Genomic DNA, 113,118 nt, shown 5'->3' with positions numbered 1-113,118 from the left:
CTGGTCGCGGCCATGCCTGTCACCGCCCCGCCCCCGGCCAGGCCGTTCGACGCAGGCGATCTGGCCCGCCAGCCGCTGATCCTCTACCCCGCCCGGCCGCGTCCGAGTTATGCCGACCACGTCCTGTCACTGTTCCGCGCACAGGGCCTGCAGCCGCGCGTGGTACAGGAAGCCAATGAACTGCAGACGGCGCTGGGCCTGGTGGCGGCGGGCCTGGGCATCACGCTGGTGCCATCGTCGGTGCAACGGCTGCATCGCGACGACGTACGCTACGTGCCCATCGATGCGCCCGGCTTCATGTCGCCCGTGATCATGAGCTACCGTGCCGGCGACACATCGCCGCACCTGGCGCGGGCCATCGCCTGGGTGAAGAGCCAGGCCCGGGCATAGCGACTCCGGGGCCTGTGGCAAAGGCCGACTGAGCCTGTGACACCCCGGCCGAGGTCCACGCGCTCCTTAGGCCGACACCATCTTCGACCGGGCTGCCACCTTGCGGGCTTCCTTGCGGCGGCCATACCAGCCGCCCACCACCAGCAGCACGGCCACGGCGATGATGTCGCCCGTCAGGGCCACGGGCCGCGTCGGGCGGCCGCCCGCAAAGCCATAGGTCAGACCTTCGATGCCCACCGACACCACGGCGCCCAGCACAAAGCAGAACAGGCTGTGGCGGCCGATCTGCACCACCGGGCCCATGAAGCGGGCCAACCGCTCGACCCATCCGGCGCGCACGGCCAGGTACACCAGCCATGCCAGCCCCAGGAAGCTGACCACGCGCAGCGCGGCCAGGCTTTGCTTGGGCAGCGGGAAGGCCATCGCCGGAATCCATGCCGGCAGCCAGGCTTCATACAGGTGCGGACGCATCCACAGGTAGGCGGCGGCCATGCACACCAGCGCCACCACCACGGCCCCGCCCGTAAAGGCACGGCGCACGATGGTCTGCTGCGGCAGCACGAAATCGGGTCGCAGCCGTGCCAGCAAACCCATGGCGAACATCAGCTGCCAGGCGAACGGATTGAAGCTCCAGCCACGCGGCTCGCTGCTGGGCAGCAGCGGCAGCAGCGCGGGCGACATGATCCAGAGCGCCACGCTGCCGCAGATAAAGGCCAGCGGCTGTGCGCGGGCCCAGCGGATTGCCAGCGGGGCCAGGCCGATGAACACGGCGTACATCGGCAAAACATCGGAAACGAACGGCTGGCGCGCCAGCGCTAACACCTGCAGCAGCGTTGCCACCGGCTGCGCCATGAAATCGAGGGCCTCGGTGGCGCGTACCGCCGGTGCAGGAATCTTGCACATCGCCAGCAGGAAGCCGAACAGCAGCATCAGCACGCCGGTCAGCACGAACGCCTTGTAGATCTCCCAGCTGCGTCGGCGCAGACGCTTGCGCGCCGCGCTGGCACCGTCGCGCGCTTCCATCGCCAGATAGGCCGCGCCGGCCGAGCAGCCGGCCAGGAAGACGAACACCTCGGCGGCGTCGAACAGCTGGAAATTTCGGATCGTGTAGTCGGCCAACACACTGCCGTTGACATGATCGACCACGATGAAGAGCAGCGCGATGCCGCGAATGAGGTCGATCTCGGTGCGCCGCTGATTGTTGTTCACTGCGTTCACAGGCGTACATCCCAAGGCTTGCCTGCGGCTCGGGGGCGCCACGCGGCAATCACGGGGCGCATCTTACCGTGATCTCAGGGTTTACTCTGTGTGGCAGTGTTTCAGCAGGTTACGTGATGTCACCGCGCGCCATTCAAGTGGCGTATGCGGCGTGCAGGCGGGCCAGCGTGCGGCGCCCGGCATCCACGACGGCCGCGTCATGCGTGGTCTGCGCGCGCACGATCATGCCCTCGATGCACACGATCGCCTCTTGCGCCACCTCGTCCGGATTCGACAGGGCCAGTTCACGGGCCATTGCCCCCACAAAGGCCTCCAGCGACGCCTTGTGCGACACCGCCTGCTCCAGCAAACGGGGATCGTCTCCAGCGCCGCCACCGGACTCGGCCACCATGTTGATGAACGAGCAGCCGCGGTAGTCATCGGTGCCAAACCACTCGCCCAGCGTATCGGCCACAACGTCCAGGTTCGGGCGCGCCGCCAGGCGGCGTCGCACACCCGTTTCAAACCAGTTCATCCAGAAATCGTGGCGCCGCTGCAAATATTCGAAGATCAGATCGTTCTTCGATGAAAAGTGCCGATACAGCGACATCTTCGCCACCCCCGACTCGGCGATGATCCTGTCGATGCCGGTGGCGCGATAACCGTCGCGATAGAACAGGCGTGCGGCGGTGTCGAGGATGCGGTCGCGGGCGGAGGGGGTGGCCATGGCGGGGATGTGAGAACTTCGGCGAGAAACAGCCGCATTATAGTAGACAGATCTGTCTCCGGACCCATCAAGGCTCACCGGATTCAGCGTCCCCCATGCTGATCCGGCATCCGTGGCGTAAAGCAACGCTGCTGGATATCGCCCCGCCGCGCTACCAGCATGGTGGCCTCCGGGATTTCCTCCCAGACGCCCTGCACGTCGATCAGCGGTTCGGACAACACCAGGAACGCGTCGTCGCCCGCGGCAATGATGCGCGGGTCGTCGGGATAGAGCGCCCGTAACTGGCGAAACGACGTGCTGTGGAATAGCGAGCGCGAATCGCGTTCACTCGAATAGCGCGCCGCCACGATCTGCTGCCCGTCGGTCACACAGACGGTCATGTTGATCGGGTGCTCGATATCGTGGCGATGCCCGACCGACTCGATCAGCCCGACCATCTGTTCCAGCGCCCCTTGCGGATCGCGCTCCAGCCCGAATGTCAGCGCCAGGAAGAACATCACCTCGGAATCGGTCGAGCCCTCGATCCACCGGAACAGATGCGGCGCCACGGACATCATCAGGTCGCGCCGCACCAGCGGATAGTCGCGGATCAGCCCGTTATGGGCAAACAGCCAACGCCCGAACCGGAACGGATGGCAATTGGTTTCCTGGGTCGGCGTGCCCGTGGCGGCGCGGATATGCGCCACGAAGAGCGGCGCCCGCACCGCCCGCGCCGCCTCGCGCAGGTTGGTATCGCTCCAGGCCGGATGCAGGCACCGATAGCGGAACGGCAGTTCGGAATGCCGCCCGTACCAGCCGACGCCAAAGCCGTCGCCATTGGTCGTGGTATGCCCCAGGCGCGCGTTCAGACTCTGGTCGATCAGCGAATGCTCGGGCTGAAACAGCACAGCCTCCATCGGAACGGAACGGCCCGAATAGGCCAGCCAGCGGCACATGATGCCTCCTCCAGTCTGTGGGTGCGGGATCTTCACTTCAGCATAGCAAGTGGCCCGGCAGGATGCTGCCGCAGCGCAATCCGGGCCGGAATCCTGTGGCAATTCCTACATCGACTGCCCGGGATCGGGCTTCGATTCCATCATGGATTGCGCCCGATAGATCACCACAACGGCCGCTGGCGCGCCGTCCAGGCCTGCGCTTTGGACAGAGCTGCGCGGCGTGCGGAGCCCGCGCGTCCAGCGGCAATGAACAATGAAAAAAGGCAGGCAGCGCGCCCGCGCCACCTGCCTTCTCATCATCAATCGGCCATTCCTGATCGTCAGGCCGCCACCTTCAGCTGCGTCAGCTTGGCTTGCGCATCGCGCAGGGCCGTACGCAAGCCCTCTTCCACCACCGGATGGTAGAACGGCATCGCCAGCATCTGCGAGATCGTCAGGTTCTGCTGGTACGCCCACGCCAGCAGGTGTGCGATATTCTCGGCCCGCGGCCCGATCCATTCGGCGCCCAGGAAGCGGCCCGTGGCCCGGTCGGCGTAGACGTGCATCAGCCCCCGGTTCTTGCGCATCACGCGGCTGCGGCCCTGGTCCTCGAAACTGACCTCGCCGGTCACGAAGCGGCCCTGGACCAGGTCGGCATGGCGCTTGCCCACCATGGCGATCTGCGGATCGGAGAACACGACGGCAATCGGCGCGCGGCGCGTCAGCGGACGCAGGTTGGGCCAGTGCGCGGCATTCTCGCCGGCAATCCGGCCTTCGTCGGCCGCCTCGTGCAGCAGCGGCAGCACGTTGTTGGCGTCACCGGCGATAAACACCGCCGCATCGCCGCACTGCAGCGTGACCGGATCGAACACCGGCACGCCGCGGGCATCGAGTTCCAGCGCCGTGTTGTCCAGCGCCAGGTTGTCGACGTTCGGGCGGCGCCCCGTGGCGGCCAGCACATAGGCAAAGCGCTCGGTCACCGGCTTGCCGGCTTCGTCCTTGAACGTGATCACCGCTTCGTCGCCCTCGCGGCGCATATCGGTCACGCTGGCATCGGGCAGGAGCGAAAACTCGGCATTGAACGCTTGGGCCGCGTAGGCGCGGATTTCCGGATCGGACAGCGGGCCGACGCCACCCCCGACGCCAAACACGCGCACACGCACGCCCAGCCGGGACAGCGCCTGGCCCAGTTCCAGCCCGATCACGCCAGGGCCGAACACGGCCACGCTGGCCGGCAGGTCCTGCCACGAGAACACGTCGTCGTTGACGATCAGGCGGTCGCCGAACACCGCGAACGATGGCGGCACGGCCGGGCGCGAGCCGGTGGCAATCACCACGCGGCTGGCCCGCACCACGGTATTGGCGCCCACCTGCAGCACCGTGTTGTCGATGAACTGTGCATGGCCGCGCAAGCGGTCTTCCTCGGGAATGTTGTCGACGCCGCTCACCACAAAGCCCACGAAGCGGTCGCGCTCGCTGCGCACGCGGTCCATGACCTGACGGCCGTCGATGCGAACCGGCCCGTCCACGTGTACGCCGAATGCGGCGGTGTGGCGCGCCTCGTGGGCGGCCTCGGCTGCCGCGATCAGCAGCTTCGACGGCATGCAGCCCACACGGGCGCAGGTGGTGCCGTAGGCGCCGCCTTCGATGACCACGGCGCGCTTGCCGGCGGCAATGGCTGCGCGATACGCTGCCAGCCCGGCGGTTCCTGCGCCAATCACTGCCACGTCGGTCTGAATCGTTTTCATGTGCGTTTCCTGTTCGTCAGTCTGCGTTGCCATCAATCGGCGGATGGGATGGCACCGTCCTGCCATGGCGCGGCCAGGGCGATGCCATCGGGTCCGGCGACTGCCGGCCCGCACCGCCGGTGGCCGGCGGCGTGTTGCGGGGGAGTGCGGGGGAAGAAAAGGTGCCCAGGACACCGGCCGGGGGAGCCGGGCCCGGGCGGGAGGATCAGGCAGCAGCCAGGTACTGTTCCAGCGCGGCAGCACCGCCCACCAGCTTGCCGTTGATGAACACCTGCGGCGCGGTCATTTCACCGGACATGGCGCCCAGCACCTTGCCGCGGATCTTGTTGTCCAGCGGCACGTCGATGTACTCGTAGCCCTTGTCCTGCAGCAGTTGCTTGGCCTTCGCGCAGTGCGAACAGCCCACCTTCGAGAACACCACCACCTGGTCCGGACGCCTGGCGTTGGGGGCGATGTAGTTCAGCATCGTGTCGGCGTCCGACACCTTGAACGGGTCGCCCGGCTCTTCCGGCTCGATGAACATCTTGTCCACCACGCCGTTCTTCACGACCATCGAATAGCGCCAGCTGCGCTTGCCGAAGCCCAGGTCGGCCTTGTCCACCAGCATGCCCATGCCGTCGGTGAACTCGCCGTTGCCGTCCGGAATCATCACGATGTTCTCGGACTCCTGGTCCTTGGCCCACTCGTTCATCACGAAGGTGTCGTTGACCGACACGCACAGGATCGCGTCCACGCCAGCCGCCCGGAATGCCGGTGCCAGTTCGTTGTAGCGCGGCAGGTGGGTCGACGAACACGTCGGGGTGAAGGCGCCCGGCAGCGAGAACACGGCCACGGTCTTGCCATTGAACAGTTCGGCCGTGGTGACGTCCTTCCATTCATTGTTTTCACGTACGCGGAACGTCACATTGGGAACGCGTTGGCCTTCACGGGATTGCAGCATCGGAATCACTCCTTGGGTTGGTTTGGCGCCACGTGTTGTGGCGATGGAGTGGATTCTCCCGGACTGAATGTGATCCGTAAAATTCATTATCTCAACCGAATCGATTGAAATTTTCTATTATCAATAGGAGAAATCCGATTGATTTTGGCTATCCGGCAGGGTTTTGAATGCTTCCGCTTGCACATCGGCATCGCTATCATGCGGGCACACAAAAAACATGAAGGGACTCCCGCTCCATGACTCGCCTGCCCATCCGGCTACCCGCCGCGACCCTGCTGGCCGCCACCCTGTTCGCCCTCGGCGCCACCAGCGCCACGGCAGCCCCGCTGGCAAAGCCCGAACTCGACCAACTGGTGGCCAGCGCAACAGCCACTCCGCCCGCCAGCTTCAGCGCGTTCCTGGACGCCGCCGTCAAGGCTGATCCAAAGCTCGCCGGTTCGGTGCGTGCCTATCGCGCCAAGCGGCCGCTCAAGGGCGACGACCTGGTCAATATCGGGCGCCTGCTGGGCGTCTACAACCGCGTGCATAACCAGCAGGCGGTGCTGGACAGCATCACCGAGATGGTGGCGCTGCGCACCGTGCGCGATGACAAGGTGCCGCAGCACGAGAACCCGGCCATCGTCGAGTTCGGCAAGCTCGTGGAGCGCATGGCAAAGGACTTCGGGCTGCAGTTCCGCAACGTCGACAACCGCGTGTTCGAAGTGACGCTGCCGGGCCAGGGCAAGGAGACGTTCGGCATCCTCACGCACGCCGACGTGGTGCCCGTGGTGGCCGACGAATGGGTGCTCGACGACGGCACGAAACTCGACCCGTTCAAGGTCACGCGCGTGGGCGATTACCTCTACGGCCGGGGCACCATCGACGACAAGGGATCGATTGCGGCGGCGCTCTTCGCCATGAAGACCGTGCGCGAGAGTGGCGTGCCGCTGGCGCGCACGATTCGCCTGATGATCGAGACCACCGAGGAAACCGGCGGCGACGGCATGAAGTACTACCGCGACAAGACCGCCCTGCCCGAGTACAACATCGTGCTCGACAGCAAGTACCCGGCCGTGGTGGCGGAAAAGGGCTCCGGCGCGCTGACCGTGCGCTTTCCGGACCAGCCCGCCGATGGCAGGCAGGCCGCCATCGTGTCCATGGCAGGCGCGGCGTCGGCGAACGCCATTCCGCAGACCGCCACCGCGCGCATTGCCGGCGGCGACCTCAACGCCGTGGCCACGGCGCTGGACCAGGCGCGCGCGGCCTTCATCGCCCAGCACGCCGCGCAGGGCAAGTTCGCCATCGATATCGCGCGCAACGGCGACGCCATCGACGTAAAGGTCACGGGTTCGTCGGCCCATGGCTCGCGCCCCGAGGAAGGTGTGAACCCCGTACCGCGCCTGGCGATGTTCCTACAGGCATCGGGCGTTCCGTTCGCCGACAACCAGTACGCACGGGCCTCGCGCTACCTGACCGGGCTGTACGGCACGGGCTACCTGGGCGAGAAGATGGACGTGGGTTATCGCGACGACTTCATGGGCCCCCTGACGATCTCGCCGACGTTGATCCGCGAGCGCAATGGCAAGCTTGAAGTGACTGCCAACGTGCGCATGCCGCGCGGGTCCACGCCCGACACACTGCGCGCGAAGATTGCCGAGCGCATCCAGGCCTGGGCCGCGCAGACCCATACCACGCTGGAGATCCAGCACGACCAGGGCGACTGGATGGCCCGCGACCCCAAGGGCGCGTGGCTGTCCACGCTGCTGAACATCTACGGCGACACCACCGGGCTCGAAGCCAAGCCCGTGCCAACGGCCGGCAGCACCACGGCCAAGCTGATGCCAAACGCCATCAACTTCGGCCCGGCCATGCCCGGCAAGAAGTACACCGCGCACAACGCCAAGGAGTACAAGGAAGTCTCCGACCTGAACCTGGACATGCAGATGTTCACGGAGATGCTGGTGCGCGTGGGCAACCTGCAGAAAATGCAGTGATGGACCGGTGATGCAGCGCCCCGCTCCCGCCGCGCGGGAGTGGGGCGATAGCCGGCAGCAATACCTCAGAACCCCAGATCGCTCAGGCCCGGATGGTCATCGGGCCGGCGACCCAGCGGCCAGTGGTACTTGCGATCCGCCTCGCGGATTGGCGCGTCGTTGATGCATGCGAAACGGCGTTGCATCAGGCCGTTCTCGTCAAATTCCCAGTTCTCGTTACCGTACGACCGGAACCAGTTGCCCGAGTCGTCGTGCCATTCGTACGCAAAGCGCACCGCGATGCGGTTGCCATCGTGCGCCCACAGTTCCTTGATCAGCCGATAGTCGAGTTCCTTCTGCCATTTGCGGCTCAGGAAGGCCACGATCTCGTCGCGTCCGTTCACAAATTCGGCGCGGTTGCGCCAGGCGCTGTCGACCGTATAGGCCAGCGCCACGCGGTGCGGATCGCGCGTGTTCCAGCCGTCCTCGGCCGCGCGCACCTTGGCGGCGGCGGTCTCGGCGGTGAATGGGGGCAGCGGCGGGCGAACTTCGGGTTGGCTCGACATGGGCAGGCTCCTTGAAAATCGGAAAAAGCTGAAAATCGAATGGGAATTCGGTGGCAAATCGCGCAGATCCATATGTAGACAGACCCGTCTCATAGTGTTGGGTAGACAGATCTGTATGTCAAGCGGAAATTCGCGGAAATACGAGGATTGCTCCCGCTTCCCAGGCGCTAGACGCGCTGCCGGTCAAACCCCGATTCGCGCGCCAGCACGATAGCCTGCGAGCGATTCTCGACCTCGAGTTTCGAGAAAATGCTGGTGATGTGGTTTCGCACGGTCTTCTCGCACAGCCCCAGATGGGCGGCGATCTGCGCGTTGTCGCGACCCTGCGCAATCAGCACCACGATGTCGCGTTCGCGCCGCGTCAGTGCGCCAAAGGCCGGATCGGCGGACGGCGCCGGGGCAGGCAGGAAGGCGCGCACCTCTTCGATCCAGCGTTCCCACGCCGGCTCGGTTTCCAGCAGCAGGTGGTTGCCGCTGTCCAGCGGCACGAAGCGGGCATTGGGAATCATGCTGGCGAGCAGCCGCCCTTCGTCGAATGGCACGCGCGCGTCGCGCTCCGCATGCAGCACCAGGGTCGGGCAGGTGACCAGCGGCAGCAGGTCCACCACGTCGATCTCGTTGAAGATGCGCATGAAGCGCGCCGCATTGACCGGCGACGTGGATACCCGCTCAAGCTCGTTGAACCAGCGGTGCTGCTCGGCGGTGCCGCCCGGGATGAACTGCGTGGTGAAGAACTGGCGAAATGCCGGATTCTCCTGACCCCACCCGATCTCGGCCAGCCGGATCATCAGTTCGGCCTCTTCGCGCATGGCGTCGCCCTGGTTGCGTTTGAGCCGCCCCCGCGCGTAACCGCCATGCAGCACCAGATGGCTGACGCGCCCGGGGTGCGCCACGGCATAGGCCACTGCAATCGATGCCCCCTGCGAGATGCCCAGCAGTGCGAAGGGCTCCACGGCCATCGCGTCGACGATGGTTTCCAGGTCGCGCAGCCACGCATCGAACGACAGGTCTTCGACATGACGGTCGGACAGGCCGCAACCGCGTTCGTCGTAGCGGATTAGCGTGTGCTGTTCGGACAGCGCGAACAGCATGTGGCTCCAGACCGGACTGCCGACATCGAACTCGAGGTGGCTCATCCAGTTGGCGGCCTTCACCAGCGGCGGCCCGCTGCCCGTGACCGCATACGCCAGGCGTACACGGTCAGGGCTGGTGCATAGGCGTATCTGCTGCTTGAGCATCGGCATGGGCGGGTCGCGCACGGGGCAGGATATGGGCGACGCGGTGCGCCGCCTCGCAATGGCCGGCGATGGTTCACCGCGTCCGGTCGTGCCGGGCGACTCACCTATCTTAGACAACGATCCCCAGCGCGCCGACATCAACACCGACTGCCGGCCCCGCAAAGTGCGGAAGGCCAGACGCGGTGCGTAGGTAGTGCGCCGGATGACGTACACCAAGGGCGGTGTCTCGCGACGGAAGCTGGAGGGTCCGGCTTGCGGCAGGTGGTCTGCCGCAAGCCGGGACCGGGTGCGCTACATCACGTCAGGCCGCGCGCATCGCGCAGTCCCCCTGGGCGCCGACGCTGCGCGCGCCGTCCGTGTACGCGTCACGCGGCCCGATGCGGTTGCCGCCATCGCTGGATGCATCGCGCGGGCCCATGCGGGCGCCGTCCGCAAAAGGATCGAAGGTGCCACGCAGGCACACTGACTTGCTTGCGTGCAGCGTCGCTCCGTTCGACGGAACGAATACCTCGCTCCACGCGGCGTGGGCGGTCTGGGCGATGCCAATGGTCATTGCGGAAACGGCTGAAACGGCAAGCAGGGTCTTTGCAACTTTGGTACACATTTCGACGACTCCAACTCTTGAACTCCAATCAGAAGACAAGCACGGATGACCATTGGCCGGGATGCCGTTGGCCGATCCGTGGAGTGATTGTCGGAAATCGCCGGCGACCGTGTATGTGACAGGTGTCCCGGTTTTTGCGGGGATCGCGGGGAAACCCGGTGCCAATGCGTGGGACTTCGGTCCCGTGCAGGCAAACGGACCGGGCCAGTGGCACGACGTGGATGCCCGCAAGCCACGTCCAGCATGGCATTGCAGGTAGACCTATCGTAATTCCCCGAGTAAACCCGCGCCAAGGACACATGTCCCGCATTCCGGTGCCGAATCCGATGAAAACGATTGCAGCCGGGACACCGGCCTCACGCGCGACACCCCCGAAACGTCCGAGTATCCGCCCCACGTCCTCCATGGGACGGATTTCACGTATCAAGGAGTTTCGCAATGCACGCTGTATCCCTTTCCGCCGACACACAACGCTACGCCCGCTGCATCGCCGCATCACGCCGCATCCGCTGGGACATCGACCAGGACGTGATTCGCGACCGCACGTTCGACCTTTCGCACAAGTTCATGCCCGACGGCCTGTCGCTCGTCGACGAACTGCCCTTCCTGAGCGCCTCGGAGCAGCGCTTCCTGAGCCAGGTGCAAGGCCGTACCTACGCCAACATGTTCGGGCTGGTGGAACGCTTTGTCAGCGCCAAGGTGCTGGAGTTGACCGGGCAACATGCGCTGGGCGACCAGGTGGCGCTGGAGGCCCTGATCCGCTTTTCCGACGAGGAACTGAAGCACCAGGAACTGTTTCGCCGCATCGAGCGGCTGGCCGCCCGCGACATGCCCGACGGCTACCGTTTCGAAGCCCAGCCCAACGACGTGGCCGCATTCGTGCTCGGCAAGCGCACCTGGGCCGTGCTGGCCGTGATCTGCCAGCTGGAACTGTTCTCGCAGGCGCATTATCGCGCCAGCATCGGCACGGCGCCGGACCTTTCCGAACTGTTCAAGGACGTGTTCCTGTACCACTGGCGCGAAGAGTCGCAGCACGCAATCCTGGACGAACTGGAGTGGATCCGCGAGAACGCCCGCGTGAGCGACGCCGAGCGCGACGCGGCCATCGACGACATGCTGGCGATCGTGGGCGGCTTCGATGCCATCGTCCAGGCCCAGGCCCACGCCGATGCGGCCTACTTCATGCGCGTGATCCGTGGCGCGCAGGATGCCCCGCATGCACCCGAGGTGGAGGCGGTGGTGCTCAAGGCGTACCGCTGGACGTACATCGTGACGGGCATGTTCGAACCGCGCTTCTGCAAGCTGCTGGAGGAAATGACCACCGAGGCGCAACGGGCGCGCATCCAGGCCGGCGCGGCGCCGCTGATGTACGCGGTGCCCGCCAGCGGCGCGCCGCAGCCGGCAATGGCGGCCTGAGCCAGCCGACGGCCCGCCAGTCTGGAGAATTGGCTATCTGGCGGACCGTCGACATACCCCGGGGTGTTATTCGGGCGTGATCCCGGCCTGCTTGATCTGTGCCGCCCAGCGGACCATTTCCTTGCGCAGCATGGCATCGGCCTGGGCCGGGCTCATCGTCAGCGGCTCGAAGCCTTCCTTGAGCAGTCGCGCCTTCAGTTCGGGCTGGGCCAGTGTCGCGTTGAGCGTCTGGTTCAGCCTTGCCAGCACGTCCTTGGGCGTACCTGCCGGCGCGCTGACGATAAACCACGTCTCGAACGCGTAGTTCGGCAGGCCCGCTTCGGCCATGGTGGGCACGTCAGGCATCAGCGGCGAACGCTTCGGCCCGGTCACGGCCAGCGCGCGCAGCTTGCCGGCCTGCACGTGCGGCAGCGCCGCCGACAGCACCGGAAAGCTCATCTGCACCTGGCCGGCAATCGTATCGACCAGGGCCGGGCCGCCGCCCTTGTACGGCACATGCAGGATGTCGACACCGGATTCGGTCTTGAACAGTTCGGCCGCCATATGGAACGTGCTGCCCGCCCCCGCCGAGCCAAAGCTCAGCTTGCCCGGCTGCGCCTTGGCCAGGGCAACCAGTTCCTTGACGTTCTTCGCAGGCAGCGCGTTGTTGACCACCAGCACGTGTTGCGACGTCCCCATGGTGCCGACCGACGCAAAGTCTTTGGCCGTATCGAATGGCAGTCTGGCGAATAGCGACGGATTGACCGCCAGCGCCACGTTGTTGATGGCCAGCGTGTAGCCGTCGGGTTTCGCCTTGGCCAGCTGGTCCATGCCGATATTGCCCGACGCACCGGCGCGATTGTCCGCCACCATGGACTGGCCCAGTTGCTTGCCCCAGGCGTCGGTAATCAGCCGGCCGGCAATATCGACACTGCCACCGGGCGCGAACGGCACGATCAGGCGGATCGGACGATTGGGAAAGCTGTCTGCGGCAAGCGAAGGCACGGCGGCAAGCGTGGCAGCCATCGCCGCAACGGCAATGCCCGCACGCTTCGCCAGGCTGGCGAAGGGGATACCCATGTTTTGTCTCCTGGTTGGTGCGCCGGGCTTGGGCCCGGTCGAATACCTGAATCGCCCCGTCCAATGCGTCCTAGCGTTTTTACGATTTCCGGACAGGGCGCAGGCAGTGTAACCATGAAACAAAGCGCAGGGATATCCTCTTCAGAACGACATTGATGCCCTCAACTCACGAATCAATCATCGTCGGCGCTCAGACCCGGGCATGTTCGAGCGTGGCCAGATAGTGATGAATCTGCGCCACGACGGCCGCGCCCTCGCCCACCGCAGCCGCCACGCGCTTGGTGGAGCCCGACCGGACATCGCCAATCGCAAACACGCCGGGCACGCTGGTTTCGAGCGTGTAGTCGGCCCGCTCGGTGCAGGAGTGATGCGCGTCGTAGCCGGTCATGATGAAACCCTTGTTGTCGGTCTCGACATGGCAAGAGCGCAGCCATTCGGTGTTGGGCGCGGCCCCGATGAACAGGAACACGTGGCGCATCGGCACGGCCACGCATTCCGCCCCCTGCGCGCGCTCCTTGTACCGGACGGTGGACAGCCAGCCGTCGCCCTCCATGGCCGTGATCTGCGCATGGGTGTGCAGATGGACATTCGACAGGCCCCTGAGCCGGTCGATCAGGTAGCGCGACATGGTGGCCTCGAGCCCTTCGCCGCGCACCAGCATATGCACCTCGGCCGCGTGCGACGCCAGGTACACCGCCGCCTGGCCCGCCGAATTGCCGCCGCCCACCAGCATTGCGTGTTCGTCCTTGCACAGCTTGGCTTCCACGGGCGACGCCCAGTAGTAGACGCCGCGCCCTTCGTACCGGTCGAGCGATGCGATCTCGGCGCGCCGGTATTGCGCGCCACTGGCAATCACCACGGTCCGCGTGGGAATGCGGCGGCCGTCCTGCAATTCGAGTTCGATCGGATTTTCGCCACAATGCAGCGCCTTGGCTTCTAGCGGAATGGCTACGTGGGCACCAAACTTGAGCGCCTGCACGAACGCGCGACCGGCGAGCGCCTGGCCGGAGATGCCAGTCGGAAAACCAAGGTAGTTCTCGATGCGCGCACTGGCGCCGGCCTGCCCGCCCGGCGACCGGCAGTCGAGCACGGCCACCGACAGCCCTTCGGACGCGGCATAGACGGCCGTTGCCAGCCCGGCCGGGCCGGCACCGACCACGATCACGTCATAGACATGGCCCGGATCGAACTCGGGCACCAGCCCCAGGCAACTGGCAAGCTGGCCTTCGTCAGGCGCGCGCAGCACGCTGCCGTCGGGGCAGATCACCATCGGAAAATCGCTCTGCGGGGCCTTGCTGATATCGAGCAGGCACGTGGAATCGGTGTCGGTCTCGATATCGATCACCCGGTGCGGATGGCCGTTGCGGCGCAGGAATGCCTGCAACGCCAGCAGCAAGGGCTCCGTGCCCTTGCCAACCAGCACCGGCCCGCCCCCCTGCTCGATCAGGCCGACCCGACGCAGGATCAGCGCCCGCATGATGCGTTCGCCCAGGTCGGCCTCGGCCACCAGCAGCGCCCGCAGCGCAGGCGGCGGAATTACGAGGATCGTCACGTCTTCCAGTGCCACGGCATCCACCAGCGCGGGCTTGCCGGTCAACTGTCCGACTTCGGCCAGGAATTGCCCCGGCCCTTCCTCGGTGATCGGGGTACGGTGACCAAACCCGTCGCGGCGATCGATCCGGACGCGGCCGGTCAGCACCACGTGCATGCCGCGCCCCGCATCGCCAACCTGGAAAATCAGCTCGCCGGCCTGCCACGTGTGTACCTGCCCGAAGCGCCGGATGCGGTCGATCTCCGCATGCGTCAAGGTGGGGAACATCTGATGCCGACGCGTTTCCAGGTTCGAGAACGGCGCCTCGAGTTCGGTCAGCGTCGGCTCCGTGGCCTGTGCGTCAGCGGTGTCAGGATTGGCGTCGAGTTCCGACGTCGCCTGGGTCATCTCCATGCTTTCCCCCGTTGCTGTGAAGCGGCCGGCGGTGCCGGCGCGCAATGCATCGATCGAAGACTGCGAAGACTGCGAAGACTGCCTGGCCGGTCTTGCCGGCCGCGCTGGGAAAGATAGTAGTCCCGCCAGCGCCGAAACACATCCGGAGTTTGCCGCCGGCCGCAGAAGCACCGGCATGCACCACCCTTGCGCAGGATCAGTAAGCGCCGGAGAGCCTGCATGTATGGTTCTCGCCGCAACATTGTCGCTGCACGCTACGACAGTGGTGTGCCATCTTCGTGACTATGAAAAATCCGACTGACTTCCAGAGCTTTAAATCATGGTGAGAATATTAAGCGGTGGCTACACTGTGCTACGCGCCTCCAAGACGCACCGTCCGTCACGGACCCACGAGGCCCCTGGCGGCAGACCAGACAGCCCCCAGCAAGGAGACTAGATGTACCGCGATCGCATTCGCCTGGCCGCCCTCCAGGACAGGATCATGTCGGCCGACGAAGCCGCAAGCCTGATCCAGGACGGCATGACTGTCGGCATGAGCGGATTCACGCGTGCCGGCGACTGCAAGGCCGTTCCCGTCGCACTGGCGCGCCGCGCCGCCACCGATCCCCTCCAGATCACGCTGATCACCGGCGCCTCGCTGGGACACGACACCGACAAGATCCTGGCCGAAAGCAATGTGTTGGCGCGCCGGCTGCCGTTCCAGTCGGATGCCACGCTGCGCCGCAAGATCAACGGCGGCGAGGTCATGTTCATCGACCAGCATCTGGGCGAGACCGCGGAGATGCTGGGCAGCGGCCAGATCGGCCCGGTCGACGTTGCGGTCATCGAGGCCACTGCCATCACCGAGACGGGCGGCATCGTGCCCACCACCTCGGTCGGCAACTCGGCCAGCTTCGCCAGGATGGCGAAGAAGGTCATCATCGAGCTGAACCTGAACATGCCGAGCGGGCTGGAAGGCCTGCACGACATCGCCTTCCCGGTGCAGCGGCCGTATCGCCAGCCGATTCCGCTGATTGCAGTGGAGCAACGCATCGGCCTGCCCTACATCCCCGTGGACCCGTCGCGCATCGCGGCCATCGTCATCACGCAACGCGACGACAGCCCGTCGAACGCGCTGCCGCCCGATGCCGAGACAAACCAGATTGCCGGCCACCTGAACGCGCTGCTGGAACGCGAAGTGCGCGCCGGCCGCCTGTCGCCCACGCTGCAGCCGCTGCAGGCCGGCATCGGCACCATCGCCAACGCCGTATTGCACGGTCTGGCCGATTCGCCATTCCATGATCTGACGATGTATTCCGAGGTGCTGCAGGACAGCACCATCGCGCTGATCGATGCCGGCAAGATGCGCTTTGCCTCGGCGGCGTCGATGACGCTGTCCGCGCCGGTGTATCGTCGCGTGCTCGACAACATCGAGCACTACAAGAGCAAGCTCGTGCTGCGTCCGCAGGAGATCAGCAACCACCCCGAGGTGCTGCGTCGCCTGGGCCTGATCACCATTAACACGGCACTGGAATGCGACATCTACGGCAACGTCAACTCCACGCACGTGGGTGGCACGCACATGATGAACGGTATTGGCGGCTCCGGCGATTTCGCGCGCAATGCCTACCTGTCGGTCTTCGTCACGAAATCGGTGGCGAAGGAAGGCAAGATCTCCAGCATCGTGCCGATGGTGACGCACGTGGACAACAGCGAGCATGACGTGGATATCCTCGTCACCGAGCATGGCCTGGCCGACCTGCGCGGCCTGGCACCTCGCGAGCGGGCGCTGCAGGTCATCAACAACTGCACCGACCCGGCTTACCGCGACGGCCTGCTCGACTACTACCGCCGGGCCTGCCTGCGCGGCGGCCAGACGCCTCACGTCCTGGAAGAAGCGTTCGCCTGGCATACACACTACCGCGACCACGGCACCATGCTGACGCAAGCCGGCAAGCCGGCGAACGAACCACTGGCGGCCTGACCGGCATCGGCCTCCGCTATTCCTCCATCAGGACCCGCAGCATGCGTTGCGGGTCCACCAGGAAGTCGCGCGTAATCTGGTAGTGCTCGGTTTCCTCATAGGCGATACGCTCCACGCCATTCGCCGAGCACTGATAGATCCACGCCTGCGGATACGCCATCAGGATTGGCGAATGGGTAGCGATCAGGAACTGCGACCCATCGCACACCAGATCATGCAGCCGCGAGATCACCGCGAGTTGCCGGGCCGGCGACAGCGCCGCCTCGGGTTCGTCGAGAATATAAAGCCCCTGTCCCTGGAACCGCTCGGTCAGCAACGTCAGGAATGCCTCGCCGTGCGATTGCTCGTGCAGCGACTTGCCCCCGTAGGATGCGATCACCGGCGCGCCTGGCCCGGGCTCCGCATCAAGCCGCTCGATTTCCGTCGCCACGTTGAAAAAGCTCTCCGCGCGCAGAAAATAGCCACTGCGCGGCCGGCGCACGCCCCTGGCGATGCGCAGGTAATCGTGAAGTTCGGAATGCGAGGCTCGGGTGGAGAAACTGAAGTTCTTGCTGCCCCCTTCGGCATTGAAACCGAGCGCCACCGCAATGGCTTCCAGCAACGTCGATTTGCCCGATCCGTTCTCGCCCACGAAGAAGGTCACCTGGGGGTGCAGTTCGATATGGTCAAGCGTACGCACCGCCGGCAGGCCAAACGGATAGCGGTCGAAATCGGGAACCTTGTCCCGTAGCAGGGTGACGCGGCTGGCGAACTGGGTGGAAAGCATGGGTCGGATTCGTCCGGGCAATGGACGGCATGCTCACATGGACGGCGCCCTTGCGCCAGTGGTGCCGTGCCGCCGTTCTGCCGGCGTTTGCCATTTTGTGTCCACCGTTTGCCGGTTTGACTTCCCTCCCGGTGCACGAACGGTTGCCGACACATGTTCGCGCGACTTTGTGTCTTTTGTGTCCAAACCGCCATTTTTCCGCCGCTGACTGTTAGCGTTTCCCCGTCGTGCTATTCATCAACCGTTCCGTGAATTGTCAGTTGACAACTCGCAGACAGCCGCATAACGTGGGAGGCCTGATGGGTCGGGAAAGACATCCGAGAAAGGAAATCGAAGCCGCAGTCCAGTACGCGGAAGGCGAATTCTGGCGCTGCAAGCTGGGCGGGGCACATGCCTGGGGCAAGCTGTATTGCCCCTATCACTGCGCCACCTGCCGCTGCGGGGAATTCTGCATCGTGTCGATCTGGAGTACGCCGCGCAACTCGGAACTGCATGCCCGGTTCCTGCGGCGGGTGGTAGACCACTGTGCCATCCATCAGAGCCGCAAAGCGCCCCCTGGTGTCTCGCACTGACAGGACAAGATGGAATACAACTTCACCCTCAAATACCAGCTGTCCGATTCGGACAACGACCACGACGACGTGGTGGAGCGCCTTGGCGCCAGCGGCTGTGACGATGCGCTGGTCGGCATCGGCATTCCGGGGCGTATTGCACTAATGTTCGCGCGGGAGGCCGACACGGCCCACGGCGCCATCGTCAGCGCGCTGGCCGATGTCCGCCGCGCCGCTCCGGATGCGCGGCTGATCGAAGCTACGCCCGACTTCGTCGGCCTGACCGATGTGGCAGAGGCCGTCGGGGTATCCCGGCAGAATATGCGCAAGCTGATGACCACCTACCCCGCGTCGTTTCCGCTTCCGGTACATGAAGGGTCCGCTTCGGTCTGGCACCTGGCGGACGTGCTGCGCTGGCTGGCCCAGCGTGGCAGCTATGACCTGGACCCCGCGCTGATCGACGTTGCCGAAGTCACGATGCAGGTGAACCTGGCGCGCAGCGCGACCCGCCTGGTACCGGAAATCCGGCAGCAACTCGAGCCGCTGGTCGCATGACCGGTCATTTCTACCCTGCCGGCCCTTTTTGCCGGACGGGAAGTGGCCTATGCTCTCCACACTACAACCTGTTCAAGTCCCGACGGGCGATGCCGCCCAGACCACAACGACCATGGAAAAGACTGCATTCGTGTTCGCCGGCGGTGGCAGTTTGGGCGCCATCGAAGTCGGCATGCTCCGCGAGCTGGTGAACTGGGGCATCACACCAGACCTCGTGATCGGCGCATCCGCCGGCGCCATCAATAGTGCCTACTTCGCCAGCAATCCACACCCGGAGGGCATTGCGAAGCTGGAAGGCCTGTGGCGCAGCATCACGCGTGCCGAGGTGCTGCCATGGTCGTGGCGCAGCATGTTGGGCATGATCATGGGCAATCGGGGCCATCTGGTGGAGTCGATGGCGCTGAAACGGCTGCTGAAGCGCCATCTGGGCGACGCGCGCGTGGAGACGGCGGCCCTGCCGCTGCACATCGTCGCCACCGACATGCATAGCGGCGCCGAGGTAGTGCTGTCGTCGGGCAGTATCGTCCAGGCCGTACTGGCCAGCGCTGCCATCCCGGGCGTGTTCCCGCCCGTGGAGATCAACGGCCAGAAGCTGATCGACGGCGGCGTTGCCAACAATACGCCCGTATCGACGGCCATCCGGCTTGGCGCCACCCGCATCATCGTGTTGCCGGCGGGCTTTGCCTGCGCGGAACGGCGCCCGCCCAAGGGCGCGATCGAGCACGCGTTCAATGCGCTGTCGCTGCTGGTGGCGCGCCAGCTGGTGCATGACCTGGAGCGCTGGGGCGAACATGCGCACATTGCCGTGGTCCCGCCGCTCTGTCCGCTCGATGTTTCGCCATATGACTACAGCCGTTGCGGCGAGCTGATCGACCGCGCGGCAGCGGCCACGCTGGCCTGGCTGCGCGCGGACGGGCTGTCAAGCCGCCGTGTGCCCGGTGCACTGGAGCCGCACGAGCATGATGCCGAAAACCCGAGCTGCAGTGCCGACATCGGGCTGCCCCCGGCCGGCACTCCGCATGCCCACCCCCACGCACACGACCATTCGACCACGCATGGCGGCGTCCACTGACACGGGCATCGCCCTGCCGGGCACGCGCGACTGGGTGCAACGCGACACGTCGGCGCGCCAGATGGAGCGCATCGAGGCGTTTTTCGGCGGCCATGGCTATGACATGCACCGCCATGACACCTATGCCATTGGCTGTACGCTGTCTGGTGTCCAGAGCTTCTCCTATCGACGGAACATGGTTCATAGCCAGCCGGGCGGCACGATCGTGCTGCATCCGGACGAGCCGCATGACGGCCACGCCGGCACCGATGCCGGCTTCCGCTACCGGATGCTTTACATCGAACCCGCGCTGATCCAGCACGCGCTGGGCGGCAGGCCGCTGCCGTTCGTGGCGGGCGGGCGCTCCGACGATCCCAGGCTGTTCGCGGCGGCCGGCACGCTGCTGCGGGCCATGGACAGCGTCATGGAGCCGCTGGAAGAAGACGACGCGATCTTCGACCTGGCGCACGCACTGGCTGCGGCTGCCGGTGCGCCGCGCGGACGCCAGGCAGTGGACTACCACGCCGCCGAACTCGCCCGGGCTTGCCTGCTGGACAACCTGGAGCGTCCTGTCACGCTCGATGACCTGGAGCACGCCAGCGGCCGCGACCGCTGGAGCCTGTCGCGCGACTTCCGGGTGCTCTATGGCACCAGTCCGCATCGCTATCTGGTGATGCGCAGGCTGGGCATGGTCAGGCGCCTCGCGGCAGCCGGGCAGTCGCTGGCCGATGCCGCCGCATGCGCCGGGTTCACCGATCAGAGCCACATGACCCGACATTTCACGCGGGCGTTCGGGCAATCACCCGGCCGCTGGCTGCGCGCCTTGCGCGGCAGCGCGGCCTGAAGCCTGCACGAACGTACAAGACCGTTCGTCGGCGCAGGCGCAGACTTGGCCTCCTGTCCATTGCACCACAAGGAACCCTGTCATGCAGCCATCGCCAGTCGCCGTACCCACCCCTCGCGCCGCCAGCGCCATCAATTTCGCCCAGAAACTGAGCCTGTTCAGCGACCACTGGCAGCCGCGCGTCATTGCCGAGATGAACGACTACCAGTTCAAGATCGTAAAGATCGAGGGCGAGTTCATCTGGCACCAGCATGCCGATACCGATGAGACGTTTATCGTGCTCGATGGCCGGCTGCGCATCGAGTTTCGCGACGGCCATGTGATCGTCAATGCTGGCGAAATGTACGTGGTGCCCAAGGGTGTCGAACACCGGCCGGTGGCGGAGGCGGAAGTCCGCATGCTGCTGATCGAGCCGCGCGGCGTGGTCAACACGGGAGACCAGGGCGGCGACCGCACCGCGCAGAACGATATCTGGATCTGACCCGCGGTAGTTGGCATTTGCCCAACGGTTCCCGACGCAAGGTGTTGGGAAGATACCGCAGTTTCTCCGGCTTTTACTGCAGGATGTGACGCACGCCGTGCGCCCTGCCCGCGTTTGCCGGTGGCATGTTCCCTGCAATCAGACGCATCGAGCGCGGCGCCGCGACTCGACCCTGATCCGGAGCGTATTGCTCCATCCCGGAGAACTGCCATGTTGATTCCGCCACAGTTGCGGCCGGGCGTCGTCGCGCCGCCTCGGCCAAGCCAAGTCCGCATCATCCGCTACCGGATTCGCGGCTTTATCCTGCTGCTGCGCGTCATCCTGCTTTGCTTCCATACCGCCGCCCATGCCGACAAGGCGCTGCCCGCGCCAACAGCACCGCACCCGGCGCCGAGTTTCCTGGAAGCCGTAGCCACGGATTACGCAAACAGCCATCCGTTCCATGCGGCAGAGGGCATTGCACCGGTTCGCGAGCCGCGTGCGGTGCCGGCCGAGCCGGCACCGGTTCCGCAGACACCGGCCCCGGCTGCCGCCAATGTCGCGCCGCCAGCAGCCGGCAATATCCGCCGCGTGAACGCCCAGTGACTCGCCGCGCACGCGCTGCCGGCGTGCAGTCTTTACATGCAGCCTCGCAAGGCTTGCATGGGAATGGGACGACTCACGGGCCATGCTGGCGCCCGCTGCGCCAGTCTGGACAAGGCCACCGCCTGACGGTACGAAAATTGCCAGATTCCTGAAATATGGCCGGCGGTGCGACGCGACATGCCGCATCGCACGCATGGCGATCCCGCAACCTTCAGGAGCGCAACATGGGCGACTACCACAGCGAGCGCAATCGCCGGAATACCCCCTGGCGAGCCGACGACAACCCACGCGACGATGATCTTGGCGACCCCTGGGACGATGAGCGCGGCTCACGCTGGCAGGACCAGGACTGGCAGCCCGAATCATTTGGCGACAACTGGGACGACGCAAGGCGTCGCCAGCGGCTGACCCCGGGTCAGTTGAGCGAGGGCGGGCCTGCGCCGTCAGGCTATCGCGGCCGGGACGACCAGGGCAGCGATCTGCGGTACGGGCTGAACGGTGGCTATGGCACATCCCCGGACGACGACCAGGACTGGCGCCAACGCGAGCAATACCGCAGCCGCCAATACGCCAGCGAATATGGCGACTACGGCGATCTGGGCGACGAGCACCGCCGCGCCGACTACGGCGTGCAGCGCCGGCAGGGCGAGTTCGGGCAATACGGCCAATCTGGTCAATACGGCTCCGGCGGCGACTATGGCCGATTCAGCGACCGTGACGACCGGGGCGAATCGGGCGACTACGGCCGCCGCGATGACTGGCGCCACAGCCAGCAGGGCCGCGGCAACCGGGGCGCGGGCGAACGCCGGGACGATCACGGCTTCGGCAATGCCGACCAGGCCTGGCTGCGCGCTGCGGAGCGGCGCGCCCCCGCGTATCGAGGCCAGGGCAGTGGGCAACGCGGCGCCCACACGGCCTACTTCAACGATCTGCGCAGCGATACGCGGTACTGGACAGAGCCGCGCGACGAATGGGGCGAAAGCCGCCCGCCCTACCACGCGCAGCGCTACGGGCGCGACTATATGGGCAGCAGCACGGGCACCAGCGGCTATGACGAGGAATTGGGCTATTCGCCATGGCAGCGCGAGTCGGGCGGACGCTGGCGCGACGATTGGCACGAGCATGACGAGAACCGCGAAGAGGACCATGGCGCGCTCTATAACCTCGGCCACCGTATCGGCCAGGCGATGAGCGACTGGTTCGGCCCCGGCGCCGTGGAAAAACGCACGGGCCCGCGCGGCTACACGCGCACGGACGAACGCATCCGCGACGAGATCTGCGAACGGCTGACCTTTGCCACCGGCATCGACGTGCGCGAGGTATCGGTCGAGGTCGACAAGGGCAAGGTCACGCTTGGCGGCACCGTGCACACGCGCGGCCAGAAATACGATATCGAGGATCTGGCCGACAACACGTTCGGCGTGACCGAGGTGGAAAACAATATCCGCGTGCAACGGCAGGATATGGATTCCGCCGTCAGCGGGGCCGGCGGAATCAACGGCTGGTAACCCGCTCGAAGGGGCCGGCATTCAGCCCGGCCCAACCGCACAGGAAAGCGCCCGCAGCGAAGCGGGCGTTTCTCTTCGCCGCCTTTTGCAACCTACGCCGCCAGCCGGAACACGCTGACGGTCTGCTCCATGCGCTCGGCCTGTTCCTGCAGGGCCCGGGCCGCCGCCGCGGCTTCTTCCACCAGCGCGGCATTCTGCTGCGTGACCTGGTCCATCTGGGTGACTGCCTGATTCACCTGCGCAATGCCGCCGCTTTGTTCGTGCGACGCGCGGCTGATCTCGTCCATCATCGTTGTCACGCGCTGCACTGCCGTCACCACCTCGTTCATGGTGGTCGCGGTGTCGACGGCCAGCGCCGTGCCGTCGGCCACACGGCCGGCCGACTGCGAAATCAGCGCACGGATCTCCTTGGCCGAATTGGCGGCGCGCTGGGCCAGCGTACGCACCTCGCCTGCCACCACGGCAAAGCCGCGCCCGGCTTCGCCGGCGCGCGCCGCTTCCACGGCCGCGTTGAGCGCCAGGATATTGGTCTGGAACGCGATGCTGTCGATCACGGCAATAATGTCGACGATCCGGCGCGAGTCGGCCTCGATCTCGCTCATGGTCTGGCGCATGCGGCCCACCGATTCGCCGCCCGCCACGGCAATGCCGGCGGCTTCGGCTGCCAGCGTGCTGGCCTGGCTGGCGTTGCCGGCGTTCTGCTGCACGATCGACGTCAATTCCTCCATGCTGGCGGCGGTCTGCTCCAGCGACGACGCCTGCGCCTCGGTGCGCTGCGACAGGTCGGCATTGCCTTGCGCGATCTGTCCGGCCGCCACCAGCACGTTCTGCGCGCTGTCACGCGTATCGCCGATGATGCCGCGCCATGCCTCCACCAGCGTCATCAGGTGACGCTTGACGTCGCTCAGCTCGTCGCGGCCCCGCGCTTCGATATGTACGCCCAGGTCGCCGTCGTTGATGCGTGCCACCAGGTCGGCCACATCGCGCACGTCGTCGCGCATGCCACGGCTGAAGCCGGCAAACAGGTATAGCGCACCGCCCACGGTCAGCAGCGCAATGGCCACCAGCACCGCAAGCTTGCGCTGCTCGGTGGCCACGCGCTGCGCGAGCATGGCACCCGACAGGGCCGTAAACTCGCGGCTGGCCGCCGACACGGCCTCGATCGCCGCCGTGCCCTCGGCAAAGTAGGCCTTGGCATCGATCGTGATCCCAGCCGACCCCAGCATGCTGACCTTGAGCGTGCGATAGAAGTTGTCCACGGCCGCCAGTTGCTTCATCGCCGCGTCCACGCGGGCCTGATACTGCGGCGCGGCGCGCTCCACACGTGCCATGTCACGCCGTGCGGATTCCAGCCCGTCCAGGATCTGGTCGGCCAGCGCAGCCAGGTCGGCCTGCTGCGCGGCGTCGGAATAGCCGCCCTGGGCGATGATGCCGGCGCCCCGGCCACGCGCCAGCGCGCTGACTTCGGCCAGCTTGGGCATCGGGCCCACGGTCAGGCTGATTAGGTAGTAGGAGCCGGCCTCCGGATCGAGGGCCAGCGACGAATGGTCGGCCACGTCGCCAATAAACAGGCGGGTCTGCTTGACCAGCGCCGTATGGCGCTCGAACAGCGGCGCGGCAGGCGTCTCCAGGCCGAGCTTGCGGATCTGCTGCCACGACTCGTCCAGCTTCTGCACGTCGGGCACGATGGCAAACGATTCGATGGCGCCGGATTCGCCCAGCAGGCTTGCCAGATGCTGCGCGGCCTTGCCATCGGCCGCGTCGAAGGTCGGCCGGAAACCGGCATTGCCGAGCAGCACGCCATTGGCCGCGCCACGGCGTACCTGCGTTTCGCGCATGAAGTCCAGCGCAATGCCCACTAGCTTGAGACCGCGCTGTTCATCCTGCGTGTCGCGGATCGACTGCACAGACTGGTGCAGCACCGCGAACAGCGCCCCACACAGCGGGATCAGGAACAGTACGGACAGCAGCACCAGCTTGCGCGTGATGGTCAGGCGGGACATCAACCGGGTGGCGGGGGTCAAGAGTGCGGTCACGATCGTCCTGGTTTCGAGAGTCTCATTGCCCGCTGTAACGGCTTCAATTCGTAGGAATAAAGCCATTTTTCCCGCTATTTCGCTGACTATTTGATATCGCACAAATGCAGTGCGATCGGCGCACAACGCCAGTGCCGCGCGCACAAAAAACGCGCGGCCAAACTGCACATTTCATGCAGCCGGCCGCGCGCAGGTGCGCCGCTGAACGGACGCGGTCTTCGCGGTCTTACGCCGTGGCACCGCCGTCCAGGCCAATGGTCTGACCCGAGATATAGCGGCCTGCCGGCGATGCCAGCAGCACTGCCAGACCGGCCACGTCGCTGGCCTCGGCAATACGGCGCATCGGGATATTGGCCGACAGCGCCTTTTCGCGTTCCGGGTCGCCCCACAGCGCGTCGCGCGAAAAATCGGTGCGCACCGGGCCCGGATTGATGCTGTTGACGTTGATGTTGTACTGGCCCAGCGTCTGGGCCAGGTTGCGCATGGCCAGGTCGGTGGCGCCCTTCGAGATGCTGTACAGCGCCAGCATGGCCGAGCCGCGCCGCGCGGCAATGCTCGACATGAAGATGATCGAACCGTCCTTGCGCTCGATCATCTGCGGCGCCAGCGCATTCACCAGCACCAGGTTGCCACGCACGTTGCCGGCCATCACCTCGTCGAACATCTCCGGCCCCTGCCCCAGCATCGAGCCCACCGCCGTGCTGCCCGCAGCGTTCAGCACCAGTGCGTCCACGCGGCCGAATCTGGTCAGCACCTGATCGGCAAAGGCGCGCACGCTGTCGATGCTGACGATGTCGCAGGCAATGCCGGTGGCGTCGATGCCTTGCTCGCGCAAGCCGGCCGCGACCTTGTCGGACACCGCGGCATCGCGGCCCGACACCACCACGCGGGCTCCGGCCTGGCCCAGTGCGCGCGCCATTTCCAGGCCCATGCCCTTGGTGGAGCCGGTGACGACCGCGACGCGGCCAGACATATCGAACAGTTTGAACATGACAGGTTCTCCTATGGGATGAGGAACAGGTTGCAACGCTTCGATCACAGGCCGTCCGCTGCCTTTTTGCATGACGACCAACATTTATTTAATAAAGTATGGACATCATCTAAACTCGGGTCAAGCAGCTTTTCCGGAAATTCGACACAGGGGATATCGACATGGCACGCGCATCACGGGCAGTTGCCGATCAGCACCGGACAGCCATCGAGGAAGCGTCGGCACGCCTGTTTCGGTTGCACGGCCTGCATGGGGTGTCCGTTGCGCAGGTCATGGCCGACGCCGGGCTCACGCACGGCGGCTTCTATGGCCATTTTTCGTCCAAAGACGAACTGGCCGCCGTGGGTTGCGCGCGGGCATTCAACGATTCGGCGGTGCGCTGGGAACAGCGAATCGCCCAGGCAGGCGGCGATCGCCAGGCCGCCCGTCGCGACCTGGTGGAGCACTATCTGAGCGAAGTGCATCGCGATACACCCGAACACGGTTGCCCGGCATCGGCGCTGGTTGGCGACGTGGCCCGCGAACCCGCCGGCAAGCCCGTGCGAGGCGCCTATCTGGACGGCATCAAGCAGTTGCTGTGTGCCTGGCAGCAAATCGCCCCGGACGAACGCGACGGAAACCGCACCGCCCTGCTCGAAATGGCGACGCTGGTCGGCGCCATCACGCTGGCACGCGCCACGGCCGGCGATGCCATTTCCGACGACATCCTTGACGCGGCCCGCACGTGGCTGCTGACCACCAAAGACGTCGCGCCCGCCTGAGACGGCCCCGGTATCACCCCTTTTCCTCCCTCATCGCCCCCAACGGAGCCCCATGTTTGCGCAAGCCCTATCGAGCCGGCTGGACCGGCGCGGCATTCACTACGCGTGGATCGTCGCCGCCATCACGTTCTGCGTGATGCTGACCACTTCCGCCGCACTCGGCCTGCCCGGCGCCTTCCTGAAGCCGCTGACCACCGAGATGGGCTGGAGCACCGACCAGGTGTCGTCGATCCTGGCCTTCCGCTTTGCATTGTTCGGACTGATGGCGCCGTTCTCGGCCATCCTGATGGAGCGTTTCGGCGTGCGTAACGTGGTCTGCGCGGCGCTGGCGCTGATTGCGGGCGGCATGGCGCTCGCCACGGTATCCACGCAGATCTGGCAACTGTTCCTGGCCTGGGGCCTGATGCTGGGCGTCGGCTCGGGGCTGACCGCCATGGTGCTGGCCGCTCTGGTCGCCAACCGCTGGTTCACGGCGCGGCGCGGACTGGTGATCGGCGTGCTGACTGCCAGTTCGGCCACCGGGCAACTGGCCTTCCTGCCCGTTGCAGCCTGGCTGATCGAGCATATGGGCTGGCGCGTGGCGGTGCTGCCGGTGCTGGCCGCCTGTGGCGCGCTGGCGGTGGTGGTGCTGGGCTTCATGCGCGGCCGGCCGTCCGACGTGGGCCTGGCACCTTATGGCGAAGTGCCGGGGGCGGTTGCCGTGGCACCGGCACCTGCCGCGCCGTTGTCGTGGGCCGGGCCATTCGTGGTGCTGCGCGACGCCGCGCGCACGCAGACGTTCTGGATCCTGGCCGGCACGTTCTTTATCTGCGGCCTGTCGACCAACGGGCTGATCCAGACGCACTTCATCTCGCTATGCGCGGACTTCGGCATGTCCGCCGTACCAGCCGCCTCGGCGTTGGCAATGATGGGCGCATTCGACTTCGTCGGCACCATCATGTCCGGCTGGCTCTCGGATCGGTACGACAGCCGCAAGCTGCTGTTCTGGTACTACGCGCTGCGTGGGCTGTCGCTGTTCTGGCTGCCGCACTCGGAATTCACGCTCTATGGCCTGTCCGTGTTTGCGATGTTCTATGGCCTGGACTGGATCGCCACGGTACCGCCCACCATCAAGCTGGCCGGCAGCACGTTCGGCCGCGAGCGCGCGCCGATGGTGTTTGGCTGGATCTTCGCGGCGCACCAGATCGGCGCGGCTACGGCGGCCTTTGGCGCCGGGCTGTCGCGCACGCTGTGGCTGACGTATTCGCCGGCGCTTTACGTTGCCGGCAGCGCCTGCCTGGTGGCTGCCCTGCTGGCGCTGATGGTGCGCCGCAAGGCGCCTGAAGCCACGCCCCAGCCTGCGCGGGCCTGAGGCATCCCCCTGCGCCCCTTGTCCTTCAGCGTTCGCGGCTTGCCGCCACGAACGCATCGATCAAGGCGGCCGCCGACGCCCGCTTGAGCGCCGACTGCCGCACCAGCACCCCGATCTCGCGATACAGTGGCTGGCCCGGCATCGGCACTTCCTTGATGTGCGGGGTCTCCCGCAGCGGCACCAGCGCCGACGGAATGATTGCGCAGCCCAGCCCCTCGCTCACCATCTGCAGGATCACGGCGGGCTCGTCCAGCTCCATGCCCTCGCGCACCCATAGCCGGTGCCGCCGCAGGTAGCGGTCCACCAACTGCCCACCCGTGGAATGGCGGTTGTAGCGGATGAACGGCACGGTTTCCAGCAATGCCTTCAGGTTGTCTGGCGCGCCGGCCGGCGCCACGGCAACAAAGCGCTCGTGGATCAGCGGCACCCATTTCAGTTCGGGCGGAATGCCCAGGCGCGGCTTCACCAGCACGGCGATATCAAGCTCCCGGGCATCCACCTGGGTCAGCAGCTGGGTCGACATGCCCGGCACGATGTTCACATGGGTGTCCGGATGCGCCACCCGGAAGCGCTGCATCGCCTGCGGCAGCAGGCTCGATTGCACGGTGGACACGGCGCCCAAGTCCAGCGGCGCCATGTCGCGCTGCGCCCGCGCACCTTTCATCGATTCGTAAATGCCGACGATACGCGCGGCATCGTCAAGCATCTGCCTGCCTTCGTCACTCAACGCCACCGACTTGCCCGAGCGATCGAACAGCGTGCAGCCCAGATCCTCCTCCAGGCGGCGAATCTGGGTGCTGACGGCTGACTGCGTCAGGCCGAGCCGCGTGCCGGCGGCGGAAAACGAGCCGGTTTCGGCGGCCACCAGGAAGGTCTTGAAATAGCGCAGCAAGGGTCAGTTCTAGCATCGAAATTTTCGATGCTTAGTCAAAAAATGATTCGTTTCATATTACGAGTTCTGCTGATTACAATCAACGACACACCCCACAACCGCCCCTGCAAAGAGTCACAGCGATGAGCGCCATCCCCCTGTTCCACCTTGCCTTTCCGGTTCACGATCTTGCCGCCGCACGTCAGTTCTACGGCGACCTGCTGGGTTGCCCCGAAGGCCGCAGTTCCGACGCCTGGATCGATTTCAACTTCTACGGCCACCAGGTAGTGGCGCATCTGTCGCCGGACGAATGCGGCCACCGCGCCACCAGCGCCGTGGACGGCGACGACGTGCCGGTGCGCCATTTCGGCGCGATCCTGCCGATGGCCGAATGGGAGCGCCTGGCCGACAAGCTGCGCGGCGCCGGCACGAAGTTCGTGATCGAGCCGCATGTGCGCTTCAAGGGCCAGGTGGGCGAGCAGGCCACGATGTTCTTCCTGGACCCGTCGGGCAACGCGCTCGAATTCAAGGCGTTTGGCGACCTGAGCCAGGTGTTTGCGAAATAATCCCGCGTAGCAATCCACCCTACCTATATAGAGACAGAGCGAGACATGACCGATTTCGTGATCCAACCCGCGCCGCAGGCCAGCGTAGCCGTTGCCGGCAGCCAGGCCCGTTTTCCGATCCGCCGTGTGTTCTGCGTGGGCCGCAACTACGCGGCGCATGCGCGCGAGATGGGCAAGGACCCCGACCGCGAGCCGCCGTTCTTCTTCACGAAGCCGGCTGACGCCGTGGTGGCCGCCGAGGGCACCGTACCGTATCCGCCGCTGACCGAAAACCTGCATCACGAGATCGAGCTTGTCGTGGCGATCGGCAAGGCTGGCGCCAACGTCAAGCCCGAACAGGCGCTGGACCTGGTGTGGGGCTATGGCGTGGGCGTCGACATGACGCGCCGCGACCTGCAGGACGTTGCCAAGAAGATGAGCCGTCCGTGGGACTGGTCGAAGTCGTTCGACGCGTCGGGCCCGTGCGGCCCGCTGCAGCCGGCGTCGGCGATCGGCCATCCGGCCAAGGGCGCCATCTGGCTCAAGGTCAACGGCGAAACGCGCCAGCAAGGCGACCTGACCGAGCTGATCTGGCCCGTGGCCGATGTCATCGCCTATATCTCCGAGGCCATGACGCTGCAGCCCGGCGACCTGATCTTCACCGGCACCCCGGCGGGCGTGGGCGCCCTGAACCCGGGTGACGCCGTAACGGCGGGCGTGGAAGGTGTCGGCGAGATCGCTTTTACGATCGGCAAGCGCTAAGCCTGCACTTGCGGCTGCACAAGGCGGTGATGCCCCGGCAAGGGGCGTCACCGCTTTTTTCGTTTAAATTCAGTGAATTACGGCGTCAACGGGCCTTGCCTAGAGCAAACCCTCCACCTGACACATCAGAATTTCTTCAAATTCTCCTTGCTTATCTATCTAGTAGTAGATAATATTCGAGCCATGGACGACGCAACGCAGCAAACAAGCAAAGCAGCGAAGCCGAATCCAAGCAACACAAGTTAGTTTGTCAGTACCGGAAGCGGTCTTTTTTTTAGCGCAGCGTGTCTATCTAGCAGTAGATAGCAGTAGCAAGAAAGACGCTGATTCGCAGCACAGACACCGGCCAGCGATCCACACACGAACCGAGATCGCCTGCCTTGCAAAGGAGAGCATCATGAACGCCAAGACCATCGTTACCGCCGCCGCCCTCGCCGCCGCTTTTGTGACTGGCGCCGTCCAGGCCGCCCCCGCCGCCCAGAAGGCTGGTGAAGTCTACGGTTACAGCTACCGCGTGCAGGACCAGCGTAATGCCTTCACCGACGGCGCCCGCCAGGGCAAGTTCGATTCGTTCAGCGAAGGTGCCCGCATCGGTAACCGCGACACCTTCACGGACGGTGCCCGCGTGACCAACCGTGACGGCCTGGTTGCCAGCATCAACGGCCGCCGTGACGTCTACACCGACGGTGCCCGCGTGACGAACCGCGACGGCCTGGTTGCCAGCATCGGCAGCCGCGACGTCTACACCGATGGTGCCCGCGTCGGCAAGGCCGACCCGTTCACCGACGGCGCCAAGATCGGCAAGTTCGACCCGTACACCGACGGTGCCCGCACGGTCGCCGGCCTGGATCGCACGGGTGTCTCGGCTGAACCGTCGCGCAGCTTCGACGTGTACACCGACGGCGCACTCGCCTGATTCCCGCAACGGCCGTGACCCGGTAGCCAAGCCGGGCCGCGGCCGGAAACAGATACCTGGAGTTTCATCATGACCTTGCGTGACACAGCCCTGATCCTGGGCGGCTGGGTGGTGCTCTGCCTCACCAGCGGCGCAGTCCTCTCGCTGGTTGCGCAGTCGCTGTCCGTCTGACCCAGGACATCCTGGCGAAGACAGAAGGGCGAACAACCGGAGGGTCCCAGCCACAAAGGCGCGGACAGCAGACATGAAAACGCATACCGTACGCGATCAATTGCTCGAGCACGCCTCCGTGCTGATCCGGCAACGGGGCTACAACGGTTTCAGCTACCGCGACCTCGCGGAGCTGGTGGGCGTGAAGACATCGAGCATCCACTACTACTTCCCGGCGAAGGACGACCTGGTGCTGGAAGTGGTGCGCCTGTACCGTGAGCGCTCGAAGGCACGGCTGGCGGCCATCGACACCTCGCTGCCGCTGATCGTGCAGGCCGAGCGATATGTTGGCCCGCTGCGCAACGACATCGAGCTGAACCAGATCTGCCTGGCCGGCATGTTGTCCGCCGAGGTGCTGGCACTGCCCGATTCGATCCGCAGTTACCTGCAGGCGCATTTCCAGGCGAACGAAACCTGGATCACCAACCTGCTGCACCGCGCCGAAGCCGAACGGGGCCAACCGTATCCGGTGCCGCCGCAGTTGCTGGCGAAGGTGCTGTATGGCGCGATCCAGAACGGCATCATCACGGCGCGGATGTCGGGTTCTACCGACCGGCTCGACGCAGCCGCCGACATGCTGCTGGGCGCCGTGCGCGGTTCGATGTGCGCAGTGACCGAGCACGAACCGGCCATGGCCTGAATGGCCTGAACAATTTCTGGGCGCCCCGGTTCAGGCGCCCGACGCCCGCCGTCCGCTCTCACGACGGGCGTCATCCGTTTCTCCGACGCCGGGATCGTCCCCCGGCGATTTTTTTTGTTTACGCGGCGGTTTTCCTTGCCGCCACCCTGGTTGCCGGCTTCTTGCCCGCAGTCACCTTCTTTGCGGCCACCTTCTTTGCTGCCACTTTCTTCGTAGCGGCTTTCTTCGCCGCCACCTTCTTCCCTGCCGGCGCATCCCCGTCGGCTTCGATCACCACCCACGCTGGCGCATGATCGCTGGCCTTCTCCTCGCCCCGCACCCATTTGTCGACGCCCGCATCGCGCATGCGCAGGCCGGGACTCAGCAGCAGATGGTCGATCCGCAGTCCGGAATTGGTTTGCCAGTGCTGCCGGAAGTAATCCCAGAACGTGTAGATCTTCCCGTCGGGAAACCGCGCGCGCAGCGCATCGGTCCAGCCCTGCGCCAGCAGGCGCCGGTAGCATTCGCGGCTTTCGGGCTGCAGCAGCGCATCCTTGAGCCACGAGCGCGTGTTGTAGATGTCGTCGTCGGTCGGCACCACGTTGTAGTCGCCGGCAATCACCACCGGATGGCCGCTCTGCAGCAGCGTCCGCGCATGCGCGAGCAGCCGCTCGAACCACGCCAGCTTGTAGTCGAATTTCGGGCCGGGCTGCGGATTCCCATTGGGCAGGTACAGGCAGGCAATCAGCACACCCTCGACAGCGGCCTCCAGGTAGCGGCTCTGCGTGTCTTCATCGTCGCCCGGCAAGCCACGCCGCACCTCCACGGGATCGGCGCCCCGGGCCAGGATGGCCACGCCGTTCCACGACTTCTGGCCGTGCCAGATCGCCCCGTATCCAGCGGCACGAATCTCGTCGATCGGGAACCCCTCGTCCACCGTCTTCAGCTCCTGCAGGCAGGCCACATCGGGCGCCTCGCGTTCGAGCCAGGCCAGCAACGCCTGCAGGCGCGTGCGCACGCCATTGATATTGAAGGTGGCGATCTTGAGCGGATGCATCGGAACGTTCTCCATTCGGGCCGTTCTCCATCTTAGATTCCCGCGCCGGGATTTCCTGTCGGCAGCCGATCACTGTATATTCATACAGTCCTGCGATTGCCACCCCCATTTGCGCCTTGTCCGCCACACCCGACCACCCGCCCCGCTATACCGTCGCCGTGCGCACCCTGTGCGAGTTCACGGCCAAGGCGGGCGACCTCGACCTGCGCTTCACGCCATCGCCCACCGGGCAGGAGGGCGTGGCCGGGCATGGCGTGGTGACCAGCCGGCGCGGGCCGGGCTATGAGGCCGAGGTGGCGCTGTCGGGCGATTTCGAAGGCCTGCGCGTGCGCGGCAGGGCCGATGGCTACAACCCGGTGACCAACCGGGTCGAGGAAATCAAGACGGTGCGCGGCCAGAAGGTGGAGATTCCGCAGAACCACCAGGCGTTGCACTGGGCCCAGGCCAAGATCTATGGCTGGCTGCTGTGCCAGTCACGCGAGCTGAAGCAGATCGACGTGGCGCTGGTCTACTTCGATATCGTCAGCCAGCAGGAACGCGTGCTCAGGGAGCGATTCGAAGCGCAGGCGCTGCGCGAGTTCTTCGAAGAAAGCTGTCGCCGCTTCATGCACTGGGCCGAGCGCGAGGCCGCTCATCGCAGCGGCCGCGACGCAGGGCTGGCGGCGCTGGCCTTTCCGCACGGCACATTCCGCGAAGGCCAGCGCCTGCTGGCGGAATCGGTCTACAAGGCCAACGCGTTGGCGCGCACGCTGCTGGCGCAGGCGCCAACCGGCATCGGCAAGTCGATCGGCACGGTGTTTCCGGCGCTCAAGGCCATGCCGACCCAGCGCATCGACAAGGTGTTCTTCCTGTCGGCGCGATCCACGGGCCGTGCCGTGGCCCTGCACGCCACGCGGCAGCTCAGGCAGAACGCCGACGAGACACCGCTGCGTGTGCTGGAGCTGACCGCACGTGACAAGGCCTGCGAACATCCCGACCTGGCCTGCCACGGAGAATCTTGCCCGCTGGCGCAAGGCTTCTACGACCGCCTGCCCGCTGCCCGCGATGCCGCCAGCCGCGCGCCGCTACTGGACCGCGCCACCACGCGCGAGATTGCCCGCGCGCACCAGGTCTGCCCCTACTACCTGGCCCAGGAAATGATCCGCTGGAGCGATCTGGTGGTGGGCGACTACAACTATTACTTCGATCGCAGCGCGCTGCTGTACATGCTGACCGCGATGAACGAGTGGCGTGTCAGCGTGCTGGTGGACGAGGCGCACAACCTGGTGGACAGGGGCCGCGCGATGTACACGTCCACGCTCGACCACGCGGCATTCCGTGGCGTGCGGCTGGCTGCGCCCGGCGCGCTGAAGCGGCCGATGGACCGCGTCTACCGCCAGTGGAATGCGCTGGCAAAGTCGGGCGATGCCGCGTACGAAACGCGCGACGAGGAGCCTGCCGCCTTCGTCGAGGCGCTGGTCCAGCTTTGCACAGCCATCATCGACGACATGAGCGAGCATCCGCAGCGGCACGACGCCGCGCTGGAGCGCTTCTACTTCGATGCCATGCACTTCCTGCGGCTGGCCGAGCAGATGACCGAGTACGGCGGCAAGCATTCGCTGTTCGACATCACGCGCACGCCGCGCAAGCGGGGCAGCTTCGATGCCGACCTGTGCGTGCGCAACCTGCTGCCGGCCCCCTACCTGGCGCCGCGCTTTGCCGGCACGCATTCGACCACGCTGTTTTCGGCCACGCTGCAGCCGGCCGACTACTACCACAACCTGCTGGGGTTGCCCGCCAGCGCGGTGTCGGTGGAAGTGCCGTCGCCATTCCACGCCGAGCAGCTCGACGTACACGTGGCACGTCATATCTCCACGCGCTACGCCCAGCGCCAGCGCTCGCTGCCCGCCATCGTGCAGCTGATGGCCGACCAGTTTGCACGCCGTCCCGGCAACTACCTGGCGTTCTTCAGCAGCCACGACTACCTGCAGCAGGCCGCCGCGCTGCTGGCCGCGCAACACCCCGACATTCCAATCTGGTCACAGGCGCGCGGCATGACCGAGGCGGGCCAGGCGGCTTTCCTGGACGCCTTCGCGCCCGGCGGCAAGGGCATCGGCTTCGCGGTGCTCGGCGGGGTGTTCTCCGAAGGCGTGGATCTGCCTGGCGACCGCCTGATCGGTGCCTTCGTGGCGACGCTGGGCCTGCCGCAGATCAATCCGGTGAACGAACAGCTGCGCGAGCGCATGGAGACCGTCTTCGGAAAGGGCTACGACTACGCCTACCTGTATCCCGGCCTGCGCAAGGTGGTGCAGGCCGCCGGCCGCGTGATCCGCACCCAGCAGGACCGTGGCGTGGTCTGGCTGATCGACGACCGTTATGCGCGCGCCGAAGTGCAGGCGCTCTTGCCGGCATGGTGGGAAATTCTTACCGGGCCGCCGGCGCACGTGCGCGCGCTGTCGCTGGCAGAATGACGGTTACGCCGCCGGCGCGGAAATCGCGTGCCAGGGCATCAGACCATCACAAGACCACCATGTATCGACGGAGCCCTGACCGATGAGCATGACCCACACCTTTGCCACGACAGAACCGTCGCGCGACGAGATCGACGCACTGCGCGGCGCCACCATACTGGAGTTCGGCACGCCCTGGTGCGGCTTCTGCCAGCGCGCCCAGCCGCTGATCGAATCGGCGTTCGGCCAGCACCCCGGCATCGACCATATCAAGGTGGAAGATGGCAGCGGCCGCCCGCTGGGCCGCTCGTTCCGCGTGAAGCTGTGGCCCACGCTGGTGTTCCTGCGCGACGGGAAGGAAGTGGCGCGCCTGGTGCGCCCGAACGACACCCGGGACATTACCGAGGCCATGCGGAAGATCGACCAGTGATTTCCCGTAGCGCGCGCCTCGCGTTCGCTTTGTCCCACTGAACGTTCCATTCGTGCCTTGATGATGTGCAAAGGGCGGCGCTAAGGTTGTGCCTGACCTTCTGGCTGTATTCCGAGTGCAAGACCTCGCCGTGACAGCCCATCACAACATCAAGGAGACAACGCGTGTTCCAGCCCCAACGCCGCAAGGTGCTTGGCCTGGGCGTGGCCGCCGCCGGCGCCGCCCTGCTGCCCCAGATTCCGTTTGCACAACCGGCCGCCAAGTCTGGCGGCACCCGCCTGATCCTGCTCGGCACCAAGGGCGGCCCGCGCGTGGGCGGGTCGCGTTCCAACCCGGCCAACCTGCTGCTGATCAACGGCGTGCCCTATGTGATCGATTGCGGCACCGGCGTGTCGCGCCAGATGGTCAATGCCGGGGTGCCGCTGTCGGCGCTGCGCTATGTGTTCATCAGCCACCATCATTCGGACCACGACCTCGAATACGGCAACCTGATCTACAACGCCTGGGCCACGGGCCTGAACCAGACCGTGCATGCCTACGGGCCCAGCGGCACGGCCGAGATGACGCGCACCTACTGGGCGCTGAACCGCTTCGACATCGACACGCGCATCGCCGACGAAGGCCGGCCCGACATCCGCAAGCTGGTAGAGGCCACCGATATCACCGACAACGGCGTGGTTCTGCAAAACGCCGACGTCAAGGTCACGGCATTCCGCACGCCCCACCCGCCCATCGTGGACAACTTCGCCTACAAGTTCGAGACGGCCGACCGCACCATCGTGTTTTCCAGCGACACCGCCTACAACCCGAAACTGGCCGAATTCGCCAAGGGCGCTGACGTGCTGGTGCACGAGGCCATGTACGGCCCGGGTATCGATGCCCTGGTCTCACGCGTAGCCAACGGCGCCACCATCAAGAAACACTTCCTGGAAAGCCACACGCTGACCGAGGACGTAGGCCGCATCGCCGCCGCGGCAGGCGTAAAGACGCTGGTGCTCAGCCATTTCGTACCGGGCGACGACGACCGCATCACCGACGAGATGTGGGCCGCCGACGTCAGAAAGCACTACAACGGACGGATCGTGGTGGGGAAGGATTTGATGGAGGTGCGGTAGGGGCCAGCTTGATCGGCTCCCCCTCTCCCATGAACTGGGAAAGGGGCTTAGGGAGAGCGCGTCGAGGTTCGGCGGGAGAGGGAGAGGGAGAAGCTCAGGCGCTCACAAATCCAGCGGCATCGCGCTCGTACACTTGATCTCGTCCAGGCACACGCTCGACTTCACGCCGCTGACCCCGGGGATACGCATCAGGGTGTCGAGCAGGAAGTCCGACAGCGACTTCAGGTCCTTTGCCACCACCTTCAGCACGTAGTCGATGTCGCCGGTGACCGAAAAGCACTCCTGGATCTGCGCCAGTTCGGCCACCAGTCCCTTGAATTTGGACAAATCGCGAATGTGGCCGCGCTCCATCGTCACGTGGATGAAGGCCGTTACGCCAAACCCCAGCGCCGTACTGTCCAGCCGCGCCTCGTAGCGCTTGATGATGCCGCCTTCCTCCAGGCGGCGATGGCGCCGCAATGTCTGGGCCGGCGACAGGTTGATCGCCTCGGACAGTTCCAGGTTCGATGCGCGGCCGTGTTCCTGCAGTTCCGCCAGCAAGCGGCGATCGATGCGGTCGAGGTCGGTTTGTTGCATTCCGGTTTCCTTGGATGGCCGTTCGACGAAATTTTATCTCATCTTTCAGGGTTTCCCTGCGTGCCTTACGAAATCCTATTTAGCGAGGCGGGTTCTACAATTTCCTCACGTTGTGCAGCGCGCCAGGCGTCCCCCAAGCCACTCGCGCTGCTGCCTCACCGAAATATTATTTCCATCCCCCTCTCGCCCCCGAGCGCTCCGATCATGGCCGACCTGTTTGAAAACCCGATGCAACTGATGGGCTTCGAGTTCGTTGAATTCGCCTCGCCCACGCCCAACGTGCTGGAACCGCTGTTCGAAAAAATGGGCTTCACGCTGGTGGCCCGTCACCGTTCGAAAGATGTGGTGCTGTACCGCCAGGGCGACATCAATTTCATCGTCAACAACGAGCCGCACAGCGAAGCCGCCTATTTCGCCGCCGAGCACGGCCCCAGTGCCTGCGGCATGGCCTTCCGCGTCAAGGATTCGCACAAGGCGTACAACCGCGCGCTGATGCTGGGCGCCCAGCCGATCGAGATCGCCACGGGCCCGATGGAACTGCGCCTGCCGGCCATCAAGGGCATCGGCGGCGCGCCGCTGTACCTGATCGACCGCTTCGAGGACGGCAAGTCGATCTATGACATCGATTTCGAATACATCGAGGGCGTGGACCGCCACCCGACGGGGCACGGCCTGAAGCTGATCGACCACCTGACGCACAACGTCTACCGTGGCCGCATGGCTTACTGGGCTAACTTCTACGAACGCCTGTTCAACTTCCGCGAAATCCGCTACTTCGACATCCAGGGCGAGTACACGGGCCTGACCTCGAAGGCGATGACCGCGCCGGACGGCAAGATCCGCATTCCGCTGAACGAGGAATCGTCGAAGGGCGCCGGCCAGATCGAGGAGTTCCTGATGGCGTTCAACGGCGAAGGCATCCAGCACATCGCCTTCTCGGTGGACAACCTGCTCGAAGTCATCGACAGCCTGCAACTGGCTGGCGTCGAGCTGATGACCGCACCGAACGACTATTACTACCAGGCCCTGGACACGCGCCTGCCCGGCCACGGCCAGCCGGTGGACCAGCTCAAGGCCCGCGGCATCCTGCTCGATGGCACCACCGAAGGCGGCCGCCCGCGCCTGCTGCTGCAGATCTTCTCCAAGACGGTGCTCGGCCCGGTGTTCTTCGAATACATCCAGCGCTCCGGCGACGACGGCTTCGGCGAAGGCAACTTCAAGGCGCTGTTCGAGTCACTCGAACGCGACCAGATCGAACGCGGCACGCTGAAGGTGTGACGCATCCGGCCCGGCACTGACCCGGGCTGGCCCATTTCCCCTGCTTTTCCAAGCGTGTGCCGGTAAACTCTCGGGTTTTCGCCGGCGCGCACCCCTGCGTCCGGCGTTACCCGCGCCGGCGCTTTTTTCAAAGCGCCCAACCCCAAAGAGGCGCGCCGCCATTCCACAAGAATGGGTAGAGGATAGACAACTCCATGCATGCTCCTGACAGCCAAGGCACGCTCAAGCGTGGCCTGAAGAATCGCCATATCCAGCTGATTGCGCTGGGCGGCGCCATCGGCACCGGCCTGTTCCTGGGCATTGCCCAGACCATCAAGCTGGCTGGGCCCTCCGTGCTGCTGGGCTACGCGCTGGCCGGCATCGTCGCGTTCTTCATCATGCGCCAGCTGGGCGAGATGGTCGTCGACGAACCGGTGGCGGGCTCGTTCAGCTACTTTGCCAACAAGTATTGCGGCCACTTTGCCGGCTTCATGTCCGGCTGGAACTACTGGGTGCTGTACATCCTGGTCAGCATGGCCGAACTGTCGGCCGTGGGCATCTACGTCCAGTACTGGTGGCCCGGCATCCCGACATGGGTCTCCGCCCTGGGCTTCTTCGTCGTCATCAACGCCATCAACCTGGCCAGCGTGAAGTCGTTCGGCGAGATGGAGTTCTGGTTCTCGATCATCAAGGTCGCGGCCATCGTCGGCATGATCGGCTTTGGCGGCTACATGCTGGGCACCGGCACTGCAGGCCCCGAGGCCAGCGTCGCCAACCTGTGGCAGCACGGCGGCTTCTTCCCGAACGGGCTGGGCGGACTGGTAATGGCGATGGCCGTGATCATGTTCTCGTTCGGCGGCCTCGAACTGGTGGGCATTACCGCCGCCGAAGCCGACAACCCGGGCAAGAGCATCCCCAAGGCCACCAACCAGGTGATCTACCGCATCCTGATCTTCTACGTTGGCGCGCTGGCCGTGCTGCTGTCGCTGTACCCGTGGCAGAAGGTGGTCACCGGCGGCAGCCCGTTCGTGCTGATCTTCCATGCGATGAACAGCGATATCGTGGCAACCGTGCTGAACGTGGTGGTGCTGACCGCGGCGCTGTCGGTCTACAACAGCGGCGTCTACTGCAACAGCCGCATGCTGCTGGGCCTGGCGCAACAGGGCAATGCCCCGCGCGCACTGATGAAGGTGAACCGCCGCGGCATTCCGCTGACCGCGCTGGGCGTATCGGCCCTGGCTACCGGCCTCTGCGTGCTGGTCAACTACTTCATGCCCGGTGAAGCGTTCGAACTGCTGATGGGCCTGGTGGTGTCGGCCCTGATCATCAACTGGGCCATGATCAGCATCATTCACCTGATGTTCCGCCGCGCCAAGCGCGCCGAAGGCAAGACCACGGTGTTCCAGAGCCTGGGCTATCCGCTGACCAACTACGTGACGCTGATCTTCCTGGCCGGCATCCTGGTGGTCATGTTCCTGACGCCCGGCCTGCGCATCTCGGTCTACCTGATTCCGGTCTGGCTGGTCATTCTTGGCGTAAGCTATCGCCTCCGGCAAAAGAACGCCGGCTCGGCCCTGCCCGCCGCGAGCGCCCAGGTCCAGTAACCAGCCTGTGCGGCCCGTGTGCACCCCGGGCCGCCGCCCCTGAACCCGCACGACAGACGCATCCCATGTTCGAACACATCGAAGCCTTCCCCGGTGACCCGATCCTCTCGCTCAACGAGGATTTCCAGCAGGACCCGCGTACCAACAAGGTGAACCTGAGCATCGGCATCTACTTTGACGACGAAGGCCGCCTGCCGGTCATGCAGGCCGTGGCCGAAGCCGAAGCCGCGCTGCTGTCGGACATGGGCCCGCGCCCCTACCTGCCGATGGCCGGCATTGCCGCCTACCGCCAGGCCGTGCAGGCGCTGGTATTCGGCGAAGACTGCGCCGCCCGCGCCGAAGGCCGCATCGCCACGCTGCAGACGCTGGGCGGCTCCGGCGCGCTGCGCGTGGGCGCCGACTTCCTGAAGCGCTACTTCCCGACCGCGGAAATGTGGATCAGCGATCCCAGCTGGGAAAACCACCGCGTGGTGTTCGAGCGCGCCGGTTTCAAGGTCAACACCTATCCGTACTACGACGCCGAGACCGGTGGCCTGAAGTTCGACGCCATGCTGGCGGCGATCGAAGCCATTCCGCAGGGCGGTATCGTGCTTCTGCACGCCTGCTGCCACAACCCGACCGGCGTGGACCTGAACGAAGACCAGTGGCGCCAGGTGATCGGCGTGCTGAAGGCCCGCAAGCTGCTGCCGTTCGTCGACATGGCCTACCAGGGCTTTGGCTCGGGCCTGGACGACGACGCCTTTGCCGTGCGCGAACTGGCCCGCCAGAACGTGCCCGCACTGGTGGCGAACTCGTTCTCGAAGAATTTCTCGCTGTATGGCGAGCGCTGCGGTGGCCTGAGCGTGATCTGCCAGAGCGCAGACGAAGCCGGCCGCGTGCTGGGCCAGCTGACCGGCGCCGTGCGCGCCAACTACAGCAACCCGCCCACCCACGGCGCCCGCGTGGTGGCACGCGTGCTGACCACCCCGGCGCTGCGCCAGAGCTGGGAAACGGAGCTGGCGGCCATGTGCCAGCGCATCACGCGCATGCGCCAGGCCATCCACGACCAGCTGCGCGAGCATGTCAGCGGCGAGAAGCTGTCGCGTTACGTCAAGCAGCGCGGCATGTTCACGTACACCGGCCTGTCGGCCGACCAGGTGGACCGCCTGAAAAACGAACACGGCGTCTACGTGCTGCGCTCGGGCCGCATGTGCGTGGCCGGCCTGAACGAACGCAATGTCGGCGTGGTGGCGAATGCCATCGGCCAGGTGCTGAAGGGCTGAGGGCCGCCCCACCTCGACGCACCCTGGCGTTCCAGGCAAACAGCCACCCTCGGGTGGCTGTTTTTTTTGCCCGGACAACACCGTCCGAACATTATCGTCCGAACGATGCCGGCCGTTCAGACCTGCGCCTGCCCGCCGTCGGCGGCAATCTCGGCGCCGTTGATAAAGCTCGAATCGTCGGAAGCCAGGAACGTCACCACGCGGGCAATTTCCTCCGGTGCGCCCAGCCGGCCCATCGGCACCAGCGAAGCCAGGTAGCCCAGCAAGCCGTCCTGCGCCGCCTTGGTCTCGCCGCCCAGTTCGGCCAGGCCCACCGTATGCGTGGAACCCGGGCTCACCACGTTCACGCGGATACCGCGATCCTTCAGGTCCAGCACCCAGCTACGCGCCAGACCGCGCACCGCCGCCTTCGAGGCGCTGTAGATGCTGAACGCCTGCGTACCCGTCGATCCGGCAATCGAGCCGGTCAGGATGATCGAGCCGCCCGCGCCCATCAGCGACAGCGCCTTCTGCACCGTGAACACCACGGCGCGGACATTGCGATTGAACGTATCGTCGAAATGCTGCGCGGTGATCTCGCCCAGCGGAGCCATGGTGCCGCCGCCCGCGTTGGCGAACAGCACGTCCAGGCGCCCGTCGGCTTCGCGGATCGTCTTGACCAGCGCATCAAGGTCTGCCTCGCGGGTGACATCGCCCTGCACGCCCACCGCGCCGTGGCCGATGGCTTCCACGGCCTTGTCGAGTTCCGCCGTGCGGCGACCCGTCACGTACACCTTCGCGCCTTCGCGGGCCAGGTCTTGGGCGGCGGCCAGTCCGATGCCGCTCGTGCCGCCGGTTACCAGGGCGATCTTGCCTTCCAGTCGCTTGCTCATGATGTTTTCCTTTCGTGTTGATCAGTGGATGGCGTAACTGTAGGCGTTAGTGTTTTCCGAATAAACACCGCGAAAGTTAAATCATTATTCATACTGATGAATAATCAGGCATACTGCATGCGGAGCCCTCGCCCTGCCCGTTTTCGCCTTCCCTTTCCATGGATCAACTGCAAGCCCTGCGCGTATTTGTCCGCATCGCCGAATCCGGCGGCTTCAGCAAGGCCGCCGACACGCTCAACATTCCGCGCCCCACCGTCACCAAGCTGATCCAGGACCTGGAATCGCACCTGCGCATCAAGCTGTTCCAGCGGTCCACCCGCAAGGTGGTGGTCACCGACGAAGGCCAGGCGTACTACCACCGCGCGGTCAAGGTGCTGGCCGATGTGGACGAAATGGATACGCTGTTTGCCGATGCGCGTGGCGCGCCGCGCGGGCGCCTGCGCGTGGACGTCGGGTCGTCTCTGGCCAACCTGATCCTGCTGCCGGGCCTGCCTTCGTTCCGCGCGAAGTATCCCGAGATCCAGCTCGAAGTGGGCGTCGGCGACCGCCATGTCGACCTGATCGGCGACGCCGTCGATTGCGTGATCCGGGGCGGCGACCTGACCGATACGTCGCTGATTGCCCGGCACATCGCCAGCCTGGACTGGGGCACCTACGCTGCGGCACAGTACGTGGCCGCGCGAGGCACGCCAGCGCACCCGACCGCGCTGCAGACCGATCACGACGTGGCGGGCTATTTCTCGTCGCTCACAGGCCGCGTGATGCCGCTGCTGTTCGAGCGCGAAGGCGAGCGCATCGACGTGGACGTGCGCAGCCGGCATGGCGTGTTCGTCAACGAGAGCACGGCCCATCTGACGGCCCTGGTCAGCGGCCTGGGCGTGGGCCAGACCTTCGGCTTCATGGCCCGGCCACACCTCGATGCCGGCACGCTGGTCCGCGTGCTGCCCGAATGGAGCCGGCCGCTGCATCCGCTGCACATCGTGTTCCACCCGTCCAGGAACCAGAGCGCAAGGCTGCGCGCGTTCGTGGACTGGGTGATCGAACTGTTCGCGCCGTACGATTGCTCGCCCAGGCGCTAGGCTTCTACGGCGGGGCGCCCCGCCAGACGCCACAGCAGCATCAGCGCCGCCAGTACCAGCGCGCCGGCCACTCGCAGCGTGACGGGGATTCCCGCGCTGTCCACCAGCCAGCCGCCGGCCCAGGCGCCCAGCGCAATCGAAAGCTGGAAGTTCATCACAAACAGCGCCATGCCTGCTTCCCCTGCACCCTGGGATACCTTGTCGATCCACACCTGCAGCGCCACCGGCATGGCCCCATATCCCAGCCCCCACACGGCCAGCAGCAACAACACAGGGACAAGATGGATGGCCCCGGCCTGCAGGACCCCCAACGGCAAGGCAATCATCGCGATGGCCACCATCAGCGTTGCCCTGGCCGCGCGCCCCGCAAAGGCGCCCGCCACGAAGTTGCCCGCCGTCCCCACCAGCGTGTAGCCGAACAGCACCAGCGGGATCAGCGTCCCGGCCAGCTTGACCTGACGGGCCAGGAACGGGGTGATGTAGGTGTAGGCGGCGAATTGACCGATCAGCGCAAACATCATCACCAGCAGCCCAAGACGTCCGGCGGGAGTAGCCACAATGCGCCACAAGGCCGCCACCTTTACCCGTTGCGTGACGCGCAGCGGCGGCAGGCACGCCAGCGTGGCCAGCAACGCGGCTACCGACAGCACCGTGGTATAGCCGAACGCGGCTCGCCAGCCCCAGTGCTCGCCAATCCAGGCCCCGGCAGCACCGCCCACCAGCATGCCCACCGACACACCCGCGAAAATGATCGACGTGGCCTTGGGCGCGGCATCCGGCTCAACCAGCCGCGAACCGATGCCGGCGCCGATGGCCCAGAATCCGCCCAGGCCGACGCCGAACAGCACGCGGCCCAGCACCAGCACCGCGAACGACGGCGCCAGCGCTGCCGTCAGGTTCGCCAGCACCAGCAGCACGCCAAGGGCCCACAACACCAGCCGGCGGTCGAGCCGCCCCGCCAGCACGGTCACCAGCGGCGCGGCCAGCGCCGCCAGCAAACCCGGCGCGGACACCATCCAGCCCGCCGCGCCTTCGCTGACCGACAGGCCCTGCGCGATATAGCGCAGCAATCCCACCGGCATGAACTCGGTGGTGCAGAACACCGCCGCGCTGAACGCAACCGCCAGCACGGCGGCCCAGTATTGCCGGCGAGGTGCCGGCATGTCGCTGGCGCCGGCCAGCGTTCCTTGTGATTCGAGCGCGAGCCCCGCGGGCGTCGCCATGGTCGACTCTGACATCTGCAATCCTTCCCTTGCTGCTTCATGCGGCGGCACCGTGCCGCCGGCTACGTGGGCAATGTAGGGAGCCAACGCACGCGCATCAACGGGCCGGCGGGCGCAACACTGCGGACGGAATTTCCGAAATCGAAACGCCAGCGGCGAGGCCCTCGCCAGCAGGCCACGGCCGTCAGGGGTGCGTGCTATAGTCGCCGCCATCCCTGAAGCACCCCGCTTCTCTCCCCCCTGCCGCCATGGACAAGCTCGGTTCCGTCGATGCATTCGTCAAAGCCGCGGAAGTCCGCAATTTCAGCGAAGCGGGTCGGCAGCTCGGGATTTCCGCTTCTGCAGTGGGTAAGGCGATCTCGCGGCTTGAAGAACGCCTGGGCGTTCGGCTGTTCCATCGCAGCACACGCAGCGTCACGCTGACGCCCGAGGGGCAGCTGTTCCTGAGCCGATGCCAGCGCATCGTCGAGGAACTTGAAGCCGCCGAGGCCGAGCTGTCGGCGGCGGCGTCGCCGAAGGGCCAGTTGCGCGTAAGCCTGCCGCTGGTGGCCACATTGGTGCTACCGGTATTGAGCGCGTTCGTGCGCGAGTACCCCGACATCCGGCTAGAACTTGATTTCTCCGACCGCATGGTCAACATCATCGACGAGGGTTTCGATGTGGTGCTGCGCACCGGCGAAGCGGCTGACTCGCGCCTGGTGGCGCGTGCGCTGGGCCACTACACGCCGCAGATCGTGGCGGCGCCGGTCTACCTGGCCCGCCACGGCGTGCCAGCCACGCCCGACGATCTGCTGCGCCACGCATGCCTGCTGCACCGGTTCCCGTCCACCGGCAAGGTGGATCGATGGCTGCTGCGCGAGGGCGACGACGTGCGCGAGATGGACCTGACGGCGCGGCTGACGGCCAATACCGTGGAGCCGCTGATCGCCATGGCCGAACAGGGGCACGGCCTGGCCTATATCCCGAACTTCCTGGTTCGGCAGCAGTTGGCGGACGGCCGGCTGGTGGCCGTGCTGTCCGGCTACGCCACCGACCGCAAGGTCTTCCGCGCGCTGTGGCCGTCCGGCCGGCACATGTCTCCGAAGATCCGGGTGTTCGTCGATTTCATGGCACGCCACCTGTTTCCCGACGGCGCGGATCGCGCGCCCGAGGCAGGCTAGCGGAGCGCCACCTCGCGCCCTTCGCGGGTTGATTCGGCCGCCGCATCGAGCAATTCGTGCAGCCGCACGGCGTCGTCGAAAGTGGGCGCCTCGTGCGTGCCGTCGCGCAGGTCCCGCGCCGCAGCCACGTACAGCTCGGCCAGTTCCAGCACGGCCGATGGCAGGTCCGATGGTGGCAGCCGGTCGTAGGCCACCGGCACTGCCATCGGCTGAAGCGGCACGTCCTGCCCGCGCGCGCCTTCGATGACATAGTCATCGCCCACCCCGCCGAACGCGGAGCGGTTCGTGATGCGCAGATCGCCCTGGTCGCCGGTGATGTCGATGGTCACGCCACGGCCGCTGTGCTTGCCGGCTTCGACATGCACCGACACCACCGCATCGCCCGCCAGTCGGCCCAGCATCATGAGCTGGTCCGGCGCCGTGGACGGCAGCACCTCGCCCGTTTCACGAATCGTCACCTGCCGGATCTGGTTCAGCAGCAGCGCGGAAACGCGTTCCGGCCAGCCCGTGGCCGCGAACAGCATGTCCAGGAAGTGCCCGGCATAGATGGCGATGGCGCTGGAAAAATTCTCCTCGGGCACGGTCCAGCGCAGCGCGCCAGAGCGCTCGGCGCCAAACGCGTTCATGCTGACATGGATCCGTACCGATCGGATGCGGCCCACGTAGCCATCCTGCAGCAGGTCGCGCAGGTAACGGTTGTGCGGCGCCAGCCGCCGTTGCAGCCCCACCAGGTGACGCACACCCGCGAGATCGGCCAGCCGCACGAGTTCGCGCGATTGCGCCGTGGACACCGTCAGCGGCCATTCGCAGTACACGTGCTTGCCGGCCGCAATCACGCGGCGCACGGTCTCCGCGTGCTGCGGCGCCGTGTTCAGCACCACCACCAGATCCACCTCGGGGTGATGGATCAGGGCGTCGAGCGTCGGCATCACTTCCTCGATGCCGTGGGCCAGGGCCGCCGCCTGTGCGGCCTCGGGGCGGGTGCTCCATAGCGCGCGCAGCGTGTATTGGGGCAGCAGGTTGAGCACCCGCACATGACCGTGGAGTGCCCAGTTGCCGATGCCGACCAGGCCAACGCGGATTGGCGCGCCATTGCGCGTGTGATTGAGAGAAGACATGAGAGTGACGGCTTTCGAAATCGATGACCGCTCGAATATAGGCGCGATCCCGGCGCCGATTGCGGACGTTCCTGTCCGAAGTGAGCCAACGCGGGGCCTGTTTTTCCGGACGTGCGGGCCGACTAGAGTTCTGTCACCGCCAACGCGGCAGCGAATGGCAAGAAGCCGCGGCAGCAACGAACCCTACGGAGTCACCATGTCCAATCTCTTCACCCCCATCCAGATCGGCCCCCACGCCATCGCCCATCGCGTGGTGCTCGCCCCGCTGACCCGCATGCGCGCGGAGCCCGGCGCCATCCCCGGCAAGCTGATGGCCGAGTACTACGCCCAGCGCACCTCGCCCGGCGCCCTGCTGATCGGCGAAGCCACCATCGCTGCGGCCAATGGCAACGGCTACCTGGGCGCACCGGGCCTGTTCGACGACAGCCAGATCGCCGGCTGGCGCCTGGTCACCGATGCCGTCCACGCCAGGGGCGGCAAGATCTTCCTGCAGCTGTACCACGCGGGTCGCCAGTCGAATGCCGAAGTGCAACCGGCCGGCAGCCAGCCGGTGGGCCCGTCGGCCATTCCGCACGGCGGCGTCGCTTATACAGCGTCGGGATGGGTGCCCAATACGCCCAATCGTGCGCTGGAAATCGGCGAGATCGAAGCGCTGGTCGAGAGCTTCCGCCAGGCCGCCCTGCGCGGAGTGGATGCCGGCTTCGACGGGGTGGAATTGCATGCCGCCAACGGCTACCTGTTCGACCAGTTCCTGCAGGACGGCAGCAACAAGCGCACCGACCGCTATGGCGGCTCGTTCGAAAACCGCGCGCGGTTCCTGCTGGATGCCACGCGCGCCGTCATTTCGGTCTGGGGCAGCCACAAGGTGGCCGTGCGCCTGGGGCCGAGCGGTTCGTGGGGCGACATGTCAGACAGCGATCCGGAAGGCCTGTTCACCTACGTTGCCACCGAACTCGACAAGCTCGACCTGGCCTACCTGCATCTGATCGAGCCGCGCATCGCAGGCAATATCGAGGATGACTCGCGCAATCAGCAGCCGGTGGCCGCAAAGCTGCTGCGCAAGGTCTTCAAGGGCCCGATCGTCGCTGCGGGCGGCTTCCACGGCGACAGCGCCGAAGCCATCATCGCTGCCGGCGACGCCGACCTGGTGGCCTTCGGCCGCCACTTCATCGCCAACCCTGACCTGCCCGAACGGCTGCGCCAGCGGCTGCCGCTGAATCCGTACGACCGCGACACGTTCTTCGGCGGCACCGCAGTCGGCTACACGGACTATCCGTTCCACGGGGCATTGCAGGCGGCGTGACGCGCCGCGTGGCGGCACCGGGTGGGCCGGCGTTACACTGCCGGCCATGCCAGACGACCGCCACCAATCTCCCTCGCCCAGCCTGACCTCCTGTTTCTGGAGCGGCGATGCCATGCGCAGCCGGCGCGTGAGCGAGGTGGTCCTGTCGGATGTGGTGGACATCCCCGCCCCGCCGGGCCGGCTTTTGGCGGACTGGGCACGAGAAATTGCGTTGCAGATGACGCTGGAGCCGGGCGACGTCGAGGTCATGCCGCTGGCGCGTGCGCGGATGCGCTGGCCCGACTACGCGCGCTGCGTGCAGGCCATGGCCGACTGGACGGCAGCACTGGGGCTGCCCGGCCTGCTGGCCGAAAGCGATGTCGCGCTGATGGTGTGCCGTGGTGCCCAGTATCACCATGACGGCGACCAGTATGGCGGTGCGGCCTTCTGCAACCTGTTCCTGAGCGAAGACAAGGGGCAGGACGTGTATTTTCCGTCGCTGGACCGGCACATTCCGCTGCGTCGCGGCACGGTGCTGCTGTTCGATACCTGCCAGCCGCATGGCGTGGTGCCGCGCGGCGCGCATCGTTTCGATCCGGCTGACTTCCCGGCCGGCCGGGACGACACGCAGTTGTTCCTGACCTGGGAACTGCCCATGGAGGATGCCCGGGTCGCCAGCGCGCTACGCGTGGCGTTCGACCATGACCGGGCAGCCGCCGCACAGGTTCAGGAAGAACAGGTACGGCGCGACGGGCAGAGAGTCTGGATCTGCCCGTCTACCGGCAAATGGCAGGCCGCCGATCCGCAGGCCTGATTTTTTTCCAGCCGGCCTCGCCGGCTTCGAGTCAGATGTGCGTGAACACTGCCTCCTTCGGCAGGCGCGACTTCGGCAGACCGGCATTGAAGTCCTTTTCGCTGCGGCGGCCCAGCGACACCAGCACCACGCTGGTCAGGCCGCGTTCACGCAGGTTCAGCGCGGTGTCCAGCGCGCCGGCGTCGAAGCCTTCCATCGGCGTGGCGTCGATGCCAAGCATGGCCGCGCCCAGCAGCAGGCCGCCCAGCGCCAGGTAGACCTGCTTTTCCATCCACTGCGGCACATCGCGCAGCGTATAGCGGTGCAGGTCCACGTACGAGCGGCGGCTCTTGTCCTGGCCTTCGCGGGCGCCCTCCACCTTGAAGCGGCCGTCGCTTTCCTCCTGGGCCAGCACGGCGCGCAGGTGGGCTTCGTCCAGGTCGGCGCGCATGCACAGCGCGATCACGTGCGACGCATCGACAATCTTCGGGTGGTTATACGAAAACGTGCCGGTCGCCGCCCTGGCGATGGTCTCGCGGCCCTCGGGCGTCGACGCCACCACGAAGTGCCACGGCTGCGAGTTGACCGACGAGGGGCTGTTGTGCAGCCACGCCAGCAGCATGTCGATCTGTTCCTGCGGCAGGGTCTGGCCGCCTTCGTAGGCCTTGACGGTATGGCGGGACAGGACGGCGTCGGTGAGATTCATGGTGGGCTCCGGGTTCGTGGTTTGGGAAATGGGCTATGCGTCGCATTATCGTCGCTGCGTTATTTTCAAAAAACTGGGAAAATCCGGCAGGACTTTCACTGCAAGAGTGAAAATGATCAGACTCGACGACCTGCAACTCTTCGTACGTACCGCCGCCCTGGGCAGTTTCTCGAACGCGGCTCGCGAGGCCGACCTGCTGCCCGGCCAGGTCAGCGCGGCCATCCAGAGGCTGGAAAAGGAACTCGATATCCGCCTGTTTGCGCGGTCCACCCGCAGCCTGCGGCTCACCGCCGAGGGCGAGCAGTACCTGCCCTGCGCCAACGAGGTGCTGGCCATGCTGGCCGAAGGCCGGGAGCGCCTGCACGGCGAGCAGCGCGCGCTGCAAGGCACGCTGAAGATCGCCGCGCCGTCGGACCTGGGCCGCAATGTGCTGCTGCCGCTGCTGACCGCGTTCCGGGAATCCCATCCGAAGCTGGTGCTGAAGCTGTCGCTATCCGACCAGATCACCGACGTGTTCCGCGATCCGGTGGATATCGCCATCCGCTATGGCCTGAACGAAGGCGCCACCTACGTGGCCCTGCCGCTGGCACCGGACAATCGGCGCGTGCTGGTGGCATCGCCGGACTACCTCGAACGTCACGGACGGCCCGCCACGCTCGACGATCTGCCTGCGCATCAATGCCTGCCCTACGTGCTGGGTGGCCGCGTCCACGACCGCTGGAGCTTTCCGGTGGCGGGCACCCGGCGGCTGGTCACCGTCAAGGGGTCGCTGCTGTGCGACGACGCCGAGATCGCCCGGCGCTGGGCGCTGGACGGGCGCGGCATCGCCTACAAGTCATGGCTCGATGTCTGCGAAGACGTCGCCCACGGCCGGCTGGAACTGCTGGTGCCGGACCAGCCCGGCGAGCCGGTGCCGCTGAACCTGGTGTGCCCGCATCGCAGGCAGTTCTCGCCCGCGGTCAGGTACCTGCACGCGGCGCTGCGCGAACACCTGTCGGCCATGAGTGCGCGGATGCCGGCCCATTTGCGCCAGCCGGCCGCATAGGCGGGGCCGGGGCCGGAGCCGGAACCCGCCCCCTCAGCGGCCGGGAAACACCAGCCGGAACGTGGTCAGGCCATCGGGCACCGACTCCACCTGCACCGCACCCTGGTGCAGTTCCATGATGGTCTTCACGATTGCCAGCCCGATACCCGACGATTCACCGGAATTGGCGCGGGCCGGGTCGCCACGGAAAAAGCGGTCGAACAGCCGTGGCAAGTGCCCGGGCGCAATGCCGGGCCCAGGGTTGACCACTTCGATCACGACCGTGCCTGCCTCGTGCCGGCTCCTGAGGGCAATCACCGCCGATTCGGGCGAATAGTGGACGGCGTTCGACAGCAGGTTGCCCAGCGCGCGCCGGAACAGCGTGGCATCGGCGTAAAGCGTGCCCTGCGCCTCCACGTGGATGGCAATGCCGCGCGCATCGGCCAGCAGCTCGAAATAGTCGGCCTGGCGGGCCAGTTCGGTCCGCAGGTCAAGCTCCGCGCGGTGCATCGCCACCTGTGCATTGTCGGCGCGTGCCAGGAACAGCATGTTCTCGATCATGCGCGACAGCCGCTCGTACTCCTCGACATTCGAAGCCAGCAACGCCTGGTATTCGTCCACCGACCGCTCGCTCGACAGCGCCACCTGCGTCTGACCCAGCAGGTTGCCGATCGGGGTGCGGAAATCATGGGCCAGGTCGGCCGAGAACTGCGACAGGCGCTCGTAGCGCTCGCGCAGGCGGTCGATCATCCGCTGCAGCGAGCGGGCCAGTTCGTCGAGTTCCGCCGGCAGCCGCGACGGATCGACCGGCAGCACGCCGCTGGCAAACGTCACCGACGCCGTCCCGGCGGCGATGCGGCGCAGCGGTGACATGCCCGCGTGCAATGCCGCGTAGCCGAGCAAACCCGCGCCCAATGCACCCAGACACACGGCAATGGACAGCTTCAGCCGATAGTCGCGCAACAGCACCACGCGCGACGCGGCCACCTGATGAATCTCGACCCGCACCGTCTGCGCACCGGCGCCCGTGCCCGCCCGTGCCAGCATGGCAACGCCGTGCGCCGGAACGGCGCCGGGCGTCTCCCAGGCCTGGATGGCCGCAGCCGATGGCGGCGTATCGAGGCCAATCGCGGCCAGCGCCGGCATGGCGCCAGGCTGTGCGCCCGCCTGCGTCAGCAGCGCGCCATCAGGTGCCAGCAGCCGCAGGCCGAATTCCTCGTTGCCCGCGACAATGCCGCGAATTTCCTGCCAGCGCCCGGCCTGGGCGTCGCCGGCCGGCAATTCGGCCAGTTCGGCACGCGTTCGCGCCGCCTTGCGCAGCAGTTCGGAATCGTCGCGTTCGATGATCTGCGTCGCCAGCGACCGGTACAGGTACAGGCCCACGCCCGCAAAGGCGCAACCGGCGATCAGCGCAAACGCCACGGCCAGCCGCGCGGTCAGCGAGCGGGGCAGCAGACGGGCAACCCGGCGTGCCGTCACGACGCGCGAAGTTCCAGCACGTAGCCGATGCCGCGCACGCTGTGGATCAGCTTGGGCGCGAAATGGTCGTCCATCTTGGCGCGCAGGCGCCGGACGGCCACATCCACCACATTGGTGTCGCTGTCGAAGTTCATGTCCCAGACGTGCGATGCAATCTGCGTGCGGCTCAGCACCTCGCCACTGCGCCGCGCCAGGAAATGCAGCAGCGCAAATTCGCGCGGGGTCAGGTCGATGCGCTGGCCGGCGCGCGTCACGCGATGCCGGATCAGGTCGATCTCCAGGTTGCCCACCTCGATGCGGTCGGCCTCGCGCACCGGGCCGCGCCGCAGCAGCGTGCGCACGCGCGCCAGCAGTTCCACGAACGCGAACGGCTTTGCCAGGTAGTCGTCGCCACCCAGCTCCAGCCCGCGCACGCGGTCTTCCACCTCGTCGCGCGCGGTCAGGAACAGCACCGGGGTGTCCTTGCGTTCACGCAGCCGGCGCAGCACATCCCAGCCATTCATGCCGGGCAGCATCACGTCGAGGATGATCAGGTCGTAGTCGTCCTCCAGCGCGTGGTGCAGGCCATCGGCGCCAGTACGCGCGAGATCCACCACGAAGGATGACTCTGCCAGCCCCTTGCGCAGGTATTCCCCCGTTTTCGGTTCGTCTTCGACCACCAGGATCTTCATCGCTCCAGTCCTCTGCCATCGGCGGCGCCAATCCGCCGCATTGCCTGCTGGATGGTAGCGAGCGGCGCGGCCGGGTTGGATGACAAGACTGTAATCGTTTTGACCGGAATTCACAGGGCGGTCGATACCTAGAATCGGCCCCATTCCTTGAACGATTGCGCGCGCCACCGGGCGCCGGGAGAGAAAGCATGTGGATTGTCAGGCTCGCCCTGCGCCGGCCCTATACCTTCGTCGTCCTCGCCATCCTGCTGTTGCTGGGTGGCGCGGTGGCCGTCCTGCGCATGCCGACCGACATCTTCCCGTCGATCGATATCCCGGTGGTCAGCGTGGTGTGGACCTACAACGGGCTGTCCGCGCAGGACATGGCCCAGCGCATCGTCACCGGCTACGAGCGGTCGCTGACCACCGATGTCGACAATATCGAGCACATCGAGTCGCAGTCGCTGCCGGGCGTGGCCGTCATCAAGGTCTTTTTCCACCCCGGCGCCGATATCAACCGTGCGATTTCGCAAGCCACGGCGGGCGCGCAATCGATCCTCAAGCAGATGCCGCCTGGCGCCACGCCGCCGCTGGTGCTGAGCTACAACGCATCGACGGTGCCGATCCTGCGGCTGGCGCTGGGCAGCGACAAGCTGCCCGAGCAGGAGCTGTACGACCTGGGCAACAGCTTTATCCGCACCCAGCTTGCCACGGTGCAGGGAGCGTCGGTGCCGCTGCCCTATGGCGGCAAGGTGCGCCAGGTGATGGTGGACCTGAACGTGCCCGCGCTGCAGGCGCGCGGACTGTCGCCGCTTGACGTGGTCAACGCCATCAACGCCCAGAACCTGGTGCTGCCCGGGGGCACCGCCAAGATCGGGGCACTCGAATACCGCGTGGACCTCAACGGCAGCACGCAGAGCGTGGCGGCGCTGAACGACCTGCCGGTGCGCAGCGGCCCGGACGGCACGGTCTATGTGCGCGATGTGGCGCAGGTACACGACGGCTATGCCCCCCAGACCAACGTGGTGCGGCACGACGGCAAGCGCTCCGCGCTGCTGGAAATCGAGAAGACCGGCAGTGCATCGACGCTGACCGTGGTATCCCAGATCCGTGCGCTGCTGCCGCACATCACGGCGGGGCTGCCGAAGTCGCTGCAGGTACAGCCGCTTTCCGACCAGTCCGTGTTCGTCACTTCGGCCATCGACGGCGTGCTGCACGAGGCGCTGGTGGCCGCCTGCCTGACGGCCATGATGATCCTGCTGTTCCTGGGCAGCTGGCGCGCCACGCTGATCATCGCCATCACCATCCCGCTGTCGGTCTTGGCCGCGCTGATCGCGCTGGCGGCACTGGGCCAGACGCTGAACATCATGACGCTGGGCGGACTGGCGCTGGCCGTGGGCGTGCTGGTGGACGACGCCACCGTGGCAATCGAGAACATTGCCCACCATCGCGAAACGGGCAAGCCACTGGAGCAGGCCATTCTCGACGGGTCGGGCGAGATCGCCCTGCCCACACTGGTGTCGACGATGTGCATCTGCATCGTGTTCCTGCCGATGTTCCTGCTCAGCGGCGTGGCGCGCTACCTGTTCGTGCCGCTGGCCGAGGCGGTGGTATTCGCGATGATGGCTTCGTACTTCCTGTCCCGCACGCTGATTCCCACGCTGGCGCACTACCTGCTGCGCGGCGAAGCGGTTGCGCAAGCGGCCCCGTGCCCCGCCACCGGGCGCCTGGCCGGCCTGACCCGCTGGTTCGGCGCGGCCCACCGCCGCTTCGAGGCCGGCTTCGAACGGGTGCGCGCCGCCTATGCCCGCATGCTGTCCGCCGCGCTGGCCAGGCCACGTCGCACCATGACGATCTTCGCACTGGCCTGCGCAGGGTCGATGACGCTGGTGCCGTTCCTGGGCCAGGACTTCTTCCCCGCCGTGGATAGCGGCGAGATCCGCCTGCACATGCGGGTGCGCACCGGCACGCGCATCGAGGAAACCGCGCGCATCACCGACCAGGTCGAGGCCGATATCCGCCGCGTGGTGGGCCCGCAGCACGTGGCCGGTATCGTCGACAACATCGGTCTGCCGGTCAGCGGCATCAACCTGACCTACGATTCGTCGCTGCCGATCGGCACCGGCGACGCCGAGATCCTGGTGTCCCTGAAGCCCGATGCCGAGCGTTCCGGCGTATTGGTCGACCAGCTCGACGCCGCGCTGCAGAAGGATTTTCCGGGCGTCAGCTTCTCGTTCCTGCCCGCCGACATGGTGAGCCAGATCCTCAACTTCGGCCTGCCCGCCCCGATCGACATCCAGATCGTCGGCAAGGACCTGGCCGGCAACCGCAAGGTGGCGGACGACCTGCTGCGCAAGCTGGCCGGTGTACCGGGCCTGACGGACCTGCACCTGCAGCAGCCGGCGGACCAGCCCGCGCTGACCGTCGACGTGGACCGCACGCGTGCGCTGCAGGCCGGTCTGTCGCAACGCGAAGTGGCGCAGAACCTGCTGATCTCGCTGTCCGGCAGCGGCCAGACCGCACCCAACTTCTGGCTCAACCCGAAGAACGGTGTCAGCTACCCGCTGGCCGTATCGGTGCCCCAGTACGCGATGGATTCGCTGCAGCGTTTGTCCAACATCCCGCTGGGCCTGGGCGCCGGCACCGCGCAACAGGGCGGCGCCGGCCAGCTCGGCCAGTTCGGCACCATCGCGCGCGCCAGCCAGCAAGGCGTGGTATCGCACTACAACGTGCAGCCCGTGCTCGACCTGTTCGGCTCGGTGCGCGGCCGCGACCTGGGCGCCGTTGCCGGCGACGTGCAACGCATCGTCGACCAGGCCCGCGCCCAACTGCCGGCCGGCTCGGACATCGTCGTGCGCGGCCAGGTGCAGACCATGCATGCGTCGTTCACGGGGCTGCTCACCGGCCTGGCCGCCGCCATCGTGCTGGTGTACCTGCTGATGGTGGTGAACTTCCAGTCCTGGCTCGATCCGCTGGCCATCGTCGGCGCGCTGCCCATGGCGCTGGCCGGCATGGCATGGATGCTGTTTGCCACCGACACGACGATCAGCGTGCCGGCGCTGACCGGCGCCATCATCTGCGTAGGCATCGCCACGGCCAACAGCATCCTGGTGATCAGCCATGCGCGCGACGGCCTGGCGGCAGGCAGGAATCCCGTCGACGCCGCCTGGGACGCCGGCTTCAGCCGCTTCCGTCCGGTGGCCATGACCGCGCTGGCAATGCTGTTCGGCATGGTGCCGATGGCGCTGGGCTCGGGCGGTGCCGGCGCACAGAACGCCCCGCTGGGCCGCACCGTGATCGGCGGCCTCGCTTTCGGCACCGTCGCCACGCTGGTGCTGGTGCCAGTCTTCTTCGCCGTGCTGCATGGCTGGATGGCACGGCGCGCACGTCCCGACAACAACACCTCCAACGCAATCGCTCACGAAGGCCTGGCATGACCCCGACCGACCACGACCCGACCCCGTCCGCACCGCACCGCAACCCCAGGCTGACCATGCTGGCCCTGGCCGGCGCCGCCGTGGCGCTGGCCCTGACGGCCGGCATCGTGCCGCGCTGGCACGGCCACGCCGAATTGCAGCAGCGTGCGCAGGCGGCGCAAACGCCTACTGTCAGCGTGGTGCAGCCACGCGCCGCGGCAGCCGCGCACGACATCACGCTACCGGCCGACGTGCGCGCCTACGAGGACGCCGCCATCCATGCGCGCGTCAGTGGGTATCTGCGCCGCTGGTACGTCGATATCGGCACGCCGGTCAAGGCGGGCCAGCTGCTGGCGGAGATCGACGCGCCCGAAGTCGCCGACCAGTTGCGTCAGGCGCGTGCCGACGAGGCCACCGCCGCCGCCAACTACCAGCTGGCGAACAGCACGGCCAAACGCTGGCAGGACCTGCAGGCGACCAATTCGGTCGCGCAGCAGGAGACCGACCAGAAAGTGGCCGACATGAACGCCAAGTCCGCCCTGCTGGCCGCGGCGCGCTCGAATACGTCGCGCCTGGCCCAGCTGGCGAGCTACACGCAGATCCGCGCGCCGTTCGACGGCGTGATTACGGCGCGCAATGTCGATACCGGTGCGCTGATCGATGCCGGCAGCGCGCCGGGCCAGGGGCGCGAGCTGTTCCATATCTCGGCCGGCACGCGGCTGCGTGTCTTTGCACAGGTGCCGCAGGCCGTCAGCGCGGCAATGGGGCCCGGCACGCAGGCGTGGCTGACGCTGCCGCAGGCGCCGGGGCAACGCTACCCCGCCACCGTGGCGCGCACCGCCGGAGCCATCGACCCCGTCACGCGCAGCCTGCGCGTGGAGCTGGATGTCGACAGCCAGGACGGCCGCATCTTGCCCGGCGCCTACGCGCAGGTGCATCTGGAGATCGGCAGCGCGCACGCCGGCCTGGATCTTCCGGCCAATACGCTGATGTTCCCGGCGGGCGGCCCCACCGTGGCCGTGGTCGGCAAGGACAACAAACTGACGATCCGCCATGTGGCGCTGGGGCGCGACTTCGGCGCCCATGTGGAAGTGCTGGGGGGCGTGCAGGATACGGATCGCGTCGTGGTCAACCCCGGCGACGGCATCGTGGCTGGCATGACGGTGCGGGTGGCCGCGCCGGCGAAGGGAGATCCGGCATGAAGTCCACCATGCAGCGCACCCTTCGGCGCACGGCGATTGTGCTGGCCTGCGCCTGGCTGGCCGGTTGCGCCAGCGTGCCCTATCACGTCCCGGCCATGCCGCTGCCGGCCGCCTATCAGGAGGCCCAGGACAGCGCAGCCCAGGGCGCGCAGCCCGACACCATCGCACCGGACTGGTGGCTTGCGTATGACGACGCCACGCTCGACGCCCTGCTGGCCCGCATCGACGTATCGAACCAGAGCCTGCTGAAGTCCATGGCACTGCTCCGCGACGCCCGTGCCCAGGTGGATGCTGCCCGCGCCGCTTACTTCCCGACCGTCGGCGCCACGGCCAGCGTCACGAGCACGCACCTGTCGGCCAACGTGGTGGGCCATTCCCTGGCCGGGAAAACCACGCCCGACCACCTGCTGGGGATCGGCGCCAGCTGGGAGCCGGACCTGTTCGGCCGGATCGGCAACAACGTCGATGCCGCACAGGCCCGTGCCCAGGCCAGCGCCGACGACGTGGCCGCCGTCCGGCTGAGCCTGCAGGCCGAAGCCGCCATCGACTACTTCGGCATCCGCTCGCTCGACCGCGAGGCCGCGCTGCTGCAGCAGACCGTGGACGCGTACGCGTCGGTGCTGCAACTGGTGACCAACCGCTATCGGGGCGGCATTGCCGCCGAAGGCGATGTCGCGCAGGCGCAGGCACAGCTGGAAAGCACGCGGGCGCAGGTTGCCGACCTGCAGTTGGCCCGCACCCAGCTGCAGCATGCGCTGGCGACGCTGGTGGGCGAACCCGCCAGCACGTTTGCCCTGCCGGTGGCTGCCACCAATACCGCCGGCACCGCAGGCACCGGCATCGCCCTGCCCGCCACGCCCGCCGCCGTGCCTGCCATGCTGCTGCAGCGCCGCCCCGACATCTCGGCCGCGGAGCGCCGCGTAGCCGCCGCCAATGCGCAAATCGGCGTGGCGCGCGCGGCCTTCTTCCCGACACTGATGCTGAACCTGAACGGCGGCCTGGAAAGCTCCGGGCTGGCCGGCTGGCTGACCGCCCCAAGCCGCTTCTGGGCCGTAGGCCCGGCCCTGGCCGCGACGATATTCGACGGCGGCAAGCGGCAGGCCGGCGTGGACAGCGCCCGCGCCCAGTTCGACGCCAGCGCCGCCGACTATCGGGAAACCGTGCTCAAGGCCGTGCAGGACGTGGAAGACAACTATGCCGCGCTACGGCTGCTCGACCACGAAGCCGCCAGCCAGCAAGCCGCCGTGACCGCATCCAGCCGCGCCCTGCAGCAGGCCACCGAGCGCTACCGCAAGGGCGCCGCCGCGTACCTCGACGTCAACGTCGTGCAGGCCGCCGCCCTGACCGACGCCCGCGCACTGGAAGCCGTGCACCGGCGCCAGCTGACCGCCAGCGTGTCGCTGTTCCGGGCGCTGGGTGGGGGATGGGAAGGGACGGACGCGAAGGACGGAAAGACAGGGAAGGCGCCGAACGAGGGGTGAGTCACGGACGGCAAGCGCGGCGGTGGGGCGCATTGCAGCGCGCATGGCCCGCCGTGCCGCCTATGCCCCGTTTCTTGCAGCGTCGATGATGCCCAGCGCCTCGGCCTTGAGTACGAAGTCGGCCAGCGAGCGGGCGCCCATTTTCTTCATGGCCTGGGCGCGGTGGATCTTGATGGTGATTTCGCTGAGCGTCAGTTCGGCGGCAATCTGCTTGTTGAGCAGCCCGCGCACCACGTAGGCCATGACTTCCTTCTCGCGCGGCGTCAGCTCTTCGTAGCGCTGGCGCAGGTCGGCGTCGCGCGTGTCGGTCTGGCGGCGGGCGGCGTCGCGGGTCAGGGCGCTTTCCACGGCGTCGAGCATGTCCTGGTCGCGGAACGGCTTTGCCAGGAAATCCATCGCGCCGGCCTTCATGGCCTTGACCGACATGGCGATGTCGCCGTGGGCGGTCATGAAGATGATCGGGATCGGCATCTTGCTGGCCGCGAACTGTTCCTGCACCGCCAGGCCGCTCTGGCCTTTCAGGCGCACGTCGAGGATCAGGCAGCTGGGCAGGTCCGGCCGGGGTGCCGCCAGGAAATCGGTGGCCGAGGCAAAGGTCTCGACCTGGTAGCCGACCGAGCGCAGCAGCATCGACACCGCGCGGCGCATGGACTCGTCGTCGTCCACCACGTAGACCATCGACACCCCTTCTCCGGACGGGATCGCTGTATTCATGGATTCACTTTCGTTCCGGGTGGGGACTCTGGGCGCGGGGCAAGCGTACCCGACGCCACGTCTTCCAGGAATCGCTGGACGGCCGCGCCATCGACAGGTTTGCACAGACATGCGTGCGCGCCTGCACGCAAGGCTTCGCGGCGAATGGCCTCGGTGCAGAACGCGGTGATGAATATTACCGGAACCTGGCTACCCTGCGCGTTCAGCGTGCGCAGCATGTCCAGCCCGTTCATCTTGGGCATCTGGACGTCGGACAGGATGCAATGCGCCCCCGCCGCGCCGCCGGTGTCCAGGAAGACCTGTGCCGATGCGAAGGTGTGCGCCTCCCAGCCCAGCGATCGGACCAGCCGGGAAGTCGCCGCGCGGATGGATTCGTCGTCGTCGATGATGGCGACAACCAGTTTCTTGGCCAAGGCCGGTACCTCACAACAATCTTATGGCGCCATGGTAGCGGCCCGCATCGGTCGCCAACACTATGCCTTCGTATAGGCGTCGGTCCACCGCGACACGGCGCGGGCCACCCCGCAAGCCCCCCCGAAGGCACCCCTGAAAGCCCGTTGAAAGCCTGCGCAGGGCCCGCCCCGGCGCCTGGCCCGGCGCCCGAAGTGCATATGCGAAAGCGCCGCCGGGCGCGCGGAACGGCCCGCCACGCGCCGGCCGTAGTCTCAAGTCTCACCCTCCCCTCAGGAAGACAGACATGAGCTACATCACCACCCAGGACGGCACCCGCATCTTCTACAAGGACTGGGGCGCTGGCCGTCCCGTGGTCTTCTCGCACGGCTGGCCGCTGCATGCCGATGCCTGGGACGCCCAGATGCTGTTCCTGGTCCAGCATGGCTTCCGCGTGATCGCCCACGACCGTCGCGGGCATGGCCGCTCGGACCAGCCCGCGCACGGCAACGACATGGATACCTACGCCGACGACCTGGCCGCCGTGCTCGACGCACTCGACATCCGGGGCGCCACGCTGGTGGGCCATTCCACGGGCGGCGGCGAAGTGGCGCACTACATCGGCCGCCACGGTTCGAAGCGGGTGGCCGCGGCCGTGCTGATCGGTGCGGTGCCGCCGATCATGCTCAAGACCGAAGCCAATCCCGGCGGCCTGCCGATGGAAGTGTTCGACGGCATCCGCCAGGGCGTGGCGGGCAACCGCTCGCAGTTCTACAAGGACCTGGCGGTGCCGTTCTTCGGCTTCAACCGCCCGGATGCCAACGTGGCGCAGGGCACCGTCGACAACTTCTGGCAGCAGGGCATGGCGGGCGGCGTGCTGGGCCAGTACCTGTGCGTGAAGGAGTTCTCCGAGGTCGACTACACCGAAGACCTGAAGAAGATCGACGTGCCGACGCTGATCCTGCATGGGGACGACGACCAGATCGTGCCGATCGACGATGCCGGGCGCCTGTCGGCACGAATCGTCAGCGGCGCCACGCTCAAGGTCTACGCTGGCGCGCCGCACGGCATGTGCGTGACGCGGGCCGACGAGGTCAATGCCGACCTGCTGGCCTTCCTGAACCGCTGATCCACCGCTGTCCGACTGGAGAACCACCATGCGTTCGATCCTGATCCGCACCGTCCTGACCGCCACCTGCCTGCTCGGCGCCGTGGCCGCCCACGCCACCGACCCGGCCACCAGCCCGTTTGCCGCCGACCGCTACGACTACAGCGTGCTGCCGGCCGCCAGGGCCGAGGCCAAGGCACCGGCCCCCGTTCCGGCCAGGTGCCACGGCAGCAAGGCGGCATGCCATCCGTCGCGCTAGGCGCCCTGCCGCGCGTCACGCGCGGCGGCGTGCTGCTGATGGGGCTGGCGCTGGGATGCGCCACGGGCGTCGATTTCGTGGCGACCTCGATGCTGGCTACCGGCGCGGTGCAGATCCGCGCCGGCATCTACGCCACGCCAGACGACTTCCTCTGGTGCTTCACGTCCTATGCCGCCGCGGCCATCGTCGCCAACCTGATGCTGCGGCGCGTGGCCGACCTGATCAGCTACCGTGGCTTCACGATGCTGGGCCTGACGATTGCCATCGGCGGGGCGCTGTTGTGCGCGGTGTCGGACAACATCGTGCAACTCTCTCTGGCGCTGGCCGTGCAGGGGCTGGGTGCCGGCGGGCTGTTCGCGACCGCGCGCACGCTGATCCAGACGATCGCCGCCCCGCAGGAGCGCACGCGCCTGCTGTGGCCGTTCGTGCTGGGCGCCATCGGCATGCTGGCCGCCGCGCCATGGCTCACGGCCACGCTGATTCTCGATGCAAGCTGGCGCCTGATCTTCGTCGTGCAGGCCATCACCGCCGCCGCCACGCTGCTGCTGGTATCGGTCACCTACCCGCACCGCATCATGCCCCCTCGTCCAACTCGCCCGCCTCGTCCACTCCGCTCCACTGGCATCGACACCATCGCCGCAATGGACTGGTACACCGTGCTGCTGCTCGGCCTGGGCGCGCTGGTGCTGGTGCATGGCCTGGCCGACCTGCGGCTGTACACGGCGGCCAGCACGCCCATCGTCGTGGCCCGCCCGCTGGCGGGCGCCGTGCTGATGGCCCTGGCCTTCCTGCGGCTGCACCGCCATCCCGATCCGTGGCTCAATACGCACCGGCTGGGCGGCAGGCGCTACCTGACCGGCCTGGGCTTCTATGCCACGTACTCGTTCGTGGCAGGGCTCTGGAACTACCTGATCCCCATCGTGCTGCAGCTGGGCCTGGGCTTCTCGTTCGAGACCACCGGCATGGTGACAACGCTGACCGGCGCGGCCGGCGTGGTGGCCGGCATCCTGTACGTGCTGCTGGGCGCGCGCCTGCCCGGCTCGCGCCGCTGGCTGGCGCTGGGCTACGTCATGCTGGCAGGCGCAGCCTGGATGCTGGCGACGCGCCTGACGACGGACCTGTCGCTGGGGCGCGTGGTGCCCGCGCTGCTGCTGCAAAGCCTGGCGCTGCCGTTCAGCCTGATCGTCGTCGCCAGGCTGACGTTCCTGGACACCCCGCTCGACGATTTCTCGCACACATACCAGTTCAAGAACATCGTACGCCAGGTGGCCTCGGCCGCCGGCACGGGCGCCGCGGCCCAATGCCTGCAGTACGGCGAAGCGCTGGCACGCACCCACCTGGTGGCGCGCGTGGACCCGTTCGGCATGGCACCGTTGCCCCACGGCGCCGCACTGATCAGCCTGTCGCAGCAGATCGACCAGCAGGCGGTACTACTGGCCGGCGCCAACCTGCTGGCCATCGTGGCCCCGGGCTGCCTGCTGGTGGCCGGGTTCGCGCTGTGGCAGCGATGGCTGCGGTAGGTTTCCAATGACCATTTGAGGGCGCCCCTCTCCCGTTTTTTACGGGAGAGGGGTCGGGGGAGAGGGCATGGTGGTTCAAAAGCTGACCTGCGCATCCTGAAAGGCCCGCCCTCTCCCCCAGCCCCTCTCCCGCCTCGCGGGAGAGGGGAGCAAAACACTGCGCATTCCGGCACTGGCCACGTGGGCTCTCCCCTATCCCGCCTCGCGGGAGAGAGGAGCAAAACACTGCACATTCCGGCACTGGCCACGTGTGTTCTCTGTAGTGGTCCAATTTCCTCAGACAGGTCGATAGGTGGAAAATCACGATCGACGAGGAAAGACGACATGACAAAGCAACGCCGCAAGTTTGACGCTGCCTTCAAGCTGGAGGTAGTCCGGATGATCCGGGATCAGGGCCTATCGGTCGCCGAGGTTTGCCACACGATGGCGATTGGCGAGACCGCCTTACGGCGCTGGCTGGTCCAGTACGACCTTGAAGTGGCTGGCGGCAAGGGAGTGGGCAAGCCGCTGACGCCTGAGCAGCAGCGCATTCGCCAGCTCGAAGAGGAAAACCGCCGCCTGAAGGAGGACAACCTGATCCTAAAAAAGGCATCGGCCTTCTTCGCCCGCGAACTCAAGTGATCTATCGAGTGGTTAGCGGATTGCAGAAGGAGGCGATCGCCATCAGTCGGGCATGCCGGGTGCTGGGCGTGAGCCGGGCGGGGTATTACGCGGCCGGGCGAGAGCCTGCCACCAAGGAGAAGGCCTTGCGGCAGGCGGTGTATGTGCGGGCGGCGTTCGAGGCCAGCGGACGTACCTACGGCAGCCGGCGCGTGGCGCAGGATTTGGACAGGCAGGGGGTGAAGATCGGGCGCTATCGGGCCCGCACGCTGATGCGCCAGGAGAATCTGCACCCGGTGTGGAAGCGCAAGTTCGTGGCGACGACTGACAGCCGGCATGGCAGGCCGGTGGCGCCGAACGTGCTGAGCAGGCAGTTCAGGCCCGCACAGCCCAACCGGGCCTGGGTGTCGGACATCACGTATGTGCGCACGGGGGAAGGCTGGTTGTATCTGGCGGTGGTGTTGGACCTGTATTCGCGCAAGGTAGTGGGCTGGGCCAGCGCAGCGGCCATGCCCGCCGCGCTGGTGGCGTCGGCCTTGAAGATGGCCATCCTGCAGCGCAATCCGGCGCCCGGACTGATAGTGCATTCGGACCGGGGCAGCCAGTATGCAAGCGAGGAGTACCAGGGATTGCTGGCGCGCCACGGCCTGGTTTGCAGCATGAGCCGGGCCGGCGATTGCTGGGATAACGCTGTAGCAGAACGCTTCTTCCTGAACCTGAAGATGGAGCGCGTCTGGCAGAGGCGGTACGTCGACCGGGCCGAAGCCCGGCGCGACATCACGCAGTACATCGTGGGTTTCTACAACCCGGTGCGCTTGCATTCGACACTGGGCTACACGTCGCCAACAGACTACGAGGACAAGTTCCAACAGACCACCCTAATACCTGTCTGAAAAAACTTGACCACTACAGTCGGGGGAGAGGGCATGGTGGTTCAAAAGCTGACCCGCGCATCCTGAAAGGCCCGCCCTCTCCCCCAGCCCCTCTCCCGCCTTGCGGGAGAGGGGAGCAAAACACTGCGCATTCCGGCACTGGCCACGTGGGCTCTCCCCTATCCCGCCTCGCGGGAGAGAGGAGCAAAACACTGCACATTCCGGCACTGGCCACGTGCGTTCTCCCCTCTCCCGTTTTACGGGAGAGGGGTCGGGGGAGAGGGCATGGCGGTTCAAAAGCTGACCCGCGCATCCTGAAAGGCCCGCCCTCTCCCCCAGCCCCTATCCCGCCTCGCGGGAGAGGGGAGCAAAACACTGCGCATTCCGGCACTGGCCACGTGCGTTCTCCACCCTCCGGCCTCGCAAGAGTGGGGAGCAAACACTGCGCGCTCTGGCACTAGCCAAGTGCGCTCTCCCCTCTCCCGCTTTACGGAAGAGGCGAGCAAATCCGCAGCCTTCTAGCCAGCATTCGCCACAATGATCCGGGCGATGTTCGCATCGGCATCGCGGCCCACTGATGCGTACACGTCCGTCGACAGCGGCGTTACGGCTGGCAGCGTATCGAGGCTGGCGCCGTCGTGCTGGTGAACATCCACCGTCGCCCGCATCGACAGGCCGATGCGCAGCGGATGGGCTGCCAGTTGTGCCGGATCGAGCGTGATCCGTACCGGCAGCCGCTGCACCACCTTGATCCAGTTGCCGGTGGCGTTTTGCGCCGGCAAGACCGAGAATGCCGCGCCGGTGCCAGCGGCAAAGCCCGCCACCCTGCCGTCGTACCGCACCTGGGCGCCATAGAAGTCCGCCACCAGCGACACCCGCTGGCCCACGCGCATGTCCTGCATCTGGTTTTCCTTGAAGTTGGCGTCCACCCAGACCTGGTCCAGGGGCACCACACCCATCAGCGGCACGCCCGGCGCCACGCGCTGGCCTACCTGCACGGCGCGGCGCGCCACAAAGCCGGTGACCGGCGCCGGTAGCGTCGAGCGGGCGTGGGCCAGGTAGGCGGCCCGATAGCTGGCGGCGGCGTGCGCCACGTCAGGATGCTGCGCGATGGTGGTGTGGTGGGTCAGGGCCAGGTTCGAAGCCAGTTGTTCCTGCGCGGCACGCAGCGCCGCCTGCGCTTCCTTGAGCGTGGATCGGGCATGGTCGACGTCCTCCTTCGATACGGCGCCGGTGCCGTCGACCGACATCCGCCTGCGCAGATCGTCACGGGCGTTCTCCACGTTGGCCTGCCGCTGCGCGATATTCGCCTGCAGCGTGCCGTTGTTGACAAAGAGCGTACGCACCTGGCGCACCGCTTCGGCCAGTTGCGCGGCGGCTTGCTGCAGCGCCACCTCGCTATCGGTGGGGTCGAGTCCCACCAGCGGCTGGCCCATCGTCACGCGCTGCGTATCGTCGGCGGCAATCGACACGACCGTGCCGGGCACCAGCGACGTGACCTGCACCACATTGCCGGCCACATAGGCGTCGTCGGTGGACGCGTAGTGCCGGCCGATGGTCCACCAGTAGGTGGCGGCGCCAATCCCGGCCATGGCAACCAGCGCGCCCACGGCAATCAGGCGGCGGCGCGGAACGGGCCGCATCTCGGCCAGCGGGGCCGGTGGCGCCGACGCGGCGGGGGTGACGAGTGTGTTCATGGTGTGGATGTCATGGGATTAGGCGTCGCGGTGGCCTGGGCGGCGGCGTCCGGCAACTGCCCGACGTAGCCGCCGCCAAGCGTCCAGACCAGCTGGAACTGCAGGTCGAGCTGCTGTCCCTGCAGTTGCGCTACCTGGCGCTGCTGCGCCAGCACGCTGTCCTGCGCCGTCAGTACGGCCAGCTGGTTGACCAGACCCGCCTGCCAGCGGCCCGAGGCCAGCGCCCAGGCATGCTCGGCCAGCGCCTGGGCCCGCTGCCGCTGCGCGGTTTCGGCGGCCACGGCCTGCAGGCTGCTCACGACATCGGCCGTTTCGCGCAAGGCGCTGGTCAGCGTCTGGTTGTAGTCGGCCACAGCCGCGTCGTAGTCGGCGTAGCGCCCGTGCAGGTTCGCACGCAGCCGGCCGCCCTCGAACACCGGCAGGCGCAGCGACGGGCCAAAGGCAAAGGCCCGGCTCGCGCCAAGCAGGAAATCGGATGGCGTGATCGTGGTCAGCCCGGCCATGGCCGACAGCGTGACGTCGGGCAGGAACTCCGCGCGCGCCACCTCGATATCTTTCGAGGCGGCCTCCACGCGCCACCGTGCCGCCACCAGCTCCGGGCGGCGCGACAGCAGGCCAATCCGCGCGTCATCGGGCAGCGCGGGCATCGGCTGGCTGGCAGAACCTGCCAGCAGCACGGGCCGGGCGATTGCCAGCCCGCGATCGGGCCCCTTGCCCAGCAGCGCCGCAATCTGGTGGCGTGTCAGGGCGATATCGTCGTCGATATGGGTCAGATCGGCCTCGGCGCTGGCAAGGTCGGCGTCCTGCAGCGCGATGCCCACCTGGGTATCGAGCCCGGCCACCAGGCGGGCCTTGCCCAGCGCGGACAGTTCGCGGCGCTGGGCAATCGTCTGCACGGTGATATCGCGTAGCGCATAGAGCGTAGCCAGCCGCGCGTAGACGCGTGCCACACCCGTGGTCAGCAGCAACTGCGCGGCCTGGCTTTCGGCCTCGGCCTCGCGCACGCCGGACAGCGCTGCCTGCAGCGCGCTGCGGTGCCGCCCCCAGAAATCCAGGTCATACGTCAGGCCGCTGGACAGCTGCACCTGGTTGATCCAGCGCCCCGATAGCGGCGTGGCGCCAAGCAGGTCTGTCTCCGAAATGCGCTGGCGCGACACGCCGCCGCGGATATCGACATCGGGATACAGGCCGCTGCGCGTGCCCTCGGCCACGGCGCGGGCGGCCTCCACGCGCGCCTGCGCAGCCTGCAGCGTGGGGCTGCCGGCAACGGCCTCACGGGCCAGCGCGCCAAGCTGCGGGTCGCCAAAGCGGTCGGTCCAGTCCTGCGACGGCCATTGGCCATGCCGGGGCGGCAGGCTTTGCGCGGTAGCGGCAACCGGTGCCAGCGTTTGCGTGGGGCGGCTGTGGTCGAACGCGGCGCAGCCCGTCAGCGCCAGGGTAGTCAGCACGGCGGCGGCCACGGGCAGGTGCCGCCATCCGGTAGCGGCAGGCTTCACGGCCCTACTCCGAAAGTTGATGCCGGGAATGATGGCCGCTGGCCCGCCGGGCCGTGATTGCGAACGCCACGTTATTTCGGGATGGCACTACCGTGTGCCCCTACCACCCCAATTGGCCCCAATCTGCCCCGTTCCGGTGCATCGCGTTGGCCCGGCCTATACCTTCGTTTAACACTGCACCACCTACCCGGCAATTGTGGGCATCCGCACCCGGCTCCTAGCATTCCAGTCAACCACCGACTGCTTCCACGGGAGCCGCACCATGACACACCAGAAGCTCTGGATGCCGATCATCGCCATCACCCTCGCCTTCGCCACGGTCGGCGTGGCCGGCGCCATGGTGTACCGCATGTGGCGACAGGCCATCGAACCCGTCCGCACCGCGACGCACGCCGTGCTGTCGCACCACCGTCCGTGAGGGCCGTCATGTCCGAACAGGAAAGCCTGCTGCTGATGTACGGCTGGATCGCCCTCGCCGTGCTGAACCTGATCCTGATTGCCGTCGCGTTCCTGCAGTACGCCGAGTGAACGCGCGCCGCCGCACCGATACCGCATCCCGGGAGCATTGCCATGAAAGAAGTAGCGACCACCGTCCTGGACATCCATACCGCCACGGTCCCCGACGTCCCCGACACACTCGAGACCAGGTCCGCCAGGGCCGCACCGCAACTGCGCGTTGCCGCGGCGCAGGCGCCCGGGTTCGTCCAGCGCGAAACCCGCTGGCGCCATGCGCCCGAAGCGGTTGCCACGCCAGGCCATCGCGACGCCATCGTGGTGACGCGCTGGACCTGCAACGGCGAACCGCCTGAAATGGTGTCGCACGCTGGCGACCCCACCCGGCACTGCATCGCCATCAACCTGCGATCCAGCTCGATCCGCTTCCTGTGCGGCGGCATGCCCGTGTTCGATGGCCGCCTGGGCGCCGGCGCAGTCCACGTCACCGCGCCCGGCACCGCCACCAGCGCCGTGTACGCGTCGGCCAGCGACGTGCTTCACCTGTTCGTTCCGCAATCGGTGCTGGCGGCCTGCCATGCCGACCAGTTCGGCCACGTCCACGAGGGCGAGCTGCGGCTGGACGATCCGTTCTTCCATGCCGACCCGGCGCTGGAACGGCTGGGCCAGGCGCTGGCCGTGGCGCACTCGCAGGACCCGGGGCTGGGCCGCATCTTTGCCGATAGCGTGGCGCTGGCCATCGTGGCGCGCGTGGTCGCCAATCACTTCCAGCGCATCGCGTCGAGCACGCGCGCCGTGACCATGCTGCCGCAATGGCGCCTGCGCCGCGCCATCGAGTTCATCGATGCAAACCTGTCCACCCCGATCGGGCTGGCCGATATCGCGCGCAGCACCGGGCTGACGCGCATGTACTTTGCCGCGCAGTTCCGGCGGACCACGGGCATGCGCCCGCACGAATACCTGGTACGCCGCCGCATCGAACACGCGCAGGACCTGCTGCGCGGCGGGGCGGGCAGCGTGCTGGAAGTGGCGATGCGCTGCGGCTTCCGCTCGCAGGCCCATTTCACCACCGTCTTCAAGCGTTTCGTCGGCGACACGCCGCACTGCTGGCGCGTCAAGGTCACCTCTACTCCCGGGAGCTCCCATGGCTGAAACCCTGCACCACGTATCCGTCGACACCCGCGATCTGGCGGACCTGCGCGACAGCGCGTGCGACACCTGGCTGCGCACCGTCGCGCTGCTGGATCCGAAAGGCCAGAGGCTGGCGTCCCTGACCTATACGGCCGAGGACAACGCGCTGCGTGCCCATGCGCCCATCGTCAGCATCATCGAGCGGCTCAGCGCCGCCATGGCCGTGGTGAGCTGGCGCGATGCCACGCACTGCCGCTACGGGGCGCAGGTCTGGACCGTCGGCACGGCGCGCCACACCGGTGTGTGTGCGTTGTCCGGCCAGCCCATCGACAAGAGCGACCTGGTATTCCGCCCGCAGCGTTCGCGTCCGGCCGCGCTCAACGCCGATGCGATGATCCTGGCCTCGGCCATGGACGCCGCCGGCGTGGCCCTTGCGCCCGCGCCGGACGATACGCAGCCCACCATCGCCTACCGATCCAATGCCAGGTAACACGCCATGCACGACGTCACCGACCTGTCGCGGCTGCAGTTCGCCTTCACCGCGATCTTTCATATCCTCTGGCCGATCCTGACCATCAGCCTGTCGGCCTTCCTGTTCATCGTCGAAGTGCTCTGGGTACGCACCAACGACGTGACGTGGTACCGCCACGCGCGCTTCTGGAGCAGGCTGCTGCTGTTGAACTTTGCCGTCGGCGTGGTCAGCGGCATCCCGATGGAATTCGAGTTCGGCACCAACTGGAGCGCCTTCTCGCAATTCACCGGGCAGTTCTTCGGCAATATCCTCGGCTTCGAAGGTGCCATGGCGTTCATGCTCGAGGCCGGCTTTGTCGGCATCATGATGTTCGGCTGGGAGCGCGTGCCGCGCGGCGTACACCTGTTTGCCACCGGCATGGTGGCGCTGGGCTCGTCGCTGTCGGCCTTCTGGATCATGGTCGCCAACTCGTGGATGCAGACACCGGCCGGCGTGGCCGTGGTTGACGGCAGGATCGTGGTCACCGACTACCTGCGCGCCATCTTCAATCCGGACGCGCTCTGGGGCATCAGCCACATGTGGATGGCCGCGCTGGAAACCGGGCTGGTGGTGGTGGCCGGCATCTCGGCCTGGTATCTGCTGAAGCGGCGCCAGCCGGAGTTTTTTGCGCGGTCTTTCCGGCTTGCCATGGTGCTGCTGGTGATCGTGACACCGCTGCAGGTATGGCTTGGCGACGGCAGCGGCGTGGACGTCTTCGAGACGCAGCCCGCCAAGGGTGCCGCCATCGAAGGCCACTGGCAGACCAATGCACCGGGCACCGCCGCATCGTGGTCGCTGCTGGCGTGGCCGAACCAGGATGCCCAGCGCAACGACTGGGCCATCGAGGTACCCGGCATGCTGAGCCTGCTCGCCACGCACAAGGTGCATGGCACCGTCACGGGCCTGGCAGACATTCCGCGCACCGATCAGCCGCCGATGCTGCCGCTGCTCTACTACGCATTCCGCGTGATGGCCGGCGTTGGCGTGCTGTTCGTGGTGCTGGCGTTGTGGACGGCGTGCGTGCTGCGCCGCACGCGGCACCAGCCCGCCATCTTGAGCCAGCATCGCGCGCTGCTGCTGGCGTGGATCGTCGCCATCCCGCTGCCGTACCTGGCCGTCGAGTGCGGCTGGATCGTACGCGAGGTGGGACGCCAGCCGTGGCTGGTCTATGGCTTGCTACGCACGCCACAAGGGGTCTCCACCGCCATCTCCGCCGCCGACGTGACGGGCAGCATCGCGATGTTCGGCGCCTTCTACGCGGTGCTGCTGGTCACCTTCATCTGGCTGGCCGCTCGCTGGCTACGCCAGGGCCCGGACCTGACGCTGACGCTGCCGGCACCCTCCACCGCAGCCGCGCCGGCCGTCGGCGGGCGCAGCACCTACTGACCACCGGACATTTGCCATGGAAACTTCCGCCCACACCCTGCTGGTGTCGCTCTGGTTCTGCATCCTGGGGCTGATGCTGGCCGCCTATGTCGTCACGGACGGTTTCGATCTCGGCATCGGCATCCTGAGCCTGTTCGAGCCCGAACGCGCACGGCGCGACGTGATGGTCGAATCGATCGTTCATGTCTGGGACGCCAATGAAACTTGGCTCGTGGTACTGGGCGGCGGCCTGTTCGGCGCCTTTCCCGTTGCCTATGCGACGCTGCTGCCCCATCTGTATCTGCCGCTGATGGCGCTGATTGCCGGGCTGATCATGCGCGGGGCCGCCATCGAGTTTCGCCACGCCACGCATCGCGGCCCGTTCTGGGACCGCGTGTTCGGCGTCGGCAGCCTGCTGGCGGCCGTGGCACAGGGGGTGATCCTGGGCCGCATCATCACCGGACTCGCCCCGGGCACGTGGAACGCCGTGTTCACGCTGTTTGCCGCCGTGGGCGTGGCCGCCGGCTATGCGCTGCTGGGCGCCACCTACCTGATCAAGAAGACGTCGTATCCGGTGGAGGCATCGGCCCGCACCTGGACGCTGGCGACGCTGCCGGTCACCGTGCTCAGCGCGCTGGTGCTGTCCGGCGCCACGCTGCGGCTGAGCCTGATCGGCACCGAGCGCTGGCACCAGCATGGCGTGCTGGCCGTGCTGCTGGCACTGGGAGTAGTGGCCGCACTGGCGGTGGCCTGGATTGCCGGATCCACCTGGACCGGCAGCCGCCGCGCGCCGTTCCGCGCCACCGTGCTGCTGTTCCTGGTGTCGTTCTGCGGCCTGGCGATCAGCCTGTTTCCGAACGTGGTGCCGGGGCGCCTGTCGCTGCTGGACGCGGCGTCCGACGACCGCACGCTGGTTTTCATGCTGATCGGCATCGGCGTGCTGCTGCCGGTGATGCTGGGCTACAACCTGTACCAGTACCATGTGTTTCGCGGCAAGGTGGCCGCCTGAATCGCTGCCGCCATGCCGTGCGGACACAAGAAAGCCCTGCGGGCCTTCCGGCCGGCAGGGCTTTTACACCGCGGGTACGCGGGCGTACTACGGCGTCACGATATTGAACCAGAACGCGAAGGTATCGAGGTAGCTGACCAGCTCGTCCGCTCGTCCGCTCGTCCAGCTTGGCCTGGTTGCCGCCGACCTTGGCGCTGCCGTTCTTCACCGCGTCGGCCATCCTGGTCTGGCCGAGGATGATGCCGTTCAGCGTGTCGCGCGTCATCGTGACGTTGGCGTCGGCCTGCTGCGCCTGCACGCCGGCGGTGTGGTTCAGCACGCCGTTTTCCAGCTCCAGCAGGTACGTACCATCCGGCTTAGGCCCAGTCCGCGGGGCAGCAGGGGCCTGGGCCGGCATCGCCGCCGGATGGCAGCAGGATAGCCAGATTCCGCGTCCCGGCGGAGGGCGCCGGGGCGCGGCAGCCAGATTACCTGACCGATTCCGCCAGGAACCACGCGCGGCGCTGGGCCTCGTCGATCCAGTTTTCCAGCAGGCTGGCCGTGGCGACGTCGGCATGGTCGTCACACACGGCGTGGGCGTCGAGCATGGCTTCCACGAGCATGAGGTTGTCGGCGTGCAGCTCGCGCAGCATGGCCTTGGGCGAAACATCCTCGGCGTCGTTGTCGCGCACGCGCTGCAGCCGGGCGATGGCGCCAATCGAGCGCAGCGTCGTGCCGCCGATCTTGCGCACGCGTTCGGCCACGTCGTCGGTAATGGCGAAAATCTGGGCCGACTGCTCGTCCAGCATCAGGTGGTAGTCGCGGAAGTGCGGGCCGGACATGTGCCAGTGGAAGTTCTTGGTCTTCAGGTACAGCGCGAAGGCGTCGGCCAGCAGCCGGTTCAGATGATCGGAGATTTCGGTGACGGCCAGGCCGGGATCGTCGAGCTGGATATTGGTCATGATGGACTCCATTAGTGGGCTAGCGATGGGGCGATGTGCCCCCATTCTGTGCACTCGCGGCCGCCTGCGGCGCGGGCGAGTGCCCATCTCGACTGTGCGCCTGGGCCGATGGCGCGGATTGTCCCCAGATCAACCGGTTGCGAAAATGCACCCAAGGTTCGGGATGGGCCACGAATGCATGGACATCTCCTATACCTTCATATGATTTCTCGACCAGTCATTCAGGGCTAATATCAGCGTCGGACCATGCTGCCGGCCACGGGCATGGCATACCGATAACCAGCGAGACGGGCAAAAAAGGGATGTACAACCCAACCACCAACCGGTTGTTGATGGGTGCGGCAGGCCTGCTGGGCCTGTCCGTATTCGCGATCGACGCCTTCACGCCACTCGATTTCGCCATCGCTGTGGTCTACGTGCTGGTTATCCTGCTGGTGGCGCTGACCGGCTCGATCCGCGCCACGCGGGTCACCGCCGCCATTGCGCTGGTGCTGACCGTGGTGGCCTTTGCCTTCTCGCAGAACCCGGACCCCGACCACGGCCAGCTGGCCCGCTTCGTCTTTGCCCTGCTGGCAATCGGCACCACCACGCTGCTGGCGCTGCGCAACCTTGCCGACATGGCGCGCCGGCGCTGCACCGAGGCCGCCCTGGCGCGCAGCGAAGCGTTTCTGGCCGAGGCCCAGCGGCTCAGCAAGACCGGCAGTATCGCGCTGCGCCTGCCAGCCAACACGATGACGTGGTCTGAGGAGGCGTTCCGCATCCTGGGCTACCCACGCGGCGAGGCGCCGCACTTCGGCATGGTGCTCACGCGCGTGCATCCGGACGACCTGGCCGAAGTGCAGCGTGTCCATGCGGCCATGCTCGGCGGCATGGAGAGCGTGGACTTGCGGCACCGGCTGCTGCTGCCGGACGGCGCGATCCGCCATGTGCATCTGGTGGCACGCCGCAGCGCCACGGCCAGCGGCCAGCACGAGTACGTGGGTGCCCTGATGGATACCACCGACGCCACCGAGACCCAGCAGGTACTGCATCGGACCATGACCGAACTCGCGCATGTGTCTCGCGTGACCACGCTCGGTCAGCTGGCCGCGTCGATTGCGCACGAGGTGACACAGCCGATGGCCGCCATCGTCACGTGCGGCAGTTCGGCACTGCGCTGGCTGCAGCGCGACGAGCCCGAAATCGCCGAGGCCACCGAATCGATCGAACAGGTAATTCGCGATGCCAGCCGCGCGAACGACATCATCCGCCAGATTCGCGCCATGGCGCAGAAGTCGGAGCCGAAGTACGTGGATATCGGCGTCGACCACCTGGTGACGGCGTCGCTGGAACTGGTGCGGCGCGAGCTGCAGGACCACCAGGTATCTGCGGACCTGGACCTCGATGCCGACGACGTGCAGATTCACGGCGACTGGACGCAACTGCAGCAGGTGCTGGTGAACCTGATGGTGAATGCCGCGCAGGCCATGTCCCATGTCTCCGGGCGGCGCAGGCTCACACTGGCCAGCCGTGTCATGGCGGATCACACGGTGCTGCTGGTGGTTGGCGACACCGGGCCAGGCATTCCCGACAAGGACATGGATCGCCTGTTCAACGCGTTCTACACGACCAAGCCGGACGGCATGGGCATGGGCTTGTCGATTTGTCGGAATATCGTCGAGTCCCACGGCGGCAGCATCGCGGCGGAATCGCCGCCGGAAGGCGGTGCGAAGATGATCGTGCGGTTGCCGCAACGGATGGCCGACGGCGAGCAGGCAACCGAAGCGGCGGCCTGATACCGGCCTGAAGGCAACCTGAAACCAATCGCCTCGATCCATCGAAAGAAAACCGGCGCCCGGGCGGCACCTCAGGCGCCTGCCCAGAGCGCCGTGACCAGCGCCATGCCGCAACTGGCGGCACAGATGCCCAGCCATGCCAGCGCCAGCCTGACGCCACCGACGGCCGCGCCGGCAGCCCGGCCGTCGATTCTGCCAGTGGAGATCATGCCGGCGTTCATGCCGGCGCATTGCCCGGGGGCGCCGACACACCGGTCAGATCCTGCCCCACCTGGATAAAGCGGCCCTGGTCGGCAGGCGACGCATTGAAGCGCGCGCCCTGCGTATAGACGTCACGCGGCTGGTCGATGTTGTACTGCGGGTGCGAATGCGTGGCGGCGTGCTTGCCGGTCTCGGCGGCATTTGCCATGCCGGTGCCAAGTGCGCTGACGGCGGCCACGCCGCATGCCACGAGGACGGGAACGATGTGCTTGCGAAGCATGATGGACTCCTGGTTGACTTGCGTTGCAGACGGGAGAGAATTTCCGCTTTCCCGCCGGGGCCCGCATCGCAAGCCCGTGAATCCATCGTAGGCGGCCACGCCGTGCGGCGCATTCGTACCTGGGTTGCCTCGCGGTAGCCAATTTGTAGGGCAGCATCATCCTTTGGTTTGCCTGGCGCATCGACTGACGTGCAAAACCGAAACCGGCGCCGTCGGCCGCAATGCCCGCCCCCCTGCCCCCGATACGCTTGGGCCATCGCAACGTATCGTCCCTTTCAGGCAGGAGCCCCCGCCATGGCCTTCAAGTCCAAGCCGCGCATCGAACCCTATACCCACGCCGCCGCCGGATGGGGCGCGCTGAAGTACGTGGCCATCAACCTCATCAAGGAACGGGTGCCGGGACGCGACTACGCGATGCTGTTCCGGCAGAACAAGGCCGATGGCTTCGACTGCCCCGGCTGCGCGTGGCCCGATCGCGAACACGCATCGACGTTCGAGTTCTGCGAGAACGGCGTCAAGGCCGTGGCGGCGGAATCCACCGGCAAGCGCGTCACGGCGGCATTCCTCGAGCACCACACCGTGGCGTGGCTGATGGAGCAGACCGACTACGAACTGGAGCAGCATGGCCGCCTGACCGAGCCTGTGATCTATGACGGGTTGTCCGACACGTACCGGCCCATCTCGTGGCAGGACGCCTTCGCGCTGATCGGCACCCGGCTGCGCGCCCTGCCCGATCCGAACCAGGCGGCCTTCTACACATCGGGCCGGGCCAGCAACGAGGCGGCGTTCCTGTACCAGCTGTTTGCGCGCATGGTGGGCACCAACAACTTCCCGGACTGCTCGAACATGTGCCACGAGGCCACCAGCCGCGGCATGCCCCATACAGTGGGCGTGGGCAAGGGCACGGTGACGCTCGACGATTTCGAGACCTGCGACACGATCCTGCTGTTCGGCCAGAACCCCGCCACCAATCACCCCCGCATGCTGGCCGAACTACGCGACTGCGCCAGGCGGGGCGCCACGCTGGTATCGATCAATCCGCTGCGCGAACGCGGGCTGGAGCGTTTTACCAGCCCGCAGAGCCCGGTCGAGATGCTGACCATGTCCGACACGAAGATCTGCTCGGTATTCGTGCGGCCCACGCTGGGCGGCGACTACGCGCTGATCAAGGGCGTAGCCAAGCGCGTGCTGGAACTGGACGACGAGGCGCAGGCCAATGGCGCGGCGCGCGTGCTGGACACCGCGTTCATCGCCGGGCACACACACGGGTTCGAGGCCTTCTCGGCCGATCTGCGCGCCGAATCGTGGACCATCATCGAGCGGGAATCGGGCGTGCCACGCGAGGAAATCGAGGGCCTGGCCGCGATCTATGCCCGGGGCCAGCGCGTGATCTGCACGTGGGGCATGGGGCTGACCCAGCACAAGCACTCGGTGCAGACCATCCAGATGCTGACCAACCTGATGATGCTGCGCGGCAATATCGGACGCGACGGCGCGGGCCTGTGCCCCGTCCGCGGCCACTCGAACGTGCAGGGAAACCGGACCGTCGGCATCGAGGAGCAGCCGAGCGCGGCCTTCCTGGACAAGCTAGGCGCGGCCTTCCGCTTCACCCCGCCGCGCGCGCACGGCTACGACGTGGTGGAGAGCATCGAGGCCATGCTGCGTGGCGACGTGAGGGTCTTCGTGGCGCTGGGCGGCAACTTCGCGGCGGCCACCCCTGACACGCCACGCACCTGGGACGCGCTGCGCGCGTGCAACCTGACCGTGCATATCGCCACCAAGCTCAACCGCAGCCATCTGGTCCACGGCAAGGAGGCGCTGATCCTGCCCACGCTGGGCCGCACCGAGATCGACCTGCAGGGCGGCGTGCCGCAGGGCGTGTCCGTGGAAGACTCGGTGTCGAAGGTGCATATCTCGTTCGGCATGAATACGCCGGCGTCGCCAGACCTGATGTCCGAGACCGCGATCATCGCCAACCTGGCCCATGCAACGCTGGGCAGCGACACGGTTGACTGGCGGTGGTACGCGCAGGACTACGCGCGCATACGCGACAAGATCGCCGAGGTCATCGACGGGTTCGAGCACTACAACGCCCGCGTGGCGGTGCCGGGCGGCTTTCACCTGTACGTGCCCGCACGCGAGCGCCAATGGCATACGCCGTCCGGCAAGGCCGAGTTCCTGGTCAACCGGCTGAACCCCGACACGCCGATCGCCCAGGCCCGTGCGCGCCACGGCGAACGGGTGATGACGCTGATGACCACGCGCTCCCACGACCAGTACAACACCACGATCTACGCGCTGGACGACCGCTATCGCGGCGTCTTCGGCCAGCGCCGCGTGGTGTTCGTCCATCCGGACGACCTTGAAATGCTGGGCATGCGCGATGGCGAATGGGTGGACCTGACCACGGTCTGGCACGACGATATCGAGCGGCGCGCCGACGGGTTCCGGCTCGTGACCTACGATATTCCGCGCGGTTGCGTGGCCGCCTACTACCCCGAGACCAACCCGCTAGTGCCGCTGGACAGCGTGGCCGACCTCTGCAATACACCAACATCCAAGTCGATTCCGGTGTTGCTGCACCGGACCAGCGCGCCAGCTGTATCTCCGTGAGCGTTGACTCGTAGCGTACTTGAGGCCTCAACGCCTGATCCTGGCCGCAGCCATCCACCGGTACGTGGCCATTTTCATTTTGTCGCGGCGGGAATGTTTGCGGCTTTCGCGCAACGAAATCTGCACCAGATTCGTCAATCCGGTTTGAATCCAGGCAGACATTCCAACGTCCGACCTGGCCGGAATCCTCCGATTCTTGTCATGTACATGACATCGACCGGGCTGCATCCGGCGCCCCGTCACGGTGTGACGATCCTCGTCACCGCACGGCGCAATTTTTGTCACCCCAGGCGCCAGATAATGACAATTGACATCTATTTAGGCGGCTCACGATAATCGCCGCGGCTACAGGGAATGGGCCTTTTTCCGATGCATGGCTGCAGTGCACGCCGGCGCCGGAAATAACAAATCGAAAAACGGAGCCCCGTGCGGTTCCGATAAAAACGAAGGGTCAATACATGAAAAAAGTCGCTCACTATCGTGGGCCGGCATTGCTGCTGGCCGCCGTATTGATGGCCGCCGCGTGTGGTGGCGGCGGAGGCGGTGATGGCAGCGCGCCGCCTCCGGCTGTCACGCCATCGCTCTACGAACCGCTGTACAGCGCCGATACGCCGGTCATGGAACAGATCCAGTACCGGGAGGCCGACGGCACGCTGGTGACGATGATGGGCTCGCGCCCGACCGAGCGCCACGCACGCGAGCGTGGCGAGGCCTGGGACGCCCCCGATGCAGGGCCCGGCCGCTACCTGACCTTTCCCACCTTCTACTTCCAGAACCGCACGTTCGGCCTGGAAATCCGCGATCACGTACCGGCCGGCAAGCAGCTGATCGAGGTCTACCTGCGCGTGAACCAGGGCATCTTCGACGGCACCACGTTCAGCCTGTTCCGCAACGTGCTCGACCCCACCGTGCGTGACTATGGCTGGTCGCTGAACTTTGGCTTCAACAACCCGAAGGAGGGTGGCCTGCCGATCTGCCGCGAGAACCAGCCACGCGAAGACTGCATGATGACGTTCGATTCGAACTGGCGCACCGACCCGCACAGTCCGCTGAAGATCGGCGACAAGGTCGAACTGGCTCCGGCGCCGCGCCTCAAGCGCGACCCGGTGGTGGACGGTGGCGGCAGCCGCTACTACTCGTTCGAGCAGCTCTACATCGTCGGCGTGGGCATGCGCCCCTGGTACGGCATCGCCCCGAACCTCGATTCGGAGCCGCTGCCCGACGACGCCCTGCTGGGCGGCCAGGCGAGCCTCTCGTACAACTACTCGGAAGAACCGATGCGGGTCTTCCAGCAGATGGCCAACAACATCGGCATCACCAACACGCAGCGCTTCGTGGAAGGCCGCCGGCTGTTCCACACATCGTTCGCCGACGGCACGCACTCCGAGCACGATCGGGATAATCCCGTGTTCACGGCCCATATCGGGCAGCTTGGCGCACGCTACAACCAGCCGCGCTGTATCGAGTGCCACACCAACAACGGCCGCAGCAAGCCGCTGGCGCTGGGCGCGAAGCTGGACACGATGTCGTTCCTGACCGCCAACGGCGACGGCACCGGACCCGATCCGGTCTACGGCCACAACGTGCAGCAGCACGCGCAGGATGCCAGGGCGGCCGCCTATGACGTCACCGTGCAGTCGTTCGACACCACCGTGCGCACGCTGCCCGATGGCGAGAAGGTGGAACTGGTCAAGCCCGTCTTCGCGTTCAAGGGCCCGGCCCCCGGCCGCTTCTCGGCACGCCAGGCCGCGCAGGTGATCGGCATGGGGCTGCTCGAAGCCATTCCCGAGGCCACCATCCTGGGCATGTCCGACCCGGACGACGCCAACGGCGACGGCATTCGTGGCGTAGCCAACCTCGTGGTGGACCCACAGACGGGCAAGACCCACGTGGGCCGCTTTGGCTGGAAGGCATCGAAGGGCAGCATCCGCCAGCAGGTTGCCGACGCGCTGATCAAGGACCTGGGCGTAACGTCGCCGATGTTCCCCGACTACGGCTGCCAGCGTGGCGCCGCGAACTGCCACGCGGTCACCACACCGACGTCGATCAGCGAAAACGAACTGCAGCGCATGACGCACTACCTGTCGCTGATCGCCGTGCCGGCCCAGCGCAAGCTGCGCAGCGGTTTCCCCGACGGCATCCGCGTATCGCCCGAGCATGACGTGGACCCGGCACAGATCGCGCGGGGTGGCGACCTGTTCACGCAGGTACGCTGCGTGGCCTGCCATACGCCGACCTTGAAGACCGGCAGCACGCATCCGTTTGCCGAGCTTCGCGAGCAGACCATCCATCCGTACACCGATCTGCTGCTGCACGACATGGGGCCCGACCTGGCCGACATGCTGTCCGAAGGCCGCGCGTATCCGAGCCAGTGGCGCACCGCGCCGCTATGGGGCATCGGCTCGCTGCGCTTCGTGCAGGGTGGCGATGCCAGCGTGCGCCTGCTGCACGACGGCCGCGCCCGCACCATCCCCGAAGCCGTGCTCTGGCATGGCGGCGAGGCCACGGACAGCCGCAAGCGCTACGAAGCGCTGCCAAAGGCCGACCGCGACGCGATCACGGCGTTCCTGCAGTCGCTGTAGCGTGCGCTGACGCCAAAGCTCCCCTCCCCCGCTCGCGGGAGAGGGAAGAAACCAGAATCCGACTCTGCTTCATACGAACACTCACATGCTGATGCACACCCTACGCAGCCGTGCCGTTGCGCCGCTGCTCATGGCTTTCGCGCTTGCTGCCTGCGGTGGCGGCGGCGACGGCGGCACCGCCACCGGCAACGGTGGATCCGCCGGTTCCGGCGACACCCATGCGCCCAGCACGCCCGCCGCGCCCGCCACGCCGCCTGCGGCCACGCCGGGCGTGACCAAGAGCGCCAAACGCGGCATCGCGTACGACCTGGCAACCACGGCAGACGTCGCCGCGCTGGCCCCGGGGGTATCGTGGTGGTACAACTGGTCGCCCAGACCAAGCCCCACGGCACCTACCGACACGCGCGCCACCTATGGCATGGACTTCGTTCCGATGCTCTGGAACGACTACGCATTCGACGCCGCCACCGTGGAGACCTGGCTGAAGGACCATCCGGAGGTCAAGTACCTGTTGCTGATGAACGAGCCGAACCTGACGGACCAGGCCAACCTGTCGCCCGCCGCCGCCGCGGCCGCGTGGCCGCAGTTCGAGGCCATCGCCGCCCGCACCGGCGTCAAGCTCGTGGGACCGGCCCTCACATGGGGCACCATGCCGGGCTACAGCGATCCCGTGGTGTGGCTCGATGCGTTCTACATCGCCTATCGCGCCGCCAACGGCAACCGCAATCCCCAGATCGACTACCTGGCCTTCCATTGGTACGACTACGGCCTGGGCGGGCAGCTCGACCGCCTGACCAAATATGGAAAGCCGTTCTGGGTCACCGAGTTCGCCAACTGGCATAACAACGCCGACGGCGCCCAGGTCGACACGCTGGACAAGCAGAAGGCGCAGATGCGGGAAATGGTCGCCACCTGCGAGCAGCGCACCGATGTGTTCCGCTACGCGTGGTTCACGGGCCGCTGGAACCCCGATCCGCACTACACGAGCCTGCTGGGCGCCGATGGCGAACTGTCGGAACTGGGGCGTTATTACCTGAGCCTGCCGTTCTGACGGCGCCCGCCGGCCCGTCGCATCGATCCGATGGAGGCTGGCGGGATGCCTTGGCTACCGGGTAGCACGGCGGTCGGCCGATCCGTGTGCCAGCGGTGCCGTCGGGGACACCACGGCTGTCGAGGTACCCGGCACGCGCGCCGCCGCCACCGCTTCGCGCTCCACGCGAAGCTGGTCGATCTCGGCACCAACGTCTCCGGCCTCGCTGACTCCCATCGAGATCACCACCGTCCCCCGGCCCACCGGCACCGGCACCGGCGGTGACATGCCACTGCATTGCGCACTCGTGCACGGCAAGCCGTTGCCGCCCAGCGGCACCCGCGCGATCGTGGTGGCTGCCGAGCCCAGTTCGGCAAACGTTGCCGCCCCCTCGCCGTTGACCACGAGCTGCCGGGCCACCAGCGCGAATGACACCGCAATCTGGGCCGGCTGCCCGCCGCTGGCCGCGGCCGTCTTCGCGATCGAGTTCGCGGCGCGGATATAGAGCGGACGAAAGCGGAAATAGTCGGTGAACTTGCCATCCTGGAGCTTTTGCTCGATGGCGAGTACGGCGAACAGGCCGGGGCGCGACGGGGCGTCGCCCTGCGCGTAGCGCGCAAACACCGCGCAGCGCACCCCACGGAACCCCGCCGCCGAAAAGCTCACGTCGACATTGCTGGCGTCGATTGCCTCGCGCTTGAGTTGTTCCGGACTGCCCTGCTCCTTGTCGGCGTAGAGATCGGCATGGAGCCGTGTCCCGGTAACGACGAACGACGTGGCCGCGGAGCCAGCCGCCGCAGCCGTCCGGCCCGACGGCGCCGATGGAGATTTCGCGGAAGGCTCGGAACACGGAGGCGAGGCCAGCAGGTCCTTGATCTCGCGGTTCTCGGGCAGTGCCAGGATGGCGCCCAGGTCCTTGTCCGCCGACCAGTCCTTGCCGGCAGCCACCCAGCCCTGCGCCGCACGCTTCGGTTTGCCGCTGAGGTCATCGGCCTTGAAGGCGGATGGCGGTGGCGCTTTCGGTGTCGATGTGCAGCCGGCGGCGAGCATGCAGCCGGCAACGAGTCCCGTAAAGGTCCTCATGCTGCCCTCCCTTGAAAGAAGCTAGAGGATATGGCCCGCTTGCGCGCGGCGGATACCGTCCAAATGACTGAACAGCCAAATGGAGAGTAGTCACCCTGACGGATCCATGCCAGTGACTGTCGGGCAGGCGCAACGGTCGGACCGCGGCCGCCCGTGCGTGGTACTGCCAGTACACGGCGCAGGGGCCTGTGCCGCTGCAGGGGCTGCACGGGTTCGGATGCCGGCTCCGTGCCCGCGCAAAGGTCTTCGCAGATATTGTTGCCACCGAGCCCGCTGGCCGATCGCCAACAGATCGCGCGGCACGCAACGCCGGTGTTGGTCGCCGCCCGACTGGCGCGCCAGCCGGTGATGCCCGCCCGTGCCCCACGCGGCGCTTTCGCGCCGTGGCATCCGGTGGCATGTTCCCTGCTGAACGCCCAGCGGGCACCGCGACCGCCGTGCCCGCCGTGCCCGCCACCACGTTCAGGAGACCATCATGAGCAAGCTGAAGATCGCGGACCTGCGCCGCGAGGATCGATTGGCAGGCGACGCCACGCGCGTCATTACGGGCGGCATCGCCTATATCGGCACCCTCCGCGTGGGCGAGCCCCACGGCAACGACTGGCCGGACTGGCCGGCGTGGATGCCGCACATCGCGCTGCCGAAAGGCAACGAGTGGGCCCCCGCCTATTCGCCGATGGGGCGCGAGCCGGACCCTCGGCAGCAATAGTGCCGCAGCGTCTCTGCAGCCCGGCTCACGCCGTGCGCAGCATCAGTTGCGGAAAGGCCGACGCCAGCCGCCCGGCCACGCCGGGTGGCCACGGCACTGGTCGCCCGGCCCGGTTGCAGACCTGCAGCGACCAGTGCCGGACACCACGTGCCGTCAGCGTTTCGGCCAACGCCAGCAGCGCCGCTTCATCGAACAGCGCGGGGTCCCAGGTCGTCCGGCATTCGTAGGGCACACCGCTCGCCAGCAGGCGATCCAGCGACGCCATCACGCGTGCCGCGCCGCCAGGCGTGCCGGTAATGGCGTCGTGACAATGGGGCGGCCCCTTGATATCGAAGCCAACCCAGTCCACCAGCGGCAACACGCTCGCCAGGCGGTCCGGATACATGCCGGCCGTGTGCAACGCCACCTGAAAGTCCATCTGCCGCACGGCGCGCATCGCTTCGGGCAATGCGGCCTGCAGCGTGGGCTCGCCGCCCGAGAACACCACCCCGTCAAGCAGACCGCGCCGGCGCTGCAGGAACGACAGGAAGTCGTGCCAGGCCATTGCTGGCGGCGCCTGCGGCGCAATCAGGTGCGGGTTGTGGCAGTAGCCGCATTGCCATGGGCAGCCCTGGCAGAACAGCACGGCCGCCAGCCGCCCCGGAAAGTCGATGCTGGTCAACGGCACGAGGCCGCCGATCCGCATGCTGTCGGCCAAGGGGCCGGTCATTGCGCGCTCAGCCCTGGCAACGCTGCTCGTGGAAGAACCGGCGCTCGGCATGCTCGCCCTTCTTGCCGATATTGAAGCTCTCCACGGGCCGGTGGTAGCCCATCACGCGGGTCCAGACCTCGCAGGGCTGGCGTTCATCGTCGCGCAGGTCGGCGGTGTCGGCCGTGTTGGCGGAGAAATGCTGGGAGACGGAAAGATCGGTCATGGCATGGCTCGTCGGGTTGGAAAACGTCGGTAGGAAATGGCGGATGCAACAACTCAGGCTGCCTGCTGCGCCCGCTTGCGCGCGAGGATGTCCTCGTCGCATCTGGGGCAGAAGCGGTGTTCGCCGGCCAGGTAGCCGTGCGTGGGACAGACGGAAAACGTGGGCGTGACCGTGATGTATGGCAGCCGGAATGACTCCAGCGCCCGGCGCACCAGGCGCTTGCAGGCGTCGCCGCTGGACAGGCGCTCGCCCATGTAGAGATGCAGCACGGTGCCGCCCGTGTATTTCGACTGCAGCGTCTCCTGGCGCGCCAGCGCCTCGAACGGATCGTCGGTGAAGCCCACCGGCAGTTGCGACGAGTTCGTGTAGTAGGGCTGCGTGGGCGTGCCTGCCTGCAGGATGCCGGGCCAGCGCTTGCGGTCTTCGCGCGCGAACCGGTACGTGGTGCCTTCGGCCGGCGTGGCTTCGAGGTTGTACATATGGCCGGTGGCTTCCTGGTATTCGACGATGCGGCCGCGTACGTGGTCGAGCAGCCGTACCGCCATGGCGTGCCCGGCATCGCTCGTGATGTCGTGCGCGTCGCCGGTGAAGTTGCGGATCATCTCGTTGAGACCGTTCACGCCCAGCGTGGAGAAGTGGTTGCGCAGCGTGCCCAGGTAGCGCCGTGTGTATGGGAACAAGCCCTGGTCCATCAGTTGCTGGATGCGCTCGCGCTTGGCCTCCAGCGTGTCGCGGCCGATATCGAGCAACGTGTCGAGCCGTGCCAGCAGGCCGGCTTCGTCGCCGCGATGCAGGTATCCCAGCCGCGCGCAGTTGATGGTCACCACGCCCAGCGAGCCGGTCTGCTCGGCGCTGCCGAACAGGCCGTTGCCGCGCTTGAGCAGTTCGCGCAGGTCCAGCTGCAGGCGGCAGCACATCGACCGCACCATGTTCGGCGTCAGGTCCGAGTTCACGAAATTCTGGAAATACGGCAGGCCGTACCGGGCGGTCATCTCGAACAGCCGCGCGGCGTTGTCGCTGTCCCACGGGAAGTCGGGCGTGATGTTGTAGGTAGGGATCGGAAACGTGAAGACGCGGCCCCTGGCATCGCCCTGCGTCATCACCTCGATGTACGCGCGGTTGATCATGTCCATCTCTGCCTGCAGGTCGCCATAGCGGAACGGCATCTCCTGGCCGCCGATCACCGGCACCTGATCCCTGAGGTCATCGGGGCAGGTCCAGTCGAAGGTCAGGTTGGTGAACGGCGTCTGCGTGCCCCAGCGCGACGGCACGTTGAGGTTGTAGATCAACTCCTGGATATGCTGCTTCACCTCGGGGTACGCCATCGCGTCCTTGCGGATAAACGGCGCCATATAGGTATCGAACGACGAGAACGCCTGCGCGCCGGCCCATTCGTTCTGCATCGTCCCCAGGAAATTCACGATCTGCCCGACCGCGCTGGACATATGCCGGGGCGGCAGCGCTTCCACCTTGCCCGGCACGCCGTTGAGCCCTTCGTGCAGCAGCGTGCGCAGCGACCAGCCCGCGCAGTAGCCGGACAACATGTCCAGGTCGTGGATATGCAGGTCGCCCTCGCGGTGCGCCGCGCCGGCCTCGGGCGCATACACGTGCGACAGCCAGTAGTTGGCCGTGACCTTGCCAGCCACGTTCAGGATCAGCCCTCCGAGCGAATAGCCCTGGTTGGCGTTCGCGTTGATACGCCAGTCCTGGCGGTCCAGGTATTCGTTGATCGACGATTCCACATCCACCGTCGTCCTGCCCACGGCCATTTCCGACATCGCGCCCGCCCTCATTCATACAAGATATGGGGCAAATTCTTCCACGCTGCACTACATGTAGTTTTGGCCTGGATCAAATGTCGATATCAGGGGTATTTGCCGGCCGCCAGGCGAAATTGCGCCAAAGCCATTACCATGGCCGCTTTCGCCCACAAAACGACAAGCTCATCACGATGACCGTTCTGTCCGACTTCCCGATTACCGGCAAATGGCCGGCGCAACATCCCGAACGCCTGCAGCTGTATTCGCTGAATACCCCCAACGGCATCAAGGTATCGCTGATGCTGGAGGAAACCGGGCTGCCCTACGAGCCGCACCTGGTGCGCTTTGACAAGCACGACCAGACCTCGCCCGAGTTCCTGTCGCTGAACCCCAACAACAAGATTCCCGCGATCATCGATCCCAACGGCCCCGGCGGACAGCCGCTGGCGCTGTGGGAATCGGGCGCCATCCTGGTGTACCTGGCGGACAAGACCGGCAAGTTCATGCCGGCCGATCCGGCGCTGCGCTACGAGACGCTGCAGTGGGTGATGTGGCAGATGGGCGGAATCGGCCCGATGTTCGGCCAGGTAGGCTTCTTCCACAAGTTCGCGGGCAAGGACTACGAGGACAAGCGTCCGCGTGACCGCTACGTGGCCGAATCGAAGCGGCTGCTGAACGTGCTGAACGAACGGCTCAAGGGCCGCCAGTGGATCATGGGCGACGACTACACGATCGCCGACATCGCCACGTTCCCGTGGATACGCAACCTGCTGGGCTTCTACGAGGCCGGCGACCTGGTGGGTATCCAGGACTTCCCCGAAGTGTCGCGCGTGCTGGCGGCCTTCGTGGCACGCCCCACCGTGCAGCGCGCGGTCAATATTCCGAAGCGGCCGGAATAAGGCTGGGCCGCAACAAGCGGCCCTGCGGCAGTCAGCCCGCGAAGCCCAGCAAGGCGCTGATGGCGGCGGCTTCCTCGCGCACCGCGCGGCCAGTTGGCCCGTCGATCGCCGGGTCGAAGCCGCCGGTGGCGCCCAGCGCGGTCAGCACCGCGCAGACCCGGCCGGTGTAGTCGCGCACCGGCGCCGCCACGGCGCTGATGCCCTTGAGGTTGGTATCGCGCACCGCCGCGCAGCCCTGCTTGCGCACGGGCTCGCGCAGGGCGCCCAGCGGGTCCTTCGCATCCAGGTCGGCCCGCTGCACTGGCGTCAGCGCATCGAGTTCGGCGCGGGCCAGCGCCTGCACGTTCGAATCGTCGAGCATCCCCAGGAACACCCGGCCCGTGGCCGACCACAGCAGCGGCATCACCGACCCCACCCGCACATTCACCGTCACCGGCAGGCCCGGCTCCTCGATCCGCACGATGGTGGGCCCCTTGTTGCCCATCACGGCGATAAAGCACGTGACTTCAAGCCGCTCGCGCAGCCGTACCAGCGAGGCTTCCGACAGCCGGATCGGGTCGGCCTGGCGCATCGCGGCCAACCCGATCTGCAGCGCCTCGATGCCCAGGTGGTACTGCTGGGTGTTGGCTTCCTGCGCGACAAACCCCTCCTCCATCAGGCTCACCAGATAGCGGTGCACCTTGGCCGGACTTTCACCGATCTGCCCGGCAATGGCGGTCAGGCTGGCGCGCCCGCCCAATCGGGCCAGGGTCTTGAGCACGGCCATGCCGGTTTCGGCGGCCTGCACGCGCTGGCGGCGTTCGCGGGGGCGCGAAGCGAACTCTGGAGAGTGATCGGTAGCGGTAGTCATGGCGCCCGAGGTTAACCCTCATTCATAGATTACGCAATGCGTATATGATTTACGCAAAATAGGCCAACCACTATCCGGCCGAATACCAAGGAGACAACCCGATGCCCCGCTTCCAGCCCCTGGCGCTGCTTGCGCTGTCCTTTGCAGTGGTCACCGGCGCACATGCCGCCGATATGTGGCCTGCCAAGCCGATCCGCTGGATCGTGCCCTACCCGGCTGGCGGCGGCTCGGACTTCCTGGCGCGGACCATCGGACAGGGGTTGTCGACACGCGTGAGCCAGCCGGTGGTGGTGGACAACAAGCCAGGCGGCAATACCGCGATCGGCGCCTCGGAAACCGCGCGCTCGGCGCCCGATGGCTACACGGTGCTGTCGGCCGACAACGGCACGCTGGTCTTCAATCCCGCGCTGTACAAGACACTTTCGTACAACCCCACGCGCGACCTGGCGCCCGTGACGCTGCTGGGCCGCTTTCCGATGATCCTGGTGGTGGGCCCCGGCACGCAGGCCAGGACCGCGCAGGACTTCATCGCGCAGGTCAAGGCAACGCCTGGCGGCGTGAACTACGGTTCGGCCGGCGCCGGCAGCCCGCACCACCTGGCGATGGAACTGCTCAAGACCGAAGCGCACCTGACGATGACCCACGCGCCGTATCGCGGCGCGGCCCCGGCGCTGTCCGACGTGGCCGCCGGCCAGATTCCCGCGATGATGGTCGACTACGCGGCCGGCGCGGGCTTCATCAAGGGCGGCAAGGTGCGTCCGCTGGCCGTGGCCAACGCCACGCGCCTGCCGCAACTGCCCGATGTGCCGACCTTTGCCGAACTCGGCTACAAGAACGTTGAGGCCGCCGCACTGGTGGGCATGGTTGTGCCGGCGGCCACGCCGCCCGACGTGATCAACACGCTCAACAGGCAAGTGGTGGCGTCCGTGAAGGACCCCGCCATCCACAAGAAGCTGGTCGACTTCGGCGTGGAGCCCGTGGGCAATACGCCGGCCCAGTTCGCCGACCTGCTGCGCAGCGAAACCGCGCGCTGGACCCGGCTGATCCAGGACCTGAAGATTTCACTCGACTGACGCAACGCCCGTAGTTGGAGTTCCGCATGACCCAGCCCACCTCGCCCGCGCCTGGCGCGGGTTGCCCGATCGACCACGCCGCACTGCGCGCGCCTGCACTGGCACCGGACGGCTGCCCGGTCAGCCACAACGCCGCCGCCTTCGATCCGTTCGAAGACGGTTACCAGCAGGACCCGCCCGACTATGTGCGCTGGTCGCGCGAACAGGAGCCCGTGTTCTACAGCCCGAAGCTGGGCTACTGGGTAGTGACGCGCTTCGACGACATCAAGGCGATCTTTCGCGACAACGTCACGTTCAGCCCGGCCATCGCGCTGGAAAAGATCACGCCCACCGGCGACGCGGCCAACGCGGTGCTGGCGTCGTACGGCTATGCGATGAACCGGACGCTGGTCAACGAGGACGAGCCGGCCCACATGCCGCGCCGCCGCGCGCTGATGGAGCCGTTCACGCCGGCGGAACTGGTGCACCACGAGCCGCTGGTGCGCCGGCTGGCGCGCGAGTACGTCGACCGCTTTATCGACGACGGCCGCGCCGACCTGGTGGACCAGATGCTCTGGGAGGTGCCGCTGACCGTGGCCCTGCATTTCCTCGGCGTGCCCGAGGAAGACATGGACCTGCTGCGCCAGTACTCGATCGCCCACACGGTGAACACGTGGGGCCGCCCCAGGCCCGAGGAACAGGTGGCCGTGGCCCACGCCGTTGGCAATTTCTGGCAGCTGGCGGGCCGCATCCTCGACAAGATGCGCGAAGACCCGTCGGGGCCGGGCTGGATGCAGTACGGCATCCGCAAGCAGAAGGAACTGCCCGAGGTTGTCACCGATTCGTACCTGCACTCGATGATGATGGCCGGCATCGTGGCCGCGCACGAGACCACGGCCAATGCATCGGCCAATGCGATCAAGCTGCTGCTGCAACATCCCGACGTCTGGCGCGAGATCTGCGCCGACCCCGCGCTGATCCCCAACGCGGTGGAGGAATGCCTGCGGCACAATGGGTCGGTGGCGGCCTGGCGCCGCGTGGTGACCCAGGACACCGAAGTGGGCGGCATGCGGCTGCCGGCGGGCAGCAAGCTGCTGATCGTGACATCGTCGGCCAACCATGACGAGCGGCATTTTTCCGATGCCGACCTGTTCGACATCCACCGCGACAACGCCAGCGACCAGCTCACCTTCGGCTATGGCGCGCACCAGTGCATGGGCAAGAACCTGGCGCGCATGGAAATGCAGATCTTCCTCGAAGAGCTGACCAGCCGCCTGCCGCATCTGCGGTTGGCCGACCAGCACTTCACCTACGTACCCAATACGTCGTTCCGTGGCCCCGAGCACCTGTGGGTGGAATGGGACCCTGCACGGAACGCCGAACGCACCGATCCGGCTGTGCTGGCGCCGCGCGATGCGGTGCGCATCGGCGAGCCCACGGGCAATATCGGCCGGACACTGGTGGTCGATGCGGTCGAACCCGCCGCGCAGGACGTGCTGCGTATCCGGCTGGTGTCGCAGGACGGACGCCCCTTGCCGCGCTGGTCGCCGGGCGCGCATATCGACATCGAATGCGGCAACACCGGCATATCGCGCCAGTATTCGCTGTGCGGTGACCCCGCCGATGCCAAGGCGTTCGAGATTGCTGTGCTGCGCGAGGCGGAAAGCCGTGGCGGGTCGGCCTGGATCCATGCCAACCTGCGCGCCGGCGACCGCATCAAGGTGCGCGGCCCACGCAACCACTTCCGGCTCGACGAAAGCTGCCGCAAGGCCATCTTCGTCGCGGGCGGCATCGGCGTGACGCCGGTCAGTGCCATGGCGCGGCGTGCGCGAGAACTCGGCATCGACTACGTCTTTCACTACTGCGGCCGCTCGCGCCAGGCCATGGCCCTGCTCGACGAACTGGCTGCCCTGCATGGCAACCGCCTGCACATCCACGCCGCCGACGAGGGCAATCGCGCCGACCTCGCCCGGCTGCTCGCCAGCCCGGACACCAGCACGCACGTCTACGCCTGCGGCCCGGCAAGAATGATCGAGGCACTGGAAGCCAACTCCGCCGGATGGCCCGAAGACACGCTGCGCGTGGAGCATTTCAGCTCCACGCTCGGCACGCTGGACCCATCGAAGGAGCAGTCCTTCACCGTGGAGCTGAAGGACTCGGGCCTCACGCTCGATGTGCCGGCCGACCAGACCCTGCTCACCGCGCTGCGCTGCGCCAACATCGACGTGCAGAGCGATTGCGAGGAAGGCCTGTGCGGATCGTGCGAAGTGCGCGTGCTGGCCGGCGACATCGACCACCGCGACGTCGTGCTCACCCGCACCGAGCGCGACGCGAACAACCGCATGATGTCGTGCTGCTCGCGCGCGGCGCGCGGCGGGAAGATCGTGCTGGCGCTCTAGGAATGCGGCTTCCGCCTGCCACCCCGGGCACCCTGCCGCTGCACCTGCGCGTTATCGCCGATCATGTCGACCAGCGCGCGCAGGCCGGCTGGCGCATGGCGGCGGCTGGGGTAGTACAGGCATAGGCCGTCGAGCGGCGGCGTCCAGTCTTCCAGCACGCGCACGAGGCTGCCGGCTTCCAGGTCGGCGGCAACCGTCCATTCGGTCAGGTAAGCCAGGCCCACGCCGGCGCGCGCCGCCGCCAGCATCAGGCTCCCGTCGTCGAGCGTCAGGCCGCCCTGTCCATCGAAGCGCGCCACTTCGCCTTGCCGCTCGAATTCCCACTGGTAGATCGTGCCGCTGGGCATGCGGCTGCGAATGCAGCAATGCGCCTTCAGATCGGCCGGCGTGCGCGGCTTGCGATGGCTGGCGAAGTACGCAGGGCTGCCGACCACGGCAAAGCGCTGGCGGTCGCCGAACGGCACGGCCACCATGTCCTGCGGCACGGTCCCGGCCAGGCGGACACCGGCGTCGAAGCCCTCCACCACGATGTCGACGAGCTTGCCCTCCGTCACGATATCGAGCTTCATCTCCGGATAGCGCGCCAGGAACGCCACAAATACGGCCATCACCTGATGCGCCGCGCCCACCGACGTATTGATGCGCAACGTGCCCGATGGGGTATCGCCATAGCTGCCCGCCCGATCCATCGCCTCGCGGATGGTGGACAAGGCCGGCGCAACGGTAGCTACAAACTGGGCCCCGGCCTCGGATAGCGACACGCTGCGCGTTGTCCGGTTGAACAGCCGCACGCCGATGCGGCCCTCCAGCCCCGCCACGGCATGACTCAGTGCCGACGTCGACACCCCCATCTCGTTGGCCGCCGCCCGGAATCCGCGATGCCGCGCCACTGCCAGCACGGCCTCAAGCTCGCCCAGCCCGGAAGTCTTCATTGTTCGATTCTGTTTAACGATACATAAACGATTGTATGGCTAGTCAACGCAATGCGCGGCCTCTATCTTGATGACAACGCCAACCGCTTTCTCATACACCATGCATCGCATCGACCAGATCTACATCGACGGCGCCTTTGTCACGCCGCACGGCGACGAGCCGTTCGCCCTGTTCAACCCGGCCACCGGGTCGGTCATCGGCCACGTCCGGCTGGCCGACGAGGTGGATGCCGCCCACGCCGTGGCCGCCGCCAGACGCGCCTTTCCGGCGTTCTCGCGCACCACCGCGCGCGAGCGCATCGACATGCTCCTGCGCATGCACGCCGCCGTGCTGGCGCGCGAAGACGATCTGCTGGATGCTATCGTCGAGGAATACGGGGCGCCGGCGTCGCGCGCCTGCTGGATGGCCCGGCACGCCAGCGAAGTACTGCGCGATGCCGCCGGCGTGCTGGAACGCTATGCGTTCACGCGGCGCATGGGCACCGCCGAGGTGGTCATGCAGCCGCTGGGCGTAGCCGGGCTGATTACGCCATGGAACAACGATGCCGGCTTTATCACCGGCAAGCTGGCGGCGGCGCTGGCCGCCGGCTGCACGGCTGTGGTCAAGCCCAGCGAGATGAGCGCGCTGCAGACGCGCGTAGTGACCGAAGCGCTGCACGCGGCGGGATTGCCGCCGGGCGTATTCAATATCGTCACCGGCCGGGGCGACACGGTGGGCACGGCTATCAGCACCCATCCCGACGTGGCAAAGCTGTCATTTACCGGATCGACGGCAGTGGGCAAGCAGATCCTGCGCACGGCGGCGGAATCGCTCAAGCGCACCACCCTGGAACTGGGCGGCAAGTCGCCGGTGATCGTGCTCGACGATGCCGACTTCGGCCAGGACGTTCCGCTGACCCTGCAAGCGGGCTTCATGAACAGCGGGCAGGCCTGCATCGCCGGCACGCGCATCCTGGTGCCACAGGCACGGCTGGCCGAATTCGAGGCCCGCATGCTGTCGGCCATGGCCGGCATCCGCGCAGGCGACCCGCACGACCCCGCCACGACCATCGGCCCGATGGTCAGCCAGAAACAGTGGGATCGCGTGCAACGCTATATCGGCATCGGTATCGACGAAGGTGCCCGCGTACTGGCCGGCGGGCCGGGCCGTCCAGAGGGCATCGAGGCAGGCTGGTTCGTCCGGCCCACCGTGTTCAGCGATGTGACCAACGACATGACCATCGCCCGCGAGGAAATCTTCGGGCCGGTGCTGTCGATCCTGACCTACCGCGATACCGACGAAGCGATCGCGATCGCCAACGACACGCCCTACGGACTGCAGGCCTACGTCATGTCCGGCGATGTGGCGCGGGCGCGCGACGTGGCATCGCGCATCGAAGCCGGCCGCGTGCTGGTGAACACCGTCACGCACGATCCGGCCGCACCGTTCGGCGGTTTCAAGCAGTCGGGCATCGGCCGCGAGTACGGAACGTTCGGGCTCGAAGCGTTCCTGGAGCCGAAGGCCGTGCTGGGCGTGGCGGCCTGACCGGCACCGCCTCCGCTGCCATGCCGCGCCGGGGCGCCAATCCCGGTGGCGGCGAGCGCCGCCGGGCGCCGCGCTATTTATTGGCTGCCTGGTCGGGCGCCCGGGCCACGCAGAACAGGCTCATCGCCGCCTGCGGGGTGCCCGGCTTGATGCCCGACAGACGCTGCGCCATGCGCATTTTCAGTGGCGCCCGGCCGATCTGCCCCTCGAACACTTCGGCTCCCACGAAATGATTGTGTGGAAGCACCCTCACCTGCCATCCGTGCGGCTCCAGCACACCACGCAGAAAGGCCTCGGTCACGCCGTCGCCGGGGCGGTGATGCAATTCCGTCGCCAGCGCCCAGTACTGCTCGTTGTCGGCGGCGGCATGGCCTCCGCGCTTGAGCCAGCGGTAGATCGGCACGCGCAGCCGCCACATCAGCATGGCCACGCCACGGAAATTCCAGGCGGTGAACTGGGGATCATGGTCGGTGACCAGCACCCCGCCCGGCTTGACCAGCCGCGCGGCTTCGGCCAGCACGGCAGCCATGTCGTCGCAGTGGTGCAGCGACCCGTTGATGGCCACGATATCGGCAATGCCCGACGCCAGCGGCATGTCGTGCGCATCGGCCTGCAGCGGGACATATCCCACCGTCACCGCTCGCTGAAGGCTGCCTTCCGCGACATCGACACCAATGGCCACATGCGGCGTGCCACCCAGCGTGGCCAGCACGTTGCCGGGGCCGCAGCCGACATCCACGAGCACCTTTCCATCGAGAGGGCCCGTGACCGCGTGCCATCGCTCGCGCCATTGGGCATAGCGATGGACGCTGACGAGCCAGTCGTCCATCCATTTGGGATGGCTGAAATAGTGGGCATTGGCGCGCATGCCGCGCGTGTAGCAGATCGGGGCCCGGGGGAACCAGCCGGCCTGCACGGAGGCGCCCGCCTTCAGATAGGGCTGCAGGCGCTGCATGTAATCGTGGCCCCGGCGGTCTCGTTCTTCATGAAGCGGCAGTGGCTTGGCCGCTGGTGGGTCGACGGCCGCCGCGGGTTCCGGCCAGGCACGTGCAAGCGTATCGGACTGCTCCATATCACCCCCAACAAAGACGAAAAAAAGCCATTCCCAGTGCCGCGCTGGTGCGCGGTCATTGGCAGGGAATTCTGGGTATGGGACCAGGCGGCACGTGTCATGACACGGCCGTTTGAAGCATTAAGGGAACGTTAACAGCATTGCCGCAGCGCAGCAGTGTCCGAAAAGCTGCAATTAGTGTGTATTTGGTGTGCTAGCACACATAACTCGGGGTCAGCGACGGAACCAGAGTATGGAAAGTGCACCCGCCGCCACCAACAGCAGGCCCGCGATTGCCGCGAACAGCGCGCCGATCTCGGTCTCCCTGCGCTCCAGCGCAAAGCGTGCGGTCAGTTGACGGTAGACCCGGCTCAGGTCGGCGGCCGAGCCCGCCTGGAAATATTCCCCGCCCGTGAGATTGGCTACGGCGCGCAGGGCCGGTTCGTCGAGTTGCATGAAGTAGGACAGCACCGGCTCGCCCGCCACCCCGCCCTGCGTCGATCCGAAGCCCACCGTATAGACGCGCACACCACGCTGTGCCGCCATGCGCGCCGCATCGAGCGGGTCTGGGCCGGTGGTGCGCCGCCCATCGCTGAGCAGGATCACCGCCCCGTGGCGGTACGAGCCCGGCTGCACCGGCGGCCGTTCCTTTGCGCGCTTGCGCGCGGCGTCTGCCGCCGCGGCTTCGTCCAGTGACGTGGCCGGCCGCCCGATCAGCGGCGAGCCATCGTTGAACAGCACGGCTTCGAGGTCGATGCCGTCATCGGGAAACAATACGGCCAACGCTTGAATCAGGCCGCTGCCGGTGGCGGTGCCGCGCTGGAGCTGGAAGCGGTCCAGCGCGTCGAGCATGTCCTGGCGGTTATCTGTCGGCGACAGCACTTCGGCAGCGGTGGCGGCAAACGACACGATGCCCAGCCGCACGCTCGACGGCAGGCCCACCACCAGGTCGCGTGCCGCCTGCTGGGCCGCAGCGATGCGCGTGGGGGCAACGTCGGTGGCCTCCATGCTGCGCGAGACATCCATCGCCAGCACCAGCGTGATCGTGTCGGAAGGCAGCGTGATGGTGGCGCTGGGCCGCGCGCAGGCCAGCAAGGCGGCGCCCAATGCAAGCAGGAACAGCGCAGGAGGAATGTGGCGCCGCAGACGCTGGCCGGGACCCAGCGCGGCGCGCGGCAATGCAAGGCTGGCATAGAGCAGGGCTGCCTTCTTGCGCCGTGCAATCAGATACACGTAGGCAGCTGCCAGCAGTGGGAGCAAAAGCAGCAGCCAGAGCATTTGCGGCCAGAGAAACTGCATGCCCTGCTCCTTGGCGCGTGAGTAAGAGGATGGTACTGTATTTTTTAAGGCGTGACGGAACCGGGGGCTGCGATGAAACGGGTGACGATCTACGGGTTGGTTTCAGTGGCCGTCGTCCTGGTATTCGCGGCAGGCGCATCTGTCTCGTGGCTGTCGCAGCCGCCGCCGCGCAAGCTCACGCAGGCCGACATCGACGCCGCCGTACTGCACACGCTGCAGACCAAGACCCTGCCATCCCAGGCCGCGCGGGCCGCCGAGTCCATCCGCGAATCGGTGGTCGAGATCCGCAGCTTCGCGCCGGAAAAGGCACCCGAGCCTCCGCCCGCCGCCAAGGCCAAACGCGATCCGCCGGACGCAAGATCGAAGTCCGCGCAAAAATCCGCACAGAAGCCCGCACCGAACGCCAGCCCCCAGCGCGATGAAGCTGCCGCGACCGATCCGCCCCGGCGCAGCGAGCAGCCCGAAGCCAGGTCGGAAGCCCGCCACATCGGCTCCGGCGTGGTGGTGACCGAAACCGGCACCATCATCACGAACTATCACGTGGTGGCCGACGCCAGCCGCCTGGAGGTCACGTTCCACAACGGCCAGACGTCGGAAGCATCGCTGCTGCAGGCGATGCCCGAGAAAGACCTTGCCATCGTGCAGCCGAAATCGATCCCCGACGATCTCCCGGCCGCCACGCTCGGATCCAGCCAGAACCTTGCGCCAGGCATGGAGGTGGTGGCGGTGGGCTTTCCGTTCGGCATCGGCCCATCGGTGTCGGCCGGGGTGATTTCCGGGCTCGACCGGCAGTTCGTGTCGCCGGATCGCAAGCAGAAGCTCGACAAGCTGATCCAGTTCGATGCGGCGGCCAATCCTGGCAATTCGGGCGGTCCGCTGGTGAACATGAACGGCGAGGTGGTGGGCATCGTCACCGCCATCCTCAACCCCAATCCGAGCGGCACATTTCTCGGCATCGGCTTTGCCATCACGATAGAAAGTGCCGGCATGGCCCTTGGATCATCTCCCTTCTAGACGCGGAGGCCCATGAACGATCAAGCCCGCGGCGCCATCGACAGCGCCAACCTGATGGAACGCCTGCTGTACGAGGTGAAACGCGTGGTGGTGGGACAGGACCACTTTCTCGAACGGGTGCTCGTGGCCATGCTGGCCGGCGGGCACCTGCTGGTGGAAGGCGTGCCCGGCCTGGCCAAGACGCTCACGGTCAACACGCTGGCACGGACCATGAGCGGATCGTTCAAGCGCATCCAGTTCACGCCCGACCTGCTGCCCGCCGACCTGATCGGCACCCGCATGTACAACCAGGGCACCGGTGAGTTCTCCACGGTGCGCGGACCGGTCTTCGCCCACCTGTTGCTGGCCGACGAGATCAACCGCGCGCCGGCCAAGGTGCAGAGCGCACTGCTGGAAGTGATGCAGGAGAAGCAGGTGACGATTGCCGGCGAGACGCATCCGGTGCCAACACCCTTCCTGGTCATGGCCACCCAGAACCCGATCGAGACCGAAGGCACCTATCCGCTGCCGGAAGCTCAGGTCGACCGCTTCATGATGAAGGTGCTGGTGGGCTATCCCAGCGAGGAAGAAGAGGTCGTGATCGTCAACCGCGTAACCGGCCCGCGCATCAGCGTGAGCCCGATCGCCACGCCAGAGCATCTGGCCGGGCTGCAGGAGGAGTGCCGCAAGGTGTACGTGGATCCGGGCCTGATCCAGTACGCGGTGCGCGTGGTGGCGGCCACGCGCAAGCCTGCCAGCCACGGGCTGGACGACCTCGAGCGCTACGTGTCGTTCGGGGCCAGCCCGCGCGCCACCATCGGCCTGATCGAAGGGGCGCGTGCGCTGGCCTACCTGCGCGGCCGCGACTACGCACTGCCCGAGGACGTGACCGACCTGGTGCCCGACGTGCTGCGCCATCGCATCGTGCTGTCTTACGAGGCGATCTCCGATGCGGTGACCGCCGACCAGCTGATTGCCCGCATCCTGCAGGCGCTACCGGTGCCGGAACGGCCCATGGAATCCCATGTTCGGGCGGCTGCGCGCTAGGCGCCAGGGCGGCCCGGTAGCCGTCGTTCCCGGCGACGGCGTGGCGCGCGTGGGCACCAGCCAGACCGACGCGCTGCTGCGCCGGCTGGAATGGACCGTGGTACGGCGGCTCGACGGCCTGCTGCAGGGCGACTACCGCACGCTGTTTCGCGGCTTCGGGCTGGACCTGGCGGACCTGCGCGAATACCACCCCGGCGACGATGTGCGCCATATCGACTGGAATGTGACGGCGCGACTGCAGACGCCGCATGTGCGCGAGTACCAGGAGGATCGCGAGGTGGCGGTCTGGTTCCTGCTGGATCTCAGCGCGTCGGTCGACTTCGGGTCCGGCACCGTGCGCAAGCGCGACCTGCTGGCCGATTTCGTCACGGTGATGGCGCTGCTGCTGACGCGCTACGGCAATCGCGTGGGTACCGTGTTGTACGGCGGTGCCGCCGATGCCACGGCCCTGGTGGTGCCGGCGCGCGCCGGCCGCCGCCACCTGATGCACCTGCTGGACCGCATGCATGCCACGCCGGCCGCCTCGCCGGGCGATACGCGCCTGCGCGACCTGCTGGAGCGCGCACGGACCGTCGCGAAACGCCGCTCGGTAATGTTCGTCGTCTCCGATTTCATCAGCGCACCGGGCTGGCAGGCGTCGATGGCGATGCTGGCGCGGCGCCACGAAGTGGTGGCCGTGCGGCTGGTCGATCCGCTGGAGCTGGCCTTGCCCGACATGGGCGTGGTGGTGATGCAGGACGCCGAAACCGGCGAGCAGATGGTGGTCGATACACACGACAAGGGCTTCCGCAAGCGCTTTGCCGCCATTGCCGAGGCCCGCGAGGCCGAGTTGCAACTGGGCTTCACGCGGGCCGGCGTCGATTGCCTGACCCTGTCGACCGACACCCGGCTGGATCTCGCGCTACTGCAGTTCGCACGCCAGCGCAGCCGGCGCCTGGGCACGGTACGCGACCCTGCCAGGGGCATCGCATGATCGATGCCCTGACCCGGCTCCCGGTGCTGAGCTTCCTGTGGCCCGCCATGCTCTGGCTGCTGGCGCTCGTGCTGCTGCTTGGCGCGGGATACATGTGGCTTGACGTTCGCCGGCGCCGGGCCGCCGCGCACTATCCCGCCTTGCGCGTGGCCGGCGTGGCCGGGGCGCGTGCGACGGGCAAGGCCGTGGCGAACTGGCGCCGTCATGTGGCGCCCGTGCTGGCCCTGCTGGCGCTGACCGCCCTGATCGTAGCCATCGCGCGGCCCCAGGCGGTGATGGTGCTGCCGTCGCGCATCGAAACGGTGGTGCTGGTGATCGACCTGTCGGGCAGCATGCGCGCGCAGGACGTCAAGCCCAGCCGCCTGCGCGCGGCGCAGGGCGCGGCCAAGGTGCTGCTCGACGCGCAGCCGGCCGGCGTCAGCACGGGGGTTGTGGCAATGGCCGGTACCGCGGCCGTGGCGCAGGCACCCAGCCGCCACAAGGACGACGTGGCCGCCGCCATCGACAAGCTGCAGCCCCAGGGCGGCACGGCGCTGGGCAACGGCCTGCTGATTGCGCTGACGACACTGATGCCGCAACTGACCGAGGAAGCGGCACAACTGATGAACGAGGACGCCACCTTTCAGAAATCGATGCCGGGCGATACCGATGAGACCGTGGCGCCGGGCTCCTATACATCGGGGGCCATCGTGCTGTTCTCCGACGGCGAGAGCAATGCCGGACCCGCCGCCCTGCAGGCCGCCCAGCTTGCCGCCGACCACGGGGTGCGCATCTACACCGTGGGCGTGGGCACCACCGAGGGCGTGGTGCTGAAGGCCGACGGCATGTCGGCCCGCGTCAGGCTCGACGAACAGGTGCTGAAGCAGGTAGCCGATGCCACCGGCGCCGAGTACTTCCGCCTGGAAGACGCGTCGCGGCTCAAGACCGTGTACCGCGCCATCAACGCCAGGCTGGCCTACGGCAAGCGCGACCAGATCGAGGTCACCGCGTTCTTTGCAGCGCTGGGGGCATTGCTGGCGACCTGCGCGGGGCTGCTGTCGCTGTGGTGGTTCGGGCGCGTGCTGTAGCGGCAACGCCCCCCTGCCCCGCTAGCGCGGCTGCAGCACCAGCAGCGTGGACGTGCCGTGCGCCAGCACGCGGCCCGAGGCGTCGGTCACGCGGCAATCAGCGGTGATGATCTGCCGGCCCTGCGTGATCACGCGGCCTTCGGCACGCACCCGCCCGGTGTCGGGCTTGATGGCACGCGAGAAATTGCCCTTGGTTTCCACGGTGGTGTAGCCCGTACCGGCCGGCAACACGGAGTTGGCCGCGCATCCCGTGGCGCTATCGATCAGCGTCAGGGCCCAGCCGCCATGCACGGTGCCCATCGGATTGCACAGGTGCGGGCCTGGCTCGCCTTCGAAGGCGGCAAACCCGTCGCCCACTTCCACCAGCCAGAATCCCAGCGCCTGGCCGATCGGCGGCTGCGGCAGCCGCCCGTCGACGATGGCCTCCAGCACGGCCTTGCCGGTCATGCCTGCGATGTCGGCCGGGCTCGCCACGCCATAGTGATAGTCGGTCACGCACGTCTCCTGATTCTTGTATTGGGTGCGATGATAATGGCGATTGCTTGCGCTTGCGCTTGCGTGCCTTGCCCCGGGAGCCGCTCGACGAAGGAAGGCCGGGCCTGTAGTCAGCTGGTGATCAGGCCGCAGTGATGCAGTCCTGCTCGGCCTGGACGGCGGGCTCGGCGTCTTCGTCGGGCCGCATGCTCGAGCCCAGCACGAACTGGTCGCGGCCGCGCGTCTTTGCCATGTAGAGCGCGCGATCCGCTTCGGCGAACAGGTTGCGCCAGAGGCCATCGCGGCTCGACGGCCCGCCGTGCAGCTGCGCCACGCCGATGCTGACGCTGGCATGCCCGCAACCGGGGCCGTCGCCATCGGGCAAGGCAATCGCCCTGACCTTGCGCAGGATACGGTTGGCAAGCGCCGTGGCCTGGTGTTCGTCGGTATGGGGACAGAGGATGCAGAATTCCTCGCCGCCGTAGCGCGCGGCAATATCCGACGCTCGCCGCGAGTTGTCGAGTGCGGCGGCGATGTCGCGCAGCACCTGGTCGCCGGCATGGTGGCCGTGCCGGTCGTTGACACGCTTGAAATGGTCGACGTCGATCACCAGGCACGACAGCGGATCGCCGTCGCGCTGCCAGCGTGCCACCAGGCCGATGGCGGTCATGTCCAGCGCCCCGCGGTTCAGCAGGCCGGTCAGCGCATCGAGGCGCGCGCCGCTTTCGTTACGGGCGATGATCTGTTCCATCGCCATCAGGCTGAAACCGAACAGGCCCAGCAGCACGGCTACCATCGGCGCCAGCGGCCAGACCGACGCGCTGGTCTGCAGGAAGAACGGCGTGATCGCCAGCCCCTTGAACGCCGCGCCGTAGCTCAGCGCCGCCACCTGGGATCCAAGCAGAACGAGATGGGATGCCAGCACCAGCGGACCGCCGATGCTGGTGCGGCCGCGCCGGCTGCGCAGCATCGTGACAATGGTGCTGAACGAGATCATGGCGAGCATGCCGTACGCCAGGCCATGCAGCAGCAGCCGCCCGTCGGACAGACCGGACATCAGCACCAGCAGTACCAGCGTGACCAGTCCGATGACGCGCAACGGCAGCGCCCGGTCAGCCAGGCCGTAATAGACGCGCACGCCGCGATAGATGGTCAGCCGGCCGATCAGGTAGGCGCCAGCACCCAGCGCGGAAAGCTGCAGCGAATCGCCAGCGGTGCTGGCGGCCACCACCAGGCCGGCACCGGACGCCACCACATGCCCCACGGCCCACAGGCGCCCCGCCTCGCTGGCGCGCAGCGCGAGCACCAGCCCTGCCGCCATGACCAGCGTGCTGGAGAAAACCACCATCATGACGACCAGAATGGTCTGCTGAGCCAGGTGCACGGGAATGGTTTCCTCTTAAAGCTACCGGGGGCGGCTGCCGTTATCCACGTTAACCCTTGCTGGGTGACCCGACGTGAAGAACGGGGATTGAAACGCCGCGACGGGATACGAAGCGGCGAAAGGACGCATCATAGCCCGCACACCGGCCGGGGCGCACCCCCGGCAAGCCGGGTACTCGGCCCATTTTTGCAATGGTTTGCAAAGCGCGGAAAACCGCCAGGCGGAATGCTCAGTCGTCCGGCTGCGGGGTGACTGTCACCGATCCGGCGCTGGCCGGCCTGACGTCCGGGAACGTGCCGCCCATCGCCAGCGTCAACGCGCGGGCGGCATCCAGCACCTGATCTCGGAAAGCCTCGCTGAAACGCGGCGTCGGGCAGGTCAGCGTCAGCGCCCCCTTCAGTTCGCCACCGGGGCCGAATACCGGCGACGACACGCCAGCGATATCGGGGCTGCGGTCGCCCACCATCGCAATCACGCCTTCGTCGCGAATCCGCTGGTAGATCTCGCCGCGTGCCCCGGCAAAGGCGCGCAGCACGCGTCCGCCCGAGCCACGGTTGCGCGGCAGCAGATCGCCGGCGCGGATATGGTCGCGCACCGGCTGTGGCGAATCCACGCGATACAGGCACAGGCGGTGCTCGCCCTGCTCGACGTGGAACGCGGCCGATTCCCGCGTCACGCGCACCAGTTCGCGCAGCGCCGGCACCACCACCTGCTCCAGCGAGAACGACGCCGCATAGACCGCGTTAAGCCGGGCCACTTCCGAGCCCAGCGCGTAGCGGCCATCGGGCAGCCGCTGGATCAGCCGCGCGTGTTCCAGCGAAGCCAGCAGCCGCAGCAGCGTGCTCTTGTACAGGCCACTGCGCTGGGCCAGCTCTGCCAGGCCCAGCGAGGTGTCGCCCTCGCGGAACACCGACAGCACGAACAGCGCCCGGTCAACGGCAATCGCACCGCCATCGGCGGCGTTCTTGTCGGCTTCGGAGAGCTGGGCGGCTTTGCGTGGCATGGTCGGGCGGGCGGGACGGCCAATTGGAACGGGCGTCCACCGTATAGAACGCCCCCGGTGTTGTCAATGCGACCACAGCCGCGCACCAATGCCCGACACGATTGCGGCAATGCCGGTATGATGGCGCCTTCCGGGTTTTCCCTATGTCGTCGTACCAGGCGATCCGGGGCCCGGCCAACCCGCGCCTCCTGAATCACCCATGTCCGCCCCGAGCCATTCCTCGGTCACACCTTCGCATGGCGAATCCGCCACCGACAATGTGACCCGCCGTATCCTTGCCGTCGTTTTCTTCAACTTCATCGCCTATCTGGCGGTGGGCCTGCCGATTGCCGTGGTGCCGGGCTTTGTCCATGGCGACCTGGGCTACAGCGCCGTGCTGGCCGGCCTGGCGGTCAGCATCCAGTACCTGGCAACCCTGATGAGCCGCCCCTGGGCCGGCACGCTGTGCGATACGCAAGGCCCGAAGCGCTCGGTGCTGACCGGGCTGGCGCTGGTCACGGGCAGCGGCGTGCTGACGCTGGTGGCCTCGCTGTTCGCCGGCAGCGACTGGATCGGCCTGGCCTGGCTGCTGGCGGGACGCCTGATGCTGGGCGCAGGCGAAAGCCTGGTCACGACGGGCACCATCGCGTGGGGCATCGGCAGCGCCGGAGCACGGCATACCGCCAAGGTCATCTCGTGGAATGGCATCACCACCTACGGCGCACTGGCCGTGGGCGCGCCGGTTGGCGTGGTGCTGGCCAAATGGGGCGGCCTGGGCACGATCGGCGTGGTCACCACGCTGATTGCCGGCGCGTCGCTGCTGCTGGCGCGCCGCCGCCCGCCGGTGCCGGTGCTCAAGGGCGACCGCCTGCCGTTCCGCAGCGTCTTCCGCGCCATGACGCCGTTCGGCCTGTGCCTGGCACTGGGCTCGGTCGGCTTTGGGGTGATCACGGCGTTCATCACGCTCTACTACAACAGCAAGGGGTGGGATCACGCCGCGCTGGCGCTGACGGCACTGGGCACCTGCTTCGTGCTGACGCGCCTGGTGATGGCCGATGCCATCTCGCGGTTTGGCGGCTACGCCGTGGCGCTGGTGTCGTTTGCCGTGGAAGCCGCCGGCCTGGGCATCATCTGGATGGCCCACGCCCCGTGGCAGGCCCTGGCGGGTGCCGCCGTGGTCGGCTTTGGCTTCTCGCTGGTGTTTCCGGCGCTGGGCATGGAAGCGGTCAAGCGCGTGCCAGCCACCAACCGCGGCTCGGCGCTGGGCGCCTACGCCCTGTTCCTTGATTTCGCGCTGGGCCTGACCGGCCCGGTGGCCGGCTTTATCGCCGCGCAAGGCGACTATCCGGCCGTCTACCTGTTTGCCGCGGTGAGCGCAGTGCTGGCGCTGGTACTGAGCCAGCTGCTGGCCGCGCGGTATCGCGACCAGCTGGCGCCGGCCACCTGATTACAGCCGTTCGCAGCAATACGCCTCGGTGCTGTAGGGGAACGACACCTCGTCGTGGCCCCGCAGCGCCGGATCGGCGTCGATCACCGCGTGCAGGCGCGCACGCACAGCGTCCTGCTCGGGCTGAGGCAACGACGCGATAAAGCTGACCGACATCACGCGGTCGACAATCACCTGCTCAGGCGAGCCGGTATGCGTATAGGGGAAGCGCGTCAGGCCAAGCGGGCCGAAGCCATCGGCCGGGAAGACCTTCTTCCAGTCGCCCTTGTAGAAGCGCGGCGCATCGCCCTCGTAGGGCGTCATGATCTCGGTCAGCCTGGCAACCCAGCCTACCGATTCGTCGCGCACATTCCAGATCAAGCCAAGGCGCCCGCCCGGTTTCAGCACGCGGGCGATTTCCTGCATCGCGGCGGGATTGGCAAACCAGTGAAACGCCTGCGCGCAGACCACGGCGTCCACGCTGGCATCGGGCAATGACATCGACTCCGCGCTGCCCTGTACGGCACGCACCTCCGGCAGCCTGGCCGAAAGCTGGGCGCGCATCGCGTCGACCGGCTCCACGGCGATCACGCTGGCACCGGTGGGCAGCAGCAGGCGCGTGAACTTGCCCGTGCCGGCGCCCAGGTCAACCACGGTTTTGCCGGGCGCCAGCCCTAGCGTGTCGCGCAGCCAGGTGCCGAGTTCGGCAGGATAGTCGGGACGCCCGCGGGCGTAGGTATCGGCCTGGGTCGAGAAGCCCTGGGCCGCAGCATGATGGATCGTCGTCATGACCCCGCACGATACGCCGGCAGCGTGACATCGACAAGTCCTGCCGCCGCACACCCCGGCCCCGGGGGTTGCATCAGTGCTGCAGGCCCCAGCGGCGCACCGTCAGGCGTTCCAGCGTGGTGAACACCAACCCCTCTACGGCCAGCCCGATCAGGATCACCGTCGCCAGGCCGGCGAAGACACGGTCGGTATAAAGCTCGTTGCGGTTCTGAAAAATGTACCAGCCCAGTCCGCCCTTGCCCGACGACGCGCCAAACACGAGTTCGGCCGCGATCAGCGTGCGCCAGGCAAACGCCCAGCCGATCTTGAGACCCGACAGGATGGCCGGCAGCGCCGCCGGCACCAGGATCAGCACCACGTAGCGCAAGCCTCGCAGCCCATAGTTGCGGCCCGCCATGCGCAGCGTTTCGGGCACGCCACGAAACCCGGCATAGGTGTTCAGGGCCAGCGGCCACAGTACCGAATGGACCAGCACGAACACCAGGCTTCCGGTGCCCAGGCCAAACCACAGCAAGGCCAGCGGCAGCAGCGCGATGGCCGGCAGCGGGTTGAACATCGCCGTCAGCGTATCGAGCAGATCGCGCCCGATGCGCGTCGACACCGCCACCGTGGTCAGCACAAACGCCAGCACGATGCCGGCCGCGTAGCCCTGCAGCAGGATCGACAGCGACACCACGGCCTTGCCGGGCAGTTCGCCACTGGCAATGGCGTCGACGAAGGCGCGCGCGGTGGACAGGAACGTTGGCAGCAACAGATCGTTGTCCTGCACGCGGGCGACAACTTCCCAGGCCACGGCCAGCACCAGCAGGATGGCAGCCTTGCGCAGCCAGCCCTGCTGCCACAGCTGCCGGTACCACGGCAGCGCACGGGACAGCGGCACGGCCGTAAAGGGTTCGAGTACGCGCTCGTATTCGGGGCGCAGGGGCGGGAGGATCGTCGACATGGTTCAGGCGATGGGGGCGTTCAGTGCGTGGCAGCGTGGCGGGCGTGGCCCGGCGTGGGGCCCGGCTCGGCCGGTGTATCGAACAGCATGGCGTGGATTCGCTGCGCCGCCTGCTGGAATTCCAAGCTGCCCTGGCTGGCAAGCGAGAACTGGTGGCTGTTCAGCTCGGCGCGCACGCGGCCCGGATGCGGCGACAGCAGCAGGATGCGGCTGCCGACGACCAGCGCCTCTTCGATCGAATGGGTCACGAACAGCAGCGTGAACGCGGCTTCGTCCCACAGCGCCAGCAGTTCTTCCTGCATGCGCCGGCGGGTGAGCGCGTCCAGCGCGGCAAACGGCTCGTCCATCAGCAGCACCTTGGGCCGGGTTGCCAGCGCGCGGGCAATGGCCACGCGCTGCTTCATGCCGCCGGACAGCGTATGCGGATAGGCATCGGCAAAGCCAGCCAGGCCAACCTTGTCCAGAAAATGCATGGCGACGTCGCTGGCCTCCGCCTTCGACAGGCCACGTGCCTGGCGCAGCGGAAACATCACGTTCTGCCTGACGGTCTTCCACGGCGGCAGCTGGTCGAACTCCTGGAACACGACGATGCGGTCAGGGCCCGGCGCCTGCACGCGCTGGCCTTCCAGCCGGATCTCGCCCTCGGCCGGCGGCACAAAGCCGGCCACCGCCTTGAGCAGCGTCGACTTGCCGCAGCCGGACGGCCCCAGCAGCACGAAACGGTCCGACGCATGCACGTCGAAGCTCACGCGGTGCGTGGCACGCACCACGCGCGTGGGCGTACGGTATTCGAGCGATACGCCATCCACCTGCAGCAGCGGCTGCGGATGAGGTACCACGCGCAGGTGAGGATTGCCGTGATTGCCGTCAGCCATGTCAGCTCCCCTGCGCGGTGGCCGGGTCCTGGAAGAAGTAGTCCTGCCAGGATGCCGGGCGGTTCTTGATGGCGCCCACGCGATGCATGAAATCGGCCAGCGGATAGGTGTTCTGCGGCGTGACCTTGAACTGCACCTGCGGGTTCTTGAGGATCTTCACCAGCAGCGCGCGATCGATTTTCGCCTTGTTCACGCGGATGTAGAGGTCGGCGGCGGCTTCGGGGTCCCTGGTCGCGAACGCGGCGGCCTCGGTCAGCGCATCGACAAACGCCCGATAGGTCTTGGGGTTCTCGTTGCGGAATTTCTCGGTGGCGTACAGCACCGTGGCCGAGCTTGGGCCGCCGAGCACGTCATACGAGTTCAGCACGATGCGCGCATTCGGGTTGCCGGCCAGTTCCTGTTCCTGGAACGGCGGGTTGCCAAAGTGGCCAGTGATCTCGGTGCCGCCCGCGATGATCGCCGCGGCGGCGTCGGGGTGCGGCACGGCCACGGTCCATTTGTCGAGCCGGTTGAACTCCTTGTCGCCCCACTGCCTGGCCGCCGCAAACTGCAGCACGCGCGACTGCACCGACACGGTCACCGCCGGCAGCGCAATGCGGTCCTTGTCCGAGAAATCGGCAATCGACTTCACCTTGGGATTGTTCGAGACCAGGTAGTACGGAAAGTTGCCCAGCGATGCCACGCCCTTCACGTTCTGGCGGCCGTGCGTGCGGTCCCATAGCGTCAGCAACGGGCCCACGCCGGCACCGGCGATATCGATGGCACCGGACAGCAGCGCGTCGTTGACCGCCGACCCACCCGACAGCTGCGTCCATTCCACCTTGACGTCAACGCCCTGCTGCTTGCCGTGTTTCTCGATCAGCTGCTGGTCACGCGCTACATTCAACAGCAGGTAGACCACGCCAAACTGCTCGGCAATGCGGATTTTTCCCTCCGCGTGCGCGGTGCCGGTCAAAGCCAGACCGGCGGTCAGGACGGCCAGCGTGGCACGGCGGGCAAAGGGGGTGGCAAACGATAGAACTGACTTGCGGACTGACATGCAAAAGACTCCGGGGACGCTGGAATTGAATTGGGAACAGACTTAGAACGGCGTATCGCCTTCGATCGTGGTGCGAAACATCACGCGGCGCAGGTGGTCGGGCGTACCTGCCGCCAGATGCAGCAGCGAGCGGTTGTCCCAGAACACCAGGTCGTGCTGGCGCCACTGGTGGCGATAGACGTACTCGGGCTGCACGCTGTGCGCGAACAGCGCGTCGAGCAGCGCACGGCTTTCGTCGTCGGGCAGGCCGACAATCTTCGTCGTGAAATGCTCGCTGACGAACAGCGCGCGGCGACCGGTCTCAGGATGAGTGCGCACTACCGGATGCACCACGGGCTTGACCTGCGCGATCTGCTCCGGCGTCAGGTTCGGCCGCCACGGGCTGCGCTTCTGCAGTTCGGCGTAGCGTGCCAGGTAGGTGTGCTCGGCGGTCAGCCCTTCGATCTTCTGCTTCAACGCCGCCGGCAGCCCATCGTATGCGGCGTGCATGTTGGCAAAGAGCGTGTCGCCGCCTTCGGGCGGCAGTTCGATGGCATGGAGCAGCGACCCCAGGCTCGGCGTTTCCTTGTACGACAGGTCCGAGTGCCAGAAGTGGCCCGCGTCGCCAAGCCCGATCGGCTTGCCGTCCTTCAGCACGTTGGACACGATCAGGATTTCAGGGTGATCGGCCAGCTGGAACTGGTGCAGCACGTGGATCTGCAGCGGGCCAAAGCGTCGGCTGAACGCAATCTGCTGGGCCGGTGTGATGCGCTGGTCGCGAAACACCACCACGTGGTGATCCAGGTGAGCGCGATGGATGCGCTGGAAGTCCTCGGCGGACAGGGGCTGGTCGAGATCGAGCCCGATCACTTCCGCACCGAGTGCGGCATCCAGCGGTCGGATCTCGAAATCCTGCGCGGTATCTACGGCGGCAAACGTCATGGCAATTCATGGCCTTGGGGGAAGCACAAGCCTTGCACTCTAGGGAGCCTCGATGCCGCACACAACGAATCAAATCGCGCGCCGTTATGCGGCCAGCGCATATGGGTGCCGTGGCGCAGCTTCCGCATAAGCAAGCGCACTTTCCTTCGTTCCCGTGCCGTGCCGCGTTCCTTACGCTGACAGATTGGTTATTTCGAAGGAAGCCGCAATGTCATCCCCCAACACCACCCGCCGGCGCATCGTGCTGGGCGGCATGGCCAGCCTGGGCGCCGCCATCGCGCCTGCCATCACGTCAACCGCAGCGCTGGCCGCCGACACGCCCGAGACGCTGCGCATCGGCTACCAGAAGTCGTCGACGCTGATGATCTGGCTGAAGTCGCGGCAGGTACTGGAGCAGGCACTGGCGTCGCGCAAGGTCAGCGTGCAATGGCACGAATTCACGTCGGGGCTGCCGCTGCTGGAATCGCTCAATGTCGGCAACCTGGACCTGACCGCGGACGTGGCCGATGCCGTGCCGCCGTTCGCGCTGGCTGCCGGGGCCAGCATGACGTACTACGCCATCGAATCGCCATCGCCCAACGCGCAGGCCATCGTGGTGCGGCACGCTTCGTCGATCCGCTCGGTCGCGCAGCTCAAGGGCCAGCGCGTGGCGTTCTCGAAGGGTGCCGGTGCGCACTACCTGCTGCTGGAAGCATTGAATGAAGCGGGCCTGTCGATGCGCGACATCGAACCCGCGTACCTGACACCGGCCGATGCCCGTGCGGCGTTCGAGCGCGGCAGCGTGGCCGCCTGGGTGATCTGGGACCCGTTCCTGGCAGCGGTGCAGCGCCAGGCCAATGCGCGCATCCTGCGCGACGGTGCGAAGCTGTCGAGCTACCGGCGCTTCTATCTTGCCGCCACCCCGTACGCCAAACGCCGGCCCGACGTGCTGGCCACGGTCTATGGCGAACTGCGGCGCGCGGGCGAATGGGTCAAGGCCAACCCCGCCGAGGCCGCCGCATGGCATGCGCCGCTGATCGGCCTTGACGCGGCCACTGTCGAAGCCGCCAACGCACGCCGCACCTACCAGGTACAGCCCGTGGACGCCGCCGCGCTCGACGAACAGCAGCGCATCGCCGATGCGTTCGCCAGCCAGGCCATCCTGCCGCGCAAGGTCACCGTGGCCGCATCGCCGGTGTGGAAGCCGGCGTAAATGGAGTGAAGTTTCTCCCCTCTCCGCCGGAGAGGCGAGACAACTGTCAAGCTTGACGCCGTGCGCCACCGCACGCCCCATCCCCTGTTCCGTGCCCTATAGTCGAAGGCAGCAGCGTCCACAAGATGCTGCGCCGCACAGGACACAGCGAACCACAAGGGGACCACCACATGGGCACTGTTGCGCGCTTTGACATCGGCTTTACCCGCTACCTCTCCCCCGAGGGCACGCCCGCCCCGGATCTTCCCGCCTTCGCCCGCGACCCGGCCGCCCTGCTGCCGCTGTATCGCGCCATGGTGCTCACCCGGCAGTTCGACCTCAAGGCCATCGCCATGCAGCGTACGGGCCAGATCGGCACGTTTGCATCGGCGCTGGGCCAGGAGGCCATCGGCGTCGGGGTTGCCACGGCCATGCGGCCCGACGACGTACTGATACCGTCCTATCGCGACCATGCCGCGCAGTTTGTGCGCGGCGTCACGATGACGGAGAGCCTGCTGTACTGGGGTGGCGACGAACGGGGCAGCGGATTTGCGGCAGTGCCGCACGACTTCGGCAATTGCGTGCCCATTGGCACGCAGGTCGGCCATGCGGCCGGCGTGGCCTATGCATTCAAGCTGCGCCGGCAGCCGCGCGTGGCGGTCTGCATCATAGGTGACGGCGGCACGTCCAACGGGGCGTTCTACGAAGGCATGAACATGGCCGGCGCATGGCAGGCGCCGCTGGTGATCGTCATCAACAACAACCAATGGGCCATCTCGATGCCACGTGCCAGGCAGACGGCGGCCGCCACGCTGGCGCAGAAGGCTGTCGCCGCCGGCATTCCCGGCGAGCAGGTGGACGGCAACGACGTGATTGCCGTGCGCGAGCGCGTGGGCGACGCCATCGAACGTGCGCGCGACGGCGCCGGCCCGGCGCTGATCGAGGCCGTAACCTACCGGCTGGGCGACCACACCACGGCCGACGATGCGTCGCGCTATCGAGACGACACCACGGTCAAGGAAGCCTGGCAGCACGAGCCCGTCAAACGGTTGCGCGACTACCTGGCAAGCGTGGGCGCCTGGGACGCCGGGCATGAGGAAGCGCTGATCCGCGAATGCCAGGAGGCCGTGGGCGCCGCCGTCGAGGCCTACCTGCAGCTGCCCCACCCCGATGTCTCGGCGATGTTCGATTGCCTCTACGAGACGCTGCCGGCCGCGATGGCCGAGCAGCTCGATACCGCGCAACGCTACGCCGCACTGCACCGGGAGACCGATCATGGCTGAACTGCATATGGTGGAGGCGGTCAACCTGGCGCTGGCCCATGCGCTGGAGCACGACCCCGACGTGGTGCTGCTGGGCGAGGACATCGGCGTCAACGGCGGCGTGTTCCGCTCGACGGTCGGCCTGCAGCAGCGCTTTGGCGAGGCGCGCGTCATCGACACGCCACTGGCCGAGGGCGGCATCGTCGGCGCGGCCATCGGCATGGCGGCGATGGGGCTCAAGCCGGTGGCCGAGATCCAGTTCGCCGGCTTTATCTATCCGGCCATCGACAACATCCTGAACCACGCCGGGCACCTGCGGCATCGCACGCGCGGCCGGCTCAGCTGCCCGCTGGTGGTACGTGCGCCCAGCGGGGCCGGCATCCACGCGCCCGAGCACCATTCCGAAAGCCCCGAGGCGCTGTTCGCGCATATCCCGGGGCTACGCGTGGTCATGCCATCGTCGCCGGCCCGCGCCTATGGCCTGCTGCTGGCCGCCATCCGCGACCCCGATCCCGTGATCTTCTTCGAGCCAACCCGGCTCTATCGCCTGTTCCGGCAGGAGGTGGAGGACACCGGCGAGGCGCTGCCGCTCGATGCCTGCTTCACGCTGCGCGACGGCACGGATATCACATTGGTCAGCTGGGGCGCCATGGTGCAGGAAACCCTGGCCGCCGCCGACCAGCTGGCCGACGATGGCATCTCTGCCGCCGTGATCGACGTCGCCACGCTCAAGCCACTGGACATGGAGACCATCCTGGAATCGGTGGCACAGAGCGGCCGCTGCGTGATCGTGCACGAGGCCCCGCGCACGGCCGGTGTCGGGGCCGAGATCGCCGCGAACCTGGCCGATGCCGGGCTCTATTCGCTCAGCGCGCCGGTGCAGCGCGTGACCGGCTACGACACCGTGGTGCCGCTGGCACGGCTGGAGCACAGCTACCTGCCGTCGGTGGCGCAGATCGTGGATGCGGCGCGGCGCGCGCTCGACGCCGGCTAGGCACAGCCAACCAGGAGACAACGATGCGGATCTTCAAGCTGCCCGACCTGGGCGAAGGCCTGCAGGAAGCCGAGATCGTGACGTGGCACGTGAAACCCGGCGATACCATCCAGGCCGACCAGCCGCTGCTGTCGGTGGAAACCGCCAAGGCCATCGTCGAAATCCCGTCGCCGTTCGGCGGGCAGGTGGCGAAGCTGTTCGCGCAGCCCGGCGACATCGTCCACCTGGGCGCCCCGCTGGTGGGCTTCGAGGGCGCCGGCGCGGCCGACGATGCGGGCACCGTGGTCGGCAACGTCAAGGTGGGCACCCACGTGGTGCGCGAAGGCGAGACGCGCGTGGGGGCCACCGGCATCCAGGGCGGCCATGGCCTCAAGGCCACGCCCGCGGTGCGCGCGCTGGCGCGCAAGCTGTCGGTGGACCTTGCCATGGTGACGCCATCGGGCCGCGACGGCGTGATCACCGCCACCGACGTGCAGCGGGT

The 113,118-nt window shown here is 66.9% G+C and carries 104 protein-coding genes (2 of these 104 cut by a window edge); 58 read left to right on the top strand and 46 right to left on the bottom strand.

What is annotated here, in order from left to right; all coding sequences use genetic code 11:
* On the top strand, positions 1 to 390 hold the 3' portion of the coding sequence (locus ACOABP_RS27580; RefSeq protein WP_474228948.1) for a LysR family transcriptional regulator. The gene continues 492 nt to the left of window position 1, outside the view; 390 of the gene's 882 nt are visible here — the last part of the coding sequence; its start codon lies beyond the left edge, outside the window; its stop codon occupies positions 388 to 390.
* Between the two features lie 66 nt (positions 391 to 456).
* Here the strand turns inward: ACOABP_RS27580 and ACOABP_RS27575 are convergent, their stop codons facing one another.
* The 5 genes from ACOABP_RS27575 to ACOABP_RS27555 form a co-directional block, all read right to left on the bottom strand.
* The gene (locus ACOABP_RS27575) at positions 457 to 1,599 is read right to left on the bottom strand and encodes an OpgC domain-containing protein (protein WP_474228946.1); all 1,143 of its coding nucleotides are present in this window, start codon (positions 1,597 to 1,599) and stop codon (positions 457 to 459) included.
* 142 nt (positions 1,600 to 1,741) lie between these two features.
* A complete protein-coding gene (locus tag ACOABP_RS27570; RefSeq protein ID WP_474228945.1) occupies positions 1,742 to 2,314 on the bottom strand; it encodes a TetR/AcrR family transcriptional regulator in 573 nt (190 codons plus the stop codon).
* Between the two features lie 83 nt (positions 2,315 to 2,397).
* Complete coding sequence (locus ACOABP_RS27565; protein WP_474228943.1) at positions 2,398 to 3,249, bottom strand: class II glutamine amidotransferase; 852 nt, start codon at positions 3,247 to 3,249, stop codon at positions 2,398 to 2,400.
* 320 nt (positions 3,250 to 3,569) lie between these two features.
* A complete protein-coding gene (locus ACOABP_RS27560) occupies positions 3,570 to 4,976 on the bottom strand; it encodes a dihydrolipoyl dehydrogenase (RefSeq protein WP_474228941.1) in 1,407 nt (468 codons plus the stop codon).
* Between the two features lie 205 nt (positions 4,977 to 5,181).
* The gene (locus ACOABP_RS27555) at positions 5,182 to 5,916 is read right to left on the bottom strand and encodes a glutathione peroxidase (protein ID WP_474228939.1); all 735 of its coding nucleotides are present in this window, start codon (positions 5,914 to 5,916) and stop codon (positions 5,182 to 5,184) included.
* A gap of 236 nt (positions 5,917 to 6,152) precedes the next feature.
* On the opposite strand from ACOABP_RS27555, the gene ACOABP_RS27550 reads away from it, so the two are divergent.
* Positions 6,153 to 7,889, top strand: coding sequence for a dipeptidase (locus ACOABP_RS27550; RefSeq protein ID WP_474228937.1), 1,737 nt, complete (start codon positions 6,153 to 6,155; stop codon positions 7,887 to 7,889).
* Positions 7,890 to 7,954: 65 nt separating this feature from the next.
* Here the strand turns inward: ACOABP_RS27550 and ACOABP_RS27545 are convergent, their stop codons facing one another.
* The 3 genes from ACOABP_RS27545 to ACOABP_RS27535 form a co-directional block, all read right to left on the bottom strand.
* Positions 7,955 to 8,434: a nuclear transport factor 2 family protein gene (locus tag ACOABP_RS27545; protein ID WP_066732690.1), complete on the bottom strand. Its 480-nt coding sequence runs from the start codon at positions 8,432 to 8,434 to the stop codon at positions 7,955 to 7,957.
* Positions 8,435 to 8,601: 167 nt separating this feature from the next.
* Positions 8,602 to 9,678: an alpha/beta fold hydrolase gene (locus ACOABP_RS27540; RefSeq protein WP_474228935.1), complete on the bottom strand. Its 1,077-nt coding sequence runs from the start codon at positions 9,676 to 9,678 to the stop codon at positions 8,602 to 8,604.
* A 295-nt stretch (positions 9,679 to 9,973) separates the two neighbouring features.
* Entirely contained in the window at positions 9,974 to 10,276 is a 303-nt protein-coding gene (locus ACOABP_RS27535) for a hypothetical protein (protein ID WP_474228934.1), read from the bottom strand.
* Positions 10,277 to 10,714: 438 nt separating this feature from the next.
* Between ACOABP_RS27535 and ACOABP_RS27530 the strand changes: the two genes are divergently transcribed.
* Positions 10,715 to 11,692 carry a hypothetical protein gene (locus tag ACOABP_RS27530; RefSeq protein ID WP_066732695.1) on the top strand — a complete coding sequence of 326 codons (978 nt, stop codon included), beginning with the start codon at positions 10,715 to 10,717 and terminating at the stop codon, positions 11,690 to 11,692.
* A 66-nt stretch (positions 11,693 to 11,758) separates the two neighbouring features.
* On the opposite strand, the gene ACOABP_RS27525 is transcribed toward ACOABP_RS27530, so the two are convergent.
* The gene (locus ACOABP_RS27525) at positions 11,759 to 12,751 is read right to left on the bottom strand and encodes a tripartite tricarboxylate transporter substrate binding protein (protein ID WP_474228932.1); all 993 of its coding nucleotides are present in this window, start codon (positions 12,749 to 12,751) and stop codon (positions 11,759 to 11,761) included.
* A 190-nt stretch (positions 12,752 to 12,941) separates the two neighbouring features.
* Positions 12,942 to 14,696 carry an FAD-dependent oxidoreductase gene (locus tag ACOABP_RS27520; protein WP_474228931.1) on the bottom strand — a complete coding sequence of 585 codons (1,755 nt, stop codon included), beginning with the start codon at positions 14,694 to 14,696 and terminating at the stop codon, positions 12,942 to 12,944.
* Between the two features lie 436 nt (positions 14,697 to 15,132).
* Here ACOABP_RS27520 and ACOABP_RS27515 point away from each other — a divergent pair, with 436 nt between their 5' ends.
* Positions 15,133 to 16,659, top strand: coding sequence for an acetyl-CoA hydrolase/transferase family protein (locus ACOABP_RS27515; protein WP_474228929.1), 1,527 nt, complete (start codon positions 15,133 to 15,135; stop codon positions 16,657 to 16,659).
* Between the two features lie 16 nt (positions 16,660 to 16,675).
* On the opposite strand, the gene ACOABP_RS27510 is transcribed toward ACOABP_RS27515, so the two are convergent.
* The gene (locus ACOABP_RS27510; protein WP_474228928.1) at positions 16,676 to 17,425 is read right to left on the bottom strand and encodes an AAA family ATPase; all 750 of its coding nucleotides are present in this window, start codon (positions 17,423 to 17,425) and stop codon (positions 16,676 to 16,678) included.
* Between the two features lie 299 nt (positions 17,426 to 17,724).
* Here ACOABP_RS27510 and ACOABP_RS27505 point away from each other — a divergent pair, with 299 nt between their 5' ends.
* From ACOABP_RS27505 to ACOABP_RS27475, 7 genes are all read left to right on the top strand, one after another.
* Positions 17,725 to 17,997 carry a hypothetical protein gene (locus tag ACOABP_RS27505; protein ID WP_474228927.1) on the top strand — a complete coding sequence of 91 codons (273 nt, stop codon included), beginning with the start codon at positions 17,725 to 17,727 and terminating at the stop codon, positions 17,995 to 17,997.
* Between the two features lie 9 nt (positions 17,998 to 18,006).
* Positions 18,007 to 18,531: a helix-turn-helix transcriptional regulator gene (locus tag ACOABP_RS27500; protein WP_474228925.1), complete on the top strand. Its 525-nt coding sequence runs from the start codon at positions 18,007 to 18,009 to the stop codon at positions 18,529 to 18,531.
* Positions 18,532 to 18,643: 112 nt separating this feature from the next.
* Complete coding sequence (locus ACOABP_RS27495; RefSeq protein ID WP_474228924.1) at positions 18,644 to 19,603, top strand: patatin-like phospholipase family protein; 960 nt, start codon at positions 18,644 to 18,646, stop codon at positions 19,601 to 19,603.
* Positions 19,587 to 20,426 (top strand): AraC family transcriptional regulator, encoded by an 840-nt coding sequence (locus ACOABP_RS27490; RefSeq protein ID WP_474228923.1) that lies wholly within the window; start codon positions 19,587 to 19,589, stop codon positions 20,424 to 20,426. The genes ACOABP_RS27495 and ACOABP_RS27490 overlap by 17 nt, the downstream gene beginning before the upstream one ends.
* A gap of 82 nt (positions 20,427 to 20,508) precedes the next feature.
* Positions 20,509 to 20,907 (top strand): cupin domain-containing protein, encoded by a 399-nt coding sequence (locus tag ACOABP_RS27485; RefSeq protein WP_474228921.1) that lies wholly within the window; start codon positions 20,509 to 20,511, stop codon positions 20,905 to 20,907.
* 210 nt (positions 20,908 to 21,117) lie between these two features.
* Entirely contained in the window at positions 21,118 to 21,492 is a 375-nt protein-coding gene (locus ACOABP_RS27480; RefSeq protein ID WP_474228920.1) for a hypothetical protein, read from the top strand.
* A 224-nt stretch (positions 21,493 to 21,716) separates the two neighbouring features.
* Positions 21,717 to 23,000 carry a BON domain-containing protein gene (locus ACOABP_RS27475; protein ID WP_474228919.1) on the top strand — a complete coding sequence of 428 codons (1,284 nt, stop codon included), beginning with the start codon at positions 21,717 to 21,719 and terminating at the stop codon, positions 22,998 to 23,000.
* A gap of 92 nt (positions 23,001 to 23,092) precedes the next feature.
* Here ACOABP_RS27475 and ACOABP_RS27470 read toward each other — a convergent pair whose 3' ends face one another.
* Complete coding sequence (locus tag ACOABP_RS27470) at positions 23,093 to 25,003, bottom strand: methyl-accepting chemotaxis protein (protein ID WP_474230578.1); 1,911 nt, start codon at positions 25,001 to 25,003, stop codon at positions 23,093 to 23,095.
* Between the two features lie 259 nt (positions 25,004 to 25,262).
* On the bottom strand, positions 25,263 to 26,027 hold the full coding sequence (locus ACOABP_RS27465) for an SDR family NAD(P)-dependent oxidoreductase (protein WP_474228918.1): 765 nt from the start codon (positions 26,025 to 26,027) through the stop codon (positions 25,263 to 25,265).
* 161 nt (positions 26,028 to 26,188) lie between these two features.
* On the opposite strand from ACOABP_RS27465, the gene ACOABP_RS27460 reads away from it, so the two are divergent.
* Complete coding sequence (locus ACOABP_RS27460; RefSeq protein WP_474228916.1) at positions 26,189 to 26,788, top strand: TetR/AcrR family transcriptional regulator; 600 nt, start codon at positions 26,189 to 26,191, stop codon at positions 26,786 to 26,788.
* A gap of 52 nt (positions 26,789 to 26,840) precedes the next feature.
* The gene (locus ACOABP_RS27455; RefSeq protein ID WP_474228915.1) at positions 26,841 to 28,139 is read left to right on the top strand and encodes an MFS transporter; all 1,299 of its coding nucleotides are present in this window, start codon (positions 26,841 to 26,843) and stop codon (positions 28,137 to 28,139) included.
* A gap of 25 nt (positions 28,140 to 28,164) precedes the next feature.
* Here the strand turns inward: ACOABP_RS27455 and ACOABP_RS27450 are convergent, their stop codons facing one another.
* Positions 28,165 to 29,031 carry a LysR family transcriptional regulator gene (locus ACOABP_RS27450; protein ID WP_474228913.1) on the bottom strand — a complete coding sequence of 289 codons (867 nt, stop codon included), beginning with the start codon at positions 29,029 to 29,031 and terminating at the stop codon, positions 28,165 to 28,167.
* 122 nt (positions 29,032 to 29,153) lie between these two features.
* Between ACOABP_RS27450 and ACOABP_RS27445 the strand changes: the two genes are divergently transcribed.
* The 4 genes from ACOABP_RS27445 (at position 29,154) to ACOABP_RS27430 (ending at position 32,083) form a co-directional block, all read left to right on the top strand.
* A complete protein-coding gene (locus tag ACOABP_RS27445; protein ID WP_474228912.1) occupies positions 29,154 to 29,576 on the top strand; it encodes a VOC family protein in 423 nt (140 codons plus the stop codon).
* A 45-nt stretch (positions 29,577 to 29,621) separates the two neighbouring features.
* Positions 29,622 to 30,317 carry a fumarylacetoacetate hydrolase family protein gene (locus tag ACOABP_RS27440; RefSeq protein ID WP_066732723.1) on the top strand — a complete coding sequence of 232 codons (696 nt, stop codon included), beginning with the start codon at positions 29,622 to 29,624 and terminating at the stop codon, positions 30,315 to 30,317.
* A 397-nt stretch (positions 30,318 to 30,714) separates the two neighbouring features.
* Positions 30,715 to 31,233 carry a copper resistance protein CopQ gene (locus ACOABP_RS27435; protein ID WP_474228910.1) on the top strand — a complete coding sequence of 173 codons (519 nt, stop codon included), beginning with the start codon at positions 30,715 to 30,717 and terminating at the stop codon, positions 31,231 to 31,233.
* 244 nt (positions 31,234 to 31,477) lie between these two features.
* Positions 31,478 to 32,083, top strand: a complete 606-nt coding sequence (locus ACOABP_RS27430; protein WP_474228909.1) for a TetR/AcrR family transcriptional regulator — start codon at positions 31,478 to 31,480, stop codon at positions 32,081 to 32,083.
* A gap of 118 nt (positions 32,084 to 32,201) precedes the next feature.
* Here the strand turns inward: ACOABP_RS27430 and xth are convergent, their stop codons facing one another.
* The gene (gene xth / locus ACOABP_RS27425; RefSeq protein ID WP_474230576.1) at positions 32,202 to 33,119 is read right to left on the bottom strand and encodes an exodeoxyribonuclease III; all 918 of its coding nucleotides are present in this window, start codon (positions 33,117 to 33,119) and stop codon (positions 32,202 to 32,204) included.
* A 116-nt stretch (positions 33,120 to 33,235) separates the two neighbouring features.
* Here xth and ACOABP_RS27420 point away from each other — a divergent pair, with 116 nt between their 5' ends.
* The 3 genes from ACOABP_RS27420 to ACOABP_RS27410 all read left to right on the top strand — a co-directional run bounded on the left by ACOABP_RS27420 (position 33,236) and on the right by ACOABP_RS27410 (position 37,093).
* Positions 33,236 to 35,569, top strand: coding sequence for an ATP-dependent DNA helicase (locus tag ACOABP_RS27420; RefSeq protein WP_474228908.1), 2,334 nt, complete (start codon positions 33,236 to 33,238; stop codon positions 35,567 to 35,569).
* Between the two features lie 82 nt (positions 35,570 to 35,651).
* Complete coding sequence (locus ACOABP_RS27415) at positions 35,652 to 35,978, top strand: thioredoxin family protein (protein ID WP_474228907.1); 327 nt, start codon at positions 35,652 to 35,654, stop codon at positions 35,976 to 35,978.
* Between the two features lie 164 nt (positions 35,979 to 36,142).
* On the top strand, positions 36,143 to 37,093 hold the full coding sequence (locus ACOABP_RS27410; protein ID WP_474228906.1) for an MBL fold metallo-hydrolase: 951 nt from the start codon (positions 36,143 to 36,145) through the stop codon (positions 37,091 to 37,093).
* Positions 37,094 to 37,195: 102 nt separating this feature from the next.
* Here the strand turns inward: ACOABP_RS27410 and ACOABP_RS27405 are convergent, their stop codons facing one another.
* Positions 37,196 to 37,669, bottom strand: a complete 474-nt coding sequence (locus tag ACOABP_RS27405) for an Lrp/AsnC family transcriptional regulator (RefSeq protein WP_066732737.1) — start codon at positions 37,667 to 37,669, stop codon at positions 37,196 to 37,198.
* Positions 37,670 to 37,873: 204 nt separating this feature from the next.
* Here ACOABP_RS27405 and hppD point away from each other — a divergent pair, with 204 nt between their 5' ends.
* From hppD to ACOABP_RS27390, 3 genes are all read left to right on the top strand, one after another.
* Complete coding sequence (hppD, locus tag ACOABP_RS27400) at positions 37,874 to 38,947, top strand: 4-hydroxyphenylpyruvate dioxygenase (RefSeq protein ID WP_474228903.1); 1,074 nt, start codon at positions 37,874 to 37,876, stop codon at positions 38,945 to 38,947.
* 194 nt (positions 38,948 to 39,141) lie between these two features.
* A complete protein-coding gene (locus tag ACOABP_RS27395; protein WP_474228902.1) occupies positions 39,142 to 40,530 on the top strand; it encodes an amino acid permease in 1,389 nt (462 codons plus the stop codon).
* A 65-nt stretch (positions 40,531 to 40,595) separates the two neighbouring features.
* Complete coding sequence (locus ACOABP_RS27390; RefSeq protein WP_474228900.1) at positions 40,596 to 41,792, top strand: amino acid aminotransferase; 1,197 nt, start codon at positions 40,596 to 40,598, stop codon at positions 41,790 to 41,792.
* A gap of 116 nt (positions 41,793 to 41,908) precedes the next feature.
* Here ACOABP_RS27390 and ACOABP_RS27385 read toward each other — a convergent pair whose 3' ends face one another.
* Entirely contained in the window at positions 41,909 to 42,664 is a 756-nt protein-coding gene (locus tag ACOABP_RS27385; RefSeq protein ID WP_474228899.1) for an SDR family NAD(P)-dependent oxidoreductase, read from the bottom strand.
* A 158-nt stretch (positions 42,665 to 42,822) separates the two neighbouring features.
* Between ACOABP_RS27385 and ACOABP_RS27380 the strand changes: the two genes are divergently transcribed.
* Positions 42,823 to 43,743 (top strand): LysR family transcriptional regulator, encoded by a 921-nt coding sequence (locus tag ACOABP_RS27380; RefSeq protein ID WP_474228898.1) that lies wholly within the window; start codon positions 42,823 to 42,825, stop codon positions 43,741 to 43,743.
* Here ACOABP_RS27380 and ACOABP_RS27375 read toward each other — a convergent pair.
* Complete coding sequence (locus ACOABP_RS27375; protein ID WP_474228897.1) at positions 43,740 to 44,981, bottom strand: MFS transporter; 1,242 nt, start codon at positions 44,979 to 44,981, stop codon at positions 43,740 to 43,742. The two genes, ACOABP_RS27380 and ACOABP_RS27375, sit on opposite strands and share 4 nt — an antisense overlap.
* Positions 44,982 to 45,214: 233 nt before the next feature.
* Between ACOABP_RS27375 and ACOABP_RS27370 the strand changes: the two genes are divergently transcribed.
* Entirely contained in the window at positions 45,215 to 46,126 is a 912-nt protein-coding gene (locus ACOABP_RS27370; RefSeq protein WP_474228896.1) for a LysR family transcriptional regulator, read from the top strand.
* On the opposite strand, the gene ACOABP_RS27365 is transcribed toward ACOABP_RS27370, so the two are convergent.
* Positions 46,123 to 47,244, bottom strand: coding sequence for a Gfo/Idh/MocA family protein (locus ACOABP_RS27365; protein ID WP_474228894.1), 1,122 nt, complete (start codon positions 47,242 to 47,244; stop codon positions 46,123 to 46,125). The two genes, ACOABP_RS27370 and ACOABP_RS27365, sit on opposite strands and share 4 nt — an antisense overlap.
* A gap of 196 nt (positions 47,245 to 47,440) precedes the next feature.
* On the opposite strand from ACOABP_RS27365, the gene ACOABP_RS27360 reads away from it, so the two are divergent.
* Positions 47,441 to 48,547, top strand: a complete 1,107-nt coding sequence (locus ACOABP_RS27360) for an alkene reductase (protein WP_474228893.1) — start codon at positions 47,441 to 47,443, stop codon at positions 48,545 to 48,547.
* A 112-nt stretch (positions 48,548 to 48,659) separates the two neighbouring features.
* Positions 48,660 to 49,340: a hypothetical protein gene (locus tag ACOABP_RS27355; RefSeq protein ID WP_474228892.1), complete on the top strand. Its 681-nt coding sequence runs from the start codon at positions 48,660 to 48,662 to the stop codon at positions 49,338 to 49,340.
* A 31-nt stretch (positions 49,341 to 49,371) separates the two neighbouring features.
* Here ACOABP_RS27355 and nfsB read toward each other — a convergent pair whose 3' ends face one another.
* Positions 49,372 to 50,025, bottom strand: coding sequence for an oxygen-insensitive NAD(P)H nitroreductase (gene nfsB, locus ACOABP_RS27350; RefSeq protein WP_474228891.1), 654 nt, complete (start codon positions 50,023 to 50,025; stop codon positions 49,372 to 49,374).
* Between the two features lie 112 nt (positions 50,026 to 50,137).
* On the opposite strand from nfsB, the gene ACOABP_RS27345 reads away from it, so the two are divergent.
* Positions 50,138 to 51,070: a LysR family transcriptional regulator gene (locus tag ACOABP_RS27345; protein WP_474228890.1), complete on the top strand. Its 933-nt coding sequence runs from the start codon at positions 50,138 to 50,140 to the stop codon at positions 51,068 to 51,070.
* A 33-nt stretch (positions 51,071 to 51,103) separates the two neighbouring features.
* On the opposite strand, the gene ACOABP_RS27340 is transcribed toward ACOABP_RS27345, so the two are convergent.
* The gene (locus ACOABP_RS27340; protein ID WP_474228889.1) at positions 51,104 to 52,528 is read right to left on the bottom strand and encodes a heavy metal sensor histidine kinase; all 1,425 of its coding nucleotides are present in this window, start codon (positions 52,526 to 52,528) and stop codon (positions 51,104 to 51,106) included.
* Positions 52,525 to 53,199, bottom strand: coding sequence for a heavy metal response regulator transcription factor (locus ACOABP_RS27335; RefSeq protein WP_474228887.1), 675 nt, complete (start codon positions 53,197 to 53,199; stop codon positions 52,525 to 52,527). Before ACOABP_RS27335 ends, ACOABP_RS27340 begins: the two co-directional genes overlap by 4 nt.
* A 188-nt stretch (positions 53,200 to 53,387) precedes the next feature.
* Between ACOABP_RS27335 and ACOABP_RS27330 the strand changes: the two genes are divergently transcribed.
* The 3 genes from ACOABP_RS27330 to ACOABP_RS27320 are packed head-to-tail and all read left to right on the top strand — an operon-like array spanning position 53,388 to position 59,277.
* The gene (locus ACOABP_RS27330) at positions 53,388 to 56,615 is read left to right on the top strand and encodes an efflux RND transporter permease subunit (RefSeq protein ID WP_474228886.1); all 3,228 of its coding nucleotides are present in this window, start codon (positions 53,388 to 53,390) and stop codon (positions 56,613 to 56,615) included.
* The gene (locus ACOABP_RS27325) at positions 56,612 to 57,796 is read left to right on the top strand and encodes an efflux RND transporter periplasmic adaptor subunit (RefSeq protein WP_474228885.1); all 1,185 of its coding nucleotides are present in this window, start codon (positions 56,612 to 56,614) and stop codon (positions 57,794 to 57,796) included. Before ACOABP_RS27330 ends, ACOABP_RS27325 begins: the two co-directional genes overlap by 4 nt.
* On the top strand, positions 57,793 to 59,277 hold the full coding sequence (locus tag ACOABP_RS27320; RefSeq protein WP_474228884.1) for an efflux transporter outer membrane subunit: 1,485 nt from the start codon (positions 57,793 to 57,795) through the stop codon (positions 59,275 to 59,277). Before ACOABP_RS27325 ends, ACOABP_RS27320 begins: the two co-directional genes overlap by 4 nt.
* Positions 59,278 to 59,337: 60 nt before the next feature.
* On the opposite strand, the gene ACOABP_RS27315 is transcribed toward ACOABP_RS27320, so the two are convergent.
* Together ACOABP_RS27315 and ACOABP_RS27310 are read right to left on the bottom strand one after the other, a co-directional pair.
* Positions 59,338 to 59,991, bottom strand: a complete 654-nt coding sequence (locus ACOABP_RS27315) for a response regulator transcription factor (RefSeq protein WP_066732761.1) — start codon at positions 59,989 to 59,991, stop codon at positions 59,338 to 59,340.
* Complete coding sequence (locus ACOABP_RS27310; protein ID WP_474228883.1) at positions 59,988 to 60,404, bottom strand: response regulator transcription factor; 417 nt, start codon at positions 60,402 to 60,404, stop codon at positions 59,988 to 59,990. Before ACOABP_RS27310 ends, ACOABP_RS27315 begins: the two co-directional genes overlap by 4 nt.
* A gap of 284 nt (positions 60,405 to 60,688) precedes the next feature.
* Here ACOABP_RS27310 and ACOABP_RS27305 point away from each other — a divergent pair, with 284 nt between their 5' ends.
* From ACOABP_RS27305 to ACOABP_RS27290, 4 genes are all read left to right on the top strand, one after another.
* Positions 60,689 to 61,510, top strand: coding sequence for an alpha/beta fold hydrolase (locus ACOABP_RS27305; RefSeq protein WP_474228881.1), 822 nt, complete (start codon positions 60,689 to 60,691; stop codon positions 61,508 to 61,510).
* Between the two features lie 28 nt (positions 61,511 to 61,538).
* A complete protein-coding gene (locus ACOABP_RS27300) occupies positions 61,539 to 61,748 on the top strand; it encodes a hypothetical protein (protein ID WP_474228879.1) in 210 nt (69 codons plus the stop codon).
* On the top strand, positions 61,730 to 63,268 hold the full coding sequence (locus tag ACOABP_RS27295) for an MFS transporter (protein WP_474228878.1): 1,539 nt from the start codon (positions 61,730 to 61,732) through the stop codon (positions 63,266 to 63,268). The genes ACOABP_RS27300 and ACOABP_RS27295 overlap by 19 nt, the downstream gene beginning before the upstream one ends.
* Before the next feature lie 324 nt (positions 63,269 to 63,592).
* A protein-coding gene (locus ACOABP_RS27290) for an IS3 family transposase (RefSeq protein ID WP_474224667.1) occupies positions 63,593 to 64,761 on the top strand; the annotation gives its coding sequence in 2 pieces (ribosomal slippage) (positions 63,593 to 63,860 and positions 63,860 to 64,761; 1,170 coding nt in all).
* 497 nt (positions 64,762 to 65,258) lie between these two features.
* Here the strand turns inward: ACOABP_RS27290 and ACOABP_RS27285 are convergent.
* Positions 65,259 to 66,437 carry an EmrA/EmrK family multidrug efflux transporter periplasmic adaptor subunit gene (locus ACOABP_RS27285; protein ID WP_474228877.1) on the bottom strand — a complete coding sequence of 393 codons (1,179 nt, stop codon included), beginning with the start codon at positions 66,435 to 66,437 and terminating at the stop codon, positions 65,259 to 65,261.
* Positions 66,434 to 67,933: an efflux transporter outer membrane subunit gene (locus ACOABP_RS27280; protein ID WP_474228876.1), complete on the bottom strand. Its 1,500-nt coding sequence runs from the start codon at positions 67,931 to 67,933 to the stop codon at positions 66,434 to 66,436. The genes ACOABP_RS27285 and ACOABP_RS27280 overlap by 4 nt, the downstream gene beginning before the upstream one ends.
* Before the next feature lie 262 nt (positions 67,934 to 68,195).
* Here ACOABP_RS27280 and ACOABP_RS27275 point away from each other — a divergent pair, with 262 nt between their 5' ends.
* From ACOABP_RS27275 to ACOABP_RS27255, 5 genes are all read left to right on the top strand, one after another.
* Complete coding sequence (locus tag ACOABP_RS27275; protein ID WP_474228874.1) at positions 68,196 to 68,351, top strand: hypothetical protein; 156 nt, start codon at positions 68,196 to 68,198, stop codon at positions 68,349 to 68,351.
* Positions 68,352 to 68,503: 152 nt separating this feature from the next.
* Entirely contained in the window at positions 68,504 to 69,538 is a 1,035-nt protein-coding gene (locus ACOABP_RS27270; RefSeq protein ID WP_474228873.1) for a helix-turn-helix transcriptional regulator, read from the top strand.
* Complete coding sequence (locus tag ACOABP_RS27265; protein ID WP_474228872.1) at positions 69,531 to 70,007, top strand: DUF3331 domain-containing protein; 477 nt, start codon at positions 69,531 to 69,533, stop codon at positions 70,005 to 70,007. Before ACOABP_RS27270 ends, ACOABP_RS27265 begins: the two co-directional genes overlap by 8 nt.
* Positions 70,008 to 70,013: 6 nt before the next feature.
* Positions 70,014 to 71,414, top strand: coding sequence for a cytochrome ubiquinol oxidase subunit I (locus ACOABP_RS27260; protein WP_474228870.1), 1,401 nt, complete (start codon positions 70,014 to 70,016; stop codon positions 71,412 to 71,414).
* Positions 71,415 to 71,430: 16 nt separating this feature from the next.
* On the top strand, positions 71,431 to 72,402 hold the full coding sequence (locus ACOABP_RS27255; RefSeq protein WP_474228869.1) for a cytochrome d ubiquinol oxidase subunit II: 972 nt from the start codon (positions 71,431 to 71,433) through the stop codon (positions 72,400 to 72,402).
* Here the strand turns inward: ACOABP_RS27255 and ACOABP_RS27250 are convergent.
* On the bottom strand, positions 72,311 to 72,799 hold the full coding sequence (locus ACOABP_RS27250; protein ID WP_474228868.1) for an alkyl sulfatase C-terminal domain-containing protein: 489 nt from the start codon (positions 72,797 to 72,799) through the stop codon (positions 72,311 to 72,313). The two genes, ACOABP_RS27255 and ACOABP_RS27250, sit on opposite strands and share 92 nt — an antisense overlap.
* A gap of 70 nt (positions 72,800 to 72,869) precedes the next feature.
* Complete coding sequence (locus ACOABP_RS27245; protein WP_474228866.1) at positions 72,870 to 73,343, bottom strand: Dps family protein; 474 nt, start codon at positions 73,341 to 73,343, stop codon at positions 72,870 to 72,872.
* Between the two features lie 302 nt (positions 73,344 to 73,645).
* Here ACOABP_RS27245 and ACOABP_RS27240 point away from each other — a divergent pair, with 302 nt between their 5' ends.
* The gene (locus ACOABP_RS27240; RefSeq protein ID WP_474228865.1) at positions 73,646 to 75,118 is read left to right on the top strand and encodes a sensor histidine kinase; all 1,473 of its coding nucleotides are present in this window, start codon (positions 73,646 to 73,648) and stop codon (positions 75,116 to 75,118) included.
* A 71-nt stretch (positions 75,119 to 75,189) separates the two neighbouring features.
* Here the strand turns inward: ACOABP_RS27240 and ACOABP_RS27235 are convergent, their stop codons facing one another.
* A complete protein-coding gene (locus ACOABP_RS27235) occupies positions 75,190 to 75,327 on the bottom strand; it encodes a hypothetical protein (protein WP_474228863.1) in 138 nt (45 codons plus the stop codon).
* Positions 75,328 to 75,335: 8 nt separating this feature from the next.
* A complete protein-coding gene (locus tag ACOABP_RS27230) occupies positions 75,336 to 75,599 on the bottom strand; it encodes a hypothetical protein (protein WP_474228862.1) in 264 nt (87 codons plus the stop codon).
* Positions 75,600 to 75,893: 294 nt separating this feature from the next.
* Between ACOABP_RS27230 and ACOABP_RS27225 the strand changes: the two genes are divergently transcribed.
* The 3 genes from ACOABP_RS27225 to ACOABP_RS27215 all read left to right on the top strand — a co-directional run bounded on the left by ACOABP_RS27225 (position 75,894) and on the right by ACOABP_RS27215 (position 81,845).
* Complete coding sequence (locus tag ACOABP_RS27225) at positions 75,894 to 78,212, top strand: FdhF/YdeP family oxidoreductase (RefSeq protein ID WP_474228860.1); 2,319 nt, start codon at positions 75,894 to 75,896, stop codon at positions 78,210 to 78,212.
* Positions 78,213 to 78,670: 458 nt separating this feature from the next.
* Complete coding sequence (locus ACOABP_RS27220; protein ID WP_474228858.1) at positions 78,671 to 80,794, top strand: di-heme oxidoreductase family protein; 2,124 nt, start codon at positions 78,671 to 78,673, stop codon at positions 80,792 to 80,794.
* A gap of 85 nt (positions 80,795 to 80,879) precedes the next feature.
* Positions 80,880 to 81,845 carry a glycosyl hydrolase gene (locus tag ACOABP_RS27215; protein ID WP_474228857.1) on the top strand — a complete coding sequence of 322 codons (966 nt, stop codon included), beginning with the start codon at positions 80,880 to 80,882 and terminating at the stop codon, positions 81,843 to 81,845.
* Between the two features lie 54 nt (positions 81,846 to 81,899).
* On the opposite strand, the gene ACOABP_RS27210 is transcribed toward ACOABP_RS27215, so the two are convergent.
* A complete protein-coding gene (locus tag ACOABP_RS27210) occupies positions 81,900 to 82,907 on the bottom strand; it encodes a hypothetical protein (protein WP_474228856.1) in 1,008 nt (335 codons plus the stop codon).
* Positions 82,908 to 83,382: 475 nt separating this feature from the next.
* On the opposite strand from ACOABP_RS27210, the gene ACOABP_RS27205 reads away from it, so the two are divergent.
* Complete coding sequence (locus ACOABP_RS27205) at positions 83,383 to 83,616, top strand: hypothetical protein (protein WP_474228854.1); 234 nt, start codon at positions 83,383 to 83,385, stop codon at positions 83,614 to 83,616.
* 25 nt (positions 83,617 to 83,641) lie between these two features.
* Here the strand turns inward: ACOABP_RS27205 and ACOABP_RS27200 are convergent, their stop codons facing one another.
* Genes ACOABP_RS27200 through ACOABP_RS27190 form a run of 3 tightly spaced genes read right to left on the bottom strand, consistent with a single transcriptional unit; the run spans position 83,642 to position 86,323 of the window.
* Positions 83,642 to 84,325, bottom strand: coding sequence for an anaerobic ribonucleoside-triphosphate reductase activating protein (locus ACOABP_RS27200; RefSeq protein ID WP_474228852.1), 684 nt, complete (start codon positions 84,323 to 84,325; stop codon positions 83,642 to 83,644).
* Positions 84,326 to 84,332: 7 nt separating this feature from the next.
* Complete coding sequence (gene nrdD, locus ACOABP_RS27195; RefSeq protein WP_474228851.1) at positions 84,333 to 84,530, bottom strand: anaerobic ribonucleoside-triphosphate reductase; 198 nt, start codon at positions 84,528 to 84,530, stop codon at positions 84,333 to 84,335.
* 53 nt (positions 84,531 to 84,583) lie between these two features.
* Entirely contained in the window at positions 84,584 to 86,323 is a 1,740-nt protein-coding gene (locus ACOABP_RS27190; RefSeq protein WP_474228850.1) for a ribonucleoside triphosphate reductase, read from the bottom strand.
* A gap of 158 nt (positions 86,324 to 86,481) precedes the next feature.
* Between ACOABP_RS27190 and ACOABP_RS27185 the strand changes: the two genes are divergently transcribed.
* Entirely contained in the window at positions 86,482 to 87,189 is a 708-nt protein-coding gene (locus ACOABP_RS27185; protein ID WP_474228848.1) for a glutathione S-transferase N-terminal domain-containing protein, read from the top strand.
* Between the two features lie 31 nt (positions 87,190 to 87,220).
* On the opposite strand, the gene ACOABP_RS27180 is transcribed toward ACOABP_RS27185, so the two are convergent.
* Positions 87,221 to 88,039, bottom strand: a complete 819-nt coding sequence (locus ACOABP_RS27180) for an IclR family transcriptional regulator (RefSeq protein WP_474228846.1) — start codon at positions 88,037 to 88,039, stop codon at positions 87,221 to 87,223.
* Positions 88,040 to 88,140: 101 nt separating this feature from the next.
* On the opposite strand from ACOABP_RS27180, the gene ACOABP_RS27175 reads away from it, so the two are divergent.
* Positions 88,141 to 89,112, top strand: a complete 972-nt coding sequence (locus tag ACOABP_RS27175) for a Bug family tripartite tricarboxylate transporter substrate binding protein (RefSeq protein WP_474228844.1) — start codon at positions 88,141 to 88,143, stop codon at positions 89,110 to 89,112.
* Positions 89,113 to 89,138: 26 nt separating this feature from the next.
* On the top strand, positions 89,139 to 91,490 hold the full coding sequence (locus ACOABP_RS27170; protein WP_474228843.1) for a cytochrome P450: 2,352 nt from the start codon (positions 89,139 to 89,141) through the stop codon (positions 91,488 to 91,490).
* Here the strand turns inward: ACOABP_RS27170 and ACOABP_RS27165 are convergent.
* Complete coding sequence (locus ACOABP_RS27165; RefSeq protein WP_474228841.1) at positions 91,487 to 92,422, bottom strand: LysR family transcriptional regulator; 936 nt, start codon at positions 92,420 to 92,422, stop codon at positions 91,487 to 91,489. The genes ACOABP_RS27170 and ACOABP_RS27165 overlap by 4 nt on opposite strands.
* A gap of 100 nt (positions 92,423 to 92,522) precedes the next feature.
* Here ACOABP_RS27165 and ACOABP_RS27160 point away from each other — a divergent pair, with 100 nt between their 5' ends.
* Positions 92,523 to 93,947, top strand: a complete 1,425-nt coding sequence (locus tag ACOABP_RS27160) for an aldehyde dehydrogenase family protein (protein WP_474228839.1) — start codon at positions 92,523 to 92,525, stop codon at positions 93,945 to 93,947.
* Between the two features lie 73 nt (positions 93,948 to 94,020).
* Here the strand turns inward: ACOABP_RS27160 and ACOABP_RS27155 are convergent, their stop codons facing one another.
* Both ACOABP_RS27155 and ACOABP_RS27150 read right to left on the bottom strand, forming a co-directional pair.
* A complete protein-coding gene (locus tag ACOABP_RS27155) occupies positions 94,021 to 94,902 on the bottom strand; it encodes a class I SAM-dependent methyltransferase (protein ID WP_474228837.1) in 882 nt (293 codons plus the stop codon).
* Positions 94,903 to 95,232: 330 nt separating this feature from the next.
* Positions 95,233 to 96,297, bottom strand: coding sequence for a VWA domain-containing protein (locus tag ACOABP_RS27150; RefSeq protein WP_474228836.1), 1,065 nt, complete (start codon positions 96,295 to 96,297; stop codon positions 95,233 to 95,235).
* A 72-nt stretch (positions 96,298 to 96,369) separates the two neighbouring features.
* Here ACOABP_RS27150 and ACOABP_RS27145 point away from each other — a divergent pair, with 72 nt between their 5' ends.
* From ACOABP_RS27145 to ACOABP_RS27130, 4 genes are read left to right on the top strand one after another with little or no spacing between them, the layout of a single operon-like run.
* Positions 96,370 to 97,311 carry a S1C family serine protease gene (locus tag ACOABP_RS27145; RefSeq protein WP_474228835.1) on the top strand — a complete coding sequence of 314 codons (942 nt, stop codon included), beginning with the start codon at positions 96,370 to 96,372 and terminating at the stop codon, positions 97,309 to 97,311.
* Between the two features lie 12 nt (positions 97,312 to 97,323).
* Positions 97,324 to 98,337, top strand: a complete 1,014-nt coding sequence (locus ACOABP_RS27140) for an AAA family ATPase (RefSeq protein WP_474228834.1) — start codon at positions 97,324 to 97,326, stop codon at positions 98,335 to 98,337.
* Complete coding sequence (locus tag ACOABP_RS27135) at positions 98,315 to 99,310, top strand: DUF58 domain-containing protein (RefSeq protein WP_474228833.1); 996 nt, start codon at positions 98,315 to 98,317, stop codon at positions 99,308 to 99,310. Before ACOABP_RS27140 ends, ACOABP_RS27135 begins: the two co-directional genes overlap by 23 nt.
* Positions 99,307 to 100,377, top strand: coding sequence for a VWA domain-containing protein (locus tag ACOABP_RS27130; protein ID WP_474228831.1), 1,071 nt, complete (start codon positions 99,307 to 99,309; stop codon positions 100,375 to 100,377). The genes ACOABP_RS27135 and ACOABP_RS27130 overlap by 4 nt, the downstream gene beginning before the upstream one ends.
* Before the next feature lie 21 nt (positions 100,378 to 100,398).
* On the opposite strand, the gene ACOABP_RS27125 is transcribed toward ACOABP_RS27130, so the two are convergent.
* The 3 genes from ACOABP_RS27125 to ACOABP_RS27115 all read right to left on the bottom strand — a co-directional run bounded on the left by ACOABP_RS27125 (position 100,399) and on the right by ACOABP_RS27115 (position 103,238).
* A complete protein-coding gene (locus ACOABP_RS27125; protein ID WP_474228830.1) occupies positions 100,399 to 100,872 on the bottom strand; it encodes a PaaI family thioesterase in 474 nt (157 codons plus the stop codon).
* Positions 100,873 to 100,993: 121 nt separating this feature from the next.
* Positions 100,994 to 102,235: a GGDEF domain-containing protein gene (locus tag ACOABP_RS27120; RefSeq protein WP_474228828.1), complete on the bottom strand. Its 1,242-nt coding sequence runs from the start codon at positions 102,233 to 102,235 to the stop codon at positions 100,994 to 100,996.
* A 229-nt stretch (positions 102,236 to 102,464) separates the two neighbouring features.
* Positions 102,465 to 103,238, bottom strand: a complete 774-nt coding sequence (locus ACOABP_RS27115) for an IclR family transcriptional regulator (protein WP_474228827.1) — start codon at positions 103,236 to 103,238, stop codon at positions 102,465 to 102,467.
* Positions 103,239 to 103,437: 199 nt separating this feature from the next.
* Here ACOABP_RS27115 and ACOABP_RS27110 point away from each other — a divergent pair, with 199 nt between their 5' ends.
* Positions 103,438 to 104,664 carry an MFS transporter gene (locus ACOABP_RS27110; protein ID WP_474228826.1) on the top strand — a complete coding sequence of 409 codons (1,227 nt, stop codon included), beginning with the start codon at positions 103,438 to 103,440 and terminating at the stop codon, positions 104,662 to 104,664.
* Here ACOABP_RS27110 and ACOABP_RS27105 read toward each other — a convergent pair whose 3' ends face one another.
* The 5 genes from ACOABP_RS27105 to ACOABP_RS27085 form a co-directional block, all read right to left on the bottom strand.
* Positions 104,665 to 105,432, bottom strand: a complete 768-nt coding sequence (locus ACOABP_RS27105) for a class I SAM-dependent methyltransferase (protein WP_474228824.1) — start codon at positions 105,430 to 105,432, stop codon at positions 104,665 to 104,667.
* A 73-nt stretch (positions 105,433 to 105,505) separates the two neighbouring features.
* Positions 105,506 to 106,375, bottom strand: coding sequence for an ABC transporter permease (locus ACOABP_RS27100; protein WP_474228823.1), 870 nt, complete (start codon positions 106,373 to 106,375; stop codon positions 105,506 to 105,508).
* 20 nt (positions 106,376 to 106,395) lie between these two features.
* Complete coding sequence (locus ACOABP_RS27095) at positions 106,396 to 107,250, bottom strand: ABC transporter ATP-binding protein (protein ID WP_474228821.1); 855 nt, start codon at positions 107,248 to 107,250, stop codon at positions 106,396 to 106,398.
* 1 nt (position 107,251) lies between these two features.
* On the bottom strand, positions 107,252 to 108,289 hold the full coding sequence (locus ACOABP_RS27090; RefSeq protein ID WP_474228820.1) for an ABC transporter substrate-binding protein: 1,038 nt from the start codon (positions 108,287 to 108,289) through the stop codon (positions 107,252 to 107,254).
* Positions 108,290 to 108,331: 42 nt separating this feature from the next.
* On the bottom strand, positions 108,332 to 109,210 hold the full coding sequence (locus ACOABP_RS27085) for a TauD/TfdA dioxygenase family protein (RefSeq protein WP_474228818.1): 879 nt from the start codon (positions 109,208 to 109,210) through the stop codon (positions 108,332 to 108,334).
* Positions 109,211 to 109,418: 208 nt separating this feature from the next.
* Here ACOABP_RS27085 and ACOABP_RS27080 point away from each other — a divergent pair, with 208 nt between their 5' ends.
* The 4 genes from ACOABP_RS27080 to ACOABP_RS27065 form a co-directional block, all read left to right on the top strand.
* A complete protein-coding gene (locus tag ACOABP_RS27080; RefSeq protein WP_474228817.1) occupies positions 109,419 to 110,402 on the top strand; it encodes an aliphatic sulfonate ABC transporter substrate-binding protein in 984 nt (327 codons plus the stop codon).
* A gap of 170 nt (positions 110,403 to 110,572) precedes the next feature.
* On the top strand, positions 110,573 to 111,664 hold the full coding sequence (pdhA, locus tag ACOABP_RS27075) for a pyruvate dehydrogenase (acetyl-transferring) E1 component subunit alpha (protein ID WP_474228815.1): 1,092 nt from the start codon (positions 110,573 to 110,575) through the stop codon (positions 111,662 to 111,664).
* A complete protein-coding gene (locus ACOABP_RS27070; RefSeq protein ID WP_474228814.1) occupies positions 111,657 to 112,637 on the top strand; it encodes an alpha-ketoacid dehydrogenase subunit beta in 981 nt (326 codons plus the stop codon). The genes pdhA and ACOABP_RS27070 overlap by 8 nt, the downstream gene beginning before the upstream one ends.
* 23 nt (positions 112,638 to 112,660) lie before the next feature.
* Positions 112,661 to 113,118: the 5' portion of a dihydrolipoamide acetyltransferase family protein gene (locus ACOABP_RS27065; RefSeq protein ID WP_474228812.1), read on the top strand. Its footprint extends 676 nt past the window's final position; 458 of the gene's 1,134 nt are visible here — the first part of the coding sequence; the start codon lies at positions 112,661 to 112,663; its stop codon lies beyond the right edge, outside the window.

The organism is Cupriavidus sp. HE11 (genome assembly GCF_056097175.1).
Note: the sequence above shows the minus strand (reverse complement) of the source record. Positions and strands in the feature narration are given on the sequence as shown.

Bases quoted from the DNA above. Each gene is read 5' to 3' on its own strand.
- ACOABP_RS27570 (WP_474228945.1), bottom strand. From the start codon at position 2,314: ATGGCCACCCCCTCCGCCCGCGACCGCATCCTCGACACCGCCGCACGC.
- ACOABP_RS27565 (WP_474228943.1), bottom strand. From the start codon at position 3,249: ATGTGCCGCTGGCTGGCCTATTCGGGCCGTTCCGTTCCGATGGAGGCT.
- ACOABP_RS27560 (WP_474228941.1), bottom strand. From the start codon at position 4,976: ATGAAAACGATTCAGACCGACGTGGCAGTGATTGGCGCAGGAACCGCC.
- ACOABP_RS27555 (WP_474228939.1), bottom strand. From the start codon at position 5,916: ATGCTGCAATCCCGTGAAGGCCAACGCGTTCCCAATGTGACGTTCCGC.
- ACOABP_RS27550 (WP_474228937.1), top strand. From the start codon at position 6,153: ATGACTCGCCTGCCCATCCGGCTACCCGCCGCGACCCTGCTGGCCGCC.
- ACOABP_RS27545 (WP_066732690.1), bottom strand. From the start codon at position 8,434: ATGTCGAGCCAACCCGAAGTTCGCCCGCCGCTGCCCCCATTCACCGCC.
- ACOABP_RS27540 (WP_474228935.1), bottom strand. From the start codon at position 9,678: ATGCCGATGCTCAAGCAGCAGATACGCCTATGCACCAGCCCTGACCGT.
- ACOABP_RS27535 (WP_474228934.1), bottom strand. From the start codon at position 10,276: ATGTGTACCAAAGTTGCAAAGACCCTGCTTGCCGTTTCAGCCGTTTCC.
- ACOABP_RS27530 (WP_066732695.1), top strand. From the start codon at position 10,715: ATGCACGCTGTATCCCTTTCCGCCGACACACAACGCTACGCCCGCTGC.
- ACOABP_RS27525 (WP_474228932.1), bottom strand. From the start codon at position 12,751: ATGGGTATCCCCTTCGCCAGCCTGGCGAAGCGTGCGGGCATTGCCGTT.
- ACOABP_RS27520 (WP_474228931.1), bottom strand. From the start codon at position 14,696: ATGGAGATGACCCAGGCGACGTCGGAACTCGACGCCAATCCTGACACC.
- ACOABP_RS27515 (WP_474228929.1), top strand. From the start codon at position 15,133: ATGTACCGCGATCGCATTCGCCTGGCCGCCCTCCAGGACAGGATCATG.
- ACOABP_RS27510 (WP_474228928.1), bottom strand. From the start codon at position 17,425: ATGCTTTCCACCCAGTTCGCCAGCCGCGTCACCCTGCTACGGGACAAG.
- ACOABP_RS27505 (WP_474228927.1), top strand. From the start codon at position 17,725: ATGGGTCGGGAAAGACATCCGAGAAAGGAAATCGAAGCCGCAGTCCAG.
- ACOABP_RS27500 (WP_474228925.1), top strand. From the start codon at position 18,007: ATGGAATACAACTTCACCCTCAAATACCAGCTGTCCGATTCGGACAAC.
- ACOABP_RS27495 (WP_474228924.1), top strand. From the start codon at position 18,644: ATGGAAAAGACTGCATTCGTGTTCGCCGGCGGTGGCAGTTTGGGCGCC.
- ACOABP_RS27490 (WP_474228923.1), top strand. From the start codon at position 19,587: ATGGCGGCGTCCACTGACACGGGCATCGCCCTGCCGGGCACGCGCGAC.
- ACOABP_RS27485 (WP_474228921.1), top strand. From the start codon at position 20,509: ATGCAGCCATCGCCAGTCGCCGTACCCACCCCTCGCGCCGCCAGCGCC.
- ACOABP_RS27480 (WP_474228920.1), top strand. From the start codon at position 21,118: ATGTTGATTCCGCCACAGTTGCGGCCGGGCGTCGTCGCGCCGCCTCGG.
- ACOABP_RS27475 (WP_474228919.1), top strand. From the start codon at position 21,717: ATGGGCGACTACCACAGCGAGCGCAATCGCCGGAATACCCCCTGGCGA.
- ACOABP_RS27470 (WP_474230578.1), bottom strand. From the start codon at position 25,003: ATGTCCCGCCTGACCATCACGCGCAAGCTGGTGCTGCTGTCCGTACTG.
- ACOABP_RS27465 (WP_474228918.1), bottom strand. From the start codon at position 26,027: ATGTTCAAACTGTTCGATATGTCTGGCCGCGTCGCGGTCGTCACCGGC.
- ACOABP_RS27460 (WP_474228916.1), top strand. From the start codon at position 26,189: ATGGCACGCGCATCACGGGCAGTTGCCGATCAGCACCGGACAGCCATC.
- ACOABP_RS27455 (WP_474228915.1), top strand. From the start codon at position 26,841: ATGTTTGCGCAAGCCCTATCGAGCCGGCTGGACCGGCGCGGCATTCAC.
- ACOABP_RS27445 (WP_474228912.1), top strand. From the start codon at position 29,154: ATGAGCGCCATCCCCCTGTTCCACCTTGCCTTTCCGGTTCACGATCTT.
- ACOABP_RS27440 (WP_066732723.1), top strand. From the start codon at position 29,622: ATGACCGATTTCGTGATCCAACCCGCGCCGCAGGCCAGCGTAGCCGTT.
- ACOABP_RS27435 (WP_474228910.1), top strand. From the start codon at position 30,715: ATGAACGCCAAGACCATCGTTACCGCCGCCGCCCTCGCCGCCGCTTTT.
- ACOABP_RS27430 (WP_474228909.1), top strand. From the start codon at position 31,478: ATGAAAACGCATACCGTACGCGATCAATTGCTCGAGCACGCCTCCGTG.
- xth (WP_474230576.1), bottom strand. From the start codon at position 33,119: ATGCATCCGCTCAAGATCGCCACCTTCAATATCAATGGCGTGCGCACG.
- ACOABP_RS27415 (WP_474228907.1), top strand. From the start codon at position 35,652: ATGAGCATGACCCACACCTTTGCCACGACAGAACCGTCGCGCGACGAG.
- ACOABP_RS27405 (WP_066732737.1), bottom strand. From the start codon at position 37,669: ATGCAACAAACCGACCTCGACCGCATCGATCGCCGCTTGCTGGCGGAA.
- hppD (WP_474228903.1), top strand. From the start codon at position 37,874: ATGGCCGACCTGTTTGAAAACCCGATGCAACTGATGGGCTTCGAGTTC.
- ACOABP_RS27395 (WP_474228902.1), top strand. From the start codon at position 39,142: ATGCATGCTCCTGACAGCCAAGGCACGCTCAAGCGTGGCCTGAAGAAT.
- ACOABP_RS27390 (WP_474228900.1), top strand. From the start codon at position 40,596: ATGTTCGAACACATCGAAGCCTTCCCCGGTGACCCGATCCTCTCGCTC.
- ACOABP_RS27385 (WP_474228899.1), bottom strand. From the start codon at position 42,664: ATGAGCAAGCGACTGGAAGGCAAGATCGCCCTGGTAACCGGCGGCACG.
- ACOABP_RS27380 (WP_474228898.1), top strand. From the start codon at position 42,823: ATGGATCAACTGCAAGCCCTGCGCGTATTTGTCCGCATCGCCGAATCC.
- ACOABP_RS27375 (WP_474228897.1), bottom strand. From the start codon at position 44,981: ATGTCAGAGTCGACCATGGCGACGCCCGCGGGGCTCGCGCTCGAATCA.
- ACOABP_RS27370 (WP_474228896.1), top strand. From the start codon at position 45,215: ATGGACAAGCTCGGTTCCGTCGATGCATTCGTCAAAGCCGCGGAAGTC.
- ACOABP_RS27365 (WP_474228894.1), bottom strand. From the start codon at position 47,244: ATGTCTTCTCTCAATCACACGCGCAATGGCGCGCCAATCCGCGTTGGC.
- ACOABP_RS27360 (WP_474228893.1), top strand. From the start codon at position 47,441: ATGTCCAATCTCTTCACCCCCATCCAGATCGGCCCCCACGCCATCGCC.
- ACOABP_RS27355 (WP_474228892.1), top strand. From the start codon at position 48,660: ATGCGCAGCCGGCGCGTGAGCGAGGTGGTCCTGTCGGATGTGGTGGAC.
- nfsB (WP_474228891.1), bottom strand. From the start codon at position 50,025: ATGAATCTCACCGACGCCGTCCTGTCCCGCCATACCGTCAAGGCCTAC.
- ACOABP_RS27345 (WP_474228890.1), top strand. From the start codon at position 50,138: ATGATCAGACTCGACGACCTGCAACTCTTCGTACGTACCGCCGCCCTG.
- ACOABP_RS27335 (WP_474228887.1), bottom strand. From the start codon at position 53,199: ATGAAGATCCTGGTGGTCGAAGACGAACCGAAAACGGGGGAATACCTG.
- ACOABP_RS27330 (WP_474228886.1), top strand. From the start codon at position 53,388: ATGTGGATTGTCAGGCTCGCCCTGCGCCGGCCCTATACCTTCGTCGTC.
- ACOABP_RS27325 (WP_474228885.1), top strand. From the start codon at position 56,612: ATGACCCCGACCGACCACGACCCGACCCCGTCCGCACCGCACCGCAAC.
- ACOABP_RS27320 (WP_474228884.1), top strand. From the start codon at position 57,793: ATGAAGTCCACCATGCAGCGCACCCTTCGGCGCACGGCGATTGTGCTG.
- ACOABP_RS27315 (WP_066732761.1), bottom strand. From the start codon at position 59,991: ATGAATACAGCGATCCCGTCCGGAGAAGGGGTGTCGATGGTCTACGTG.
- ACOABP_RS27305 (WP_474228881.1), top strand. From the start codon at position 60,689: ATGAGCTACATCACCACCCAGGACGGCACCCGCATCTTCTACAAGGAC.
- ACOABP_RS27300 (WP_474228879.1), top strand. From the start codon at position 61,539: ATGCGTTCGATCCTGATCCGCACCGTCCTGACCGCCACCTGCCTGCTC.
- ACOABP_RS27295 (WP_474228878.1), top strand. From the start codon at position 61,730: ATGCCATCCGTCGCGCTAGGCGCCCTGCCGCGCGTCACGCGCGGCGGC.
- ACOABP_RS27285 (WP_474228877.1), bottom strand. From the start codon at position 66,437: ATGAACACACTCGTCACCCCCGCCGCGTCGGCGCCACCGGCCCCGCTG.
- ACOABP_RS27275 (WP_474228874.1), top strand. From the start codon at position 68,196: ATGACACACCAGAAGCTCTGGATGCCGATCATCGCCATCACCCTCGCC.
- ACOABP_RS27270 (WP_474228873.1), top strand. From the start codon at position 68,504: ATGAAAGAAGTAGCGACCACCGTCCTGGACATCCATACCGCCACGGTC.
- ACOABP_RS27265 (WP_474228872.1), top strand. From the start codon at position 69,531: ATGGCTGAAACCCTGCACCACGTATCCGTCGACACCCGCGATCTGGCG.
- ACOABP_RS27260 (WP_474228870.1), top strand. From the start codon at position 70,014: ATGCACGACGTCACCGACCTGTCGCGGCTGCAGTTCGCCTTCACCGCG.
- ACOABP_RS27255 (WP_474228869.1), top strand. From the start codon at position 71,431: ATGGAAACTTCCGCCCACACCCTGCTGGTGTCGCTCTGGTTCTGCATC.
- ACOABP_RS27250 (WP_474228868.1), bottom strand. From the start codon at position 72,799: ATGCCGGCCCAGGCCCCTGCTGCCCCGCGGACTGGGCCTAAGCCGGAT.
- ACOABP_RS27245 (WP_474228866.1), bottom strand. From the start codon at position 73,343: ATGACCAATATCCAGCTCGACGATCCCGGCCTGGCCGTCACCGAAATC.
- ACOABP_RS27240 (WP_474228865.1), top strand. From the start codon at position 73,646: ATGTACAACCCAACCACCAACCGGTTGTTGATGGGTGCGGCAGGCCTG.
- ACOABP_RS27235 (WP_474228863.1), bottom strand. From the start codon at position 75,327: ATGATCTCCACTGGCAGAATCGACGGCCGGGCTGCCGGCGCGGCCGTC.
- ACOABP_RS27230 (WP_474228862.1), bottom strand. From the start codon at position 75,599: ATGCTTCGCAAGCACATCGTTCCCGTCCTCGTGGCATGCGGCGTGGCC.
- ACOABP_RS27225 (WP_474228860.1), top strand. From the start codon at position 75,894: ATGGCCTTCAAGTCCAAGCCGCGCATCGAACCCTATACCCACGCCGCC.
- ACOABP_RS27220 (WP_474228858.1), top strand. From the start codon at position 78,671: ATGAAAAAAGTCGCTCACTATCGTGGGCCGGCATTGCTGCTGGCCGCC.
- ACOABP_RS27215 (WP_474228857.1), top strand. From the start codon at position 80,880: ATGCTGATGCACACCCTACGCAGCCGTGCCGTTGCGCCGCTGCTCATG.
- ACOABP_RS27210 (WP_474228856.1), bottom strand. From the start codon at position 82,907: ATGAGGACCTTTACGGGACTCGTTGCCGGCTGCATGCTCGCCGCCGGC.
- ACOABP_RS27205 (WP_474228854.1), top strand. From the start codon at position 83,383: ATGAGCAAGCTGAAGATCGCGGACCTGCGCCGCGAGGATCGATTGGCA.
- ACOABP_RS27200 (WP_474228852.1), bottom strand. From the start codon at position 84,325: ATGACCGGCCCCTTGGCCGACAGCATGCGGATCGGCGGCCTCGTGCCG.
- nrdD (WP_474228851.1), bottom strand. From the start codon at position 84,530: ATGACCGATCTTTCCGTCTCCCAGCATTTCTCCGCCAACACGGCCGAC.
- ACOABP_RS27190 (WP_474228850.1), bottom strand. From the start codon at position 86,323: ATGAGGGCGGGCGCGATGTCGGAAATGGCCGTGGGCAGGACGACGGTG.
- ACOABP_RS27185 (WP_474228848.1), top strand. From the start codon at position 86,482: ATGACCGTTCTGTCCGACTTCCCGATTACCGGCAAATGGCCGGCGCAA.
- ACOABP_RS27180 (WP_474228846.1), bottom strand. From the start codon at position 88,039: ATGACTACCGCTACCGATCACTCTCCAGAGTTCGCTTCGCGCCCCCGC.
- ACOABP_RS27175 (WP_474228844.1), top strand. From the start codon at position 88,141: ATGCCCCGCTTCCAGCCCCTGGCGCTGCTTGCGCTGTCCTTTGCAGTG.
- ACOABP_RS27170 (WP_474228843.1), top strand. From the start codon at position 89,139: ATGACCCAGCCCACCTCGCCCGCGCCTGGCGCGGGTTGCCCGATCGAC.
- ACOABP_RS27165 (WP_474228841.1), bottom strand. From the start codon at position 92,422: ATGAAGACTTCCGGGCTGGGCGAGCTTGAGGCCGTGCTGGCAGTGGCG.
- ACOABP_RS27160 (WP_474228839.1), top strand. From the start codon at position 92,523: ATGCATCGCATCGACCAGATCTACATCGACGGCGCCTTTGTCACGCCG.
- ACOABP_RS27155 (WP_474228837.1), bottom strand. From the start codon at position 94,902: ATGCAGCGCCTGCAGCCCTATCTGAAGGCGGGCGCCTCCGTGCAGGCC.
- ACOABP_RS27150 (WP_474228836.1), bottom strand. From the start codon at position 96,297: ATGCAGTTTCTCTGGCCGCAAATGCTCTGGCTGCTGCTTTTGCTCCCA.
- ACOABP_RS27145 (WP_474228835.1), top strand. From the start codon at position 96,370: ATGAAACGGGTGACGATCTACGGGTTGGTTTCAGTGGCCGTCGTCCTG.
- ACOABP_RS27140 (WP_474228834.1), top strand. From the start codon at position 97,324: ATGAACGATCAAGCCCGCGGCGCCATCGACAGCGCCAACCTGATGGAA.
- ACOABP_RS27135 (WP_474228833.1), top strand. From the start codon at position 98,315: ATGTTCGGGCGGCTGCGCGCTAGGCGCCAGGGCGGCCCGGTAGCCGTC.
- ACOABP_RS27130 (WP_474228831.1), top strand. From the start codon at position 99,307: ATGATCGATGCCCTGACCCGGCTCCCGGTGCTGAGCTTCCTGTGGCCC.
- ACOABP_RS27115 (WP_474228827.1), bottom strand. From the start codon at position 103,238: ATGCCACGCAAAGCCGCCCAGCTCTCCGAAGCCGACAAGAACGCCGCC.
- ACOABP_RS27110 (WP_474228826.1), top strand. From the start codon at position 103,438: ATGTCCGCCCCGAGCCATTCCTCGGTCACACCTTCGCATGGCGAATCC.
- ACOABP_RS27105 (WP_474228824.1), bottom strand. From the start codon at position 105,432: ATGACGACGATCCATCATGCTGCGGCCCAGGGCTTCTCGACCCAGGCC.
- ACOABP_RS27100 (WP_474228823.1), bottom strand. From the start codon at position 106,375: ATGTCGACGATCCTCCCGCCCCTGCGCCCCGAATACGAGCGCGTACTC.
- ACOABP_RS27095 (WP_474228821.1), bottom strand. From the start codon at position 107,250: ATGGCTGACGGCAATCACGGCAATCCTCACCTGCGCGTGGTACCTCAT.
- ACOABP_RS27090 (WP_474228820.1), bottom strand. From the start codon at position 108,289: ATGTCAGTCCGCAAGTCAGTTCTATCGTTTGCCACCCCCTTTGCCCGC.
- ACOABP_RS27085 (WP_474228818.1), bottom strand. From the start codon at position 109,210: ATGACGTTTGCCGCCGTAGATACCGCGCAGGATTTCGAGATCCGACCG.
- ACOABP_RS27080 (WP_474228817.1), top strand. From the start codon at position 109,419: ATGTCATCCCCCAACACCACCCGCCGGCGCATCGTGCTGGGCGGCATG.
- pdhA (WP_474228815.1), top strand. From the start codon at position 110,573: ATGGGCACTGTTGCGCGCTTTGACATCGGCTTTACCCGCTACCTCTCC.
- ACOABP_RS27070 (WP_474228814.1), top strand. From the start codon at position 111,657: ATGGCTGAACTGCATATGGTGGAGGCGGTCAACCTGGCGCTGGCCCAT.